Genomic DNA, 83403 nt, shown 5'->3' on the forward strand with positions numbered 1-83403 from the left:
TTCTCCTTGCAGACTACATACTTTTTGGCCTTTTCTGCCTTTTGGTATGTAGAAAGTGCTCTACCAATAATTTGTCCTTAACTGTTATGACCCATAATATTTAATTCAACCCAACCTGGAATGATAAAAGAAAACTAAAGAAATAATATCTATAGAATTATAATTATAAGCAATCTAGGCTCCTATATTGCACCTATATAGTCATCGCCTAAATCAATAGTTGACATTGTAGCACATAGATTAATTAAAGAAAAGTTTTATATTTAAAATATAATGCTAAAAAATACGATAATAAAAAGCACCTCATGTCAAAAACATAAGATGCTCAAAATAAATCTATTAATTTAAAAAATGAAAAGCCTATAAAAGCTAGCTTTTGCCAGGCAACATTTTCTGAAAGAAAATGTTGAGTCATGTCCGGTTTACAATACAACTAGTTCTTAAATGAATGAATAGGTGCTGGAATACGTCCCTGACGATTGATGAAATCTGCGCAAGAGAACTTATTCACAGGCATTATTGGTGCATAACCGAATAATCCACCAAATTCAACAGTGTCGCCAACACCCTTGCCGATAACTGGGATAAGACGAGCTGCTGTAGTCTTCTGGTTAACCATACCAAGTGCCATCTCGTCCGCAATCATACCAGAGATTGTAGTAGCTGGAGTGTCACCAGGAATTGCAATCATATCAAGGCCTACTGAGCAAACACATGTCATAGCCTCAAGCTTCTCAAGTGTGATTGCACCAGCCTCAACAGAATTAATCATACCCTGATCCTCAGATACAGGAATGAAGGCTCCTGAAAGACCACCTACGTAAGAACTTGCCATGACGCCGCCCTTCTTAACCTGATCGTTAAGCATTGCAAGAGCTGCTGTAGTACCTGGAGCACCAGCGTACTCAAGACCAATCTCGCAAAGAATATCTGCAACTGAATCTCCAATAGCTGGAGTAGGTGCAAGTGATAAATCGATAATACCAAATGGAATACCAAGACGCTTAGAAGCTTCCTGTGCAACAAGCTGACCAACACGTGTAACCTTGAATGCTGTCTTCTTGATTGTCTCGCAGAGAACCTCGAAGCTCTCGCCACGAACCTGCTCAAGTGCTTTCTTAACAACACCAGGGCCAGAAACACCTACATTGATAATGGCATCAGCCTCAGTAACTCCGTGGAAGGCACCTGCCATGAATGGGTTGTCATCTGGAGCGTTGCAGAATACTACAAGCTTCATGCAGTCAACAGAATCTCTATCCTTTGAACGGTCTGCCACCTGAAGAAGGATATCTCCCATTAGACGAACAGCGTCCATGTTAATACCAGTCTTTGTAGAAGCAAGATTAACTGAACTACAAACTCTCTGTGTCTCACAAAGAGCCTGTGGAATTGAACGAATAAGCATCTCATCAGCTGTAGTCATTCCCTTTGAAACAAGAGCTGAATAACCACCGATAAGATTAGCACCGACAGCCTCAGCTGCCTTATCAAGTGTATGAGCCAAAGTAACAAAATCCTCTGGCTTCTTGCAAGCTGCACCACCAACCAGGGCGATAGGTGTAACAGAAATACGACGGTTTACGATAGGAATACCATAGTCGCGCTCGATTTCCTTTGCAACCTTATCCAAATCCTTTGCAACTGTTGTGATTCTGTTATATACGTTTTCATTAACCTTCTTTAAATCTGAGTCAATGCACTCGAGAAGGCTGATACCGATAGTGATTGTGCGGACATCAAGTGTCTGCTCCTCCACCATCTTATTTGTTTCTAATACTTCCTGTAAGTTTACCATGGGTCCCCCCTATTTATAATCTGTGCATAGCGTTGAAAATATCTTCTTTTTGAGCCTTAATCTGAACTCCTATTTCATCACCAAGTGTCTCAAGATCCTTCTGTACATCATCAAATGACTTTGTGGCAGCATTAATATCTACAATCATCATCATATTAAAGAATCCCTGGACGATAGTCTGTGTAATATCTAAAACGTTTACCTTGCACCCTGCTAAATATGTGCAGATACGTGCAATGATGCCCACAGTATCTTTACCTACTACAGTAATAATAACTTTGTTTTCCATAAGAATTCTCCTTCAAATAATTTATTAATCTTATAGTATGACGCGCTCTGATACTTCTGTTCGCGACGCTACTGTTATATTAAAATCACTCGCATTGTATGGAGTGTTTTCATCCATATTTACTTCCAAACGTACTGTTTCGTACGCAAGATCCGGATAATTGTTCTCGTGGCTGAGATGTCCCAGAAAAACGTGCTTTATATCGTCATTCAAGACCTGACTCAAAAGTTTTCCACTGGCCTCATTTGAAAGATGACCATAATCCCCTAAAATACGCTTCTTAAGTGGATAAGGATATGAACCAACCTCCAACATGTGGATATCATGATTTGCCTCAAGCAAAAGAGCATCCAGATTTGTTAAATTATCAACAATATAGCCATCATAATAACCTAAGTCAGTACATACTGCAACCTTAGAATTAGCATTTTCAATACGATATGCAACTGGATTTGCCGCATCATGGCTAATGTGAAATGGGTGAATGTTAAGACTACCTATAGAGAAATCCTCGTCTGGCTTGATAACATGAAAAAGTGTGTCATCTATGGCCCCAAGGCTTTTCATAGAACGTATTGCTCTGATGGTAGGTGCCGTAGCGTAAATCGGAATATGGTATTTGCGGGAGATGACTCCAAGCCCGGATACGTGATCCGAATGCTCGTGAGTCACCAAAAGCCCTGCCATATCGGCGGTGGTGTAATCATATTTGTTCATCCCCGCTTCAATACGCTTCCCTGAAATACCTGCATCGATCATTACATGTGTGCTGTCATCTCCAACACAAATGCAGTTGCCGCTGCTACCACTTGCAATACTAAAAAAATCCATTATAAATAAAATCTTCTTTCTATTTTATTAACTAATAGCTGAGTTGTCCCAGTATACTTCCACTTGATCATTCTCATGAAGCTCATCAGAATAACCACACTTATGTCCGTTAATCTTTGTGATGAGTGGGCGTCCATTGCTTTCATTAGGATCGAAATTTATCACATTGTAAATATCTACAAAGATATAATCCTTCTTTCCGCAAAGCACTCTCTTCTTACCATTGATAGTGATAGGAAGCTCTGTAGCCTCATCCTTCATCTTGGTGTGAACATCTGTAATATTCTCAGGTGCTACATCAATGTCGTAATCCTCTGGCAAGCCCTCGCCATCCTCTGCAAGATAATCTCCTGCATAAGCTACTGGTGTTGTAGTAGTCCAATCGATAACAAAGTTCTCATAAACAAGAGAATCCAAACTAGATGGACGGTTGTTAACCAAAATCTCATAGCGATCATCAATTTTTACATCCATGAACTCTGCCAACTGGCCAACTGTATAGAATGGACGTGTTTCAATAACATCTCCATCCTTAACTGAATATGTAGGCGGCTCCATAGAACCATTAACCTCAACAAACTTTGGACACTTAACTCTGCGCCCACAAACTGTGAAGTACAAATACTCTGTAGTGAATTCATCCAAATCAGCGATAGTACCATTTCCACCTGCACCGACTGTAGATGGAACAAACTCAACATCACAGTTGAACTCCAGTGGAGTATTAATTCCAACTGGCTTTCCATTCATCTTAACAACTGCAGACTCGCCCTCGATACCACGAATCATTCGTGAAACGCCATTGACAGTGAAATTGATTTCCTTGCCGCGGCGCGGGAACAATTGGTCAGCAGAGAATCCTGCCTGCATAGCTGCATCCACAATTGTAAGCTGTCCATTATCGTAAAGCTTCATCATCTCTCCATTAAAGTGAATCATGATGAAGTTATTCTTTGTCTCATAGTAATTTAGGCAGATACCAATTGGAGTAACAAGAAGTGAGTCCTTCTTAATATCCTCCTGCTCGAAAATGATGTTCTTCATGACTTCCTCGCCACGAAGTGCAACACGCTCGTCAACAATCTTTAAATCATTGGCAAGTGCCTGGGTGAAGCCATGAATCTTTCCACCTCCACCAACAACGAAAGCTGCTGATACAGATTTGTCGCCATTGAGCTCCTTAATCTTTGAAGCAACCTCGCTGGCAATCTTTTCCATAATTGGATTTGTGAGCTTGTAAACTTCTTCCGATTTGATGGTGTGGCTGATACCCATGATATCCTCGTATGTGATGTCTCCACCTTCTGTAGAAGCTCTCTTAATCTGCTCTGCAGTAGCAAAATCAACTAAATATTCATGAACCAGAACCTCAGTAAGCTCATCACCTGCCATAGGAATCATACCGTAAGCAATGATGCTTCCGTCTCTTGTGACACAGATATCGGATGTACCTGCGCCCACATCGATTAGAGCAATATTAAGCATTCTGAAATTCTGTGGAATAGCAACGTTAATAGCTGCAATAGGCTCCAATGTAAGATTGGCAACTGTAAGACCAGCTTTTCCAACAGCAGCATAAAGTCCATCAACAACATCCTCAGGAAGGAATGTAACGATGATATCCTCACCGATAACATCTGCCTTATGATCCTCAAGAGATGAGAATGGATCTCCATTCAGATAATATCTAACCGTAGAATAACCTACGCAGAAGAACTTGTATTTACTGTCTTCGGCACCACCTTTGATCTCCATACCAGCCTTCTCAATTCCAAGCATATCAAGTGTATGTAAATCCTCGCCTGAAACAACAGTCTCCTCTGGATATTCCAAATCAACATGTGTGGTGATTGTTCGAAGCACACGACCAGCGGCAGCTATACAAACCTCTGTAAGTGTGAGGCCTGTCATGCTCTCAAGCTCCTTTTTTACCTCGTCGCATGTAGCGCCAACTCGGCCTATATCGTGAATCTGTCCATCCAGCATGGCACGAGTGTCGTGTTCACGCAGTGTCTGAGCAATAACGTGAAACACCCCATCCTCAAGATAACCAACTGTGCCAATGACATTTCTTGTACCAATATCCAAGCCAAAAACAATGTCCTTCTTTTCCATAGTAAAAATCCCCTTTAATTATATTACACCTCATCAGTCACCTTCGGTGACAGCTTCCCCTCAAGGGGAAGCCTTTTAGCTGAGGATTTCTTTCAATTGCATTAGTGTCTCCTCTTTGCTGCCGCTATTATCTATGACCTTGTCACAGTGCTCTCTAAAACTCTCGTCAGAACGCTGAACTTTAAAGGTATTTTCAATGCGTTCTTTAGAGTAACCCCTGGATTCCATGAGCCTGATTTTACGAACCTCAGGGCTGGCATAAATATACCACATCTCATCCACAAGTTTACCATATCCACATTCTATGAGCAATGCAGCTTCAAAGAAAAAATACTCTATATTGTGCTTTTCTTTTTCCTCTTCTACCTGATTTAGTACTTCTTTTTCTACAGCAGGATGAACGATGGAGTTTACTCCTCTCAATAGCTCATCATCTGCAAACATGTACTTCGCCATGATAGGTCTGTCAATTTCTCCTGACGCATCCAAAATAGAGGCAGGCCAATTCAGTGCCACTACCTCATCAAAACACTTATGACCACTTGTCATAAGCTGTGCTGCCACCTCGTCTGCCAGCAGCACTTTGCAATTAAAGTTTTCTTTTAATAAAGAGAGCACCGTGCTTTTGCCAGCGCCGATGCCCCCTGTAATTCCTATAAATTTCATATATTACTCTTCAAAAAAATCATTATTATCTAAAGCGCCTGTGTTATCTGTTGGCTGCTCAGAAGTTGTATAATCTGCCTCATAAGAAGCTGACTGGAATACTGGTCCGTCTACTGACTCAGGCATATGAACTCTCTTGAGATAATCATATGCTCCAGCCTTTGCAAGATTCATGTAAGGCGAAACATAGAAGATTGCTAAAATGAATAATGTAAGACATGAAAGTAAAATCCATCCGATAAATGAAAGATCTAATACGAAAAGACTCCACTTATTTCCCTTTGTCATCTTCTTTGTCATCGCAAAGCACTCTTTAACAGTAAATTCTGGCTTATCAATGAGTAGATAAGGAATCATGCTGTACTGATATGCCTTAATAAAAGCAACAACGATACCCACAATATAAAGGATTATTCCAATAACAAGTAAGACCGCACCTGCTCCTGAATCAACAAAAAGCATTCCTGCGCCAAATCCAACAAAAATTGCTCCTGGAAGGCAGAAAAGCATTGTCCAAAGACAAACATATAATGTCATAAGGAACATACCACCAACATTGTGCCAATACTGACCATTCTTAAAGCCATCAAAGAATGTACCGAAGTCTGCTCTTGATCCACTGTAAAACTTGAAGTAGAAATACATCTGACCAACTGCAATAACATTAAGGACAAAAATTGATAAAAGAATTGTAATGGTATCTGTAGCAAGTGTTGTTCCAGTACCGGCTGCCAATGCTGCTTCAGCTGTGGCAAATGAAGATGTACTTGCAGCACCAGCCAAATTTATAATTGACTTAGCACTTACAATAGAAAGTACAACTACCAACAACAGCCCCAATAAAAGTGGATAACCTACTACTGGCCAGTAATTAGCTGATAAAGCTGCTCTGGCATTTGCTTTGATTTGTTTTCTTGGAAACATTTTCAATATCCTCCTAATACGATGATGCTTATACTCTCCCTATTTATTCTAAAACACCTCATCCGCCCCTTCGGGGCACCTTCCCCTCAAGGGGAAGGCTTTCCTAGTGTGCTTCAGCCCAAGTTTTACCTGCATTCATATCTATTTCTAGATTAACAGCAAGCTTAGCTGCATTTTCCATCTCCTCCGCAATAAGCTTCTCAACCTGTATGCGTTCTGACTCAAGTGCCTCCACTAAAAGTTCATCGTGAACCTGAAGAAGAAGCTTTGATTTTAGTCCTTCCTTAAGGAGTCTGTCGTGGACATTTACCATGGCAATCTTAATGATGTCTGCAGCTGTTCCCTGAATAGGTGAATTCATGGCCACTCGCTCACCAAACTGACGTGTCATAAAGTTTGATGATGAAAGCTCTGGAATAGGACGACGTCTACCATACATAGTAGTAACATATCCCTTTTCCTTACCATCAGATTTAAGTCCTTCCAAAAATTCGTGCATCTTTGGATAAGCCACGAAGTAATTATCTATGTACTCCTGAGCTTCCTTTCGACCTACACCAATGTCCTTTGCAAGACCAAAGGCACTGATACCATAAACGATACCAAAGTTAACAGCCTTCGCTCTGCGTCGCTGGAGGTCTGTAACCTCATCAAATGGTGTATTAAACACAAGTGATGCTGTAGAACGATGAATATCCTGACCTGCCTTGAATGCGCCAATCAGATTTTCATCACCAGACATATGTGCAAGTACTCTAAGCTCAATCTGAGAATAATCGGCATCAAGGAATATACATCCATCCTTTGGATAAAATACCTTTCTGATTTCTCGACCAAGCTCCATTCTGATAGGAATGTTTTGAAGATTTGGCTCAGTAGAACTGATACGTCCTGTAGCTGTAACTGTCTGCATGAAGGTAGAGCGTATTCTTCCATCGGAATCAACACAGGCTGCCAAACCATCAGCATAAGTACTCTTAAGCTTTGCTAACTGTCTATACTCTAATATATCACATATTATAGGATTTGTGGCTGAAAGTTCTTCTAAGACATCTGCAGCTGTTGAATATCCAGTCTTTGTCTTCTTTCCACCCTCTATTCCCATTCTTTCAAAAAGGATTACTCCAAGCTGCTTTGGAGAATTAATATTAAACTCCTCTCCAGCCTGAGAATAAATGCTCTGTTCTAATTCGTTTATACGAACTGAAAGACGATTACCGTACTCAGCAAGTGCTTCTTTATCCATGGCAATACCCTGAAGCTCCATGTCGAAAAGTGTATATACAAGAGGCATCTCAATATTTTCATAAATATCAAGCATTCCCTCTTCTTTGATTTGAGCAATAACCTTTTCGAATGCCGCAAATGCAACATAGGCATTGTAGCATGCATATGTGGTAACAGCCTCAAGTAAATTGTCATCCTCAAGTGCAGCATTTAGCTTTGTTTTGCCAAACAAATCAGCCTGAGCGGGAATGATGATTCCAAGCATCTCGCTGGCAACATCATCAGCTGTGTAGGCATTCTTTGTAGGATTCAAAAGGTATGCTGCCACAGCAACATCAACTGCTGTAGGGAAAATCTCTGCCTTACCACCATTAGTTAAAATAGCCTGCTTTTCATCATCGCTCATAAGCTCATAAAGAAGGTGCATAGCATTCTTTAAATCCCAAAAGCAAAGCTTTACTCCGGCCTTGCTGATTTCCATAAGCTTATGACCAAGATAATCTGGGGTGATAAATCCAGCACAATCTACATAAACTGTCGAATCACCGACAGAAAGTGCAGCACCCTTAATTCGCTTGTCCTCTCCTGCCATGATGCTGGCACCAACAAAATCCTTACCAGATTTTTTAAGCTCAGCGAAGAAATCCTCCACATCAGTAAAATCGTATATACGTTTAAAGGTCTCAGCTCTGTTGTCCTGAACCTTTGTAGTAGTAGACGCTTCAAATCTAGGAAGAAGCTTTTTTAGCTCGTATCGCTTGCAGAGAAGATAAGCCTCCTCTGTAAAAAGATTTTCAAGCTTAGTACATCCTTCTTCTAACTCTATAGGAGCATTCACATTAATTGTGGCAAGCTCCTTTGAAAGCACAGCAATATCCCACTGGTCAATGAAATTCTGAACGACTTTACCTTTCTTCATCTCATCTACGTGAGCATGGCATTCCTCGATAGAACCGTACTGGGCAATCCATGTCTGTGCAGTTTTAGGGCCAATGCCTTCAACACCTGGAATATTATCAGAAGTATCTCCCTGAAGTGCTTTTACATCGATAAACTGCTTAGGAGTAACCCCGTAGGCCTCCTTAACATCCGCTGCGAAGTAGTTCTCGATTTCTGTTCCACCCTTCTTTGTCTTAGGGATGGAAATCTTTACCTTTTCAGTGGCAAGCTGGAGAAGATCTCGGTCTCCAGAAACGATGGTAACATCAAAGCCCTTCTCCTCACCAATTCTGGCAAGGGTCCCAAGGATATCATCAGCCTCCCAGCCTTCCATTGTGATAACCGGAACGCCCATGGCTCTAAGCATTTCCTGAATACGTGGAATCTGTTCCTTAAGCTCTGGAACCATTGGCTTTCTGGTGCCCTTGTAAGCTTCAAACATTTTGTGTCTGAAGGTAGGGGCATGCACATCAAATGCCACTGCAAAGTTATCAGGCTGTTCATCATCGATGAACTTTAACATCATGTTTATAAAGCCAAAGATGGCGCCTGTGTGCTCGCCCTGGCTATTTGTTAAGTCAGGCAAGCCATAAAACGCGCGATTGGCAATGCTATGTCCATCTATTAAAAGTAATTTGCTCATTAAATCTCCCTTGTCTCTTTTTCAAGCCAAGCATACTCTTCAACGCTTAAATATGGCTTTAATGTTTCACGGACCATTGCGTGGTACTCGTTAAGTGTCTTCTTTTCTGCCTCAGTCATCATCTCTGGGATAACTGGATCAAGGTCGATTGGACAGTATGTGATAGCCTCAAAGTGACGGAAATCACCGTACTCTGTAGTCTCGCCTGCTACGCAAAGAAGCTCGTTTTCAATACGAATTCCAAAGCCATCCTCAATGTAAAGACCTGGCTCGTCTGTTGTAATCATACCTGGCTGAATTTCAGCAGAATTCTGTCCCTGAAGAACTCTCCAGTGGAAACGGTTTGGTCCTTCGTGAACATTTAAAATATGGCCAACACCGTGACCTGTTCCGCAGCGATAATCAAGTCCCATATCCCAAACTGGTCCACGTGAAAGGATATCAAGATTTGCACCTGTAACTCCCTTAGGGAAGTTGGCTGCAAGAAGTCTTAAGTGGCAACGAAGAACTACTGTGTAGTACTCCTTCATCTGCTGTGTAAGCTCACCAAGAGCGATTGTTCGTGTGATATCTGTAGTACCCTCAAGGAAATGAGCACCTGAATCTACAAGTAAGAATCCTTCTGGCTTAAGTGTAGCCTCTGAACCAGCCTTTGCGCTGTAGTGCATCATTGCAGCGTTTGGTCCGTAAGCTGAGATTGTACCAAATGAAAGATCCACAAAATTCTCCTGCTCCTTGCGGCGAGCCTCATAATAATCTGAAGCTGTGATTTCAGTCATTGGTACCTTACCAACATTCTCCTTAATCCACTTAATAGCCTTTGTGCATGCAACACCATCTTTTACATGAGCCCACTTTGTATTCTTGATTTCAGTCTCATTTTTGATAGCTCGCATAAGCTCTGATGGATTCTTGCCATCGATAATCTTTGCTGAGCCCTCTAGAGCCTTAAGCATGTTGTAATTAACGATTGACTGATCAAGAAGAACCCTTCTGTCTGCCATATCAGCACTCTGAAGATAATGATAAATCATATCGTATGGGTAAAGCTTTACACCCTTATCGTTGAGATAGCCCATTACCTCTGCTGGCCAGTTTGTTGTGTCTGTAAAAAGAATTACGCTTTCATCTGTGATGATGAGGAATGAAAGAAAAACTGGAACGTTTGCAATATCATTTCCTCTGATGTTTAACGTATATGCGATATCGTAAAGAGCTGTAAGTAAGTGAGCATCAGCTCCCTTCTTTTTCATTTCTTCACGAATACGGGCAATCTTTGAATCCATTGTCTCGCCTGAGAACTGATCCTCAAGGAGCCATGTGGTAGCCTTTGGAAGAACTGGTCTGTCAGTCCAGATTAAATCTACTAAATCTTCTGTTGTAGCAAGCTCTCCGCCCTTCTTTGTAGCGATATCAAAATACTTTGCTGCGTTCTTTGCGGAAACACATCTGCCGTCAAAACCGAGGCATCCACCATCTACAAAATTCTGCTCGATAAACTCATCTACCTCTGGAACTCCTGGCTCACCGATTCTCTCTAAAATAACCTCTGAATCAGCAATCTGCTTTGCTGCCTGAACAAAATAACGTCCATCAGCCCAAAGATGTGCCTCCTTTAATGTGATAACTGCTGTACCAGCTGAGCCTGTAAAGCCTGTCATAAAGCTACGTGCCTTAAAGTGCTCTCCTACATATTCAGATGAATGAAAATCGTCTGTTGGGATGAGGTACATATCAATACCTCTCTCTTTCATTAAATCACGCAATGCTGCGATTTTCTCATTAGTTGTCATCTTCTTTTTATCTCCTTACTATCTTTTATTTCATCCTTTTCAGGGATTTCAGCTTTTTTTCTATTGTCGGAAAGTCTCTCAAATAAATGCTTTCCCTGTTCTGTCAAATCTTCATATTTGAAATCAAAATATTTGTCACAAGACTGATTAATTAATGCAGAGCCCTCATCACTATTTGATAAGTTCCAAATGCATGTAGAAAGATTGTAATCATCCATCAAATCATCCCATCTTGTAGCTTCATGCTTGTCTAAGTCGCCAACACCATCTGCTGAATAATAACTAAACTGAGAAACAAACACCGGAAGACCATCCTCTAATGCGTTGATTAGAGCATTTCTATCACTTGATTTTTGTGTGCGAGCATTAAAATGATATGTATACATAATATTAGTGCCAAAAGCATCTGAATCCAATGGATCTGCCAAGACTGATTCTAAATCAGTGCAGCCCTTTGGTGTACCTACAAGAATAATTGCAGTTCTGTTAACACGTCTGATTACTGGAATAACTTCCTTTGCATATGCCTTGATGTCTTCCCAGGTAGTATCATCATTTGGCTCATTACAAATTTCGTAAATGACATTGTCGTTTAATTCGTATTTACGAACCATCTCACCAAAGAACTGAATTGCCTCTGATTTATATTCATTAGGATTTGCATCGTTTAATGTATGCCAATCTAAAATAACATACATATCATTATCTGTAGCAGCCTTAACTGCCTCATCAATGACTTCCTTAAGTTCCTCCTGCTTATCAGCACCTGCCACACAATATCCATCATAATCGCTGGTGAATAAAGCCAATCTGATTACGTTGATTCCCAAATTCGATTTGAGAAACTTTATAGTATCTGCAGACGCAAACTCTGGATACCAGCTAAGATTGTTAGTGCTGATACCTGTAAGTCTTACTTCATTTCTTACTTCATCATAAAGCCTTCCATCTTCAACATGAATGGCGCCATAATAATCCAGCTGTTTACCAGTCTGGATAACAGACTCCGCCAATTCCTTTTCTTTAGCTTCTTTTTCAGCCTCTTCCTTAGCTTTTTTGTCTGCTTCTTCCTTAGCTTTCTTAAGCTCTTCTTCCTTCTTAACAGCCTCGTCCTGTTTCTTTTCCTTGATTACAAGCTTAGGCTCCTCTTTTGCTGGCTCCTGTGCCACCTGCTCAGGCTCCTGCTCTTCTATAGCCACCTGCCAAGGGAATGTAACACCACCCTTAAAATAACTAACAGCAAAAACGCCGCCTACAATAGCCACTGCTAGAAAAATTATTAAAAGTACTGTTCTGAAACGCTGTTTTTTGCCTACCATGATGCTCCCTCCAAATTATATGTTTACGAATCAATAATTCTTTTACTCATAAAAATACTCCATTTAAGATTATAGCTCATTTGCCCTTCATAAAAAAGGGTAACTAATCTCCTATTTTTTTCAAAAAATCCTTGATTTTATTGTGAAGTCCATTGTTTTATGTTATCATATATGATAACTTGTAAGCATGAGGTGAACTATGAAGAATCGTTATTCTGATGGAGTTGTCACGCCCCAGGCTTTGGAGGCGCGTCATTCCATCGCCAGGCAGCTTCGTGACACCCGACATTCCCTGCATATCACTCAGGAGGCTGTAGCCGAGAGAGCAGGCACAAAAAAATCTAACATCTCCCGAATGGAAAGTGGCAAATACAATCCATCCCTGGACTTTCTTGTAAAGGTTGCCGATTCAATGGGCAAAAAAATTGATATTCAGGTGAATTAAAAGTTATTGAAAGGTTAGTTAGAAATGAAAAGAAAACCTAAGATTTCAAAGAATTGTGGAAAAGATATAGTACTCTGCGAGACTACAAATCGCATCGTTTCCAATCGCACTTCCGATCTTTTACTGGAGCAGTCAGTACCATTTTCAAAAAATTGGCACCGTGTTCCTATCTTCAGAAGAAGAAATTATCACGGTGCCAATAAGGTCTGTGTTATTTCCATCAATCGCACTCAGTATTCTCACGCAAGGCGCGTCCTCTCACTTTTAGAAGAAAGAGATTACAACAGATTGCAATTAAATGTTATTTAGTTTTCGCGAGAAACGTATACTGGAAGTCCATCCTTGTACTCCACATCTGGAAGTCCAATTACAAGTGGCTTCAGGTACATTACCATATCAGAGGTTACTCCATTGTGCTCAGGATTAATCCAATCCTGTGGCACTTCCTTCGCCTCATTGGCAATATCATGAATCTTCGCATAGTTAAGCTTAATTTCATAAGGTGCATTACTGATACGCTCCATTGTAACCATAGCGCCTGTAACACCCTCTTCTGCAATATCAACAGCCTTCTTACCGATAGCTTCTGACTCGTTGATATCTGTAAGGCTGGACATATGTGCAGCTGCACGCTGTAAAACATTGACTTCGATAGAGCGAACCTTAACCCCCAATTTATCCTTAACAAGGTACTCTAAAGTCTTTCCTGCACCTGAAAGCTGTGCATGTCCGAAATTGTCTAATGTTCCTGTAGCAGCTGAAATGTACTCGCCTTTGTCATCTCTGATTCCCTCAGAAACAGCAACTACGATGTTGTTCTTCTCCTTAAGAAGATTTGCCAGGTCCTGGATGAACTTATCTCTGTCAAATGGAACCTCTGGCAAGTAGATAAGGTCTGGACCATCGCAGCACTCATTCTTTGCAAGTGCTGTAGCAGCTGTAAGCCATCCTGCATCTCTACCCATTACCTCGATGATTGTGACACTAGGATTGTCATAAATCTGAGCATCGAAGATAACCTCCATTGTAGAAGTTGCAATGTATTTTGCAGCTGAACCAAATCCTGGTGTATGATCTGTGACACAAAGGTCGTTATCAACGGTCTTTGGTACACCTACAAACCTGATATTAGAGCCAATCTTAGCAGCATAAGCAGAAAGCTTATCTACTGTATCCATCGAATCATTTCCACCAATATAGAAAAAGGCTTCGATTTGATATTTGTTAAATTGGTCAAATAGGGTATTATAGATAGGATCATTTGAATCCACACCAGGGAGTTTGAAACGGCATGAGCCAAGATACATTGCAGGAGTTGTTTTAAGACGCTTAAGAAAACGTGGATCGTTAGCTACGACAGCTGTTAGGTCTATTACATTGTCATTCTTGATTCCGAGAATGCCATTGATAGAGCCGTAAATCTTGTCATATCTAGAACCAAGGGTTCCCTCGATGACACCAGCAAGGCTGGCATTGATAGCCACTGTTGGACCACCAGATTGAGCTACTAAAACATTTCCCATAGAAAATATCCTCCCTATAAAGTATTTCTAGGGAAGATTTTAACACAGAGGAGACAATTTATGAACACATTTTTATATGGCATTTTAGACATAATTACAGAAGCACATACATATATTTTGTCATTGAATGACGCATACGAGGCGAATTTAACAGACAAACAGCTTCACTTTATCGTTATCGGAATTATCGGTATGGCAATGATTTTTATTATCCACCCACTATTCGCTCTTTTGGCAAAGACAAACCATGTTCTTGCCATCAGCTGGATATACGTATTTACGTTGATAATCCTAATGACATTCGCTATTGAAATTGGACAAAAAATCACCCACTCCGGTGTAATGGATTTCGACGATATAGTCTTTGGTGTATGGGGCTTTTTGCTTATGTTCCTGATATTTGCCCTAATACGTGGAATAATCATTGGAATTATTCATCTTGTCAGAGACATTATAAGAAAATAAAAAGAAAGAGTTTTGCCTGTGTTTTGGGGGCAAAACTCTTATTTTTTATTTGAAATTTTCAATCATAATCTGTATGCTTCGATTGCCACGGAACTCATTTATAGATGGCTCATAAATAATGTCCATGGTAACTCCATTAGTCTGACCAGCACAGACTCTGTTCCATGCATCCGCTCCAAATTTCTGATTAACAGCTTCCTCAAATTCTGGAACATTTCTGAACATCATGGCTGTCATCGTATTTCCGTTTTCAGTACCTACAGTCATTCTAAGATACTGTCCTTCTTTTCCGATGTAAGCAGCCTTTAGGATAGGCACATTTTTAAGTGCAAACAATGGCTTCGTATTTCCGGTACCATAAGGCGCAAGTAAATCAAGGCTGTCCACAAGCTCCTCTGTAATGTATGAAAGAGGCATATCACAGTCAATCTTTATAACTTCCTGCATATCATCCTCTGTCAATGTACAGCGTTCATTAAGTCGAGTGCGAAGTTCATCAATCTTATCTGTTGGAAGTGAAACCCCGGCAGCCATAGGATGTCCGCCGAACTTCGTAAATACGTCCTTAACTCCTGTGAGCTCTTCAAACATATTGTAGGCAGGTATTGAACGTCCACTGCCCTTTGCTCCATCTTCTGCATCGGTAATCACAAGAACTGGCTTACAATAAGCTTCTCTAATTCTTCCTGCCACGATTCCAGCTAGGCTTTCATGAAGCTCTGGAATATAGATTACTAAAACACGATCCTTATTAAGGTCGCTGTTTTCTATCATATCTCTGGCTTTATCAATGCCAATCTGAGTCATGTTCTTACGCTGAGAATTAAGTTCTACAAGCTCATTTGCCATAGCAAGAGCCTTAGCCTGGTCTGTCTCCATAAGAAGCTCAATTGCTCGGCTGGCAGTATCCAGTCGCCCGCTGGCATTAAGACACGGACCAATAATGAATCCCAAATGGTAACAGCTTAGCGGCTTGCCTTTAAGCTCCGTTCTTGCGAGGAGGGCATTTATACCGATGTTGTCAGTATTCTCGATAGCCTTAATTCCATGATACACTGTGGCACGATTCTCACCCTTCAGCTCCATAACATCACAGACAGTAGCTATAGCAGCAAACTGAAGGAATTTATCTGATTCAGCTTTTTCAAGCCCAAGAAATTCGAAAAGAACCTCTGCTAGCTTCCATGCAACCTGAGCCCCGCAAATACCTTTGAATGGATAATTACAATCATCACGCTTTGGGTCTACTACTGCATCTGCCTCTGGAAGCTTTTGAATTTTGGTGATACCATCAGCATCGAGCTCAAAAGGAACCTCATGATGGTCTGTTACAACAAAAGTCATACCAAGCTCTTTCGCCAAATCGATAGCAGGAGCTGCCGCAATACCATTGTCACAGGTGATAATAAATCCAACGCCATCATCATAAGCCTGCTGTACCATGTCTGGATTAATTCCGTAGCCATCCACCATTCTATGGGGGACTGCATAATCCACATCACCGCCGGCTTCTCTGATAGCTGAGGTAAGGATGTAGGTAGACATAATTCCATCTACATCATAATCTCCAACCACACGAATCTTTACGCCCTCATCAATGGCTTCCATAAGAAGCTCACAGGCTAAATCCATGTCTGCAAAGAGGTGTGGGTCAGCGCAACAATTAAGAGATGGATGAAGGTACTCATGCATTTCTTCATATGTACTAAGGCCGCGATTTACCATGAGTCTTACCAGTACAGGATCAACTCTAAGTTTTGAACTAAGTCCTGCATAATCAGCTGCTTTTCTTTGTAGTATCCATTTACTCATAAAAAATTCTCCAAAATTTAAAATAACCTTCCCCTTTCGGGGAAGGTCAAAATCCCAATGATATTAAGCAAGAGCTGCTGTAATAATAGCCATTGAGTAAACTTCCTGTGCATTGCAACCACGAGAAAGATCGTTGATTGGTGCATTAAGTCCAAGAAGGATTGGGCCGTATGCATCGAATCCTCCAAGACGCTGTGCAATCTTGTATCCGATGTTACCAGCATTGATATCTGGGAAGATGAATGTGTTAGCATGACCAGCTACTGTAGAGCCTGGGCACTTTGTCTTAGCAACACGTGGAGAAACTGCAGCGTCAAACTGAAGCTCACCTTCGATATCAAGGTTAGGATACTTCTCCTTAGCCTTTGCTGTAGCTTCGCGCATCTTATCAACATCCTCGCCCTTTCCTGAACCAAGTGTTGAGTATGAAAGCATAGCGATCTTTGGATCGATACCGAAAATCTTAGCGCACTCTGCTGTCTCACCAGCGATTTCAGCAAGCTCATCAGCGTTTGGCTTAATGTTAATAGCGCAATCACCCATTGCAAGAACTTCTCTATCACCTGTAGCTGAGTTACGTACCATAATGAAGCATGATGATACGATGCTGTTGCCTGGCTTTGTCTTGATAACCTGAAGAGCTGGACGAACTGTATCAGCTGTTGAGTATGTAGCACCACCAAGGAGTGCATCTGCAACACCCATCTTTACAAGCATTGTGCCGAAGTAGTTAGCCTGACGACATGTCTTTGCTGCCTGCTCCATTGTAACGCCCTTAGACTTTCTAAGCTCGCAGAAAAGCTCGCACATCTCATCAAATCTGTCATAGTTTTCTGGATCAATAATAACTGCTCCACGGATGTTGAAACCAGCTTCCTCAGCAGCTGCTGCAACCTCTGTTTCCTTACCAATAAGAATTGGCTGAAGGAAATCTGAACCGAGAAGACGGCTAGATGCCTCAATAATACGTGGGTCTGTACCCTCTGTAAAAACGATTTTCTTAGGATCCTTTTTAAGGATGTCAATTAATGCTCCAAATCCTGCCATTTTAATTTCCTCTTTTCTTTCTTTAAGTTAACCTCATATGAGGTGTTATCTGTAATATGTTAGTGTATTAAAACCACCCTAGATATATTACTACTTTTTTATGAAAAAACAGTGGTTTCGAGCATTGTTTTTGATTTTGTACTTTTTTGTATTTATTCAGAGCAAAGTAAAACTCAAAGAAATTTAAAAGCTTGCTTTTATAATTATTTTGAGTTTTATTTTGTGAGAAACTCACATGAGCAAAAGTAAAGCTGCTTTGCAGCGATTTTGCGAATGAGAGTCTGAATAAATACATCACTCAGATATCAACCCATCAGCATCAACCTTAGCGTTTGGTGAAATACTCTCAACATAGCTATACCCCGTTGCATCCACGCTGGTGCAGGCACCGCTTGCTGTAATAGGAATAATTCTGTAAGTAACATTGTCATTTTCATCTATAGAAAATTCTACAGCTCCACCACCGCCAGACTTTATATTCTGATTAAATATGAAATTTCCAAGACTGTAGAAAATCGGCTTGCCATTATACATTTCTACAGGCTGCAGGCAGTGGCTATGCATTCCGATAACTGCATCTGCGCCTGCATCAATAAACTTATGGCCGTCATTTGGCTGATAGCTTGTAAGCTCTGTTGTGTGCTCCACGCCCCAGTGAACCATAACAAAAAGATAATCCACCTGTGAGTCTGCAGCCTTTATAGCATTAAGCAAATCTGTCTCGTCATAGAAGCAAAACTCTCCTGGCTGAGAATTCAACACATTCCAGCTGCCTACAGGAATAACATGGCTTGCTGCAAGAAATCCATAGGTGCGCCCCTTTGCATCCGTCTTTACAATAAGCTTGCTGGCATCCTCTAAGCTACTTCCTGCACCAGTATAATCAATACCTGCATTTGCTAATGTAGTAAAGGTATCTGTGAGGGCATCTCTACCAAAATCCAAAACATGATTATTGGCAAGGCCTGCGATATCGACACCCAAATCATTTAATAAACTTACATATGATGGATTAACTCTAAATGTGTACTGCTTATCTGGAGCCTTCTGTCCTCTCTCAGAAAAACAGAACTCGTTATTAATCATAGTATATGTAGCATCTGTCAAAAGTGACTTTATCTCAGACGAAACAACACCATCTACACCTGCCCTGTTGTAATTAGACTGTACATATTCACTAAGCTCCACATCACCTGTGAATACAATCCTTGTGGTTAAGTCCTCTGGAGTAGGTGATGGTTCAACTGCTGAAGTAGCCGCAATGTCTGCATCCTCCAGTGTGATTTCTGATTCTTCTTCAGAATCGTCCTGGGCAGACTGCTCTATCGCTCCATTCTTCTCCTGAAACATTCCAAACAACTGCTGTCCTTTTTCCTCAAAAGGACCTCCTTCACCCAATGCATACCAGCCTGCCGCTAAAACAAGCACCAAAACTAGTAGAGTCTTAATCAGTGCCGAAAAAAACTTTTTCATATATCCCCCTTATTTAAACTGATTCTTTTCAGGATCATAGTGATAATCGATACTTCCTAACTTTGCCTTTAGCTCCTCCTCGTTAATTCCTGTATCATCTATCAATGCATATAAAGTAGTGTAATGATCTCTCAATGCTGTATTTACAACAGAAAGAAGCATTACTGGGTCTTTTGGAAAATTCATAATTGCACGACCTTTCATTAAACTTACTCTGTGTATTCTAGCATAAAATAAAAAAACATGGTAACATCATGGCAGTTTAGCAGGAGATATTAATATGATTTATAGAAAACAAAATGGCTACGATGCCTTTAAATGCATAGCTGATAAGTGTCCAAAAAGCTGCTGCGTGGGTTGGCAGATAATGATAGACGAAGATAGCATCAAAAAATACAAGAATACAGCTGGTGATTTTGGTGCCAGATTAAATGGCTCAATCAATTTTGAGGAGGGCTGCTTCAAGCAGAACAACACCCGCTGCGCAATGCTCAACAATAATGGTCTTTGTGATTTGCATTCTACACTTGGCGAGGATATGCTTTGCCACACCTGTAAAATGTTTCCAAGACATGTGGAGGAATTTCAGGATATTAGAGAATATTCACTTTCACTCTCCTGTCCAGAATTTACTCGCATGATTTCGGAGCCTGATTATGAATTCGCATTTACGGAATCAGAGGATGATGTTCTTGACGATCCTGAAGAGTTCGAGGATTATGATTTTCTTTTGTTTGATAAGCTTGAATATTCAAGAGATAAAATGCTTGAGCTCGCTGCCACCAAATCCATTTCACTTCAGGATAGAATGAGCTTAATAGGCGCCATGGGGCTAAAGCTCCAGCGCCTCTACGATGAAGGCTTAATTTTTGATATGGATGATGTTGATTTTGATGAAGAGTTTGACTGCGCAGGTACAGGTGCCTTACTTTCACTACCTTATTGCACTAAAAGCATGGATACTCTTCTAGAAATGGAAGTCCTTGAAGAATCTTGGCATGATTCTATTCGCAGTGCCCAAACATTTTGGAACGACAACTCCTCTGACTTCGTTACATGGAAAACTGCCATGTATCCAGAAGCTGCTACAGAATTCATATTTGAGAAGATATTTGAATCTCTTCTCTTTACATACTTCTGCGGTGCAGTGTATGACGGACAAATTTACGCCCGCACTATGATTGCAGTGCAAAGCACTCGCTGGCTTATGATGCTTTCCGCTGCAGATAAAAATACCCCTCTAAACCAGGTAATCTACCTGTACTCCAGAGAGGTGGAACATTCAGATTTAAATGTAAATGCACTTATTGAATTTTTTGAAGGCGAATTATAATGCTATATAATTCTATATAATTCTATATAATGCTATATAATTCTATATAATTCTATATAATTTATATAAAGCTATATAATTCAATATAATCACTCACTCATGAAAGGAGAACTGTTATGCCATTTATTGATTCAAAAATCACTGTTCCTGTTACAGCTGAGCTTAAGGAAGAGCTTAAGAGCGAACTAGGAAGACTTATCACAACTCTTAATAAAACTGAGACCTACCTTATGGTTGGTATCGATGATGCTTATGACCTTTGGCTTGGCGGAAAAAAGCTAGATAAAGGAGCTTATGTTTCTGTGAGTCTCTATGGTAATGCACCAAAAGAAGCTTACGATAAGCTTACTGGCCAGATTTGTGAGCTCTTTGCGGAAAAGCTTGGCATTCCAGGAAATTCAGTTTATGTTACCTATCATCCTGTATCAGATTGGGGATGGAACGGAAGCAACTTCTAAATCAAAATAAAGGACAGCCAAAAGCATTTAAGCTTAAGGCTGTCCATTTTAATTTTCTTATTTTCTTCCGCTACTTTTAAGCTCTTCTTCAAAGGCCTCTGGATTCTTAAGATAATAATCCTGATGTTCCTCCTCTGCCTTATAAAAAGACTTAAAAGGCTCTAATGCAATTTGAGTTTTTTTGCCAGAAGTCGCTTCAAGCTCTGCTATCTTCTCCTGTGCAAGCTTTAGCTCCTTTTCGTTTTGGTAATAAATAGCCAGTGTATAGGAAAATCCTTTATCAATAAACTGGCCTTCTCCATCAAATGGATCTACATTTGCCAAATAGATATCCAGCAATTTATCATAATCAACATTGCCTTCATCATAAGTCAATTCTATTGTCTCTCTGTGTCCAGTCTTCTGAGACTTTACATCCTCATAGGAAGGATTTACCTCATCACCACCAGAATAACCGCAAACAACAGAATCCACTCCGTAAATCTTATAAATTGGTGTGACGCACCAAAAGCACCCACCTGCAAAATACGCTTTCATAAATCTAATACCTACCAGTTCTTCTCAAAACCATCACTCAAAAACTTGTAATCATCAGCTCCGCCATCAATACTCAAAAACAGCTCTGCAATAGCACAGTTGTTGAAATCTACATCCCACAAAGCAGTTCTAGGTGTCTTTTTAATATACTCAAACATGCAATGGCTAAGAGCACCATGACTAACAAGAAGAAGTACATCATCCTCAGAAAAATCACCTGCTGAAATCATTCCGCGAACGCGTTCAACTATAGCACCTGCTCTTTTCACCACCTCATCATAGCCCTCGCCACCCTCTGGCGGGATGTAATCTGCTGGGGTATCAAAACACTGATGTAAAAATCCTGGGTCCTCTTCGCCCATATTTCTCTGCTCACAGACACCAAAAGCCATTTCGATAAGATTATCATCTGTCTCAATCTGGCTCATAGGAATGCCTGTAGCAAGGCTGCCGGTTTCTATAGCGCGCTCTAAAGGGCTGGAAATAATTCTTGTAACAACAATTCCCTGGCCATCTAAAAACTCCTTTGTCTGTCTGGCCTGCTGACGCCCCCTCTCATTGAGTGGAATGTCAGAGCTGCCCTGTAATCTTTTTTGAACATTTAAATCGGTCTGTCCGTGACGAAGTAATAATACTCTCAAATTAACACCTCATAGTCAATTTACTTAAAAATCTTAGCCGAAAACTTATCTACAATTTCCTTAACTACTCCATTCTCAAATGGTGTCTTAAGACCAACTTCCTTGAGCATGTTTGTATAGTAATCGCTGGCTGAGAGCTTGCAAAGGGCAAGATAATGCTCCCAAGCCTCCTTGTAATCCTCATCCATCCAAACCTTAAACTGCATTGCTACGATTGAAGCAAGTACATAATCAATGTAATAGAATGGCACATCAAAGATGTGAAGCTGCTTTTGCCAGAATCCACCAAGATTCCAGAACTCATTCTCAGAGAAATCAATGTATGGTCTGTACTGCTGCTCAAGCTTCTTCCATGTTTCCTTACGCTGGGCTGGAGTCATCTCTGGATTGTCGTATACGATATGCTGGAACTCATCAACCATTGTTCCGTATGGAAGGAAAGTGCTGGCATCCTCAATATGCATCTCGAAGTAATCCTCGTATCTGTCGCCAAAGAAATTCTTCATCCATCCGTATGTGAAATATTCCATAGACATAGAGTGAATCTCTGCTGTCTCCATACCAAGTTCATTGTGTTCTGTAACTTCGTCATTTCGAACCACATAAGCCTGGAAAGCATGACCGCACTCATGAGTGATAACATCAACATCTCCGCTTGTTCCATTGAAGTTAGCATAGATGAATGGCGCTTTGTAGTTTGGAAGATATGTCTGATATCCACCTGCAGCCTTATTCTTACGACCAAATACATCAAATAATTCATGCTCCATCATGAAGTTCATGAATTCCTTTGTCTCTGGGCTAAGCTCAGAGTACATATCCTGTCCGCTCTTAAGGATTTCCTCTGGAGTTCCGGTTGGCTTTGGATTTCCTTCATTGAAATATACACCAAGCTCTGTAGCCTGAAGCTTATCAAGGCCAAGTCTCTTGGCACGCTTTTCAGCAAGCTTTCCTACGAAAGGAACAAAGTATTCCTTAATCTGCTTTCTGAAATTCTCAACATCCTGAGGGCCATAGCTATTTCTGTGCATTCTACAATATGCAAGCTCTGTGTAAGAGTTGAAGCCAAGAAGCTTTGCCTGCTCAGTTCTGTTCTTAACCATCTTGTCATAGATTTCATCAATCTCAGGTGTTACGCTCATAAACCAGTCAGAAACAGCCTTCTGAGCCTTCTTTCTGACTTCTCTATCCTGATTTGTAGTGAATGGTGCCATAAGAGAAAGATTATACGTCTCACCCTCGTATTCAATCTTTGCTGTAGCAATAAGCTTGTCGTAGCGAGAAGCAAGAGCATTTTCCTCCTGCATAAGAGGAATTACTTCGTCATTAACAGACTTAGCATCAAGCTCAGCATTCTTGAAAAATACTGGACCAAGCTTTGTTTCGAGGTAATCCTTGTACTGAGACTTTGCAAGTACATTATTGTACTTGATAGTAGCGTTGCTTAATCTAGGGATAACCTCATCAAAGTAATCGTTCTCTTTCTCATAGAACTCATCTGTATTATCAGCATCATGTCTGATATATGCGATGTTATATGCTGTCTCAAAATCCTTTGAGAGCTTGTAAAAGTCCTTGTGAATCTCAAACTGCTCCTCACCTGATTTAGCAGCCTGCTGACGCTCGATGAGCTCAGCGATAGTCTTCTCAAATGCGTCAATATCAGGACGCTCATATGGTAAATCTTTAAACTTAAAATCCATAAACAAACTCTTCTCCTTTCAAATTTTCGCTAGGGGTTATTTTAGCATAAATAAAGGGCTGTGCACAATGCACAGCCCCTGTATTTGTTGATATTAAATCTCAGTTAATGGTGCAATCTGCTCAAGAACATGGTTCATATCCTCGAACATAAATCCCTTCTGTGTAATCAAGGTCTTAATATCTGAAATATCATTTGTAACATTATCAAAGTATCTTCTTGAATCGTCAATGTTATCAGAGATTGAATTGATTGAAGCCTCGCAATTTCCAAATACTTCACCCATCTGTTCGCTTTGCTCAGTAACCTCTTCAGCTACAGTCTTGATATTTCCAACAACCTCCTGCGTCTCAACAACTCTCTGGTGTGATGTCTCGATAGCTTCCTTTGTATGGCCTACCGACTCTACCAGACGGTTATTGTTTTCATCAAGCTCCTTCATACTATCAAATACAGATGTAACAACACTCTGAATCTCGGTTGAAAGATTTGTTACCTCGTCAGCAACAACGGCAAAGCCTCGTCCTGCCTCACCAGCACGGGCTGCTTCAATTGATGCATTAAGAGCAAGAAGATTTGTCTGCTTTGCAAAGCCACCAATCTGCTCTACCTTCTCACGAATATCATCAAAGCTCTTCTGGAATGCTGCAAACACTTCCTCCACCTCTGCGATGGTAGCTGATACATCTCCAGTACTCTGATCAACCTTTTCCATTCCATTATGTGAATCATCTGCTGTAACAACAAGCTTCTTTACAATATCATCAAAAGCATTTGTAATCTCTTCGATTGTCTGGAACTGCTCCCTGAAGCCATTTACTGAATCAGAGATATTGGTGTACTTTTCCTCAACAACTGAAAATGACTCACCGATTGTATCGATACCAGCAATTGTATTTGCCTCTTCCTGCTGCAGCTTTTCCTTTTGCTCAATTGAAAATCTACCAACCTCGCGAATTGCCTTCATGCGGCTTCTCATATCCACCTTCTTATCGGCACTTTCAGCAGCTTCAACTACTGGCTGTTCTACTTCTTTTTTTCTTCCGAATAATCCCATCTTGCACCTCCGTCTATTCGAAATACAAAGCATTTATTCAAACACTGCGCAAACCATAGTCTGGTTTACATGCTGCTTTTTGTACTGCTCTCCACCACCAACAACACCTACATGTGGGCCAACAGATTTCATTTCTCCTATAAAGGTGTCAAGATAGCCCTTATTTGAATATAGTAGATGACGATAAATACAATTTACCGAAAAGATGAGCGAAATTCGACTGTTTTCATCTCTAATCTTTCGACGTGTTTCTAAGCCAATCGCATCATAATCCTTAAGCTCCAAAACCTGAATGGAATCATTTTCATTAATCTTCTTATAGCTGATTAACGAACCATTTGCACCAACTTCATATGGGCTGGTAATGAATATCTGATCACCAATAACTCGTCCCAACGGATTCGTTAATACGTTATCTACAATTTCACCGCGGCTAACATTTGCATCCTGACAATAAACATCTGCTGCTGGACGGCCATCCAAAGAAACCAATTCCTTAGCACCAAGATTAACCTTTGTAGCAATATGTGTAACAGGACAATCCATTGGACCATATATATTTTCGGAATAAGTTCTAATTTTTCCGGACTTATTCTTTAAAAGAGCATAGCAACACGCATCAGCGTAAAGCTGTCCATTTACTAATACCTTTGGAGTATATCCTGCAGGATATCCAAATACAGTTCCGCCTACGATAGGAATACGAGCTCGCTCTAAGGCTACGTTCAATGTAGTTACAAGACGTTCCTCGTCATTCGTACAGAATTCAAGGCAAATCGTATTACTATCACCAGCTTGGATTTTCGAAACCTTCTCTTCCATTGCAGGAACATCAAACATCGGTGCAGATGAAAGATTGCGGATTACTCCAACTTCTGCATCCACATCACTTCCAAAAGATAAAAGCATCATTCTCTTGTCAGATGATGTATCATAATATGAAATTGTTCCTGAACCAATCAATGGAACATTAGGATACCTATCCGAAATAATTTTTGCCGCTTTCTCAAACTGGTCGAAAGAAGCTAATAATACCAATAATTTAGGTGAACCAGCCTTAGAACACACTTCAGCCACAGCTGCTTCAACGTCCGATTTTAAAGATGTTCCTATAGAAATTTGCATAAAAACCCCTTTCTGTGTAATATCCCACGATTAGATTCTAGCACAGAAAGGGGCTTATCCTTATTTTTTCACATTATATTCAATAATATTTAACAAAAAGTCAATACAGCGGGAAAGCTAGGCCCATGCAAATTACTTTCAGCAATGGGCCTGCTGTAGCAAGCTATTCGTACCTTAAGGCATCGATAGGATTAAGCTTGGCAGCCTTGTTAGCTGGGTAATATCCGAAGAAGATACCAATAGCCATTGAGAATCCAACCGCGATTATGATGCTTGAAACAGATACTGTTGCATCGTATCCCATCAGCTTAACAGCAACCATACCAAGAGCAACACCAAAGAAGATTCCGATGATACCACCAATTACGCAGATAACCACTGATTCAGTGATGAACTGAAGTCGGATAGATGAGTTAGTAGCACCAAGAGCCTTTCTTGTACCGATTTCTTTAGTACGCTCTGTAATAGAAACAAGCATGATGTTCATAACACCGATACCACCAACCACAAGGGAAATACCGGCTATAACTGAAAGTGCCAACTGAATCATACCAATCATAGTATTCATCTGATCCATCATAGATGCCATACTGATGGCAGCGACCTCATATGCATCGTTTCTAGAATAGAAATTTACATTAAAGTAGTCTCTAACAGTGGTTACGAATGTATTGTTATCCGTATTTACGGAAGTAACCAGCGTGATGTAATCAAATCCCTTATTTGCTGTATGATTAATCTTTCTAGCAGCATCTAATGGAACCATAACTTCTGTGGTAGGGTTGTCTGATTCACCAAATGAAAACTGTTCTGCCACATACTTATAAACACCTACAACATAGAAATCATAGAAAGCTCCGTTGTCCATGACAACTTCAATTTCCTGTCCTATAACGGCATCATTATCGCCCTTGTAAAGACGTTCAACAAGCTTATCTGAAACCATACATACATCTTTTCCTTCTTTATAGTCCTGATGTATAAAGTTTCGTCCTGCTAAGAGTTCTTTATCGTTAAATTCCATGTAATCTCTGTTATAACCAACGATTTTTGTCTTAGCACTTTTTCCATTTTCGGTAACCTTGCTGGAAGAATAATAATCACCAACAGATTCAGTCAAAAGAACATACTTAATATCGTCTTTATATTCATCTGTAAAGGATTTAATCATATCCTTTGTGATAAGGTCATCATCTGTCATTTCTCTTACGTTACCTGAGCCGTAATTCATTCCAGATTCATCCTGTTTATCATCAGTAGATTTTTGCATTACACCTACCTGAAGGTTGTTCGCACCCATGCCCTGCATTGTGGTATTAACAATATTGGTAATAGAATTACCAACTGTCATTATCGCAATTACGGATGCAATACCGATAATGATTCCAAGCATTGTAAGCAAGGAACGCATTATATTAGCTCTAAGTCCTGCTAATGCAACGAGGACGTTCTCTGTAAATAACATTATGCGCCCTCCTTTTCTTTTAAGCCATTCCAGTTTCCTGTTGATTCTCCGATGATGTTTCCATCCTTAAGAGTTATAATTCTCTGAGTCTCCTGTGAAAGTTCTGGCGAGTGAGTGATGAGAACAATTGTCTTGCCCTGTTCTTCGTGGAGTCTGTGGAAGATATCCATAATAAGACGTCCAGTAGCAGAATCAAGGGCACCTGTAGGCTCATCAGCAAGAATGATTGCAGGGTCATTAGCCATAGCTCTGGCAATTGCCACACGCTGCTTCTGTCCACCTGAAAGCTCATCCGGCTTATGCATCATTCTGTCTGTCATCTCTACCTGCTCAAGAAGCATCTTTGCTCGCTCTGTTCGCTCTGCTCTTCCCATTCCTGCATACATCATAGGAAGCTCTACATTTTTCAAAGCACTTGTTCTTGCAATAAGATTGTAAGTCTGGAAAACGAAGCCAATCTTTTTATTCCTAAGTGCTGAAAGCTCGTGATCCTTTGCCTTCTCAATATCAATACCATCAAGGGAGTATTCGCCTGCTGTAGGTCTGTCCAAGGCACCAATGATATTCATCAATGTGGATTTACCAGAACCAGACTGACCAACAATGGAAACAAATTCCCCTTTGTTAACTGTAAAATTCAATCCATGGAGTACCTCAAATTCATTTGGGGTTCCAATGAAGAAGCTTTTATGTATATTGCGAAGGTCCAGCATAATATTTTCTGCCATAAAAACCTCCTAATTATTCAAAATAAATGTAATCCATTACGTCAGTACTTGGTCCATCATCAACGATTGCTTCTACAGTCATACCCTTCTTAAGTCCGTCGCCCTTAACCTCTACATAGTAATCACTTTCAAGTCCCTTTGTAACAGTAATGTCCTTCTTTTTTCCGTCATCATCAATTGTAGTTACGAAGAAGGTACCATCCTTCTCATTCTTCTGAACACAGTCATAAGGAACACAGATTGCATTCTTTACAGAATCAAGAATAACGCTTGCCTTTGCTGTCATACCAACACGCATTCTGCTGTCGTTGTCATTCATTTTTATCTTTACTTTATATGATGGTACGCTGCTACCTGTCTGCCCCTGATTAGCACCGATTGCACTCTCTGATGCAAGTGATACGAAAGTAACCTCTCCATCAAATGTCTCATCTTCAGTAGCTTCAAACTTAACCTTTGCTGGAAGACCATTTTCAATCTTTGCAATGTCATACTCGTTTACTGTAGCTTCTACAACAAATCCGCTTGTATCTGCAATCGTAAATACGGTATTACCCTGAGCGTAGTTATTGCCCTCTGTAACATTCATTGTGATGATGTAGCCTGAGATAGGTGCTGAAACATGTGTTGCATCCTTGCTCTCATATACATCTTCCTTTGCATCCACCTGAGTGTAGTTCTGTGAGAACTGCTGCTTAAGCTGTGCAAGTTCAATCTGCATCTGCGCTTTTTCAATTGAGTCTTCCCAAGTTTCAAGCTCATCTTCTTTTGCCTCATATTCTTCAATAGTGAAGCCATAGCGAGCTTTTATTACACCATTCTGCTCTTCGTATTTTTCTGATTCACCAGAATATGGATCCTTTTGACCATTTTCAAAATGAAGCTTTACAGCATCATAATAAACTCGATATTTTTCAAGCCATTCTTTTCTTTCATCTATCTTCTTCTGAGTATCAGTAATTGTCTTCTGAAGATCTGAAATATCCTGAGCGCTCTGTTTGTTTTCAATATTATACTGTGCATTCAACTCAGTAATTTTTCTATCAAAATCATCTCCATCGAACTCAACAACAACAGAACCAGCCTCAACATAATCACCTACTTCGTAGTTGATTTTCTTAACCTTGATACCAGTCATAGTGCCACCGATAGTAGAAGTAACCTTTGCAGTCTCTGTGGCAGTAAGTGTTCCAGTAACACTAACAGATTTCTGCAAATCCATCTGATCTACTGTAGCTGTAACAGGCTGATTTGCCTGCTCCTCAAGAATCGCCTGTGCCTGCTTTACTCTGTAACGAACAAATAAAACAACTGCAAGCACAATCACAAGAATGATAATCAGCTTTATATGCTTCTTTAAGAAGCGGCCGATTTTTCCAAAAACTTTTTTCACTGTTCCCATAAAAATTCAATCCTCCATTAAACTGATAACTTGTTTTCCATAATCCATGCTGTTATGAAATATATGATTGCTGTTAGCACTACGTAAAAACCTACGTTTGAAACAAGTCTCACAGATGAGAAAACGTAATAAACTCCAAATAAACCATCATGTAACTTGTCTACCAAAATCGCAATTACGATAAAAGCTATAAAGCTAAGTAAACCATTAAATTTATTACCGTTTAAAAGTGTGGCACATATAACTACAGCGAGATATCCAACACAAATCAAATATACCCAAGATAAAACTGTATCTAAGCCAGCCATTACAAATGTCTGATATGTAAATGCTTCCCTGTTTCCGGTAATGATAAGCCCTAACATATCAATGATTCCCTGAATGTCTTCATATTTAACTACCAGAATCATTATGTCTGCCATGGCAAGCGCCATGAAAAACATTCCCGACAGGAAAACGGAGCCACAGTTTTCAAGTACCTTAGAACCTAAAATCTTATAGCTGCTGTTAGGGGTCATAAATAGCATATAGCTTTGCTTAGTATTAATATCCTTACTAAGAACATGAATGCTATAAACACCTATTAAAAACAATCCGCAAATTGTTGTAAGTATAAGACCAAAAACGCCTACAGACCAAACATCTTCATTCATGCTAAACACACCGAATAAAAACATCAGCTCAAAGAAGGCTGTGAAGCAAAGGACAAAGCCCTTCATCTTCCATGATTTTCTAAATTCATATTTCATCAGGTTAAGCATTAGCAAGCACCTCCAATCTCAGCTGAACCATAGATATCTCTATACTTATCAGCCAAAGAAACACACTGTTTAACTCTTAATTCCTCTACCTCGTATACATCCACAAGATGAGAGTTATTAATAAAGATTGCATAATCAACAACTGATTCCAGCTCTTCAACAAGGTGACTTGATACTAAAAGTATCTTGTCCTCTCCAGCATGTCTGATGATTGCGTTTAAAACCTCATCTCTCGCAAGAAGATCGATTCCATTAAGTGGCTCATCAAGCATATAAACTTTAGCATCTCTTGCCATGGTCACTGCGACCTTAAGCTTAGCAAGCATACCAGATGAAAGTGCCTTACATTTAAGATTCTTCTCAAGCTTCATCTCCACAAGCATTTCATCAAATGCTTCCATTGAAAAATCTTCAAAGAAATCATCGTAATAGTTTCCAACATCGCCGATTGTCATCCAATCATAAAAATATGGTTCGGTAGACATATAAGCGATGTGCTTTCTACTTTCCACGTTTACTGGCACGTTATTGTATTTAATAACCCCAGATGTTGGCTTTATAAGTCCTGCAGCCATCTTCATCCAGGTAGTCTTACCACTTCCATTTGGTCCAAGCATAGCGTAAATATGTCCCGGCTCAAGCTTTAGGGAAATGCTATCCACTGCTGTCTTGCCAAGAAATTTTTTAGTAACCTCAAAGCTTTCTAACATTTCTACTTCCTCCGTTATTTAGTTGTTTTAATCATTTCGATTGCCTCTTCCCTGGAAATACCAAGTTCTGAAATACTCTTAAGGAATTCATTGAGACAACCCTGAGCCATTTCATGACGACATTCTTTAATTTTTGATTCATCATCAGTCACGAATGTCCCCATTCCTCTTTTGGTGTAGCAAACCCCTTCTCGTTCAAGCTCCTGATAAACCCTTGCTGCAGTATTAGGATTGATAGTGTACTGTACTGCAAGATCACGGCTGGAAGGGAGTTTCTCACCTGTCCTGATACGCTCATTTATAATGTCCAGCTTTATCGAATCGATAACCTGCATATAAATGGGTGTTTTTGAATCATACTGCATAATTAATACTCCTCTTTTCTTGTCGCGTGAGTTAGTATTGTGTACCTCTGTACTCGTGTACTATGTGTATAGTACACTATGGCATTCACACTGTCAATCCCCTTATCTTCAATTTCAAATAAAAATTACCACATAAAAATAAAACAGGGCAGAATCCCACTGATTCCACTCTGTTTTACACTTATTTACATTATTAAATTTAAGCCTTCTTTGTGTCAGACCAATACATACTCTTGAATTCTGTAGGTGTACATCCCTTTTGTATCTTGAACATACGTATGAAGGATGAGATTGATGTGAAGCCACAGTTAAGAGCCACATCAGTAACAGATACCCCTGGCTCCACCAAAAGCTCCTGAGCTTTAGCTATACGCTTTTGATTTACGTATTTATAGAAGCTAGTGCCAGTGAACTGCTTAAACAATCTCTCGAAATAGAACTTACTAAACCCGCTCATATCAGCAATATCATCTAGCTTTAAATCTTCCGAACAGTGGGCATTTATGTAATCGCAAATCTCCATAAATTTAGGCGCATACTCTTCTTTTACAATAGGATTGTAATCTGTGTTTACATTATTATTAGAATAGTTTGTTCCTATTAATACTAACATCTTAAGAAGCTGACTATAGATATTCACCTCTGAGAAAGGATTATTTTCCATATATTCCTCTCGGATGTTAATAAGCATCTCCTTAATTGTATCGTGAATATCTGGGTACTCCTCTGGTGTGATAACACAATAAGGCGACATTATTGAAAATAAAATCTCTACCTCCCTCATAAATCTAAGAGTGGTGGTGTTAGGTTGGAAAATAATACGACGACCTGTAGGCGGTGCAATAATAGAATGAACACAACCTGGACAGACGATACAGATATCTCCCTCGCGAAGCTCAACCTCCGTATTTGAAAAAACCATCTTATATCCATTTTCTACCGGCATTACAATTTCAATAGCAGGATGCCAGTGCATAGGATAATCTTCATATTGTGTATTATCGTAAAGTTTTAACCCCGTGCTTTGCTTATAATTCACGGTTTCAAAGATGCCGTCTAAGCTTTCTATCATATAATTCTTCTCCCTTAAAAACTACGCCTTTCCGCCAAGGCAATAATTGATAACTAATTTCCGTTATAATTTTTGCTCTTATTCGAGCTAAAATCAAGTTTTTTCAAATAATTGCTCAACAAATTTAAGCATTTTGTTCATCTTATCATTTTTGGTACTTTATTTTTAGTAATTATGCACAATTTCTGAAGAAATTTTATCTATACTTGAGCAATTTTTGATAACTAATCAACAACATTTTTAATGATTGTGTTAAAATTGTGTGTTAAATTAAAAGTAACAAAACAGTTAACAGACAAATGGGACAGAAAAGCAAATAGGGGGCTTATCATTTGTCTAAAAAAGGAGGAGACGTAATGAAAAAGAAATTACTTGCGACTTTAATGTCAGCAATGATGATCGCTTCTGTATTTACAGGTTGCGGTGCATCAGGCGGATCATCTGATTCAGCTTCTAGCTCAGGTTCAGACGGTTCAGCAGATGGGGTTCAGGAAATCACCTGGATGTTCTGGGATGATTTGGATGCCACACAGGATCTTATCTCTCTTGGATACAAGGAGAACGTTGAAAGATTCAACAAGGATTATGAGGGTAAGTATCACGTAAACGTTGTTACAACAAACCTCGAAGAGTACTATGACAAGTTAAATGCGTTAGTAGCTGCTGGGGAAACACCTGACGTATTTATTGTCAGCCCAGGTCCACAGCTTACCGATTATGTAGCACCTGGTATCGCTGCTCCACTTGATGACTATCTTGCGCAGGATGGATGGAAAGATACATTCACAAGTGATGCAGTATTCACACAGCAGACATATGACGGCAAGATTTATGCTGTACCTCTTAACACAGCTGCAGCTTGCTGCTTCTATAACACAGAGATGTTCGAAAAAGCTGGTGTAGAAGTTCCTAAGAACTGGGATGAAATGCTTGACGCTTGCGAAAAGCTTCAGTCAGCAGGATTTACACCAATCACAATTTCAGCTGGTACAGCATGGTGCCTTTCAATGGTAGCTGGTTACCTTTGCGAAGCTGAAGGCGTAGACCTTTCTAAGCTTGCAGATGGTTCTGCTTCTTGGGAGGATGGAAAGCTTGAGGCAGCTGCAACAAAGCTTCTTGACCTTTCTAAGTACTTCCAGCCTACAGCAGCTGGTGACACAAACGACGTTGCTACAGCAAACTTCTACAACGAAGAAGCTGCTATCCTTATCCAGGGTTCTTGGGCAATCGGTCAGATCAACGGCGAGAACCCAGAGTTCGAGTCTAAGTGTGGTGTATTCCAGTTCCCAGGTGTACAGAGACTTATCGCTAAGTCTGATTCACTTTGCATGAGCTCATCAACAAAGTCTCCTGAGGCTTGCGCTGCATTCATGAAGTACTTCACAGATGACACAGCTCAGAAGTACACAGCAGAAGTTGGTGGAAAGATTCCTGTAACAAAGGTTGAATATGATGCTTCAGCAGCACCTGCTCAGCTTGCTTACGTAATGGATATCTTTGAGAACGCAAAGGGTACATTCGGATTCTACAATGAGTCAATGCCTACAACAGAGACAGGCTCACACTTCGATGACACAATGGTATCAGTATTCCTTGGTGATATGACACCTGCTGAGGCTGCTACCGACATGGAAGAGTTCTATCAGGCAAACTGCCGATAACATTCTTTTTCTTCAATACCTTTATTGTATATAGGGGCGCAACTTCCCTGCGCCCCTATTCTTTTAAACTTTTTTAGGTCGAATCATTAGAAAATTAAGGAAAATAAGTTATGGATAAATTACTTAGAAACAAAAAAGCCATCATAATTTTCATGGCGCCAGCATTAATTCTATTTACTTTTATATTATTTATTCCAATCTGCCAATCTGTATATTACTCATTTTGTGATTACAATGCTTTGACACCAGCAAAATGGGTTGGATTAAAAAATTATCAGGGATTACTTGGCGATAAAACATTGAAAATTGCCTTAAAGAATTCTGTGTTCTTTTTGGTTTATTCATGTATAACTCAGCTAATTATGGGTCTGTTCTTAGCAGCCCTTCTTACAAATATAGATAAAGGAAGAAACCTTTTCAAAAATATTATCTATTTACCATGCGTTCTTTCATCAGCTGCTTTAGGTCTGTTATGGATGTTCATCTTCAGCCCTAAGCTTGGTATCAACCAGCTTCTTCAAAAGCTTGGTATGGAAGGTCCACTTTGGCTTATGGATACAAAAGGTTTCATCATCCTTCCAATGTGGGTAATCGCATTCGTTGCTTTATGGCAGTACGTAGGACAATCAATGATGCTTTACATGGCTCAGATTTCCGGAATCAGCAAATCATTATATGAGGCAAGTTACATTGATGGTTGCAGCAAGGCTAAGAGCTTCCGTTATATCACTCTCCCGCTCGTCCGCCCTATGGTTGCAACCGCAATGTCACTTAACGCAATCGGTTCATTGAAATTCTTCGACATGATTTTCAACATGACAGAAGGTGGTCCAAACCACAAGACTGAAGTTCTTGCAACTCACCTTTATCAGCAGGGCTTTAAGTACTTCAAGTACGGATATGCCAGCGCAATCGGTGTGTTACTCCTTGTGCTTTGCTTGGCTGTAACACTGTTCATAAATAAGGTTGTAAAGACCGAGCCATATGAGATGTAGGAGGTTTTAGAAATGAAAAATTTATCAGTTTGGAAAGTTATTATATACATCTTTTTGGTAATCATGGCAGTGCTTTATTTGGCTCCACTTCTTTGGACATTTAATGTTGCCTTCAAGACAAATAAGGAGATTTTCACTGCTCCATTTGCATTACCACAAAATCCTACAATGGAAAACTTCACCTTTGCTTGGACTGCAGGTAAGCTTGGTATCGCAACACTTAATTCATTTATCGTCTGCGTTGTAACATTAATTCTTTCTATGGTAATTGGTTCAATGGCAGCATTCGGCATTGCCCGCTTACGCTGGAAGTTTTCACATTTAGCACTTGTTTATTTCCTTACTGGAATGATGATTCCTGTACACTGTGTTTTGATTCCGCTTTTCACTCGCTTCGCAAAGGTAGGTCTTTCAAACAGCCTTACAGGTCTTGTTCTTCCATATTTAACCTTCTCTCTTCCAATCACAATATTTATCATGGTTGGTTTCTTCGAGGGAATGCCTAATGAGCTTATTGAGAGTGCCTGCATCGACGGCGCTTCAATCTATCAAATTTTCTTCAAGGTTTGTCTTCCACTTGGTAAGACTGGTCTCTTCGTTACAGGACTTATGACCTTCGTAGGAAACTGGAATGAGCTCTTACTTGCAATGGTATTTATATCTGACGATATGAAGAAAACACTTCCTGTTTCTCTTTCAAAATTCGTCGGACCTTATAATACAAACTACTCACAGATGTTTGCAGCCATCATCATCGCAATCATACCAACAATCGTTGTATATTGCGCATTCTCTAATCAGATTGTAGATGGATTGACTGCGGGGGCTGTGAAAGGATAAGGAGAAAAAAGAGAGTATAATGAAGACACAAAACAAACCCCTAATTACTGACATTTTTACGGCTGATCCATCAGCCCATGTGTATGAGGACAAGATTTTTATCTATCCATCACATGACATTCCACACAATGGGGAAGACAACGACAACGGTGACGAATACCAAATGGAGGATTATCATGTTTTCTCTATGAGCGAAGACAGTGATAAAGTCATCGACCACGGAATGGTTTTACATCAGGACGATGTTCCTTGGGTAAGCAATCAGATGTGGGCTCCAGACTGCGTATTTAAAAACAATACCTATCACTTAGTTTTCCCAGCAAGGGATAAAGAAGGCAACTTCAGACTTGGTATTGCAGAGAGCAAGAATCCAGCAGGACCATTTAATCCAAGACCAGAATGTATTCCTGGTAGCTTTAGTATTGACCCATGCTCTTTCATCGATGATGACGGACAGGTTTATATTTACTTTGGCGGACTCTGGGGCGGTCAGTTAGAGAAATACCGCACTGGAAAGTTTGATCCTAATGGTAAAGAGCCTGCTAAGAATGAGCACGCTGTATGGCCTAATGTAGCGCCTATGAAGGACGATATGAGTGAATTTGCAAAGGCTCCTTCAGATGTAGTTATCCTTGATGAGAATGGAAATGAGCTTCTTGCTGGTGATGAGGACAGAAGATATTTTGAAGATCCATGGATGCATAAGCACAATGGAAAATACTACTTCTCTTATTCAACAGGAACAACACACTATATCGTATATGCGGTAGCGGACAATCCTTACGGTCCATTCACATATCAGGGCAGAATCTTAGAGCCAGTACTTGGATGGACAACACACCACTCTATCGTAGAATATCATGGTAAGACATATCTCTTCTATCATGATTGCGAGATTTCAAAGGGAATCAACCACAGAAGAAATGTGAAATACTGTGAGTTAAAGTATAACGAGGATGGCAGCATCCAGACAATTACTCCAGAGTATAAGTAAAATGAAAGAGCACAGCGATGGCTGTGCTCTTCTTTTTATAATCTTCTATTATATTAGAATCCGCTACACTTTCCTGAAAGTACTGCACCACTAATATTGTTCTTTCCGTTGATTGACTTGCAATCGATAATCTGTGCCTTGCCAAAAGTTACCTGGTAACCAAGTGCTGATGGCTTTCCAGATGCAGGCCAATTGTAGTTGTTCTTCTTATTAGAATCAGCTGTGCAATTCTTCATTGTAACAACACCGCTCTGATTGTTTCTGTCGAAACCTGATGCAAGATTGCCCTTCGCAGAGCATCCTGTAAGTGTATGCTTTAAAGGATCAAGGTGTGCCTTCTGACCTGGAGTCTTGTTGTCTACTCCACCCATCTTAAATCCATTTCCATCACCATAAATACCATTGCAATAGCCATTGTAGTTAGCTTGACAATTTACAAGTGTTACAGCGCCGTGAGCTGCATAGCAATCCCATCCGTCATCACTGTTGTAATCTGCGATACAGCCTTCATAGTAGTTGCCCTCACCTGAGTGAAGCTTATTGGCAAATCCATCAGCATTCTCACCCTTTGCATCTGCATTGTGATGTGAGTGACAGTTTATGAATCTGTTGTATGAACCACCGTTGCATACCTGGAAGCCAGCGTCCTGGTTGTAACAAGCTTCCACATTTGTAAATGTGTTGTTAGAACCTGTGATATATAAACCATTATCAGATGCATTCTTTACAGTGATATAAGAAACCTTGCTACCACTTCCCTCAAATGTAAGACCTCTTCCATTGCTACCTGAAGTAGATGAAAAATCGATTACAGCATTGTTTTTTCCTGTAATGTGAACACCTGAAGGAACCTTTACAGCGCCAGACTTAACAGTACCATTAATTACGATTGTAGTACCTGACTTAGCCTTGCTGAGGGCAGCTGAAAGAGTTGTGCCACCGTTCTTAACCTCAATGGAATTACCATTAACTACAGGCTCCTGCTCTTTTGAACCAGAATTATTTCCACCCTGATTTCCTGAACCATTGCCATTACCTTTATCTTTGTTCTTGTCTTTGTCCTTATTCTTATCTTTATCCTTGTTCTTTGAAGAATCATCGTTCTTCTTTGGGTCCTCATTAGAAGCCCCTACACTCTCAAACTTGAAAAGCTGGTTTGGTGCGCCATTTGATGACGAAATAATAATATTTCCGCCATCTAATACAGAACCACCACCAACAGTCAATGCCATCTTGTTTGAAGATGACTTTGTAGTAATAGTGTATTCCTTATTCTTTCTGTGCTTCACCTTGAATATCTGAGCATCAGCACCATTAGCATCATAAATTTGGATATTAGTTCCACTAGTCTTTGCACCATTGGCAACATCCATCATCTTTCCTCCGGCAACACCACTTCTTAAAGTGATGTAATTGTCGCCAAGATTTGTTACATACCATTTTTGTCCCTGGGTACCAACTCCCTGATATTGCTGAACATTAGCGCCGTTAGAACTTGCTCCTCCAGCAACCTCCACATACTTTTGGCTATTAACATTTTTGATATAATACCAACCATTTGGTATAAGTGTGCTTGCTGCAGAAACTGGAACAGAAGGCAACATGCTGACAACCATTGCACATGAAAGGGCAACAGCTATCTTCTTTTTTAACATTTTTCCAAACATATTATTCTCCTCATAAAAAAATAGCACTAGGAAATCTTCCTAGTGCTTAATGCGGATGACAGGACTTGAACCTGCACGTCGGGGACACTAGAACCTAAATCTAGCGCGTCTGCCAATTCCGCCACATCCGCATGAATCAAGGTCTTGATTGAAAAATCTACGACCTCGATGTCGGCTCATCGACTTAAATAATATATCATAATCCAGTCTTTGAATGCAAGGAAAAATCCTATTATTTTAATATCGCATTTGCGATATCGTGTCTCATATATTTGTTCTCAAAATCAATCCACTCTGTGGCTTCATAAGCCTTTGCTCTAGCCTCCACTAAATCCTTGCCAAGAGCTGTGATTCCAAGGACACGTCCACCATTTGTGACGATCTCTCCCTTGTCATTCTTAGCTGTTCCAGCATGGAAGCAATAGTAATCCTTATTGTTGAATTTCTCAAAGCCAGTGATTGGGAATCCCTTCTTATATGAAACTGGATAACCATCTGATGCAAGAACTACACATACGCAAGCTTCATCAGAGAACTGGAGGTCCACCTGATCAAGTGTGCCATCGATACAAGCATTAAATACATCGATGATATCGTTCTGAAGTCTTGGGAGAACTACCTGAGCCTCTGGGTCGCCAAAACGGGCATTGTACTCTAACACCTTAGGACCATCCTCTGTAAGCATAAGACCAAAGAAAATAACTCCTTTGAATGGTCTGCCCTCTGCCTTCATAGCATCAACTGTAGTCTGGAAGATATTCTTCTGACAGTACTCCTCTATCTCCTTTGTAAAGAATGGGGATGGTGAGAAGTTACCCATACCACCTGTGTTGAGACCTGTATCTCCATCACCAGCACGCTTATGATCCTGCGCAGATGACATAATCTTTACTGTATTTCCGTCTACAAATGAGAGCACAGAAACCTCACGGCCTGTCATAAATTCCTCGATAACCATAGTGTTACCTGCATCGCCAAACTTCTTGTCTGTCATGATTTCTGCAACACCTGCAACAGCCTGCTCGTGATTCTCGCAGATAAGTACACCCTTACCAAGTGCTAGACCGTCAGCCTTGAGAACGATTGGATACTTTGCTGTCTCAAGATATTTGAGGGCTGCCTCAGGGTCTGTGAAGTTCTCATATCCTGCTGTAGGAATATTGTACTTCTTCATTAGGTCCTTAGAGAATGCCTTTGAGCCTTCGATAATAGCTGCATTCTTTCTAGGACCGAAGCAACGAAGACCTGCTTCCTCAAACTTATCTACAACACCACCTACAAGTGGATCATCCATACCGATTACAGTAAGATCAATTTCCTTTTCCTTTGCAAAAGCTACAAGCTTATCAAACTCCATAGCCTTAATATCTACGCACTCGGCAAGCTCTGCAATACCTGCATTTCCTGGTGCACAGTAAATCTTATCTACCTGTGGGCTACGTGATACTGCAAGAGCAATAGCATGCTCTCTACCGCCACTACCTACGATTAAAACCTTCATACTTATTCTCCTTTTATTTGAACCTTCCCATCAACTACGCTCACACATCCTCTTGCGATTAGGTCGATAGCACGAGGCATAATAATCCACTCAGCCTGTTCCATGACACGACGCTGAAGAACCTCTGGTGTGTCTCCTTCAAGGACCTCTACAGCCTTTTGTAAGATGATAGGACCTGTATCTGTGCCTTCATCCACAAAGTGGCATGTAGCGCCCGTAACTTTTACACCACGCTCCAGTGCTCCCTCGTGAACCTTCAATCCATAATATCCTGTACCGCAGAAACTTGGGATAAGTGATGGATGAATGTTGATGATTTTATATTCGTATTTACGAATCATCTCTGGTGGGATTACAACTAAAAATCCAGCTAATACAACCAGGTCAACATTATAGGAATCCAGCTTCTCTACAAATGCTTTATTGAATTCCTCACGGGATGAAAAATCCTTTGGGCTGATGCATATTCCCTCGATTCCTGCCTTTGCTGCTCGCTCCAATGCATATGCATTTTTATTATTTGAGATTACGACAGCAATCTCAGTATTATGGATTGTTCCATTATCAATGGCGTCGATAATAGCCTGAAGATTGGTACCTCCGCCTGATACACAAACTGCTATTTTCATTAGACTAAATCTACTCCCTTTTCACCGTCTACAATCTTACCAACTACATAAGGTGTATCTCCTGCAGAGCGCATAGCTTCCATTGTCTTATCTACATCAGCTGGGTCTACAGCAACAATCATACCAAGTCCCATGTTGTAGGTATTGTACATCATCTGCTCAGATACGTTACCCTTCTTAGCCATAAGCTTGAAGATTGCAGGAACCTCGTATGAGTTCTTCTCTACAACTGCACGCTTACCCTCTGGAAGCATACGTGGAATATTCTCATAGAAGCCACCACCTGTAATATGTGAGCAAGCCTTTACACGAACGCCTGCATCCTTTACAGCCTTAAGAGCCTTAACGTAAATACGTGTTGGTGCAATGAGTGCCTCACCAAGAGTGCAGCCAAGCTCATCATAATATGTATCAAGACTTTCCTTTGTCATCTCGAAAATCTTACGAACAAGAGAGAAACCATTTGAGTGAACACCAGTAGATGCCATACCGATAAGCACATCACCATCCTTAAGATTCTCACCTGTGATGATGTCCTTCTTATCTACGATACCTACTGCAAAGCCTGCGAGATCATATTCTTCCTCAGGCATAAGACCTGGATGTTCTGCTGTCTCACCACCTACAAGGGCGCAGCCAGACTGCTTACATCCCTCAGCTACACCACTTACGATTGTAGCAATCTTCTCTGGGATGTTCTTTCCGCAAGCTATATAATCAAGGAAGAAAAGTGGCTCGCCACCTGCACATGCAACATCATTTACACACATTGCAACTGCATCAATACCGATTGTGTCATGCTTATCCATAAGGAACGCAAGCTTAACCTTTGTACCACAGCCATCTGTACCAGATAAAAGTACTGGCTCATCCATGTTCTTGATAGCGCTAAGATCAAATGCGCCTGAGAAGCCGCCAAGACCACCTAAAACCTCAGGTCTCATTGTACCCTTAACGAATTTCTTCATGAGCTCCACTGACTCATATCCTGCCTCAATATCTACTCCTGAACTCTTGTAATCCATGTTTCTCTCCTTTTATAACCTTATTTAATATAAATAAAAGGAAACTCCCTAAGGAGCTTCCTTTACCTATCTACAAAAATGCTTTGTAACCCTCATTCTGTAATTTTGAATCCTTCGCCTCCACGGACTCCTTCTGGTCTACGATGAAATCGTGGAGTTTGCCTGCGAGTGTAAAATCTGTCATAGCAAGCATCTTAACTGCAAGTATTCCTGCATTGGCTCCTCCGTTAATGGCAACTGTGGCTACAGGTACTCCTGTAGGCATCTGAACGATAGAGTAAAGAGAATCCACTCCACCAAGGTCGCTTGTCTTCATAGGGATACCGATAACTGGGCCCTCAAAAACAGCTGCACACATACCTGGAAGATGTGCTGCCTTTCCTGCGCCTGCAATGATGCACTTAACGCCTCTATCTTTTGCAGTCTTAGCGTACTCTACAAAGATGTCTGGCTCTCTATGAGCTGAGATGATTCTTACCTCATAATCAATGCCAAAATTTTCTAAAACTTCAATAGCCTTAGCCATTACAGGCATGTCGCTATCGCTTCCCATTACAATTGATACAGTTGCCATTTCATTATCCTCCATTACTCAAATACTTTATTTAACTCTTCAGTTCCTGGCACTACGAAACGACCCTCACGGATGATTTCAAGCTGGCGGCCATCAGCTTTAGTGACTGTGATATCACCAAGCTCATAGTAAGGAATTGTTATATCTGTGTGGCAATTGAAATATGCCTTTGAAATATCTGTTTTACGAAGGAGTGAGCATGAGTTATCTCTTGCAATGCATTCCTTGCCGTCTGGGTTATACATAGGTACGTCCTCTGAATGAGAATAGCAGGTATCACCTACTGCAAAGTGAGGACCTGTCTTCTCTGCAATGAGAATTGGAAGCTTATCTGCGATATCATACTTCTGTCCCATTACGAATGCTCTTGTGTTAGTTCCAATAGCGAACTCGCTGATTGGAAGTGTCTCATGCTTGAAAAGAACATTGTCGAAGATGTACTTCTTGTTCTCTTCTTCTGTATCAAAATTGCTGCAGTTATAAGAAACGATTTTGCCGTCTTCGAACTTCATTTCAAGGTTCTTGTAGCAAAGCTCATTTAAGTAAACCTGTGTAACGTGAAGCACACCATTTGTGCCCTCAAGCTCTGGTGATGTGAATACCTCACCAACAGGAATGTTTACGTCTGCAACGCAGTTTTCAAAGTTTGTCTGCTTCTCAGGATTATCAAGATGATGAAGCTTTACTGTGATATCTGTGTGGTTGTCCCCACGACCTGTAACGTGAACTGTCTCACCTTGATCAAGCACATCAATAATGTGCTGCTGGATGTTCTTGTAAAGCTCATAATCCATTGTATTAACAGCAACAGTCTCATTAAAAATTTCATTGAACTTGTCGCCGATTTCAGGGATTGGATAAGCGATAATTGTGAAGCTGCGCTCCTCTCCGTGAATGTACTGATTTGTAATCTGACCGCTCTGGCTCATGAAGTAAACATTGAGCTCGTTCTGCTTGTCTGTATACTCAGCATTTGCAGGGAAATTCTTTGGCTCAAATGGAGCATCTCCGAATGTCTCAATAACTGCTGGACCACCAAATACTGCAGCAAGCTCTTTATTCTTTTCATAAGTATTCTTTGTAACTTCAAGGATTCTGTCTGCAAGGCCCTTATCCCAAACATAAGCTACATCATCCTTGTGGTCGTACTCGCACTGCTTATTAGGAACAGTAGAGAAAAGATTGCGCCCATCTGTGCCACCAAAACGAACTGTAGCAGCAAGACCTGCCTCATTGAAAAGCTTAATAGCCTCACGAGTCATAAGCTCGAAACCTGCTGGAGCATGAACGCCAACTGTATCTTTTATAGAGATATCTTTTCCACATACCTCAAAGCCCTTAATGTAGCCTTCTACATATGTGCGAGCCATAGCAACCACATCCTCATGTGGCATACTGCGAAGGTGTGCAGCCATCTTTAGCTCGTTATCACTGATGTACATACCATATCTGTAAAGATATCTGTCATCTGAAAGATCTGATTTCATAATGATGTTTCTATAGAAATCGTACTCTGGATCAATCATCCCAACAAAAACTTCTGCAGTGAAGATTGTGCAATAGTCGTGTTTAAATGAAGCCATTGCAGAAATGATATCCTCTCTGCGAAACTTATCATCACTCTCCACCTGACAAACACCATAAACCTGCATAAAAAGCTCACAGTAAATAGTGAATATATCAAGACGTCCAGCAAAAGCTGCTCGAATCATATCTGTTAATCTGTAGTAAATTGCTGAAAGTGGACCACCAAGCTGCTCTCCAAGCTCTGCAACTGCATAAGTTGGGCAAAGGAAGCTGTTCTCATATGTTCCAGCTTTGTAGATAGCAAAGATTCTGTCGTGGTCTGCCTTGCATTCCTCAAGTGAACGATTCTCAAGCTCGCCAGCAACAGCCTTATCTAAAACTGGCTCAACAGCCATAATAAACTCTGCCACCTGATTGAAATAAGCCTGAAGCTTCTCTGATAAATCCTTATCCTCTTTGATAGTAGAAATGCGCTCTGTAACTAACTCATAGCGCTCTAACATATCATCATTTTCAATGTAAAATGTCTTGCTCATAATACTCCTTAATTAACCATTCCTAAAATAAATGTGCCTACCCATATGGCCATAGCTAAAGTGCTGACAGCCAAACAAATAAGTCTATATTTAAGCTCTGTCTTAGTTTTCATCTGGGCTACGTTATAAAGAAACGCAGCAAGCGCCAGGAAGCATCCCAGCATTCCTATGCCACCAACAAACTTAGGTGTCTCACCTGCCATATAGACAGAAACACCCATAATAGCCCCATATATTACTAATGAAAAAATTGAAACTCCTGCGGCATACATAGCCTCCATTGGGAGAGCCTTCAGCTGATTACCGTAGGAATTGCGTCTGTGTGGACGAACTCTTCCCATTACTGAACTCCGTATTCCTTATAATATGCATCGATGCGTGACTTCATCTCATCATCGATAACAACGCGTCCCTGGCACTCTCTGTTCCAAAGATGCTCAACAACCTCGTCCATAGAAACGATGGCTGCTGTCTTAAATCCATATGTTTCTGCAACCTCATCAAGGGCCGTCTTGCTTCTGTCTCCAGAAAGACCGAACTCCTGACGATTGAGAGAAACCATAAGACCAACGATGGTAACATCACCCTGAGCACGTACGATTGGAACTGTCTCCTCCATACTCTTTCCTGATGTAGTGACATCCTCAATCATAACAACTCTATCGCCATCCTGAATCTTGTATCCAAGGATGCCGCCCTTATCAGCGCCGTGATCTTTTTCTTCCTTACGATTGCTGCAATATCTAACTTCCTTGCCATACAGTCTGTAAAATGCCTCAGCTGTAATAACAGCAAGAGGAATACCCTTGTAGGCTGGTCCGAAGAGAACATCAAAATCCTCTCCATAAGCATCATGAATAGCCTTTGCATAATACTCACCAAGACGCATCAGCTGACTGCCTGTGACGTATGCTCCTGCATTCATAAAAAAAGGAGACTTTCGCCCTGACTTCAGTGTAAAATCACCAAACTTAAGGACGTCTGCCTCCACCATAAACTCTATAAATTCTGACTTGTAGCTTTCCATAAACGATTCTCCTTCGTTACAACCAGATTGATTTTCAAAACCTCTCCGATTGTACCATAGAAGGGCGTTTATTTCAATTAAAAGAATGCTAAAGAAAAGGACTTCACACAAAGTGAAATCCTTTTTCTTTTTAATTATTAATTTCCGTTATAATTTAACCAATCGTTGTATGATTGTACCGGCTGACCTCCCTCTGGGACATCAATTGTTAATGTAACCATTGTAGCACTTTCATTTTCCTCATTCATTGCACCGATGCTAACAACAGCGTCACCATCCTCATTCATCTCAACTTTACCACCTACAGTATAAACAGTATCATCTGTACCATTTGAATCATATGCATATGACGCAAAAACTTTTCCGTTATGATAAACATCAAATGTTTCTGTACCTTCGGTGCATTCTCTACCTATATCCTCTCTATAAAATCTTTCTGTATAAGATGAATCCTCAGTAGAATAACTAGCAACAGCATCATAAGTGAATACATTTGCCTTATCAGGATCTCCAACATGTGTATAGTATTTAGAGACATTATCTTTAGTCCTATCATAATCAGATTCACTTATCCTAATGCTTGCAAATTCAACTGCTGTCTCATCATTATAGTTTTCAGTCTTAGAAATAATCTCACCTGGATTATCATCAGGTGATATAGGTGCACGATGTCCGGTGTATAAAGCATATCCTGTAACAGCATCTTCACTGCTACTTGCGTATATATATAATACAACATGTTTTTCATCTTCACTTAGACATAACTTTCCTGCTTCTTCTAAGTTGCTATCCTTATAGGTAGTAAGTGTAAAAGTCTCTTCTCCGTTAGAAACAGTTATTGGTTCACCCTGTGCTGCTCGCTCAGTTGCAACGGCTACTGTTCCGTAGTCCTTTGTACCGAGTAACTTTGCAACCTTAACTACATCCTTTGTAATCTTAATCTCTGGGTTGTAGAAAGGATTAATAATATAACCTGCAGCTGTAACTGTTTCAACTGTAGTCAAATCTCTTCCCTGAGCTTTTCCCTCTGTAGCATAATGAACAAAATACTGAACAATATTATTACCAAATGCCTCTTTTAAATCTTTATATGCTGCTGCATAAGCTACAGCATCAAAATCAGCATTAACCATTCTTCCTTCAAACAATCCAAGAGTGATAAAATGCTCAAACAATCTCTCTGTATCATTTCCATAAAATTCAGCTAAATCAGGATTATCCTTTGCATAAAAATCTGCATCGAACATAGTCTTAATAATAGCAATTTCTTCGCTAGTAAGTTTACCATAGTTAACCTGGCTAGGATCCTGAGCCTGTGTTAAACCAGCAGCCTTAACATTTACTGCAGGAGCTGCAACTGTTCCAACAACTGCTAAAGCCATCATAACTGCTAAAAACTTCTTAACTCTCATCGATATCTTCCTCCTCTGAAAAAAGGTTTTTCAAAACTGAGTTGATAGTACTCTCCTAATTTTGTTACGTTAATCCATTTCACAATAAAAACACATCTGTTTTATAACGTTTTAATTAGCCAACTTGTGATTTCAATCTTCTTCTGTTGAGTCTTTTATCGCAAGCCAACAAAAAAATAATGCTTAATGGTACTGCCGCGATAAATTCTACTTCATATTGCCTATAATATTATCGCAAGCAAATGAAAACATAGGCTTTGCAAGAACCCTTGCGATAAAAATCATCAAAATTTTTCAAAAATCTCATTAAAAACAGCCCCAAATATCGATTTTTTATCGCAGCGACTCCACAAAGACCGCATAGTTTCGTTTATCCGCGATAAAAGACTTCACCATATCTAGTTTTTTCTATCACAAGAAGTCTCTAAAGCTTGAAGTTGCATTGTCTTGCGATAATCCATTAATTCACTACATCTAAACATGCACAGTGCCAACCACAAAACAAAAAAGGACCTGCACCACAAGTACACGTCCCAAACAAAATATTTATAAATTTTATTTCTTACTAAACAGCCATGCAGCCACGCCTGCGCCGAAATACATTTAAGATACTTTCAAGATGGTGGTGATATAAAAGGAGCAATTAGAACCTGTTCTTTTAAGAAAAAATAGGCTTGTCTTACAGGCTTCAAGCGCAGTGCGTGCATACATTTCGCACATAGACTACCGGCATATCTGAAGCAACTGCCTCCATCTAATAAGTTTATTCCATATTCTTTGAGTAACTCTACAAACACACCATTACCATTCTTTTATTTCCTTACAAAACTCCTCTATTTTTCTATCATTGTCATCGCTAGGCTTATCCTTTGGATCAATAAGAATAAGTGTAGCAGCAAGCGAATCTATCCCGATGCTCTCCTTCAATTTTCCAAAAGCTTTCTCTGCACCAGCTCCACTTTGACATGCGAATGCTGCAATTCTCTTTTCTTTAATACTAGGGTTCTCTTTGACAAATGTTCTAAGTGGTGGTGTAATATTGCTGGCCCAAACTGGAAAACCAAATACTATCTGCTCATAAGAATCTAAATCTACTGAATATGGTTCTAATTCAGGAGTTTCTGCCATAACAGCACTCTTTCCACCCCAAAAGAATTTTGCAAATCCTTTTTCTGGATACTTTTTAACAGGAACTAATCTTAATGTATCAGCACCTATCTTATCCGCAATTTTCTTTGCTACAAAATCAGTATTTCCTTCATGTGAATAATAAACAATAAGTGTTTTCATAAAAAAATAACCCTCCCGTATATACGAACTAAACTAAGCTTAGTATATCACAGAAGGGTAACTTATTGGACAAAGTTATATGATTAAGTTATATGATTGAATTGATTACGTATTATTCAGTGCCTATAAAATATTAATCATTGAATCTAAGGAATTTCTTTTCTTATTGCCTAAAAGACTTTTAAAATCATCCGAGCGATATCCTAAATCCAAAAAACAGATAGGATAGATATTTTCCTGCAAATTAAAGACTTTTTGTGTTTGCTCAACATCATTGACTCCAGCCCAACAAGTATCTAATCCAATATCAGTAGCAGCAAGCATCATATGTGTTGCAACAATTGTTCCATCCATTAAATAGCTGTTTCCACCCTGAAAATTACTAGCAGCATCCTTGTCAGCACATACCAATATAACCATAGGTGCTCCATAACGGCAAGGATGAACACTATCCATTTTTTGAAGTGCTTCTTCACTTTTTAATATATATATGCGTTGTGGCTGTTTATTGAAAGCAGTTGGAGCCATACGTCCCGCTTCTAAAATATATTTAACCTGTTCTTCATTTGGTTTCTGATTACTGTACTTACGAACAGACTCTCGTGATTCTATAACTGTCTTAAATTCCATCTATAAATCTCCTTTTTTGCTTTGTTAATACAACTCCTATAACAGATATAGAAATTCCCCAAAGAACCCAAAGGTCCAACATAACATAGCAAATTTCATAAATGGTTTCCTCCTTCATTTGAATCATAATTCATTATACGGGCTAATTTTTTAAAATGTCAGTAAAACTTTTTCATAACACAAAAAGACCAGCCGAAGCCAGTCTAATTGTTTTATCTATTTTATTGGACAATATTTAATTATTCGTAAAACCTAAATAATGCACTATAATCATATAATATTCATTAGATATCAATCAATGCTATAGCAACATCATTTACGTTCGTTCCTGTTGCACCAGTTATTATTAGGCCATCAACTGCTTTTAATGCATTGTATGCATCATTATCTTTTAAAACATCATGTATGTTGATTCCTTTAGCTTGTAATTCTTGATAAGTCTCATTATCAACATAGCCTCCAGCGGCATCTGTTGGACCATCTGTTCCATCACTGCCAACTGATGCTACTGCAATGCCTCTATTTCCAGCTATTCCTATAGCAGCACTGAGTGCAAGTTCCTGATTTCTTCCACCTTTACCGGTACCAGTAAGATGAACTACTGTCTCTCCACCAGCAATAATGGCCAGCTTTTCATTGTCCTTTGCTTTTGTCTTTGCGATGCTAGCAAGAAAACTTCCTGCTTCTCTCGCCTCGCAGCAAAGCTCATCAGTCAGAATAATAGGCTTGTAACCTAACTTTCCACTGTTGCTAGCAGCAGCTCTACAAAGTTCTCGTACAGATCCAGTTATGTGAGTTTCTACATTATTTAATTCTTTAGGAGTTTCTTTATCTAATAGCTCTTCAGCTTCCTTAGAAAGCTTAATATTGTATTTACGAACTATTTCTTTTGCTTCATCACATGTAGAAAAATCAGGATATGCTGGACCACTTGCTATCATATCAAGTGGATCTCCAACTATATCACTAAGCACAATGCTAAATACTTTGGCTGGAGCACAAGCTAGTGCAAATCTGCCGCCCTTTACTTTACTAAGACGCTTTCGAATAGTGTTAATCTCTACTATATCTGCACCACTAGCAAGTAACTGCTTTGTAATGTCTTGTAGTTCTTCACCAGAAATTAATGGCAATTCAAACAGGGCACTTCCACCACCAGAAAGTAAAAAGATAACTGTGTCATCTTCTGATAAGCCTTCCACTAATTCAATAGCTTTTTTTGTCGCATCAAAGCTATTTTGATCAGGTACTGGATGTCCTGCTTCAAAGCATTGTATCCCCTCAATATTGCTTTTAACATGATCATATTTTGTTATTACAATGCCGCCATCTAATCTTTTAAGAACTTTTTTTGCTGCTACGGCCATTTGCCAAGCCGCCTTTCCAGCGGCTACCAGAATCACTTTACCTTTTCCATAAGAGAAATTGTTAAGTGCTCTAGTAACCGCCTCATCAGGCAGAACTTCTTTTATTGTGTTTTCAACAATATAATCAATATCGTTCCTTAATTTCTGATTCATAAAACTTCCTCGATCACATTATTAATGTATAAATAGGCTAAGAATATTACTAATCATGCCCCTTCTCCCTTTCCTTCATCCTATTAATTATTGTAAATCTTCACCCATATAAAAGCCACTACCTTGAAACATACACGTGCAACCAACTACAATTTAACCTATAATAAATAAGGCGTTGAATTTGATTTAGATTTTGCAAGAAAGCGCATGAAAGTGTCAATCTTGTCAATCTTTCAAATATAATTCATATGGAGTTTTGAAATGGTTAAAGAGAATTTTCAAATACAAACAACGAACTGCATAGCATTTATGGATGAAGCCCCAGAGGTTATACTTGTTCAGCCAGTAGACTCCCATGATTACGAGATGCTAGACTCTGAAACAAAATATATCACAGAGCATACAGATAAACCTTTTATTCTTGTTGCCTTTAGCGTCAACGACTGGAATAAAGACTTATCTCCTTGGCCTGCACCACCCGTGTTTGGAAAAGAAGGTTTTGGTAACGGGGCTAAGGAAACACTGGCCTTTGTGATAAATGAGCTCATTCCTGCAGTAAAGACAAAATATGATATTTCACAAGATATCCCTATCATTCTGGGTGGCTATTCTCTTGCAGGCTTATTTGCTCTTTGGAGTGCCTACCAGACAAATGCTTTTACTGCAATAGCTGCGGCCTCTCCTTCAGTATGGTTCCCTAGTTTTCTTGAGTATGCTAAGAGCGAAGATATTTGCGTCAAACATATCTATCTAAGTTTAGGTGATAAGGAAGAAGGAGCTAAAAACCCTATTATGTCTACTGTAGGTAAATGTATTAGAGAGCTCAGTGAGCATTATCAATCAAAAGGATTAGATTCTATTTTAGAATGGAACGAAGGCAATCACTTTAAAGAGGCTGATATTCGTACAGCAAAAGGCTTCACCTGGGTATCAAATGAGGTAAATCAAAAAAAAAACTAATTCTATTTGGAGATTCAAATACATACGGATATGATCCAAGAGGCTTCTTGGGTGGTAGATATCCTACAGAAATGCGTTGGACTACACATGTTAGGGAAGCCCTAAAAGATAACTATGATGTCATCGAGGAAGGAATGAATGGACGAATGTTGCCAGAGTTAGACTACGGCTATTTCACAACAACCATTCAAAGTCTAACCAAAGATGATGTTTTTGTAATGATGCTTGGTACCAATGATATTCTACTTACAAATCATCCAGATGTAGAAGCCACACTACAGAGATTGGATGACATTCTTGATTATGTTAATCAAAACTGCCTTGCTAATTTTATCCTTATAGCACCACCATATATCAGTGCGTCAGATTCTGAAATGGAACTATATCATGACTGTAGCAAAAAAATGAATGAAGGCTATATGAAACTAGCAAAGGAACATAACATAAATGCTATCGATGCCGGAAAATGGAATATAGAGATGGGTTACGACGGCGTTCATTTTTCAATTGATGGACATAAAAAGTTTGCCGAATCTCTATTGGAAGTTTTATCTACAACAATTTAAATAATAGATTCAACAAATCTTTCTGGCTGAAATGGAGCCAAACTTGCATGACCTGCATTATCAAACTTCTTAAATACGGTATTTGGAAATACCTTTTTGATATAATCTATATCCCACTTTCTTTGCTTCTCTTCACCATCACCATACCAGTACTCTATTTTCGGACAATCTGTAGTTACTATCTTTGGCATAGAATAATTATCTGTAGAATCAAAAGTTCGCCATATAGTTTTATAGCTAATCATATTTAAAACCTTTGCTTCGTACTGTATATCTTCCTCAGAAAGATTATCAGTTGCAAATGCTTTTTCCCAAAGCTTCACTCCACCTATTTTTCCTATAGATATCATCAAAAAGTCTCTGAGAAGAATAAATCTAGTCACTATCCATGGCAACTGATATGGTGTTATTCCTCCATCAATCACAGCTCGATTGAAATGAATCACACCATTTGTCAAAAGTCTGATTACAAAAGCTCCACCCATAGAGCAACCATAAATACAATCAACCTGAGTTATTCCATTTAGTTTAAGCCAATCCTCTATCTCTGCTGCTATTTCTTCTACACTTGTAAAATCACTTTTTACATCCGGATCATAACCTGGAATAGCAGGAATAATCAGATGATACTTTTTTTCAAGCGCTGGTATAACGTACTCAAAGAAATCCCACATCACAACTGCAGGATGAAGCAACACCATTATCTTGTCATTATCTTTACCAAATTCATGTATTGTCATAGCTCTCCTACTTAAATAATAAACATATCTATGCACATTATACTATTTATCTATCTCTTAACTAATAATATCACATTGTGTTAGTCTATACTAACGTTAGTTGCAGTCGACAAATTGGAAAGCTTTGATCAAAAACGAAGACTTCTTGTTTAGTCAACAAGAGGTCTTCTTTTTAATTATCCTACAAGTTTTAGGATAATGTTTAACACTTTTATCATAATCTGCTGATAAAAATACTTTAAATAATAATGTAAGGAGGTTTTAGTACATGAGTAGTAAGAAATCCGCATTCGAAGTATATCTTTCAGCGGTATTTAAATGGGGTATTATCGCGTTGACAGGAGCATGTATGTTTGCAACATGTATGTTCATTACTGAGAAAATGTTAGGCTTTTACAAAGATATGCAATGGATTGCTGTAATCTGCTTCGCCCTTATGGATGTTTGTTTTTTAATTTGTGGAATGCTTATACTAAAAACATCATTTAATGAAGAGGGCTATCTAATAGATGGAAAATTACAGCTAGGCAAAATTTTTTGTTCCGGAGTACTTATTATTCAATGGACTTATATTGTTTATATGTGCCCAACTAGAAATTTCTGGGGATTCTTAGCATTCTTTCTAACACTAATCGGATTTTTCCTTGATATAAAACAGTTATTGGCAACCGGAGGAATTTGTATTATTTCCCTTATTAGTGGATGGATAGTTCGAGGCTCACAACTTCTTCCTGCAAAAGACGAATTATATGTGACTGATATAATAATGTGTATTGTTGGATTAACTATATCTTTGGCCGGCATAACATTGTTTGTTTTCTTTGTTTCTTATTTCCTCGTAAATGCTAAAAAAGATGAACTTGAAGAAAACAACAAGAAGGTTGTTGGTGTAATGAATGCTGTAAGGTCTATTTCTGAAAAGATGGTTTCAGCAGGTACTGCACTACTTGATATCGCCTCAAATGAAAGTGCTTCAGCTGAAGAATTATCAGCCACAAGTGATGATTTAGTAGAGAATAGTAATATGCTTGGTACCAAAGCTGATGACAGTATGGCAAATCTTTCAGAACTAAGTGATGTAGAAAGTATTGTAATCGAAAATGTTGAGAAGGTAGAAAATACCTCAGATAATTTACTTGTTAAATCAAACGAAAATGAAAAAGCTCTTAATGATTTACAAGGAATTAACTCTGATGTTTCAGATTCAATGGCCACCACAACAGATATTGCAGAACGTCTGTCAAATGCAGTTGAAGAAATCGGAACTACATTGGAACTTATTCAGGGAATATCTTCTTCAATCAGTTTACTTGCTTTGAATGCGTCAATCGAGGCAGCACGTGCAGGTGAAGCTGGAAAGGGTTTTGCAGTTGTGGCAACAGAAGTTGGTAAACTTGCAGAAAGTACATCAAATTCATTAAATGATGTTGGCGAAGTAATTGATAGAGTTCAAATGAATGTAAGGGAAATTACAAGCCAGGTTGAGAAAAACGCCTCAAAGCTTGAAGAACAAAATGAACAATTCAAGAAGGTCTTTGGCGATGTAGCAGACATGAGTGTAATGCTTAATGATTCTGTTGCTGCAGTTTCAGAAATGAACAAAGCCATCAAGCGTCAATCTGATATCATAAAACAAACTGTAGATATCAATCAGGATATTGCCGAAAGTATTAGAGATGAAAATCAACAATTCGTTTCTATAAGAGCTATGGCTGAAAGCAATGCTAAAAATACAGAAGAAGTTGCTAATCAAGCCAAAACTATTAACGATATGGTGGATGAAATTTCTAAATTATTAAATAGCTAAATCTTGTGAGCTTTATCCTTTAGCAGCATATAATAAGTCCTAAAATACAGATCTTAATAAGCCTCGAAGCCTTTATTGACTTCGAGGCTTTAATTAAGCTATCACCGAAATCATCGCAAGCATTCCTAAATTTGTTATGTATGTCCTACCTTCTTCAATGTTCCAGTATTTCTCATCCACTGATTTTATGTTGAGAAATTCTCCATAGTTTAATGGTGATGTAGGTCCATCTGCAACAAATGGAACAATATATTTTCCTGTGACATCATCTTTGTAAACACAAATACCTGCTTCATCAGGATCATTAATATTGATAGTCCTGCTAAATGCAATTAATTCATCAATGCTTGAGGCTTCCGCCTCGAAGAAATACTCTTTGTCCTCGGCTTCTTCATTTTTTAATATCTCAACGTCGTACTCTATAATCAATTTATATTACCTCTATTCAAAAAATCAGCCTTGTTATAGTAGCACGACTTTTAAAATGACTCTACAAGCAAGTTTTCCAGTCTGTCTTATATGTAACCAAGTATAAAAACTATAGATAAAAGCCTAACCCCATTTTAGGATCAGCATTCCAAGCCATTTCGCTTGCCTGAATCACAAGAATCTCATGCTGTCTCCCATTTCTTCAAATGTCATATTTACACACCTTCTTATTTTCTTCCACTCTAAATAGTAGAGCCTCCACCAGCTTCTGTAGCTACCTCTTCTGTAGATTTTTTCCTGTTCAGCACTAGCAGTCTTTAATCAATCCTATTTCTTACTATACAAATATCCAGCCACTGCTGAAACACATGGCACGGTTCCGATGATTCCGATAGAACCTGCAATGGCTCTAATCAATTCTATAGCCACAAAATCTGTGTTGACAAGCTGTCTAAAGGAAACGCCATAGGAATAGATAAGCACCATCATGTTCAGGGCGCCGCCAACGTAGGCAAGCACTAGGGTATTTGCCATTGTGCCCATGGCATCTTTTCCGATGTTCATGCCGGCATCAAAAAGCTCTTTGAAGCCAAGCTTCTTGTTTGCCTCGTGAACCTCGCTGATGGCTGAAGCAATAGACATTGCAATATCCATTACTGCACCCATTGCTGCAATAAGAATGCCGCTTATGTACAAACCTCTAAGCTGAATTGGATTGGTAGATTTTACAAGTAAAAGTGCCTCGGCCTCATCCATCTGGAATGTGGTAACACCGCCTGCCTTGGCAGCAAGCTCACCAAGCAATGCTGCTATGAGAACACCTGCAAGAGAGCCAAATGCTGCTGCAATTGTCTTCTTCTGTACACCGCCAATAAGCAAGAAACACAAAGCTGATGTAACGAACACTATAACTATTGTAAGTGGAATAGGCGATACTCCCTTTAATGTAAGTGGAAGCAATACAAAAATAATTGCAACCACTGTATATGCAAGTCCTGCGAAAGCTTTTAAGCCCTGCTTACCACCTAGTAAAACAAGCACTGCGAAGAACACAACAATAAGTCCTATAAAAAGAGGAATTCTGTTGTAGTTGTAAATGCTCACCTCATATTTACCTGCATCAGTAGTATCTATTCTGACACTGACCTTATCGCCCTTTGACACATCAACATTATAGAGGGCACTGAAGTAGTTCGTCACATGACAAACATCTCCCTTATAACGGCCAGTGAGAAGCTCTACCTCAAGCTCTGCACTTCCCTTTTTTACATTTTCAATTTCTTTATCAATCGATGTATTATCCTCTATTACAGAAAGAACTCTAGCAGTCTCATATTCGACGCCAGAGCTCTCTGTGATAGTGTATTTTGGCCTGTCAGTGTTGGCATAAATAATCACACCAACACTGAGGGCTATAAATACAAGGACTGATACTATTTTTATTATCAGTTCTTTTTTCATTTTCTAAAAAATTACCATCCAAAAAACTTTCCTAAGAAGCTCTTAATTGCGCTAACCACCTGCTTAACAACTGGGTTTTCAACAATCTTCTTAACAACTGGATTCTTGGCAGCTACCTTCTGAACTGTCTTCTCAACAGTCTCAACAACATTCTTAACTACCTTTCCAACCTGCTTGATTGTTTCCTTAACAGGATCTGGCTTAACCTCTGGTTCAGGCTCCTTAACAAGAACAATATCATCGCAATTGCGAACTCTGAATACAGGTACTGATTCCTCTGAATCTCCCTCTGGATGCATGTAAAGAACACCAGCTGCAGAAACTGTAGCGCCTTCCTTTACAAAGCTTGCAATCTCATTCTTGCCTGTTGTTGCTGAGTAGATGTAACCATCGATAAAGATAGCAGCCTCTACGCCAGTAGAATCCTTGAGCCAGAACTCTTCGATTGTCTTTCCATCAGAACCGTAAGCAACTCTTGTTACCTTACCTGTTGTCTTAAGAAGTGAACCACCAAGAGCATCATAATCCATTGCTGTCTTTGTGTCTACTTCCTTTGGAGCATAAACATGTGGCTCAGCATCAAGAATCTTTGATGAAATAACCTTAAGCTCCTTATCTCCCTGATACTGTGAAACGTATCCAACGATGCGCATCTTTGTACCTATTGCAAGACCTGGTGTTGCGTATGGGAAGATATCGATACCAGCTGTCTCATCCTGAAGATAAATTGTATCGAAGAAGGTTGTGTACTCGTTGTCTGTACCAGATGTTACATAACCTTCAACTGCGAATACTTCGTTCATCTTACCTGCACGAGCCTGTGCGATAGTAGATGTTGGAAGCTCTACTGTAACACCCTCAAGGATGTTATTGATGATTGTGTGGTTTGTATATGGAAGAGAATCGTTGTTGTCCATCTCTGCCTTTACTTCGAAGTCTGAAATGAATACTCCACCAGCTACGAAGATGTCACCACCAGCCTTTGTGTGCTGTGTAGCAAGGAATGTAACATCGCCAAGGTTATCGTTCTTTGCACCCTTAACACCGTTATCAAGTGTGCCTGGCTGAGGATTTCCTGAAGCATCCTTGCAATCTACTGAGTAAGTAGTATCAAAGCCCTTTACAAGCCACTGTGCCTCGTCTACAAAATCTGTAGCCTTAGCGTTTGAAATATCTACTGAGCAGCCTGAGTACTGGCTGTACTTCTGACCATCTCTTAATCCAGCAAAGAGTGCTGAATCTGTGTTGTAAGTAGTTGGGTACATTCTGTATACCTGACCACCGTTGTTTGTATCATCACAAACCTCATCAGAACCCATGCGGATTGTAGAACCGATAGCTTCAAGAAGCTTGTTCTGCTCTGTAGCTGTCTGGCCGTCAGTTGTATCAGAGTAGTCAGCAAGACCACAAACGATTACTGAACCACCATTTGCTACATAATTCTTAACTGTAGTGATGAACTCATCACTGAAGTGTGAAACTGTGTAATCACCAGCATTTGCTGTACCAGACTTCTTAGCTGGAGCAGATACTACAAGTAATGAGCACTTCTCAAGCATCTCTGGTGTAATTTCTGTTGTAACAACCTGAGCGCGGATATTCTTCTTTGCACAAATTGAAACGAATGCTGACATGTTGCCGCCATAGTAGCCAGTAACATAGTCATTGTAATGTGTACCATCGATGAGAACGTCTGTAACCATCTCTGGAACTGCATAGCTAAGCTGAAGCTTATCTGTGTAAACCTTTGGTACTCCGTTAAGTGTTGCGTTAACAATCACCTCGTAAGTAACCTGGCCAGCCTCGTTATATACGAAGTCTGTCTTGAAGGTTGCTGTGCCCTGTGACTTAACTGATGTGATACCAGCCTCTGCACCTGAAAGGTTTACAACCTCTGTTTCCTTATTATCAACGTCCTTGATAACAACCTGGATGTTGTCGATTGTAAGATCTGTCTGCTCGTTGTTGTAGAAATCAACATTTACATCAAGGCTCTCTCCCTTAACTGGAAGAACTGTGTTTGTATAAGTCTTGTTGATACCGCAAGCCTCAACCTCACCTACCCATACAGGAGCTGTAACAGCGATATCGCCATCATCCTCTGTAATCTTTAAGTAGTAGTAAGAGTAGTTTGCAGGTACCTCAAATGTAACTGTCTTTTCGTTAGTAGCTACATTCTCCATAGCGATTGACTGACCACCGTTAACGATAACCTCAACACGGCCAATCTTTGAATCTGTAGGATCCTTGATTTCCGCCTTAAGCTGAACTGTGTCGCCTACAGCATCCTTCTCAAGGATTGTACCCATGATGTAATTATCAAGTGTGTAGTATACGCTAAGGTCGTTATCCTCTGTTGCGTATATACGATAATTTCTCATTGCATCATAGATAGCATTTTCATCGTTTGTATCAGCAAGCATTACTGTACGTGCTGTGTTTGCATCGCCCCACTTACCCTTGTGGTTATCCTGGTTGTTAGTAGGAGCTACATGCCATCCCTTATCAAGAGCACGAGTGTAGTACTCGTATGATGGGAAGTAACCTGAAGAACCGATTGTTCCTTCACCGTTACCAACCTCAATCATTGTGATTAACGCATCGTTCTCTTCTGAGTAGTATGCGAAATCCTGGAAATCACCGAAGGTTGTACCTGGGTGATTGAACTGGCTGATAGAATCAGGAACTGATCTAAGAGCCTCATAGTAATTCTGTAAAGCTGTAGCATATGTTGAATATGCTGTCTGTGTACGGCTCTGGAAGCCTGGTGTGTTGTAAGTATTGATATGACCAAGACCATTTGACCAAGTCATCTCATAACCGTAAGCACATGTAAACTTATCTGTTGAATACTTCTTTACAAGATTGTGAGCGTATGTCCACTCATCATTTTCAGACTTATCAACGTTCTCAGTAATCTTTGACTCCTTCTCGTTGTCGATTGAGTTACTGTGATCCGTAATTACGATATAGTCAAGATTATCTACCTTAGATGCATGCTGTAAAGCTTCCTCAAGTGTACCAGCACCATCAGAAATGCTTGTATGTGCATGAACCTGACCAAAGTAGATGTTGTACTTCTCGTTAAGCTTCTTTGTGAACTTAAGAGTAGAAACAGCGCTATCCTTGTAGCAATCCTTTGTTGCCTTTACCTGAATCTGAGCTGGGAGCTCCTTGAGCTCGAATGGTGCTGTGTACTCAATCCAATCGTCATGCTCATCCTCAGCAACTGGCTCTTCTGTTGACTCTTCTTCAGAAGTCTTAACCTCGTCAGTAGACTCAGCATCATCCTTTACTTCTTCATATCTATAGAAGATCTTCGCGCCTTCTGTCTTTGTCTTGAGAGTAATTCTCTGACCTTCAAATACAGCGCCGCCGTTTGGAGCTGCCTTAACTGGAGCGACCTGTGCCTGTGTATACTGATAATTTACAGTGATTGACTTTGCAAGGCCTTCCTTTGTAGCATAAGCACGAATTGTAGCTGGAAGCTCTGTGAAGCTTACCTTCTCTGCTGAATCGTACTTAACAAACTCTCCACCATTTACTGAGTAGTAGATGTCTGCTCCCTCAGTCTTTGATGAAAGAGAAACCTTCTGGTCTGATGGAATTTCGCCTGCTGCTGGACTTGCAACAACATAGCTTGTCATATCATCGCTAACGATTGGGTTACCCTTTACGTCAACGCCATCAATACGGATAACACCACCCTTTGCTGGAGCCTTGTCACCCTTAGCTGACTTATCACCAACTGGAACAAGTCTTACATAAAGCTTCTCAGCGTTTGCTGCTGCATTTGGAATATCGAAGCTGAATGTTACATAGTATGTAGGAGCAAGAGATGTCTTTGCAATACCATCTGTGATATCGCCAGAGCCTGAAACCTCAAATGGCTCCTGAACAGCCTTGCCGTTCTCATCTACCTTATCTTCAGATGCCTTGTAAGCTGTGTACTTGAATGAGTAAGTACCAGTCTTAAGATTTTTGAATGTCTCGCCATCTGTAGAATACTGAAGCTGGAATTCACCTGCTGCAGTGTTTGAAGCTCTCATTCTGAAATCAATTGACATGTTGCCGTAGCCAAGTGATGGGAATGCGAACTGCATGTAATCAGTGTCTTTGTTGATGACACCTGTTGAGCCCATGTAGTAGTTTGTAGAGCCTGTGTTGCTGCTCTTTGCAGATGTCCATGGCTGTGAAACACTTCCATTTACAACTGCTGTGTACTTAGCAGATGAATCGAGCATATCGTTAGTAGCATATAAGTCACCGTTGATATACTCTTTTGTAGTCTCTACTTCGTCATAGTGTGCGTTACCTGCCCACTGAGCAACAGTAAGACGTGTATCATCAAATTCATAGTTAACTGTCTTCTCACCTTCTGCAAGTGCATAGAAGCTGAACTCATATGCTGCAGACTCCTTGAAGCCGTAAAGTGAGAATCCGCTGTAATACTCAAGTGCCTGAACGTATGAACCAGACTTAGCGAAAGCGTTCTTTAAATAGTACTTACCTTCTGCGCTAGCTGCTTCTTCTGTCCAAAGACTGTTGTCAGTCTTCTCATCAGCAAGGATAAGATTTGCATAGGTCTTCTTCTTGCCGTCTACTTCTTTTTCCTCAACTGTTCCTGTGAGGTACTTTCCATCAGCTGTCTTGAATGAGTAATATCCATTGTCATCACGAGCAACTGAAAGAACTGCTGCATTTAAATCCTTTGTCTCAAGTGTGCCATCCTCAGCTGGCTCTGCTGCGACATCCTTAAGCTTTCCATTTGTAGTAGCCTCAGATGTCATAAGCTTCTTGCCTGCTGGATAGTAAACAACTACCTGATCTCCATCGTAAAGCTCTCTTGTGAGAAGCTTTCCAACAGTGTTATCTGTAGGAGCATCTACCTTCTCAAGCTCAGGGACTGTGTAAGCTGAGAATGTGTAATTGTCCTTCTTTCCACCAGCTGTGTAGCTGTATGTTGTAAATCCTGAGTAGAACTCAAGGTATTGTGCCTTATTCTTGAATACCGCATTTACGTTTTTAACTAAGAATGCGCCATCCTCCTCTGGCTCAATTGACCAAAGGCTGTAGTCGTTCTTCTCAGCTGCAAATGTAAGGCTGTTACCTGTCTCTCCTGAAGTAAGGTACTTTGTTGTAAGTACGTTGTCTTCAAGAATATCTGATGTGATGTAGAACTCTCCATCCTTCTCAGCCTTAACAAGCTTAAGGGAAGCAATAGGAGCCTGATCCTCTGTGTATGTGAGATGATTATCATCATTTACCTTAACATCAACACCAGCAAGCTTCTTGCCGCTGGCTTCTGTAGCAAGAACTTTTTCATTATTAAATGAAAGAACAAATTCCTGGTCAGCATCAAGCTTTGTGATATCTGTAATCTTAGAACCAGCTATAAGCTTGTAATTGAATGAAACTATCTCGCTCTTTGTCTCATCAACAACTGAGTAAGCATAGATTGTAGTGTCTTTTGTGATAGCGACAGCTTCCTTGTATGGGCTGTAGTTATCCTCGCTGCCATTTACGTTGTAGTAAATCTTAGCATCCTCTGTAGCGCATGTAAGCTCTATCTGAGCACCAAACTCAACCTCTGTGCCGCTTTCAACAGAAGCCTGTGGAGCTGCGACCTTACCCTCATCTGCAACCTTGCTTGTGAGCTTATAAAAACCAAGTGTCTGGTTTTTAATATTGCCAGTAACATTTGTGTATGCTCTCCAGTCTTTCTTATCTAAATAAACCCCTAAGAAACGAGTAGCATCCTTTGAATCCTTTGCTGAAAGATATCCGTTGTCATCAAGCTGCCACTGAGCGCCCACCTGATCCTTTGGCATCTTGTCAACTCTAACGCCGCTGTTAGATGCGTTAGTGTAAAGATATGAAGAACCATTTGTGATTGTGTAGAAGGTTCTTGTAATCTTTTCCTCCGACTCTGTCTTAACATCGTCATCCTTTGCATCAGAATCCTTCTTGTCAGATTCTTCAGCTGTCTCAGCTGCTTCCTCTGCAGAAACTTCCTTATTATCTTCTACAACAGCTTTCTTTTCTGTTGTCTTTTCAGAAACCTCTTCTGTAGCAGGCTTTTCCTCTGAAGCTTCTGTAGCCTCAACTACAGTCTTTTCTTCTGTAGTCTCAGAAACCTCTTCTGTCTTCTCTTCAGAAGCTTTTTCTTCAGAAGCGATGGTGCCTGCTTCCTCTGTCACTGTTTTTTCCTCAACAGTAGTCACCTCTGCCTCTGTGTTATTTTCAGCATTAGTAACAACTGTTTCTTCAACAGTGTTCTTTGTAATTGTCCATGCATAATCTGCATCCTTGCCTTCTTCGATAGTCAAAGAACTACCATCAACTGTTCCAAGAACAGCGGCAGGGCCAGCTTTTGTAGCAGATGCATTTGGCAATACGTAGGTTGTGCCATCGGATGTTGTCATTGTGATGGCAATAGAATCACTAGATGTGATGTCGGATAGACTTACTTTAGTCCAGACATGGTTAGACTCTTCGGCATTAGAAACGAAAGAAACATCAGTATATGCCAGTGAAAGAATCATCAAAAGCGAAAGAACTAAAGAGAGCCCTCTGCGAGCCAATTTTTTCATTACCTATCCTCTCCTCCTTTATTATTTTAGACAAAAAACGCGTCAAAAAAGACGATTCACGCCCCAATCATCCACTATGTACCTAAATGATTTGGTATGTAAATCGCTTTTCCTAAATCGTTATGTCGTGTAATGCTATATTACCATTATTTTGATTGAATTTTCAATAAAAACTTTAGCCCTTTATTAGAATAAATGCTATGATATACCCATAATAAAAACGAGGTTTAAATTATGCGAAAAAAAGAACTAGCATTAATTGTTATCGAAAGATTGAAAAAGGAATATCCATATAGCGACTGCACCTTGGATTATGATGATGCATGGAAGCTTTTAGTATCAGTTCGCCTGGCTGCTCAGTGCACCGATGCAAGAGTTAATGAGATTGTTCCTTTATTATATGAAAAGTTTCCTACCATCTCTGCTATTGCAGATGCCGATGTTGCAGATGTGGAGGCTATCGTGCGCCCCTGTGGACTTGGCAAGTCAAAGGCTAAGGACATTGTTGCCTGCATGAAGATGCTTAGAGATGTTTATGATTGCAGAGTGCCTGATACCATGGAAGATTTGCTTAAGCTCCCTGGCGTAGGCCGCAAATCTGCAAATCTTATACTTGGGGATGTGTATGGAAAACCTGCTATAGTTACTGATACTCATGCGATTAGATTGTCAAATCGCATTGGATTAGTTGACGGAATCAAGGAGCCAACTAAAGTGGAAATGGCCCTACGAAAAATCATTCCACCAGAGGAAGGCAATGAATTATGTCATCGACTCGTAGATCATGGCCGAGCTGTGTGTACGGCCAGAACTGCACCTTATTGTGACAAGTGCTGTTTGGAGGATGTGTGTAAGAAGAGAATCTAGTTTATAACATATAAATGGAGCAACCTTTCGGTTGCTCCTGTTTGTTTCTATTCTGCTTCTGAATCGTCATTGTTGTTGGCGTCATTTGTGATTATACCATCTTGTTCCCCAAACAAAAAATCTCTCAATTCTGTCATTCCGTTAGTAAATGAATCTACCGAGTATAGGTTTACTACTATAATTTTACCAACAGTATCCCCTACTTCCTCTTTTTGTAGAACACATTTTTTATCCATATAGCTATCGTAAACAAAAATTACAAATGCTAAACGATAAATTTTTTCATTGAAGGCTCCCCGTAAGTGCATTTTGAATTGATTTTTTAAACTTTTTAGGTTGCCCTCCAAATAACTATTGGATCTATAATATTTTACATCAAAAGCCCTGCTTCCTTGTTCATCAGCATAATCAGCTATACAATACTTTAATCCATATTCATCAAGATATAATTCCTTTTCACTCACTAATTCATTGTGCGGTACAACATTTAAATACCAGCTTTTCATCAGTATCCCTGCAAAAAATTCTATTGATAGATTTGATAAAGAAAAACATTTTACAAGCAATCGATATGCATTAGATTCTTCCTTATATTTATCTTCCTTAGAAATAGGTAAATATGACATGACCTCAGCACAAAAGTCACTTATTGTTTTACCCAGATTTCCTGCGAAAAGTACTATTAACCTATATAATTCATTAAGCTGCCTTTTTTCTTTGTTTTTTAATGCAAATCCATATTTTTCAAAAACAGATATTATTTGCTGTAAGTCATTTTCTAAAGATGTTTCGATTAATGAACTGTTCCCCATCATATAATCAGTAGCTGGTAATTCTGTTTTACCGGATGCTGACATATCTGAGGAAATTGGTGTGATAGGAGTGATAGGTCCATCCGGTCCTTTAGGTTCATTTGTTTCATTAGATTCCTCCGAACCCCCTAGATTATTCACCATTGTCTCGATTATTTCTTGTCTATCGGCTTCTGAAAGCATCCTACAAATAATATTTGCATCTTGCTTAGGTAAAAATGCGTCAAGTTCCTCACGCATATCTTCCACTGATATAGTTGTTATAGTCTCATCGCGTTCATAATAATCAATAAAATAATAACCGTATTTTAATGAAATATCCTGATATAGATTTTCTGAATCATCATATTTCTGGGCTAATGCATTTTCTAATTTTTCTATAGCATTGTAGTATTTTAGAAGCTCTTTATGATAATAATTATAATCAGATATATCTTCTTCGCATAAATACAGTTCTTTATATTTTCCCCTGGCTATATTTACAATACTGTTTACAAAAGCTCTTTTAATTCCTCTTGCCTCTATAGCTTTTATCTTTAGAAAGGTATCATATATAGTATTCTCATATATAATTTCCTCTTCTGGTATAGGATTCATCAATACATCAGCAATATCATTAAGCTCCGATAAATATGCCAGACGCATGTATAACTTATGATTATACAAATCGGCTCCAACAGAATTCATCTCCAATTGATTATGCTTTTCCTCGTTATTATCCTGCTGAGAGAGTAACCCAACCATCTCGAAATTCAAACCACCAACAAGTATCGAATTACTATACTTTGATAATAACAGCGGTTTTATATCGCATAAAATTTGATTTACGCTATCAGAATCTAACTTATCCAGTTCATCAATTACTAATACTACTCTTTTTCCAGCGTTATATAATTTTTCTAATTGTTCCAATAAACGATATTCTATTGTCTCATCATCATATAATGTTTCAAGTGTCCGATTGTACTCATTCTGTTTAAGAGAAACTTTTTCTTTATTAATTGTAAAATCTAATGTGAGATTAAGAGCCACGCTTATAATTCCCAAGATAAAAAAAGCTTGTAGTCTTCTATCCTCATCAGGAATACGAGTCAGTGCTAGTAATACTGCTAACTCAGCCCATTTTGATAAATCGGCCACTACGTTTAACGCACTCTCAAAGTTTATACTTTTCTTTTTCGAATTTTGAATTAGAATATTACTACTTTCCTTGACATCGTAGAAAGTAGATATATAAAGATTCTTTAGGCTATTATCCTCTTTATCGTCCTTATTTTTTCTAATAGCAAATATACGTTTTTTCTTGTCTTCTTCTTTCTCATTTCGGCCAACAGCCACATAAAGCTCTCGAATAATTTTACGTAAGAAATCTGCAAAGTTCTTATAATTTGAAGTATTAAACTTTACAACTACTATTTCTTTATCATCAATATGACAATCAGAAAATATGTAATCAACAAATACTGATTTTCCTGTTCCTCTGAAACCAGATACCAAGGCGCAAAATGGAATATCAGTATCAAGCATATTTAGTATTGCTTCCTTCTTGTTTATGAGTTCCTCATTAAACAATTCTGCTTCTGCTATTCCATCGACTTCATTATTTGCAATCTTTTTTATGAAATCGGTGTTTAGCAGCATACCAGCTCCTAAATCCTCAATATAATCCTTCTCCATTTTGTACTTCTCCCTTTAAACCAAATTAAATTGTACATCCGCTTTATATTCTACCACAAATAAAAAAGCTTGAGGTATTAATTCTCAAGCTTTTAGGAAAAAACAAATATAAATCATAGTGAATTCTACATAGATACTCTAATAAATCTTTTAAGGCTTCACCATCTTAATCATAGATTCAGCCTTATCTATAATTTCAACTGCGACACCACTTTCAAGTATCGATTCCTTACTTTCTCCTGCCACAAGACGAGCAAATACATCTGAAACTAGGTCTACACCTTTAGCTTCGCTCTCTTTTTTCATATCTTCAACTGCTTTACACATATCGTACTCACCGTCCTTACTCTTTCGTGGTAACTTTAATGATGCAAACTCTCTCATAAGTTCTGCTGTTTCTTGGTTAATGTGTGAGAATTCCGCATCAGACTGAATTAATCTAGTCATCTTAGTTTTATCATTTCTAGTATTAAGAAGCAAGAATAACTCTCTTAATTCTGTTTTGTAATCAGGGAATCCCTCAGCATCAATTATCGAAAACAGGTTAATATCATAATCATTAATATACTTTGCCAGTTCTGAATCTACTTCTATGAGCATTTCACTTAAAGAAGTAGGTGCATCCCAAGGCTTAGCTCCCCAATATAAAGTAACTGTGATAACAGGCATAAGTCTATCACTTTTTGTGAATCCTGAAAGAAAATCAATTGTCGAACATTTCCCCTCATTCCTATTATAATCAGCCATCTCTTCAACTTGTTTAAGGTATGCTAATGAATCATAAACCATATCTCTAACAGGCATTGCATAGTGAATGTCGGTCTGATTTTCAATTCCAAGCAACGCATAATAGCAATGCTCATTTCTCATAACAACTACTTTCTTAATAATATCCCTAATCTTCTGATTTGATTTCGTTTTACCATTAGATGCTGGAATAACAGAAAGCATTGAAGAATCTACTTCTTCAAGTGTGGACCAATCTATGACCTGCTTTCCTCCGTAGATAAAACCATTGAAGAAATCCGCAAATCTTCTAGGATTTCTCATGTACTTCTTTGTTGCAATATCTTTCCTTGCCATTTATATCTCTTTTCTAGTAGAACATATATAGTTGAGAAATATTAATAATCTCTCAATCTATATAATTACTATAGCACGCCATACTCGAACATACAATCTATTAATGTTCGATTTTTTGTTCTATTTTATATACATATCCACACATGCTCACTTTAAACACTTCACAAATCTGATATTTCTTGCATGAATCTAATATCCTCACATATAATTTTGTGCGTATTATTTTCATTAGAGGAGGTAATGTAAAATGAAACGTAAACTTATGTCACTAGTCCTTGGAACCGTTCTGACTGTCAGCGGACTGTTAATGAATGTTTCCATGGCAAACGCAGCAAGTGCCTGGAATGGCACACATGAAGGTATGGCTTTCGACTACCACGATAGCAATCAGTTTGAAATGTCTAGTTGGTCAAATGGGGGGATGTTCAACTGCACATGGTCACCAAACAATGTTGCTTTCCAGAACGGTCAAATGAAGCTTACCATCGACAGAAATGGTTCTGGCTACACTGGCGGTGAATACCGTACTAAGAAGTACTATGGATATGGTCTTTATCAGGTAAACATGAAGCCTATCAAAAACTCAGGCGTTGTATCTTCATTCTTCACCTACACTGGTGAAAGTGATGGAACAAAATGGGATGAGATTGATATCGAATTCCTTGGATATGACACAACAAAGGTTCAGTTTAACTACTATACTAATGGTCAGGGCAACCATGAATATCTTTACAATTTAGGTTTTGATGCATCTCAGAGCTTCCATACATATGGCTTTGACTGGAATCAGGGTAGCATCACCTGGTATGTAGATGGTAAGGCTGTTTATACTGCAACATCCAATATCCCAGATACTCCTGGAAAAATTATGATGAATGTATGGCCTGGAACTGGTGTTGACAACTGGCTCAGACCTTATGATGGAAGAACTGGAATCAGCGCTTATTACGACTGGGCTTCATGGGATGCTCACGATAATAGCTCTAGCAACTCAGGCTATGGAAATTCTGGCAATAATGGTGGTTCACAGGCTCAGCCTGCTCCATCTTGGCAGCCATCTCAGCCTGCTCCATCTCAGTCTTCTAGTGCAATGTTTGATAGCTCAAAAGCATATAAAATAATTAACTACGGAAGTTCTCAGTCACTTGATGTTCAGGGAAATCGCCGTGACAACGGTACTAATATTCTTCAGTATCCATTCAGAGGAAATGCAAATCAGAAGTGGTACTTCCAGAAGGAAGGAGATTATTATGTAATCAAGTCTGCTTCTACTGGAAAAGCTCTTACTGTTCAGGATTCTGCAAACTGGGATGGTGCAAATGTACATCAGTGGGACTACTACGGCAGCAACAGCCAAAAGTGGGAAATCTATCCTTCAGCAAACAATACATACAAAATCATCAACCACAACAGCGGCAAGTGCCTAAACATTTCTTATGGCAGCAACGATGCCAATGCAAATGTAGAGCAGTATAAAGACTGCGGCAGCAATTACGAGATGTGGTGGATTGATGTAGCAAATTAGGATTTCACAAAAACAGGAGCAACCTTGCGGTTGCTCCTTATTTTATCTAGGCTTACCTAAAAATCTCTTAATTTGTCTTCTTTAATGGAATCCAGATGTAGCTTACAGTATCCTCTGGTTTTTCTGCAGGTGGGCAATACACCTCAAGTGAATAATTGCCTGCCAGCTCATATCCCTTAAGAGTTGGAAGCCATTCAGACCAAATCTGAGTATTCACACTCTGCAAGCTTTCTGGAAGCTTCCCAACACACTTAAACTCTGCCCAAAGACCTGCCGGAATAACTGTAGTAGCGCATCCTTCTGGAACGTCATGCCATGGCTTGTACTCGTCAGCAATCCAATAATCAAAGTCCTTGCCATCCATATCAAGGCAAATTCCGAATCTGCCCTTAAGTCCCTTTGTATCTACCATCCACTCATCCCAAAACTTTGGGATCTCCTGATAGCTTGAATCTGAGTTAAATCCGCGCTTAACTCCCATAACTGTAAACTGTGCCTTTTCAACAATTCGATAATCTAACATTTTACCGCCCTCCAAAGATATTTTTATATGCAATGGAGCAAATGATTTGAGAGGTGCTCCTGGCTCCCTGGCCTTCGATGGAGCAATTCCATGAAAGCGTTGGAATGCTTTTGCAAAACTGTCCGGTGAATCATAACCATATTTCAAAGCCACATCAATTACCTTTGCATCAGTGCTTGATAGCTCCTGCGCTGCTAAGGTCATTCGTCTGGCTCTGACATACTCACCAACTGACATTCCACACATTGCACCAAAGATTCTCTGATAGTAGAAAGATGACAATGCAGCAACTCCAGCGATATCTTCAATCTCCAAAGGACTGGCCAGATTCTCCTCTATGAAATTGATTGATTTCTGAAATTCTTCCACCCAACTTTGCACTATTCATTACCTCTCTTTGTTTCTCTCACATTGCTCCTTTAGTATAGTCTCGGGTGGTTTTCTGTTCCCGACATTATGTGCGCACCTGTGACGGGTCTGTTATTTTGCGATAAACTCCATTTCCTTTCCAATGACAATTGCTTTGGAATCGTGACCATGGCCTATCTCTTTTGTCATGGCCACTGGAAGAGTATCACTTATATGCATTTTCAAAAGATCATAAACTGAGTATTCAAGATTTTCCTTCTCATAGCTGGTAAAGGTACCAAGCAATACTCCAGCTAACTGCTCAAAAACTCCTATCTGCTCCAACTGATTGAACAAAGTAGCTATCTGTCCTGAACCTCCGCCATAGGCTTCCAATAATAGGATTTTTCCTTTTAGGTCAGGCCAGTATTTTGTTCCTGCAAGCTTTGTGAAACATCTGATATTTCCACCTACAACTACACCTTTCATTTGGGTGCCTTGGAGGAATTTGTATTGGAGGTTGAATAGTTCTTCTGTAGTTCCAGCCAGATAATTCCTGAATCTCTCCTGCTGAAATTCTGCCTCAGAATATACCATGTTCTTTACTTGATAGAGGACAGATGACTTTCCTGTCATGGTATAGATTGCATTGATTACTGTTGTCAAATCACTGTAGCCCCAAAAGGTCTTATTGGAATTTGCTATAATATCAAAATCAAGATACTTCAAAACTCCATTAGCCAAATCACCACCTGATATATCATAAATAGCATCTATAGAATCATCCTTATAAAAGCTCATCAGGTCTGAGGCTCTCTCCTCATCTGTGCCGCTGAACTCATCTTTAGTAGCCACTATGTGCTCTGCAAGTGCAGTCTGCACTCCCATGTCATTCAGTACCTGCACCAGCTCATCCACCTGTGGTGTCCATTCTTTATTATGCCCATTCGAGCAGGCTGCTAGTCCAACTTCCATATTTTTCTCCTCCACGGTGTTTACGGAATTTTCTTGATTACTGTTTCATTTTATGTAGTTGAAAAAATTATAATTACCAATTTACGGAAAGGACAGCTATAACACTTACTTTTTACGTAGTTCATTCTTAATAATAGGCTACTAAAGCATATACTAAGTCTATAAATTACGGAAAATCTCACTATGAACAAACCATTTTCCGTAAGTATCCTAACTTTCAATAACAAATTTAAATATTTGCTACGTAAAATATGAAGCCTATCAATAATATTTCCGTAAAAGAGTTAAATCTACCAATTTGCCCTACGTAAAAAAACTTCAACTCAATGATTTTTTCCGTAATCACTCAACAATCAAATGATTCTTTCAATAGATTGTCTTTTATTTCAAAACAAACTCTATCTCATCTAATTTGTCTGTGATTTGATTTACATTGCCTGATGGAACAAAACCATTTCTTCTATACAGTCTCTCTGCACCATCATTGTTTTCTAGAATCCACAAGGTTGGAGCAAGCCCCTTCTTTTGAATCTTAGAAATAACATAATACAAAAGCTGACTTCCATAGCCTTTATTCTGTAACTCAGGTAAAACGTATAGGTCTTCTATCAGACTTCCTGTCACTGAAACAACAGCCACCGGTTCATCATCCATCAGCATATAAAACTCACTGCCATCAGCTATCTTCTTTACTATATATTCTTTCTGATGCTTAACATCATGCATTGCAATAAACTCTTCAGTACAAAAACTGCGGTGCGATTTCTGCCAAGAAATAGAATGGATTCTGGCAGCAGCTTCCACATTGTCCTCATTTACTTCAGTCACTATATATTTTGTAGTATCAACCACCGAGAAATCCTCCCTACAAATTTCTAAACACCAGCACAGCGCCAGATATAGCCAAAAGAATAATTACAAGTTTCTTTACCACTTTTTCATCTAACACTTCTGAGCTTTTCATTCCTGCGAACAAGCCTATAAGCATCACTGGAAGCAACATAGCAGACTGTCGTAAAGACTCTAAAGTAATTACTCCAACCAGACTGTAGACAACAATTCTAAATATATTCTCTACTATAAAAACTGCGCTGATATTTGCCTTAAATTCGGTGCTTGATTCTGTAACTCTTCCCACATAGGCAGCAAGTAACGCACCTATTCCAAACAATCCACACAGCAGGCCTGATAACAACCCAATTATCCCCAATAAAAGTTTAGATTTTCTGGCTTTTATCAGCTGATACTCGCGAAGAAGCATTTCAACTGCAATCAGCACCACGACGATTCCAAAGAAAATCTTTAGAGCTCTAACATCTGCATTCTTCAAAAGAATTGCTCCTGGTATGCTTCCTGCTAAGACCAGCAATGCCAGTGGAATAAATACTCTTTTATTCAGCTGCTTTCGATTTTTAAAAACCAATATGAGATTAGATGGGAAGCCGAGTAATAGCTCCACTGGAGAAATATTTACATTGGCCTCGCCAAATCCCAGGATAGTTGTAAAAACTAACGTATTTGCGAATCCACAAAGACCTTTTATAAAGAATGCTACAAATGTAGCAAGTGCCCACAATATCAACTCAATTTCCCTTTTCTTCTAGCAAAACTAATATGTAAACCTAATCCTTTTTGTTATTATTAGGCAGCAAAACATCCTTTATCAAATATTTTGCTATGGCAACTACTGGAACAACAAAAATCATTCCGAAAATGCCAAACAAACCGCCGCCAACTATCATGGCTATAAGCATAAACACGCCAGAGATTCCAAAGCTGTCTCCAAACAACTTAGGCTTGATGAATAAGCCATCGATTATCTGAAGAACCACCGTAAAACCAAGGAACCACAGTGCCTGCTTAACATCAGAAATCGCCAGTACAACTCCACCAATTATAGCGCCCACAACTGGTCCGAAATTAGGCACAAGATTAGTGACTCCCATCAAAATGGAAATAGCAATCTTCCAAGGCATTTCCATAAAGTACATAAAAACGAAATTTGCTGCTCCGATAATGATGCCATCAATAATAGAGTACTTTAGATACTTAACTATGATTCCAATAATATTTTTTATATGAGTTAATAAATTTTCCATATCAATCTTCTACTTATCATCTGGTCCATGACCACTGTTTCCGTAAGGTTCAATTGCATCGATAACAGCCATATCCTCAGCGCTGAGTTCAAAATCAAATACCTTCGAATTTTCTACTATTCGTGACGGTGTAGTAGATTTTGGAAGTGGCACAATATCATGCTGCATTTCCCAGCGCAAGATTATCTGTGCTACTGTCTTACCATACTTAGCTGCCAGTTTTTCCAGCACAGTATGATTCAGCGATTTTCCTCTTCCAAGTGGACTCCAAGCCTCAACTAAAATGCCTTTGTTCTGACAATAGTCCACTGTTTCCTTTTGAAGGAATCCTGGATTGATTTCTATCTGATTTACCGCAGGCATTACTTCCATGTCAATGATAGTATCAAGATGATGTGTAAGGAAATTTGATACACCGATAGCTCTTACTCTGCCAGACTTATAGATTTCTGTCATTGCCTTCCAGGTAGCACGATTAGTGTTTTCCCAATCATCATCAAAAGCATATGAGGCAGGCCAATGAACAAGATACAAATCTAGATAATCTAATTCGATTTCCTCCATTGTCTTTTCAAAAGCTTTTAATGTCTTCTCATATCCAAGCTCTGTCTTCCAGGCTTTGCTGGTAACAAAGATATCTTCACGCTTAAGGTCATGAGAATTAATATAATCATTTATTGCCCTTCCCACAGGCTTCTCGTTCTCATAAAATGCAGCTGTATCGATATGTCGATAGCCTGCATCAAGAGCAGACTTCACTGAATTATATGCCTCATCCAAGTCTTTGATTTTGTAAGTTCCATAACCTAAGCAAGGAATGGATGTATTGTTATTAAGTTTAATTCTACTATCTAAACTATTCATAAAGACCCCCTTTTTTGCCAATAATAAGCTGATTATTAAACAATAAAATACTGCATTAGTTCATACTTAAGATTAGATCCTTCTTCAATATCTGCTGGAAGAAGTGCTCTGGCTACAAGCTTGAGCTCATCTGATTCAATATCGGTTCTTTTGAGATTTGCATAATCGCCGTCTATGCTTATAACTGTGTAGTACCATGTTTCCATTTCTTTTCTCCTTCAAGTGCTTCTAAAAGCATGACTTCTTGTGGGCTTATTCCTTAAGTAGCCTACAAGAAGTCATATTTTGTAATTTTTCGACCTAAGCACTATATTTCTTTCAGGAAATAGTTCTTCGCATATACGAAGTTCCAATTCCTGTCTGTGCTTAAAATGTTCCAACAAAGCCTCAGTTCCTTTCACCCCTTTTTCAAGTGCATATGGTGAATTATCAAAGTATCCTAACATCAGCGGAAACCACATTTCGTTGCCCTGATCATCAGATCTTTCTTTTCTTATTATATCAATATTTGATTTGATATCATCGGCCTGAAGATACACTATCTCATATGGCTTGTCAGCAAGAACTTCTTTTATCTGCTTGTAAAAATCGACAATCTCTTCATCGCTACATTTTTGAAAGAGAATCATATCCTCGATAATATTTTGGAAGATTGAGCATTCAAAGATATTATTATCTCCCTGCCAATTTTTAAATCGTCTCAAGACAATATCTCTAAATATTTCCGAGTCTAGATTTCCATTGTAAATCTCATACTTTTCAAGCTCCTTATGAAATCCGGGAATATCTGTAAGAATCTTTGTATAGCAGATAATCACATGGTCATCCTCTGCAAAAGATTTCTTTTCAATCTCATCACGGATATCTTTGTACTTTTCAAGAATCTGTTTATATGTTTCTCTATCAACATAAGCGCACCAAGCAAGCTCCACTGGAGAGTAATCTCCCTCGTGTATAGCTGTATAATTTGGATGCTTTTCTGAAAGTCTTTTTACAAGTGTGCTCTTACCACTTCCTTGCAACCCCTCTACAAAATAATTCACTAAAATCCCCCTTAATTATGTCTTTATATTTATCAATACTATAACATTAATCATTTACTCTGTTTACAATATAAATTCCAAGGCTTACAAGTACCAGAGCCACCAAATACTGAGCTGTAATTGTCTTCCACTCTGACAAAAGTATAGCTGAAAGCAATGCACCAAAAATCGGATTCGTAAATCCGTATATTGTAACCGACGATACTGGATTGTACTTTAACAGCACTCCCCAAATTGAATATGCTACAGATGAAATCAGCGCCATATAAATGATAAGTGGAATGCCTAGCAGGGATGTCATGTGAAGTCTACCACCTGCCAATAATCCTACCATCATCATAACAACGCCGCCAATTATGAACTGATAACCACTTAAGGTTACTGGATTTTCTTTGATGGAATACTCCTTGATAAGCACTGATGAAATGGCATATGAAACCGATGCCACAAGGATAAATCCCTCGCCATTGATTGCAAAGCCCTCACCTATGCTTCCACCAGCAAGGCTTACAATTATTACACCTACAGCTCCAAGCACGCAGCCTACCAACTTGTTGGTAGTTAATCGCTCCTGCTTTCTTACAAGAGAAGCTAGAAGGATTGCGAAAAAGGTGCTCATGCCATTGATAATAGATGATTTCACACCTGACGCGTGGGCCAATCCCATGTAGAAAAAGAAATACTGTAGAATGGTCTGGAACAAACTGAGTGTGCATACCATTCGCCATGATTCTTTCTTTGGATACAAAACCTTTTTCTGAAGAAGACTGCCAAAAATAATAGCAAGTATTCCCGCCAGGAAAAATCTAATTCCAGCAAAAAGAATCTGCGACATACTGTCGCTGGCATCTATCTCAAAAAGCCTGTAGCCTATTTTTATGCTTGGAAATGCACTGCCCCAAAGCAGGCAACATACAATTGCCAAGAAGCATACCACTATTTTATTTTTAAGTAGGTTCATATTTTCCATTTACTTCGTTTATACGATATAGTCGTCTACATCAAACTTTCTATCTTTGTAATAATAATCCCTGTCAGCTTCTGTGATTTTCCTCACTACCTTACAAGGATTTCCCACTGCAATAACATTATCTGGAAGATCTTTGTTTACGACACTTCCGCCTCCAATGACCACATTATTACCTATAGTCACTCCTGGCATAATGCAGGTATTACCACCAATCCACACATTATCTCCAATAGTAATATCTATGCCATACTCATAGCCTGAATTTCTAGAGTCAGGGTGAATAGGGTGCCCTGCGGTATAGATGGCAACGTTTGGAGCAATCTGCGCGTTGTCTCCAATCTTCACTTTTCCCACATCAAGAATCACCAGGTTATAATTGGCAAAGAAGTTCTCTCCAACCTCGATGTTGTAGCCATAATCACAGTGAAAAGGTGTCTCTATATTGATAGATTCGCCTGTCTTACCCAGAATTTTCTTTATAAGCTTATCCTTCTCCTCCTGCTTATCAGGCTCCAGGTTATTATACTTATATATCTTCTTTTTATTTTCCATGCGCTCTTCACTGAGTCCATCAAGCCATGCCTTATATGGAAGATTCGCAAGCATTCTTTCTTTTTGGTTCATATTATTTACCTCTGTTCATGAATAATACAGTGTTTCTGTTAGTTTTCTCAAAAACACTGTATGAATAATTTTTTGAAATCCATGTCATACAGTGTTTTTCATAAAAATTGAAATAACACTGTATAAGTCCTCATAATTGTATTAAACCACTGTTCAGATAGACAACACATTCTACTAATAGTGAATTACTCAAAGAAGCTTTACAGTTATTTTGGAAAAAATCCTAAAAACACTGTATGGTCTTTATTTTCAAATTCAAAACATACAGTGTTATTTCAAAAAATCTCAAAAAAACTGTAAGTTGACTGTATAGATCATAACAAGCCCTTAATTACCTGTTCATAATCCCCATCAATCAAGATTACTTTCTCCCCAGCGTTCTGATATCCCAAAATCACCTGTCTATTATCAGCTTTAATCCTTTCAGCTGTGCAATCACTATCATCCAGCCTGTTTTCTATATCAGAAGCATGTGATTTTATCTCAGCAAAATGAGAATCAATGTACTCCTCTGTCATGGCTAGGCATATAAATGCAATCTCCTGCAAATACTGCTCATCAAAATCCTTTCGCCAATCATAAGGAACATAACATCCTTCAATGATAAGATTCTGCTTGTTCTCTATAGCAGTCTTAATCATCTCCCTGACAATAGGCCATAGATATCCTACAAGCTGTTCATCATCATCTGGTGTTAGCTCTGTGTTCCCGCTTCTAATCAATCCCATTTTCAAATGGTCGATTGATACATAGGGATATTTATATTTTTCCAGCATCCTCTGTGCCAAGACAGTTTTCCCCACATGAGATGCACCTGTAATTATTGTAACCATAATTACCTCTGATTTCTAAAATCTAATGACCTGCTTTTCTGCATCAACAGATGCATCCACACCAAATGGTATGATGCATCTAGGTGTGGCATGACCAATATTTACATTAGCAACTATTGGCAGGCTTGGATTATCTACTACCTCACAAATTATCTGCTTATACTCAGCGAAGTATTTTTCATCCATAGGTTTTCCACATAAAACACCAGAAATAACCTCAAATATCCCTGTGTTTTTCAGTGTTAACAACATTTCTCTATAGTGCTCTGGAGAAGGCTGCTCCTCACTTGTTTCGAGAAGTAAGATTTTGCCTTTCCAATCCTCTAAATCAGGGAAGAGCTTATACTTTTCACAAAGAGAAACCGTGTCCTCATACCTTGTATTATCGAAGATATCAAAGATAGATTCAAGGCAACCTCCAAGAATCTTTCCACTAAAAGTGTTAGGTCCCTGAAGCAATTCGAAGCCATTATTCTTGTGAGATTTTTTAGCAGTTCCTAAAGCAGCTGGCGACCAGTCTGTTCTCTCCTCATACCAGACATCGCTTGGAGTGATTTCCTTAATAGTGCCCGTCTTTATCAGCTCTTCAAAATACTTTGCTGTGTATGGAAGCATGTGCTTATCCATTTCACAAACATCTGCTAAAAACGACTGCCCATAAAAGGTATTAAAACCAACCTTATGAAGCATGAAATGATTCATGGTTGTATCTGAAAATCCTAAGAATATCTTCTTGTTAATGGCATTTTTCAACTCATCATTTTCAAATAGATATGGTAAAAGACGATACGTGTCATCTCCACCTATAGCACAAAGAATCATATCAACAGAGTCATCTTTAAAGGCTTCAAGCAAATCCTCTGCCCTCTCCTTTGGATGATTCTTTACATACTCTATTCCCGCCATAGCATGAGGCATCATCTTTACATTCAGACCATAATCCTTGAGTCTCTTCAAACCTAGATCTACTTCATGCTTAACGAAATCTTCGCCAATAGTTCCCGATGATAAACTTACAATAGCTACTGTCTTAATCATGTTGCCCTCCTAACACTTTATAAAAAGCTGCATGTCATATTCGTCAGTACCATTTTCTACAAATCTAAAGCTTTTAAAGCTTCATACTCCCTGCGGTAAAGACCATAAAGTGCAATATCAGTATGGTGGTACTTTTCATACTCACTAAAAATCTCTTTAGCCTCCTCAACAGGAAGCCATACATGCTTGTAATTTGCATTCTTTTCAGCTTCTGTAAGATTAAGCACTCCTGTATCCTCTACAAACTCGCAGATAAAGTAGTGATTAAAATGCTGCCAAACATCAAATAATTCTTCTATTTCTAAGTAGTAATCTTTAGGTTTTACAACAATTCCTGTTTCTTCAAGTAATTCCCGGGCACAACATTCTTCTAGTGATTCATCCCCTTCAACTCCTCCACCTGGAAGCATATAGTTATCACATTTCTCTACATAACTTAAAAGAATTTTGCCATCCTTTATCACAATACCTCTGCCGGCATGTCTCATTATATCCACATGACCCTGGTAGTCCTCATTGATTAGTTTTAACTTTTTCATGTGTCCTATTCTCCTGACTTCTCCTCTTACAAAATGAACAACAAAATGATTACAGGCAAAGCCTTTCTGTAATCCTTATTTGTAAATAAATATGCTGTACCAAACAGGAAACCTCCAACGGTTGAGAACAATGCAACAGGCAGGCTTCCCTTTGATACTACATGTGCTATTCCCCATGTAAGTCCTAAAATAATTCCACCATAAGGAATCTTCTCATTCTTGAACCATTTTTCACAGGCTAACTGACCATAAACAATTACAAGTGAGATAAGAAATCCCTCTGCAATATAGTAGATATATTGAAATATGAATTTGATAGCACCAAGTCTTTGCCATTCAAGTAAACACTTAAAGCCACCCCAGTCTAACCACTGAGCAGCAGTGATTACCACCAAACATACTAAAAGTGCTACATACTGCCAGCCTTTAAGCTTCTCTTGATGCACCCATATATCAAATCCAGTGGTCTTCTTAGCAATAAAGATAACCATTAATCCAGCAACTACCCATAAAATAGTAGTGATAACCCAGTGGATTATATTCTGTGAAAGGGACATCATTCCTGACTCAATTCCCATCTTGCCCTCATTAACAACGAGTATCAATTCTAATGCAAAGGCAGCACACGCATAAAGTGCGCACCATAAAAAATCAAATCCTGAAACTTTCTTTTCTTTCATAATTAAACTATTCTCCTCATTATTTTATCCTTATCTATATTGAATATGTCTTATAATTTCTTTACTTCATAAACTAAAATCAATAGAAATACCACTTCACATAAGCATACTGATAATGCCACTACTGTAGCATTAAATATGACACCAAATATAAGTGAAATCACAGGTATTGCAACTGCAAAAATAATGTAAGCCTTAGAAAAATAGAGCCATGAATATGGCAACAAATGTGCACCGAATACCATTGCAAATACCATAACCATTTTTTCTGGAACAGCGCTAAATACCCACATAACAATTAAGATATATAGCATTTGATTCATTGTAAACAATAGCCCCGCATTGCTAAGTGGATTCTTTTTTGAAAACAAATCCACCTTGACTATTTTTCCAAATATCATGGCTAGCGGCATCAATGGGCACGAACAACAAAATACTAAAATATTCATAGATTTAATAGGAATCTGAAGTATAGTAACTATCGCAATCAGTCCCCAAAGAATAATAGATGCTGTTATAAAAGGAATTCCCTTTTTCTGTTCTTTTGCTATGTCTAGTCTTAATTCATCAAGTGTCATTTTTCCTCCCAACTATGATTAGCCCAACTGACAATATTTATGAGTTATTTCTATCACTCTACCAATCCACCATGAAAAACACATTCATATAGATGTCTCTGCCCCCTTACCTGCATAAGTTGCCTGTTTTGCTATGATTAAAAATTCTACTAATTTTTTGTCCATCTTTATTCCTTTTCATAAATAACTATATCCATTTTGTCATTGATATTTACTATCACTCCGTTTTGGTGATAACCCATCTTCTCATATAGGTGAAGATTGCCTGGCTCTTGAAGGATAGTTTCCAGACTCCAGTTATTAGCACCATGTATGTCCTCTGCAGCTTTTATGGCAGCACTGGCATAGCCCTTATTTCTATATTCTGACATAATCCAAATAGGTGAAATCTTTTTAGGACTGCCATCCTTCTTGTCCACTATTCTTATAGCACCTACATTTTCATCCTCTGCAGAAATAAAATAATAAGTAGTCCATGGCTGTTCAAACCTTGCCATTACTTTTTCAAAACTCTCTGAAGCTGGGCTTGTATCGTAATCACGATATTTTTCAAGTAACTCAGAGAATCCTTCTACCTGCATTTGCCAAATAGTTTGCATATCAGATTTGGTTGCTTTTATCAATGAAACCTCTGCCACAGTTTTCCCCCTATAACTCTATCCAATACCTCTCTAAATTAACCTTCTCATTTGACTCGAAAACTGTTGATTCGTATACACCACCATTGTTTAGAATAGTACGCTTACTACCTTCATTTCCTTCGAGACAACAAATCAGCACTTTATCGATTCCAAGCCTCTTGCATTCTGGTAAAACAAGACCAAGCATCTTTGTAGCATAACCTTTTCTTCTTTCATCAGGTGCTACCGAATATCCAATATGACCTGCATATTTTTCTATAAATTCATTGAAATAATGTCTAATCTGAATCACACCAACTATCTTATTAGTTACTTCATCAACATAAATATACTGGGAACAAGTCACCCAATTGTCAGGAGTAGTTTCAGTCTTTTTCAATGACTCCACCTGATCTATCCAATCCTGAGAATCATCAAATCTCCTAAGACCACCACAGCCATCCATGGAATCTCCAGATTTTAGGAAGGCCTGTCTGTATTCTTGTATCTCATTAGCATATTCCATTGTTGGTTCAATTAGTTTCATAATATACCTCCCATAGATATAGGATTATATATAAACAAAAAATCCCTGTTTTACAGTGTTTTTGTTAAATTTCAAGAAAACACTGTGGAAATATTTTTTCCAGATTCTACATATACAGTGTTTTTTTGTAAAAACCCAAATAACACTGTATTACATTGCTTGGCTACATTATTCAGCATCTTAAATATGCCACATATATAATTTATAGAGTATAATAATAAATTCTAATACAGTTTTATTTTCAAAAAACTCAAAAACACTGTAGTAATTCTAAATAAGAAAATTTTCTATACCAAAACATACAGTGTTATTTTAAGAAATTCTAAAAAAACTGTATCTTTGTCTTCTACCATCTCTTTTCAAAAGCAATTCTTGTATCAGCGATAAATCCAACTATTGTCACAATGGACATTACACATTTTTCAAACATGGTTCCAAGGAACTGCTCAATAATTCCAAAGAACGACAATGGTAATGTAACAATCAGGAAAACTGATATCACGATTCCCCAAAACTTATTAAATTTGATTGGGATAATCTGACTTGCTATTATCGTAATTACGATACTTACAAGAATGATTATGATTGATGAAAAAGAGGTCTGTTGAGCTACTTCAAAGGATTCTGAACGGCCTCCATTTACCCATAGATATGGCAAGACTCCTGTGATTACTAGAACATGAACAATTATAGTAAGCACTCCTATTGCAACTGATATGAAACCAGCCTTCCTTAAATTAAATTTTCTAATCCACTCCTTCATCCTATTCTTCTCCCTCGTTTAAATTATTATTCTACTATATATGTTTTCTGGGCAAAAAAATAGCCTAAAACCAATATTTTCCCATAAAAAATGGAGCCACCTATGTGGCCCCATAATCTTACTTAAAGTATGACGTAACGTTAGAGTCAAGAAAAATTTAAGAGGTTTTTCAACCTCTTAAAACCAGCTTTTCACTGTTGCAATTTCTTCAATATATCCGGCATCATCGTTTGGTGTTTCAAGAATGAAAGGAAGATTCTGGGTGACGGGATGCTGTGCGATTCTCTTCATGGCTTCCATTCCAATGAATCCCTGACCAAGCTTTTCATGACGGTCCTTTGCTGCACCGCATTCATTCTTACTATCGTTAAAGTGAATGGCTTTCAATCTATCCAACCCTATCACCTTATCAAACTGAGTCAGTACTCCATCGAAATCATTTACTATGTCATAGCCACCATCCCAGATGTGACAGGTATCAAGGCAAACACCAAGCTTCTCATTTAACTCTACACGGTCAATAATCTCTCGAAGTTCTTCAAAAGTCTTACCCACTTCAGAACCTTTTCCAGCCATAGTTTCAAGAAGCACTGTGGTATTCATATCAGCCCAAAGGGATTGATTCAATCCATCTGCAATCTGCTGAATTCCAACCTCGGCACCCTGGCCTGTGTGAGAGCCTGGATGGAAATTATAATATTGATTTGGAACCTGCTCCATCCTCTGCAAATCCTGCTTAAGCATATCAAGACCATTGGCCCTAGTTTCTGGCTTTGCTGAGCAAAAATTCATAGTGTAACTGGCATGGGCTACAAGTGTTCCAAACTTCTCTTTCTCAAGAATCGCTTGTAGCTTTTCAACATCGGAGGCTTCAATATCCTTTGCTTTTCCACCTCTTGGATTTCTTGTAAACCATGCAAAGGTGCTGCCGCCAAATTCAGTCATCTGACGTCCCATTGCTTCATATCCATTAGTCACTGATAAGTGACAGCCTATATATATCATTAATTTACGTATAATCCAATCATCAAAATAGTGATTGGATTTTTCCTTTCTCCCAGGTTCTCTGGGCATATTTCAATCCTTTTTGATATATTTATTTTTAGGCACTGTGGATCTGTTTCTATTGTTTTACAGCTTTGACTGGTACGAGGTGACTCAGACCACAGTTATTCGTCTATTACTGGTAATTAGTTTGTTAACGCTTGACGTTTGTATTTACGTGATTACACAGCCGATTCTTTCTGTGGAAGACAACAGTGCCACTATACTAAAAAGGGAGGTAATTTTTATGCCTATGTACTTTGTTGGAATTGATATTTCCAAGTACAAACATGATTGCTGTA

At 39.1% G+C, this 83403-nt stretch carries 78 protein-coding genes and 1 tRNA gene; 15 read left to right on the forward strand and 64 right to left on the reverse strand.

Annotation, left to right across the window (positions count from 1 at the left end; genetic code table 11):
• Positions 1-433 precede the first annotated feature (433 nt).
• The 9 genes from BUA88_RS05405 to BUA88_RS05445 form a co-directional block, all read right to left on the reverse strand.
• On the reverse strand, positions 434-1798 hold the full coding sequence (locus tag BUA88_RS05405; RefSeq protein WP_072913764.1) for a PFL family protein: 1365 nt from the start codon (positions 1796-1798) through the stop codon (positions 434-436).
• Positions 1799-1811: 13 nt separating this feature from the next.
• Complete coding sequence (locus BUA88_RS05410; RefSeq protein WP_015550900.1) at positions 1812-2087, reverse strand: ACT domain-containing protein; 276 nt, start codon at positions 2085-2087, stop codon at positions 1812-1814.
• A 30-nt stretch (positions 2088-2117) separates the two neighbouring features.
• Positions 2118-2918, reverse strand: a complete 801-nt coding sequence (locus BUA88_RS05415) for an MBL fold metallo-hydrolase (RefSeq protein ID WP_072913768.1) — start codon at positions 2916-2918, stop codon at positions 2118-2120.
• A 27-nt stretch (positions 2919-2945) separates the two neighbouring features.
• Complete coding sequence (locus tag BUA88_RS05420) at positions 2946-5033, reverse strand: cell division FtsA domain-containing protein (protein WP_072913772.1); 2088 nt, start codon at positions 5031-5033, stop codon at positions 2946-2948.
• Positions 5034-5108: 75 nt separating this feature from the next.
• Positions 5109-5699, reverse strand: coding sequence for a dephospho-CoA kinase (coaE, locus tag BUA88_RS16465; protein WP_072913775.1), 591 nt, complete (start codon positions 5697-5699; stop codon positions 5109-5111).
• A gap of 3 nt (positions 5700-5702) precedes the next feature.
• Positions 5703-6623, reverse strand: a complete 921-nt coding sequence (locus BUA88_RS05430) for a DUF975 family protein (RefSeq protein WP_072913781.1) — start codon at positions 6621-6623, stop codon at positions 5703-5705.
• A 103-nt stretch (positions 6624-6726) separates the two neighbouring features.
• Positions 6727-9432, reverse strand: coding sequence for a DNA polymerase I (gene polA, locus BUA88_RS05435; RefSeq protein ID WP_072913786.1), 2706 nt, complete (start codon positions 9430-9432; stop codon positions 6727-6729).
• Positions 9432-11225, reverse strand: a complete 1794-nt coding sequence (locus BUA88_RS05440; protein ID WP_072913790.1) for an aminopeptidase P family protein — start codon at positions 11223-11225, stop codon at positions 9432-9434. The genes polA and BUA88_RS05440 overlap by 1 nt, the downstream gene beginning before the upstream one ends.
• Positions 11222-12544 (reverse strand): glycoside hydrolase family 5 protein, encoded by a 1323-nt coding sequence (locus BUA88_RS05445; protein ID WP_072913796.1) that lies wholly within the window; start codon positions 12542-12544, stop codon positions 11222-11224. Before BUA88_RS05445 ends, BUA88_RS05440 begins: the two co-directional genes overlap by 4 nt.
• Positions 12545-12743: 199 nt before the next feature.
• Here BUA88_RS05445 and BUA88_RS05450 point away from each other — a divergent pair, with 199 nt between their 5' ends.
• Both BUA88_RS05450 and BUA88_RS05455 read left to right on the forward strand, forming a co-directional pair.
• Positions 12744-12989 (forward strand): helix-turn-helix transcriptional regulator, encoded by a 246-nt coding sequence (locus tag BUA88_RS05450; protein ID WP_072913802.1) that lies wholly within the window; start codon positions 12744-12746, stop codon positions 12987-12989.
• A gap of 24 nt (positions 12990-13013) precedes the next feature.
• Positions 13014-13298 carry a hypothetical protein gene (locus tag BUA88_RS05455; RefSeq protein ID WP_072913807.1) on the forward strand — a complete coding sequence of 95 codons (285 nt, stop codon included), beginning with the start codon at positions 13014-13016 and terminating at the stop codon, positions 13296-13298.
• Here BUA88_RS05455 and BUA88_RS05460 read toward each other — a convergent pair.
• Entirely contained in the window at positions 13295-14512 is a 1218-nt protein-coding gene (locus tag BUA88_RS05460) for a 6-phosphofructokinase (RefSeq protein ID WP_072913812.1), read from the reverse strand. The two genes, BUA88_RS05455 and BUA88_RS05460, sit on opposite strands and share 4 nt — an antisense overlap.
• Positions 14513-14572: 60 nt before the next feature.
• Between BUA88_RS05460 and BUA88_RS05465 the strand changes: the two genes are divergently transcribed.
• Entirely contained in the window at positions 14573-14977 is a 405-nt protein-coding gene (locus tag BUA88_RS05465; RefSeq protein ID WP_072913816.1) for a hypothetical protein, read from the forward strand.
• Positions 14978-15022: 45 nt separating this feature from the next.
• Here the strand turns inward: BUA88_RS05465 and recJ are convergent, their stop codons facing one another.
• From recJ to BUA88_RS05485, 4 genes are all read right to left on the reverse strand, one after another.
• A complete protein-coding gene (gene recJ, locus BUA88_RS05470) occupies positions 15023-16789 on the reverse strand; it encodes a single-stranded-DNA-specific exonuclease RecJ (RefSeq protein WP_072913819.1) in 1767 nt (588 codons plus the stop codon).
• A gap of 63 nt (positions 16790-16852) precedes the next feature.
• Positions 16853-17836: a phosphate acetyltransferase gene (pta, locus tag BUA88_RS05475; protein ID WP_072913822.1), complete on the reverse strand. Its 984-nt coding sequence runs from the start codon at positions 17834-17836 to the stop codon at positions 16853-16855.
• A 294-nt stretch (positions 17837-18130) separates the two neighbouring features.
• A complete protein-coding gene (locus BUA88_RS05480; RefSeq protein WP_072913825.1) occupies positions 18131-19309 on the reverse strand; it encodes a CapA family protein in 1179 nt (392 codons plus the stop codon).
• 9 nt (positions 19310-19318) lie between these two features.
• The gene (locus BUA88_RS05485) at positions 19319-19495 is read right to left on the reverse strand and encodes a DUF4250 domain-containing protein (protein ID WP_072914070.1); all 177 of its coding nucleotides are present in this window, start codon (positions 19493-19495) and stop codon (positions 19319-19321) included.
• A 94-nt stretch (positions 19496-19589) separates the two neighbouring features.
• Here BUA88_RS05485 and fliB point away from each other — a divergent pair, with 94 nt between their 5' ends.
• Positions 19590-20642 carry a flagellin lysine-N-methylase gene (gene fliB / locus BUA88_RS05490; RefSeq protein ID WP_072913828.1) on the forward strand — a complete coding sequence of 351 codons (1053 nt, stop codon included), beginning with the start codon at positions 19590-19592 and terminating at the stop codon, positions 20640-20642.
• 116 nt (positions 20643-20758) lie between these two features.
• Positions 20759-21100 (forward strand): phenylpyruvate tautomerase MIF-related protein, encoded by a 342-nt coding sequence (locus tag BUA88_RS05495; RefSeq protein ID WP_072913831.1) that lies wholly within the window; start codon positions 20759-20761, stop codon positions 21098-21100.
• 57 nt (positions 21101-21157) lie between these two features.
• Here the strand turns inward: BUA88_RS05495 and msrA are convergent, their stop codons facing one another.
• The 12 genes from msrA to BUA88_RS05555 all read right to left on the reverse strand — a co-directional run bounded on the left by msrA (position 21158) and on the right by BUA88_RS05555 (position 32665).
• Complete coding sequence (gene msrA, locus BUA88_RS05500; RefSeq protein ID WP_072913835.1) at positions 21158-21637, reverse strand: peptide-methionine (S)-S-oxide reductase MsrA; 480 nt, start codon at positions 21635-21637, stop codon at positions 21158-21160.
• Positions 21638-21648: 11 nt separating this feature from the next.
• Complete coding sequence (locus BUA88_RS05505; protein ID WP_072913839.1) at positions 21649-22278, reverse strand: histidine phosphatase family protein; 630 nt, start codon at positions 22276-22278, stop codon at positions 21649-21651.
• 20 nt (positions 22279-22298) lie between these two features.
• Positions 22299-23981 (reverse strand): M3 family oligoendopeptidase, encoded by a 1683-nt coding sequence (locus tag BUA88_RS05510; RefSeq protein WP_072913843.1) that lies wholly within the window; start codon positions 23979-23981, stop codon positions 22299-22301.
• Between the two features lie 93 nt (positions 23982-24074).
• Complete coding sequence (locus BUA88_RS05515) at positions 24075-25037, reverse strand: methyl-accepting chemotaxis protein (protein WP_072913848.1); 963 nt, start codon at positions 25035-25037, stop codon at positions 24075-24077.
• A gap of 33 nt (positions 25038-25070) precedes the next feature.
• Positions 25071-26162, reverse strand: coding sequence for an FIST N-terminal domain-containing protein (locus tag BUA88_RS05520; RefSeq protein WP_072913852.1), 1092 nt, complete (start codon positions 26160-26162; stop codon positions 25071-25073).
• 163 nt (positions 26163-26325) lie between these two features.
• Positions 26326-27627, reverse strand: a complete 1302-nt coding sequence (locus BUA88_RS05525; RefSeq protein ID WP_072913856.1) for an ABC transporter permease — start codon at positions 27625-27627, stop codon at positions 26326-26328.
• The gene (locus BUA88_RS05530) at positions 27627-28355 is read right to left on the reverse strand and encodes an ABC transporter ATP-binding protein (RefSeq protein WP_072913860.1); all 729 of its coding nucleotides are present in this window, start codon (positions 28353-28355) and stop codon (positions 27627-27629) included. The genes BUA88_RS05525 and BUA88_RS05530 overlap by 1 nt, the downstream gene beginning before the upstream one ends.
• A gap of 13 nt (positions 28356-28368) precedes the next feature.
• The gene (locus tag BUA88_RS05535; protein WP_072913864.1) at positions 28369-29757 is read right to left on the reverse strand and encodes an efflux RND transporter periplasmic adaptor subunit; all 1389 of its coding nucleotides are present in this window, start codon (positions 29755-29757) and stop codon (positions 28369-28371) included.
• Between the two features lie 17 nt (positions 29758-29774).
• Positions 29775-30518 (reverse strand): hypothetical protein, encoded by a 744-nt coding sequence (locus BUA88_RS05540; protein ID WP_072913869.1) that lies wholly within the window; start codon positions 30516-30518, stop codon positions 29775-29777.
• Complete coding sequence (locus tag BUA88_RS05545) at positions 30518-31228, reverse strand: ABC transporter ATP-binding protein (RefSeq protein ID WP_072913872.1); 711 nt, start codon at positions 31226-31228, stop codon at positions 30518-30520. The genes BUA88_RS05540 and BUA88_RS05545 overlap by 1 nt, the downstream gene beginning before the upstream one ends.
• Positions 31229-31242: 14 nt before the next feature.
• Positions 31243-31593, reverse strand: a complete 351-nt coding sequence (locus BUA88_RS05550; protein WP_072913876.1) for a GntR family transcriptional regulator — start codon at positions 31591-31593, stop codon at positions 31243-31245.
• 199 nt (positions 31594-31792) lie between these two features.
• Positions 31793-32665 (reverse strand): helix-turn-helix domain-containing protein, encoded by an 873-nt coding sequence (locus BUA88_RS05555; RefSeq protein WP_072913879.1) that lies wholly within the window; start codon positions 32663-32665, stop codon positions 31793-31795.
• A 356-nt stretch (positions 32666-33021) separates the two neighbouring features.
• Here BUA88_RS05555 and BUA88_RS05560 point away from each other — a divergent pair, with 356 nt between their 5' ends.
• From BUA88_RS05560 to BUA88_RS05575, 4 genes are all read left to right on the forward strand, one after another.
• Positions 33022-34326 carry an ABC transporter substrate-binding protein gene (locus BUA88_RS05560; RefSeq protein ID WP_072913884.1) on the forward strand — a complete coding sequence of 435 codons (1305 nt, stop codon included), beginning with the start codon at positions 33022-33024 and terminating at the stop codon, positions 34324-34326.
• 110 nt (positions 34327-34436) lie between these two features.
• Entirely contained in the window at positions 34437-35321 is an 885-nt protein-coding gene (locus tag BUA88_RS05565; protein WP_028248066.1) for a carbohydrate ABC transporter permease, read from the forward strand.
• Positions 35322-35333: 12 nt separating this feature from the next.
• A complete protein-coding gene (locus BUA88_RS05570) occupies positions 35334-36161 on the forward strand; it encodes a carbohydrate ABC transporter permease (protein ID WP_072913888.1) in 828 nt (275 codons plus the stop codon).
• Between the two features lie 19 nt (positions 36162-36180).
• Positions 36181-37155 carry a glycoside hydrolase family 43 protein gene (locus BUA88_RS05575; RefSeq protein ID WP_072913893.1) on the forward strand — a complete coding sequence of 325 codons (975 nt, stop codon included), beginning with the start codon at positions 36181-36183 and terminating at the stop codon, positions 37153-37155.
• Positions 37156-37208: 53 nt separating this feature from the next.
• Here the strand turns inward: BUA88_RS05575 and BUA88_RS05580 are convergent, their stop codons facing one another.
• The 13 genes from BUA88_RS05580 to BUA88_RS05640 all read right to left on the reverse strand — a co-directional run bounded on the left by BUA88_RS05580 (position 37209) and on the right by BUA88_RS05640 (position 50493).
• Positions 37209-38822, reverse strand: coding sequence for an RICIN domain-containing protein (locus BUA88_RS05580; RefSeq protein ID WP_072913896.1), 1614 nt, complete (start codon positions 38820-38822; stop codon positions 37209-37211).
• A 50-nt stretch (positions 38823-38872) separates the two neighbouring features.
• Positions 38873-38953, reverse strand: a tRNA-Leu gene (locus tag BUA88_RS05585).
• A 101-nt stretch (positions 38954-39054) separates the two neighbouring features.
• Positions 39055-40323 (reverse strand): phosphoribosylamine--glycine ligase, encoded by a 1269-nt coding sequence (purD, locus tag BUA88_RS05590; protein WP_072913900.1) that lies wholly within the window; start codon positions 40321-40323, stop codon positions 39055-39057.
• Positions 40324-40325: 2 nt separating this feature from the next.
• On the reverse strand, positions 40326-40952 hold the full coding sequence (gene purN / locus BUA88_RS05595) for a phosphoribosylglycinamide formyltransferase (protein ID WP_072913904.1): 627 nt from the start codon (positions 40950-40952) through the stop codon (positions 40326-40328).
• On the reverse strand, positions 40952-41977 hold the full coding sequence (purM, locus tag BUA88_RS05600; RefSeq protein WP_072913907.1) for a phosphoribosylformylglycinamidine cyclo-ligase: 1026 nt from the start codon (positions 41975-41977) through the stop codon (positions 40952-40954). The genes purN and purM overlap by 1 nt, the downstream gene beginning before the upstream one ends.
• Before the next feature lie 70 nt (positions 41978-42047).
• Positions 42048-42551, reverse strand: a complete 504-nt coding sequence (gene purE / locus BUA88_RS05605; RefSeq protein ID WP_072913911.1) for a 5-(carboxyamino)imidazole ribonucleotide mutase — start codon at positions 42549-42551, stop codon at positions 42048-42050.
• Positions 42552-42565: 14 nt separating this feature from the next.
• Positions 42566-44614: an aminopeptidase gene (locus BUA88_RS05610; protein ID WP_072913915.1), complete on the reverse strand. Its 2049-nt coding sequence runs from the start codon at positions 44612-44614 to the stop codon at positions 42566-42568.
• An 8-nt stretch (positions 44615-44622) separates the two neighbouring features.
• A complete protein-coding gene (locus BUA88_RS05615; RefSeq protein ID WP_072913920.1) occupies positions 44623-44955 on the reverse strand; it encodes a hypothetical protein in 333 nt (110 codons plus the stop codon).
• Positions 44955-45641, reverse strand: coding sequence for an orotate phosphoribosyltransferase (gene pyrE, locus BUA88_RS05620; protein WP_072913924.1), 687 nt, complete (start codon positions 45639-45641; stop codon positions 44955-44957). Before pyrE ends, BUA88_RS05615 begins: the two co-directional genes overlap by 1 nt.
• A 137-nt stretch (positions 45642-45778) precedes the next feature.
• Positions 45779-47053 carry a hypothetical protein gene (locus tag BUA88_RS05625; RefSeq protein WP_072913928.1) on the reverse strand — a complete coding sequence of 425 codons (1275 nt, stop codon included), beginning with the start codon at positions 47051-47053 and terminating at the stop codon, positions 45779-45781.
• An 801-nt stretch (positions 47054-47854) separates the two neighbouring features.
• Entirely contained in the window at positions 47855-48343 is a 489-nt protein-coding gene (locus tag BUA88_RS05630; protein WP_072913932.1) for a flavodoxin family protein, read from the reverse strand.
• A gap of 123 nt (positions 48344-48466) precedes the next feature.
• A complete protein-coding gene (locus tag BUA88_RS05635; protein ID WP_022763301.1) occupies positions 48467-48973 on the reverse strand; it encodes a nitroreductase family protein in 507 nt (168 codons plus the stop codon).
• 284 nt (positions 48974-49257) lie between these two features.
• Positions 49258-50493, reverse strand: coding sequence for a glycerate kinase type-2 family protein (locus BUA88_RS05640; protein ID WP_072913936.1), 1236 nt, complete (start codon positions 50491-50493; stop codon positions 49258-49260).
• Positions 50494-50754: 261 nt separating this feature from the next.
• On the opposite strand from BUA88_RS05640, the gene BUA88_RS05645 reads away from it, so the two are divergent.
• Together BUA88_RS05645 and BUA88_RS05650 are read left to right on the forward strand one after the other, a co-directional pair.
• Entirely contained in the window at positions 50755-51453 is a 699-nt protein-coding gene (locus BUA88_RS05645; RefSeq protein WP_072913940.1) for an alpha/beta hydrolase, read from the forward strand.
• Complete coding sequence (locus BUA88_RS05650) at positions 51453-52019, forward strand: GDSL-type esterase/lipase family protein (RefSeq protein WP_072913944.1); 567 nt, start codon at positions 51453-51455, stop codon at positions 52017-52019. Before BUA88_RS05645 ends, BUA88_RS05650 begins: the two co-directional genes overlap by 1 nt.
• On the opposite strand, the gene BUA88_RS05655 is transcribed toward BUA88_RS05650, so the two are convergent.
• Entirely contained in the window at positions 52016-52759 is a 744-nt protein-coding gene (locus tag BUA88_RS05655; RefSeq protein ID WP_072913948.1) for an alpha/beta fold hydrolase, read from the reverse strand. The genes BUA88_RS05650 and BUA88_RS05655 overlap by 4 nt on opposite strands.
• Positions 52760-53027: 268 nt before the next feature.
• On the opposite strand from BUA88_RS05655, the gene BUA88_RS05660 reads away from it, so the two are divergent.
• Positions 53028-54566 (forward strand): methyl-accepting chemotaxis protein, encoded by a 1539-nt coding sequence (locus BUA88_RS05660; RefSeq protein WP_072913953.1) that lies wholly within the window; start codon positions 53028-53030, stop codon positions 54564-54566.
• 93 nt (positions 54567-54659) lie between these two features.
• On the opposite strand, the gene BUA88_RS05665 is transcribed toward BUA88_RS05660, so the two are convergent.
• The 3 genes from BUA88_RS05665 to BUA88_RS05675 form a co-directional block, all read right to left on the reverse strand.
• Complete coding sequence (locus BUA88_RS05665; RefSeq protein WP_072913957.1) at positions 54660-54995, reverse strand: hypothetical protein; 336 nt, start codon at positions 54993-54995, stop codon at positions 54660-54662.
• Positions 54996-55322: 327 nt separating this feature from the next.
• Positions 55323-56456: a YibE/F family protein gene (locus tag BUA88_RS05670; RefSeq protein ID WP_072913962.1), complete on the reverse strand. Its 1134-nt coding sequence runs from the start codon at positions 56454-56456 to the stop codon at positions 55323-55325.
• Between the two features lie 11 nt (positions 56457-56467).
• The gene (locus BUA88_RS05675; RefSeq protein WP_072913966.1) at positions 56468-63049 is read right to left on the reverse strand and encodes a CehA/McbA family metallohydrolase; all 6582 of its coding nucleotides are present in this window, start codon (positions 63047-63049) and stop codon (positions 56468-56470) included.
• A gap of 234 nt (positions 63050-63283) precedes the next feature.
• Between BUA88_RS05675 and BUA88_RS05680 the strand changes: the two genes are divergently transcribed.
• The gene (locus BUA88_RS05680; RefSeq protein ID WP_072913970.1) at positions 63284-63916 is read left to right on the forward strand and encodes an endonuclease III domain-containing protein; all 633 of its coding nucleotides are present in this window, start codon (positions 63284-63286) and stop codon (positions 63914-63916) included.
• A gap of 47 nt (positions 63917-63963) precedes the next feature.
• Here the strand turns inward: BUA88_RS05680 and BUA88_RS05685 are convergent, their stop codons facing one another.
• Both BUA88_RS05685 and BUA88_RS05690 read right to left on the reverse strand, forming a co-directional pair.
• A complete protein-coding gene (locus BUA88_RS05685; protein ID WP_072913974.1) occupies positions 63964-66405 on the reverse strand; it encodes a P-loop NTPase fold protein in 2442 nt (813 codons plus the stop codon).
• A gap of 150 nt (positions 66406-66555) precedes the next feature.
• The gene (locus tag BUA88_RS05690; protein WP_072913979.1) at positions 66556-67488 is read right to left on the reverse strand and encodes an Rpn family recombination-promoting nuclease/putative transposase; all 933 of its coding nucleotides are present in this window, start codon (positions 67486-67488) and stop codon (positions 66556-66558) included.
• Between the two features lie 247 nt (positions 67489-67735).
• Here BUA88_RS05690 and bglS point away from each other — a divergent pair, with 247 nt between their 5' ends.
• Positions 67736-69013 carry a beta-glucanase gene (gene bglS, locus BUA88_RS16605; RefSeq protein WP_083572411.1) on the forward strand — a complete coding sequence of 426 codons (1278 nt, stop codon included), beginning with the start codon at positions 67736-67738 and terminating at the stop codon, positions 69011-69013.
• 67 nt (positions 69014-69080) lie between these two features.
• On the opposite strand, the gene BUA88_RS05700 is transcribed toward bglS, so the two are convergent.
• The 19 genes from BUA88_RS05700 to BUA88_RS05790 form a co-directional block, all read right to left on the reverse strand.
• Positions 69081-69917 (reverse strand): AraC family transcriptional regulator, encoded by an 837-nt coding sequence (locus BUA88_RS05700; protein ID WP_072913982.1) that lies wholly within the window; start codon positions 69915-69917, stop codon positions 69081-69083.
• A gap of 99 nt (positions 69918-70016) precedes the next feature.
• Positions 70017-70859: an LD-carboxypeptidase gene (locus tag BUA88_RS05705; protein ID WP_072913985.1), complete on the reverse strand. Its 843-nt coding sequence runs from the start codon at positions 70857-70859 to the stop codon at positions 70017-70019.
• A 381-nt stretch (positions 70860-71240) separates the two neighbouring features.
• Positions 71241-71711 carry a GNAT family N-acetyltransferase gene (locus BUA88_RS05710; protein ID WP_242939585.1) on the reverse strand — a complete coding sequence of 157 codons (471 nt, stop codon included), beginning with the start codon at positions 71709-71711 and terminating at the stop codon, positions 71241-71243.
• Positions 71712-71724: 13 nt separating this feature from the next.
• Complete coding sequence (locus BUA88_RS05715) at positions 71725-72441, reverse strand: sulfite exporter TauE/SafE family protein (RefSeq protein ID WP_242939586.1); 717 nt, start codon at positions 72439-72441, stop codon at positions 71725-71727.
• A 40-nt stretch (positions 72442-72481) separates the two neighbouring features.
• Positions 72482-72958 (reverse strand): AI-2E family transporter, encoded by a 477-nt coding sequence (locus BUA88_RS05720; RefSeq protein ID WP_072913991.1) that lies wholly within the window; start codon positions 72956-72958, stop codon positions 72482-72484.
• Between the two features lie 9 nt (positions 72959-72967).
• The gene (locus BUA88_RS05725; protein ID WP_072913993.1) at positions 72968-73822 is read right to left on the reverse strand and encodes an aldo/keto reductase; all 855 of its coding nucleotides are present in this window, start codon (positions 73820-73822) and stop codon (positions 72968-72970) included.
• A gap of 35 nt (positions 73823-73857) precedes the next feature.
• Entirely contained in the window at positions 73858-74028 is a 171-nt protein-coding gene (locus tag BUA88_RS05730) for a chorismate--pyruvate lyase (protein ID WP_072913997.1), read from the reverse strand.
• Positions 74029-74100: 72 nt separating this feature from the next.
• Positions 74101-74865: a P-loop NTPase family protein gene (locus BUA88_RS05735; protein ID WP_072914002.1), complete on the reverse strand. Its 765-nt coding sequence runs from the start codon at positions 74863-74865 to the stop codon at positions 74101-74103.
• A gap of 46 nt (positions 74866-74911) precedes the next feature.
• On the reverse strand, positions 74912-75826 hold the full coding sequence (locus BUA88_RS05740; RefSeq protein ID WP_083572417.1) for a DMT family transporter: 915 nt from the start codon (positions 75824-75826) through the stop codon (positions 74912-74914).
• Positions 75827-75844: 18 nt separating this feature from the next.
• On the reverse strand, positions 75845-76459 hold the full coding sequence (locus BUA88_RS05745; protein ID WP_072914009.1) for a sugar O-acetyltransferase: 615 nt from the start codon (positions 76457-76459) through the stop codon (positions 75845-75847).
• A 314-nt stretch (positions 76460-76773) separates the two neighbouring features.
• Positions 76774-77292 (reverse strand): ATP-binding protein, encoded by a 519-nt coding sequence (locus tag BUA88_RS05750; protein WP_072914013.1) that lies wholly within the window; start codon positions 77290-77292, stop codon positions 76774-76776.
• A 15-nt stretch (positions 77293-77307) separates the two neighbouring features.
• Complete coding sequence (locus tag BUA88_RS05755) at positions 77308-78330, reverse strand: S66 family peptidase (RefSeq protein ID WP_072914018.1); 1023 nt, start codon at positions 78328-78330, stop codon at positions 77308-77310.
• Between the two features lie 56 nt (positions 78331-78386).
• Complete coding sequence (locus BUA88_RS05760) at positions 78387-78869, reverse strand: NUDIX hydrolase (protein ID WP_072914022.1); 483 nt, start codon at positions 78867-78869, stop codon at positions 78387-78389.
• A gap of 26 nt (positions 78870-78895) precedes the next feature.
• Positions 78896-79549, reverse strand: coding sequence for a hypothetical protein (locus BUA88_RS05765; RefSeq protein WP_200798846.1), 654 nt, complete (start codon positions 79547-79549; stop codon positions 78896-78898).
• A gap of 50 nt (positions 79550-79599) precedes the next feature.
• A complete protein-coding gene (locus BUA88_RS05770) occupies positions 79600-80127 on the reverse strand; it encodes a DUF7010 family protein (RefSeq protein ID WP_072914030.1) in 528 nt (175 codons plus the stop codon).
• A gap of 167 nt (positions 80128-80294) precedes the next feature.
• Positions 80295-80765, reverse strand: a complete 471-nt coding sequence (locus BUA88_RS05775) for a GNAT family N-acetyltransferase (protein ID WP_072914035.1) — start codon at positions 80763-80765, stop codon at positions 80295-80297.
• Positions 80766-80775: 10 nt separating this feature from the next.
• Positions 80776-81294 (reverse strand): GNAT family N-acetyltransferase, encoded by a 519-nt coding sequence (locus tag BUA88_RS05780; RefSeq protein WP_072914039.1) that lies wholly within the window; start codon positions 81292-81294, stop codon positions 80776-80778.
• A 346-nt stretch (positions 81295-81640) separates the two neighbouring features.
• Entirely contained in the window at positions 81641-82057 is a 417-nt protein-coding gene (locus BUA88_RS05785; protein WP_072914043.1) for a hypothetical protein, read from the reverse strand.
• A gap of 177 nt (positions 82058-82234) precedes the next feature.
• The gene (locus tag BUA88_RS05790; RefSeq protein ID WP_072914082.1) at positions 82235-83062 is read right to left on the reverse strand and encodes a deoxyribonuclease IV; all 828 of its coding nucleotides are present in this window, start codon (positions 83060-83062) and stop codon (positions 82235-82237) included.
• A gap of 121 nt (positions 83063-83183) precedes the next feature.
• Here BUA88_RS05790 and BUA88_RS16380 point away from each other — a divergent pair.
• Positions 83184-83403 (forward strand): hypothetical protein (locus BUA88_RS16380; RefSeq protein ID WP_207649571.1); only part of this gene is annotated, 220 nt, incomplete at its 3' end.

It is taken from the genome of Pseudobutyrivibrio xylanivorans DSM 14809, assembly GCF_900141825.1.
Classification (GTDB): domain Bacteria; phylum Bacillota; class Clostridia; order Lachnospirales; family Lachnospiraceae; genus Pseudobutyrivibrio; species Pseudobutyrivibrio xylanivorans.

Bases quoted from the DNA above. Each gene is read 5' to 3' on its own strand.
- BUA88_RS05405 (WP_072913764.1), bottom strand. From the start codon at position 1,798: ATGGTAAACTTACAGGAAGTATTAGAAACAAATAAGATGGTGGAGGAG.
- BUA88_RS05410 (WP_015550900.1), bottom strand. From the start codon at position 2,087: ATGGAAAACAAAGTTATTATTACTGTAGTAGGTAAAGATACTGTGGGC.
- BUA88_RS05415 (WP_072913768.1), bottom strand. From the start codon at position 2,918: ATGGATTTTTTTAGTATTGCAAGTGGTAGCAGCGGCAACTGCATTTGT.
- BUA88_RS05420 (WP_072913772.1), bottom strand. From the start codon at position 5,033: ATGGAAAAGAAGGACATTGTTTTTGGCTTGGATATTGGTACAAGAAAT.
- coaE (WP_072913775.1), bottom strand. From the start codon at position 5,699: ATGAAATTTATAGGAATTACAGGGGGCATCGGCGCTGGCAAAAGCACG.
- BUA88_RS05430 (WP_072913781.1), bottom strand. From the start codon at position 6,623: ATGTTTCCAAGAAAACAAATCAAAGCAAATGCCAGAGCAGCTTTATCA.
- polA (WP_072913786.1), bottom strand. From the start codon at position 9,432: ATGAGCAAATTACTTTTAATAGATGGACATAGCATTGCCAATCGCGCG.
- BUA88_RS05440 (WP_072913790.1), bottom strand. From the start codon at position 11,225: ATGACAACTAATGAGAAAATCGCAGCATTGCGTGATTTAATGAAAGAG.
- BUA88_RS05445 (WP_072913796.1), bottom strand. From the start codon at position 12,544: ATGGTAGGCAAAAAACAGCGTTTCAGAACAGTACTTTTAATAATTTTT.
- BUA88_RS05450 (WP_072913802.1), top strand. From the start codon at position 12,744: ATGAAGAATCGTTATTCTGATGGAGTTGTCACGCCCCAGGCTTTGGAG.
- BUA88_RS05455 (WP_072913807.1), top strand. From the start codon at position 13,014: ATGAAAAGAAAACCTAAGATTTCAAAGAATTGTGGAAAAGATATAGTA.
- BUA88_RS05460 (WP_072913812.1), bottom strand. From the start codon at position 14,512: ATGGGAAATGTTTTAGTAGCTCAATCTGGTGGTCCAACAGTGGCTATC.
- BUA88_RS05465 (WP_072913816.1), top strand. From the start codon at position 14,573: ATGAACACATTTTTATATGGCATTTTAGACATAATTACAGAAGCACAT.
- recJ (WP_072913819.1), bottom strand. From the start codon at position 16,789: ATGAGTAAATGGATACTACAAAGAAAAGCAGCTGATTATGCAGGACTT.
- pta (WP_072913822.1), bottom strand. From the start codon at position 17,836: ATGGCAGGATTTGGAGCATTAATTGACATCCTTAAAAAGGATCCTAAG.
- BUA88_RS05480 (WP_072913825.1), bottom strand. From the start codon at position 19,309: ATGAAAAAGTTTTTTTCGGCACTGATTAAGACTCTACTAGTTTTGGTG.
- BUA88_RS05485 (WP_072914070.1), bottom strand. From the start codon at position 19,495: ATGAATTTTCCAAAAGACCCAGTAATGCTTCTTTCTGTTGTAAATACA.
- fliB (WP_072913828.1), top strand. From the start codon at position 19,590: ATGATTTATAGAAAACAAAATGGCTACGATGCCTTTAAATGCATAGCT.
- BUA88_RS05495 (WP_072913831.1), top strand. From the start codon at position 20,759: ATGCCATTTATTGATTCAAAAATCACTGTTCCTGTTACAGCTGAGCTT.
- msrA (WP_072913835.1), bottom strand. From the start codon at position 21,637: ATGAAAGCGTATTTTGCAGGTGGGTGCTTTTGGTGCGTCACACCAATT.
- BUA88_RS05510 (WP_072913843.1), bottom strand. From the start codon at position 23,981: ATGGATTTTAAGTTTAAAGATTTACCATATGAGCGTCCTGATATTGAC.
- BUA88_RS05515 (WP_072913848.1), bottom strand. From the start codon at position 25,037: ATGGGATTATTCGGAAGAAAAAAAGAAGTAGAACAGCCAGTAGTTGAA.
- BUA88_RS05520 (WP_072913852.1), bottom strand. From the start codon at position 26,162: ATGCAAATTTCTATAGGAACATCTTTAAAATCGGACGTTGAAGCAGCT.
- BUA88_RS05525 (WP_072913856.1), bottom strand. From the start codon at position 27,627: ATGTTATTTACAGAGAACGTCCTCGTTGCATTAGCAGGACTTAGAGCT.
- BUA88_RS05530 (WP_072913860.1), bottom strand. From the start codon at position 28,355: ATGGCAGAAAATATTATGCTGGACCTTCGCAATATACATAAAAGCTTC.
- BUA88_RS05535 (WP_072913864.1), bottom strand. From the start codon at position 29,757: ATGGGAACAGTGAAAAAAGTTTTTGGAAAAATCGGCCGCTTCTTAAAG.
- BUA88_RS05540 (WP_072913869.1), bottom strand. From the start codon at position 30,518: ATGCTTAACCTGATGAAATATGAATTTAGAAAATCATGGAAGATGAAG.
- BUA88_RS05545 (WP_072913872.1), bottom strand. From the start codon at position 31,228: ATGTTAGAAAGCTTTGAGGTTACTAAAAAATTTCTTGGCAAGACAGCA.
- BUA88_RS05550 (WP_072913876.1), bottom strand. From the start codon at position 31,593: ATGCAGTATGATTCAAAAACACCCATTTATATGCAGGTTATCGATTCG.
- BUA88_RS05555 (WP_072913879.1), bottom strand. From the start codon at position 32,665: ATGATAGAAAGCTTAGACGGCATCTTTGAAACCGTGAATTATAAGCAA.
- BUA88_RS05560 (WP_072913884.1), top strand. From the start codon at position 33,022: ATGAAAAAGAAATTACTTGCGACTTTAATGTCAGCAATGATGATCGCT.
- BUA88_RS05565 (WP_028248066.1), top strand. From the start codon at position 34,437: ATGGATAAATTACTTAGAAACAAAAAAGCCATCATAATTTTCATGGCG.
- BUA88_RS05570 (WP_072913888.1), top strand. From the start codon at position 35,334: ATGAAAAATTTATCAGTTTGGAAAGTTATTATATACATCTTTTTGGTA.
- BUA88_RS05575 (WP_072913893.1), top strand. From the start codon at position 36,181: ATGAAGACACAAAACAAACCCCTAATTACTGACATTTTTACGGCTGAT.
- BUA88_RS05580 (WP_072913896.1), bottom strand. From the start codon at position 38,822: ATGTTTGGAAAAATGTTAAAAAAGAAGATAGCTGTTGCCCTTTCATGT.
- purD (WP_072913900.1), bottom strand. From the start codon at position 40,323: ATGAAGGTTTTAATCGTAGGTAGTGGCGGTAGAGAGCATGCTATTGCT.
- purN (WP_072913904.1), bottom strand. From the start codon at position 40,952: ATGAAAATAGCAGTTTGTGTATCAGGCGGAGGTACCAATCTTCAGGCT.
- purM (WP_072913907.1), bottom strand. From the start codon at position 41,977: ATGGATTACAAGAGTTCAGGAGTAGATATTGAGGCAGGATATGAGTCA.
- purE (WP_072913911.1), bottom strand. From the start codon at position 42,551: ATGGCAACTGTATCAATTGTAATGGGAAGCGATAGCGACATGCCTGTA.
- BUA88_RS05610 (WP_072913915.1), bottom strand. From the start codon at position 44,614: ATGAGCAAGACATTTTACATTGAAAATGATGATATGTTAGAGCGCTAT.
- BUA88_RS05615 (WP_072913920.1), bottom strand. From the start codon at position 44,955: ATGGGAAGAGTTCGTCCACACAGACGCAATTCCTACGGTAATCAGCTG.
- pyrE (WP_072913924.1), bottom strand. From the start codon at position 45,641: ATGGAAAGCTACAAGTCAGAATTTATAGAGTTTATGGTGGAGGCAGAC.
- BUA88_RS05625 (WP_072913928.1), bottom strand. From the start codon at position 47,053: ATGAGAGTTAAGAAGTTTTTAGCAGTTATGATGGCTTTAGCAGTTGTT.
- BUA88_RS05630 (WP_072913932.1), bottom strand. From the start codon at position 48,343: ATGAAAACACTTATTGTTTATTATTCACATGAAGGAAATACTGATTTT.
- BUA88_RS05635 (WP_022763301.1), bottom strand. From the start codon at position 48,973: ATGGAATTTAAGACAGTTATAGAATCACGAGAGTCTGTTCGTAAGTAC.
- BUA88_RS05640 (WP_072913936.1), bottom strand. From the start codon at position 50,493: ATGAATCAGAAATTAAGGAACGATATTGATTATATTGTTGAAAACACA.
- BUA88_RS05645 (WP_072913940.1), top strand. From the start codon at position 50,755: ATGGTTAAAGAGAATTTTCAAATACAAACAACGAACTGCATAGCATTT.
- BUA88_RS05655 (WP_072913948.1), bottom strand. From the start codon at position 52,759: ATGACAATACATGAATTTGGTAAAGATAATGACAAGATAATGGTGTTG.
- BUA88_RS05660 (WP_072913953.1), top strand. From the start codon at position 53,028: ATGAGTAGTAAGAAATCCGCATTCGAAGTATATCTTTCAGCGGTATTT.
- BUA88_RS05670 (WP_072913962.1), bottom strand. From the start codon at position 56,456: ATGAAAAAAGAACTGATAATAAAAATAGTATCAGTCCTTGTATTTATA.
- BUA88_RS05675 (WP_072913966.1), bottom strand. From the start codon at position 63,049: ATGAAAAAATTGGCTCGCAGAGGGCTCTCTTTAGTTCTTTCGCTTTTG.
- BUA88_RS05680 (WP_072913970.1), top strand. From the start codon at position 63,284: ATGCGAAAAAAAGAACTAGCATTAATTGTTATCGAAAGATTGAAAAAG.
- BUA88_RS05685 (WP_072913974.1), bottom strand. From the start codon at position 66,405: ATGGAGAAGGATTATATTGAGGATTTAGGAGCTGGTATGCTGCTAAAC.
- BUA88_RS05690 (WP_072913979.1), bottom strand. From the start codon at position 67,488: ATGGCAAGGAAAGATATTGCAACAAAGAAGTACATGAGAAATCCTAGA.
- bglS (WP_083572411.1), top strand. From the start codon at position 67,736: ATGAAACGTAAACTTATGTCACTAGTCCTTGGAACCGTTCTGACTGTC.
- BUA88_RS05705 (WP_072913985.1), bottom strand. From the start codon at position 70,859: ATGGAAGTTGGACTAGCAGCCTGCTCGAATGGGCATAATAAAGAATGG.
- BUA88_RS05720 (WP_072913991.1), bottom strand. From the start codon at position 72,958: ATGGAAAATTTATTAACTCATATAAAAAATATTATTGGAATCATAGTT.
- BUA88_RS05725 (WP_072913993.1), bottom strand. From the start codon at position 73,822: ATGAATAGTTTAGATAGTAGAATTAAACTTAATAACAATACATCCATT.
- BUA88_RS05730 (WP_072913997.1), bottom strand. From the start codon at position 74,028: ATGGAAACATGGTACTACACAGTTATAAGCATAGACGGCGATTATGCA.
- BUA88_RS05740 (WP_083572417.1), bottom strand. From the start codon at position 75,826: ATGAACCTACTTAAAAATAAAATAGTGGTATGCTTCTTGGCAATTGTA.
- BUA88_RS05745 (WP_072914009.1), bottom strand. From the start codon at position 76,459: ATGAACCAAAAAGAAAGAATGCTTGCGAATCTTCCATATAAGGCATGG.
- BUA88_RS05750 (WP_072914013.1), bottom strand. From the start codon at position 77,292: ATGGTTACAATAATTACAGGTGCATCTCATGTGGGGAAAACTGTCTTG.
- BUA88_RS05755 (WP_072914018.1), bottom strand. From the start codon at position 78,330: ATGATTAAGACAGTAGCTATTGTAAGTTTATCATCGGGAACTATTGGC.
- BUA88_RS05760 (WP_072914022.1), bottom strand. From the start codon at position 78,869: ATGAAAAAGTTAAAACTAATCAATGAGGACTACCAGGGTCATGTGGAT.
- BUA88_RS05765 (WP_200798846.1), bottom strand. From the start codon at position 79,549: ATGAAAGAAAAGAAAGTTTCAGGATTTGATTTTTTATGGTGCGCACTT.
- BUA88_RS05770 (WP_072914030.1), bottom strand. From the start codon at position 80,127: ATGACACTTGATGAATTAAGACTAGACATAGCAAAAGAACAGAAAAAG.
- BUA88_RS05780 (WP_072914039.1), bottom strand. From the start codon at position 81,294: ATGAAACTAATTGAACCAACAATGGAATATGCTAATGAGATACAAGAA.
- BUA88_RS05785 (WP_072914043.1), bottom strand. From the start codon at position 82,057: ATGAAGGAGTGGATTAGAAAATTTAATTTAAGGAAGGCTGGTTTCATA.
- BUA88_RS05790 (WP_072914082.1), bottom strand. From the start codon at position 83,062: ATGATATATATAGGCTGTCACTTATCAGTGACTAATGGATATGAAGCA.